Source organism: Pseudomonas sp. SR18 (genome assembly GCF_023701505.1).
Classification (GTDB): Bacteria; Pseudomonadota; Gammaproteobacteria; order Pseudomonadales; family Pseudomonadaceae; genus Aquipseudomonas; species Aquipseudomonas cyclaminis.
The window spans coordinates 164063-272182 of record NZ_JAMQAU010000007.1; the positions used below are offsets into that span (position 1 = coordinate 164063).

Genomic DNA, 108120 nt, shown 5'->3' on the forward strand with positions numbered 1-108120 from the left:
GCAGCCTGGCGCGCAAATTCGAAGGTACCGGGCTGGGCCTGGCGATGGTCAAGCAACTCACCGACCTCCAGGGTGGCAGTGTTGCCGTGGCCAGCCGCGAAGGCCTGGGTGCGCGTTTTGTGGTGTGGCTGCCGCTGCATCGTGCGATCGACACAGCGGAGGCCACATGCCCGAAATCCTGATTGTCGAAGACAACGAAGCCAACATGCGCCTGGCGCGCTTGTTGCTGGTCAACGCCGGCCACAGCGTGTTGTGGGCCGCCGATGCCGAGAGCGGCCTGACCATGGCCCGCGAACACCAGCCGGCGCTGATCCTGATGGATATTCAATTGCCAGGCATGGACGGCCTGGCAGCCACCCGATTGCTCAAGCAAGACCCTCATACCGCGCACATCCCGGTGATCGCCCTTACCGCCATGGCCATGAAGGAAGACCGGGAAAAAGCCCGGTTGGCCGGGTGCGACGCGTATGTCAGCAAACCCCTGCGCTACAAGGAGCTGTACCAGGAGATCGACACCCTGCTGAACCCGACCCTCACTCCTCCTGTATGAGTCCTCTCCATGGCCAGCTCACCCGCAACGCTATTGATCGTTGACGACGAACCCCAGGTTCGCAAGTTGTTGGAAACCCTGCTGCATCACGAGGGCTACGTGACCCAGAGTGCCTGCTGCGGTGAAGAGGCCTTGCGCCTGGTGGCGCAGCAGCCGCCGGACCTGATCCTGCTGGACATCATGATGCCGGGCATGGACGGCTACGAGGTCGCCAGCCAGCTCAAGGGCAACCCGGCCACGGCGAACATCCCGATCATCATGCTTTCGGCGTTGAGCGACGCCAGTGCGCGGGTCAGCGGGTTGGAGACGGGCGCTGAAGAGTTCATCAGCAAACCGATTGAACGGGTCGAGTTGTGGCTGCGCGTGCGTAATTTGCTGCGGCTCAAGGCCCATGGCGACGAGCTGAAAAAACACAGCATCATGCTTGAGCAGCAACTGCACGCCGATGACACCACCCTGTTTACGGTGCACGACCTCGCACGCCAAGACATGGAAAAAGCCCTGCGCGGCGCGGTTGAACGCAATGAGTTCACGCTGCATTACCAGCCCAAGGTCGAGGTAGCCAGCGGAACAGTCTGCGCCTTGGAAGCCCTGCTGCGATGGGACCGGCCCGGCTATGGTGCGGTCTCGCCCGCGGTGTTTGTGCCGATCCTGGAGAGCCTGGGCCTGATCGTACCCGTTGGGCGCTGGGTCATTGAGCGGGCTTGCGAACAGATCGCCCGGTGGCAGCGCAGCGATATCGGTGCACGGGAGGTCTCGGTGAATGTCTCCGGCCTGCAATTGATCAACGGCGACCTGATTGCCGACATTGCGCGAATCCTCGCCAAAACCGGGGTTGAAGCGCACTGGCTGGAGGTTGAATTGACCGAAGGCTCACTGATGGAAAACACCCAGCGCACCATCGCCAGCCTCCAACGTTTGCGCGCCATGGGCGTGAAGATCTCCATTGACGATTTTGGTACCGGCTATTCAAGCCTGGCCTACCTGCGCCGCTTTCCCCTGGATACATTGAAGATCGACATCGCCTTTATCCGTGAAGTCACCACTAACCCGCAGGACGCGGCGATCACCCGCACGATTATCGAACTGGCCCACGGACTGGGCTTGCTGGTCGTCGCCGAAGGCGTAGAAACCGCTGCACAACTGGCGTTCTTGAAGGAGGCCGGGTGTGATCAGATTCAAGGTTATCTCTACAGTCGGCCACTGCCAGTGGAAGCGCTGGAGCAACTGTTGCTCGCGTAGGGCACGCATGACACATCGAAAAAAACTGAATTTCGCACCGTACCGCAGCTTCTAACTGTCAGGACCAGCAGCGCGAGAAATGCGATGAAAAAGATCGGCCAGCGGTTGTATGAAGAGCGCCAACGCCTGGGGTATTCCCAGCAATACCTGGCTCAGGCCGGCGGCGTAACGGCGCGGGAACAGCGGCAGTATGAGCTGGGGGAAGATATGCCGCGCGCCGATTACCTCGCGGCGTTGGCCGCTGAGGGCGTGGATGTGGTGTACGTGATTACTGGCAAGCCCAGCACTGTTATATCCATCAGCCGTGCGCAGGCGCAAACACTGATCGACAACCGCGTGCTGGGTCAGGAATTGCCGCCGGACGGGCAGGATGAAGGCGACATCTACTTCATCCTGGACCCGTCGTCACGGGACACATCGGATCAATCCTGATCCTCGGTATTGCCCACGTCCGCCGCTTCATCCAGATCATTCAGCGGCACTTCGGCATCATCCATCAATGAACCTGGGTCTTCATTGCCTGGGTCGTTGAGTTCTTCGTCGAGTTCTTTTGACATGACCCTCTCCTCTATCCGCCTTGTGTGTCGATGTCCGCATCGGTTTCAGGCTTGTGCTCAGGCTCAGGCTCGAAATCGGGGCTATAAGCGTTCTCCTCGGCTTTGGCATCACGCCCGGCATTCGGGTCTTTTGGTGCATCCGCAGCCGTCGACGGTGCTGGCTCGCCGCCATCAATCGCCGGGTCGTTACGGTTGCTGGTTTGCGGGTCGTCAGTTGTGCTCATGGTACTCACCTCTACTTGGCCTACATGATGTTAAGGCGCTGCGAGGCCGCTTGAAGTTCCGTTCGATTGCTTAGCGGATGGGATTGTCGATCTGGATGTAGAACGCATACATCCCCAGCAACAGCCAGAACGCCATGAACAACCACGGTGCGCGCATCGAAAACAACAGCGACTTGCGATAGCCCTTGTGGGACGACTCCACTTCCGAGAACAGCGGCGACTCGTCATAGGCCAGGCCCATCACTGGCTCGCTGCGCAGCAGCTCGCTTTGCTTGTAATGCCAGTGATCAATGATGTCGTAGGCCGCACGAATGCCCGGCCAGGCGTTGAGCGAGCTGAGGATGCCCAGCACCGCCAGAAAGACCGGCACCACCAGGGTAAACAGCTTGCCCCACTCCGGATTGAGATTGCCCATGCCCGATACAAAGGCGATGACCAGAAACGACTGCGCCGTGAGGTACGCATCGGTGCGGTTGGCGAGGATGCTGGTTTCGTACTGGATCTCGCGGCGGTAGAAGTCCAGGCGGTCCTTGGGTGAACCAAAGATCTTGGCGCTGTGTTCGCTGTGATCGGTCAGCGCCGCTTCCGGTGTGTGCGGAGAGATGATTCTGGGCACGATCGTGCTCCATTAGGCTTCGAGTCCTGTTAGAAAAACCTGGCGCGGATGAAGTTCAAGTTTGTTGCGCACCAAACAAGGGCGCCCATTGCCTCTTTGTGGGGATTGGGCTTGCTCGTCGCTGGAGTGCGCAGCGATGCGATTCTTTTTGGGGGCTGCTGCGCAGCCCGGCGCGGGGCAAGCCCGCTCACTACAAGGTCATTGAGCACGCGGGCATGGGTTTCGGCACACGCATTGCTTAACCCATTCATCTGCCCGTAAACAGGAGCAATCGTTACCCCCCGACCCAGAGCCGACCTCATAAGAAAGTAAGGACCAGGCCTGCTGGCACTCTGCGCCACAGGCTCATAAAAACATGCGTTTTTTAAAGCGGCAGTGCCACCCCCCACGCAACCCTGGGCACTGACAAGGTACTGGAATGGCTCGATCTTTCTTTGATGAAATGAATGACGCAAATGGCGTATGCCGTGCGCACTATCAGGATTTCTCCCGCTGGCTGGCCAACACGCCGCCGGAACTGCTGGCCCAGCGCCGCCGCGAGGCCGACCTGCTGTTCCACCGCGCCGGGATCACCTTCACCCTCTATGGTGACGAGCAAGACACCGAGCGCCTGATCCCCTTCGACATCATCCCCCGCAGCATCCCCGCCAGTGAGTGGAGCGTGATCGAACGCGGCTGTATTCAGCGGGTCAACGCGCTGAACATGTTCCTCGCCGATATCTACCACGACCAGCGCATCATCAAGGCCGGGATCATTCCGGCGGATCAGGTGCTGGGCAATGAGGGTTATCAGAAGGCGATGGTCGGGCTGGACCTGCACCGCGATATCTACTCGCATATATCCGGCGTCGACCTGGTGCGCGACGGCGACGGCACGTACTACGTGCTAGAAGACAACCTGCGCACTCCCAGCGGCGTGAGCTACATGCTCGAAGACCGCAAAATGATGATGCGCCTGTTCCCGGAAGTGTTCGCCAAGCAGCGCATCGCACCCGTGGACCACTACCCCAACCTGCTGCTCAAGACCCTGAAAAGCGCCAGCCGCCTGGATAACCCCAACGTGGTGGTGCTGACCCCTGGCCGCTTCAACAGCGCATTCTTCGAACATGCGTTCCTGGCGCGGGAAATGGGCGTGGAGCTGGTGGAAGGCGCCGACCTGTTCGTGCACGACCTCAAGGTCTTCATGCGCACCACCGACGGTCCCAAGGCGGTGGATGTGATCTACCGGCGCATCGACGATGCCTTCCTTGACCCCCAGGCATTCAACCCGGACTCAATGCTCGGCGTGCCTGGCCTGGTCGCGGCCTATTGCGCCGGCAACGTGGTGCTGGCCAACGCAATAGGCACTGGCGTGGCGGACGACAAGTCGATCTACCCCTACGTGCCGGCGATGATCAAGTTTTATCTGGATGAAGAGCCGATCCTGCAAAACGTGCCGACCTTCCAGTGCCGCAAGCCGGATGAACTGTCCCATGTGCTGGCCAACCTGGGCGAATTGGTGGTCAAGGAAACCCAAGGCTCCGGCGGCTACGGCATGCTGGTCGGCCCCGCCTCCACCGCCGCCGAGATCGAGGACTTCCGCCAACGCATCAAGGCCCGTCCTCACGCCTATATCGCCCAACCGACCCTGAGCCTGTCCACCTGCCCGACCTTTGTCGAAAACGGCATTGCCCCGCGGCATATCGACCTGCGGCCCTTCGTGCTTTCGGGCAAGGAGACCCGCCTGGTGCCCGGTGGCCTGACGCGGGTGGCGCTGCGTGAGGGCTCGTTGATCGTCAACTCGTCGCAAGGCGGCGGAACCAAGGACACCTGGGTGGTGGAGGGCTGAATCATGTTGAGTAGAACCGCCGCAGATCTGTACTGGATGTCCCGCTACCTGGAGCGCGCCGAGAACCTGGCGCGCATGCTCGAAGTCAGTTACTCGCTGTCGTTGATGCCGCAAGCCGGGCACACCGATGGCCTCGACGAACTGGCCATGTCGTTGCTCAGCAGCGGCACCCTGGACAGCTACCTCGAACGCCATGAAACCCTGGACGCCGAGCGCATGCTGCACTTCTTCGCCCTCGACGAAGAAAACCCCGCCAGCATCTACAACTGCCTGCGCGCCGCCCGTGGCAATGCTCACGCCGTGCGCGGGCGCATCACCGCCGATATGTGGGAAAACCTCAACGCCACCTGGCTGGAAATGCGCAGCATCGCCGCCGGCGGCCTGGCGCGACACGGCATCAGCCACTTCTGTGACTGGGTCAAGCAGCGCTCGCACCTGTTTCGTGGGGCGACGTCCGGCACCATCATGCGTAACGACGCTTATCGGTTTATCCGCCTGGGCACCTTCGTTGAGCGTGCGGACAACACCTTGCGGTTGCTGGATGCACGCTACGAGATGTTTGGCGAAGAGTCGGAAGAAGTCAGCGACCTCTCGGCACGCGGGTATTACCAGTGGAGCGCCCTGCTCCGTGCGCTTTCGTCCTTCGAGGCGTATACCGAGCTGTACCCCAATGCGCTGAATGCGCGCTCGGTGTCCGAATTGCTGTTGTTACGCAGTGATGTACCGCGTTCGTTGCATGCGTGCATCGAGGAGTTGAGCCATATCCTGGCGGACCTGCCCGGCAGCTATGGCCGTGCGGCGCAGCGCCTGGCGGCGGAGTTCGAGGCACGGCTGCGCTATACCGGAATTGATGAAATTCTTGAAGACGGCCTGCACAGCCGTCTCACGGACTTTATCGACACCGTGCGGGAATTGGCGCGGGCGATCCATAGTTCTTATCTGGAAGTGGTCTAGCGCTGGCGTAAAAAATCCAGCAGCAGCCGGTTGACCTGCGCAGCCTGCTCGTTCTGGATCCAGTGCCCGCAGTTGGCAAGAACATGCTGTTCCAACTGCGGGGCGGGCCCTGCTCGGGGCCGGCGACGCGTTGCTCGGTGGATTGGCTCATGAGGCATAGGAATCTACACAACTCTTAAAGGTTGACACCGAACCCTGTGGTGAGCGGGCTTTTTGTGGTGAGCGGGCTTGCCCCGCGCTGGGTGGCGAAGCCGCCCCAATCCAGGCACCGCGTTTTTTCAGTCATAACCCATTGGCCGGTTTTGGGGCCGCTTCGCCACCCAGCGCGGGGCAAGCCCGCTCACCACAACAGCGCGTTTGACATAGATTCCGCATTCACTGGAAGTTTGGCCCTTGTTCTAGTCAGGTGAGGCTGCGCGATGGGCGCTCTCCAGGCCATCATCATTGATGACGGGAATATCAGTCGACCGTCCACCAGCGCGGCAACAACTGACGGACCCGTGCCTCGCCGAAGCGGTCATCGATCAGCATCACCACACCCTCATCCTGCTGACTGCGGATCACCCTGCCCGCGGCCTGCACCACTTTCTGCACGCCGGGATACAGATAGGTGTAGTCGTAACCGGCACCGAAGATCGCTCCCATACGCAGCTTCATCTGTTCGTTGACCGGGTTCAGTTGCGGCAGGCCGAGCGTCGCGATAAACGCGCCAATCAACCGTGCGCCGGGCAAGTCGATACCTTCGCCGAAGGCACCACCAAGCACCGCAAAGCCGATGCCCTGGCTGTGTTCGGTGAACTGATCGAGAAAGGCTTGGCGTTCGGCCTCCGCCATGCCCCGGGACTGCTGCCACAGCGCGATCCGTGGGTGTCGCTCGGCGAGCAACTGCGCCACTTGTTGCAGGTAGTCAAAGCTTGAGAAAAACGCCAGGTAGTTGCCCGGCTGCTGCGCGAACTGGCGGGCAATAAGCTCGACGATGGGCGCCAAGGAGGCTTGGCGATGTACAAAACGGGTGGAGATTTCATCAACAATGCGCACACGCAGTTGGTCAGCCTTGAACGGCGACTCCACATCGATCCACGCGGTATCCGTCGGCAGCCCAAGCAGATCGGCGTAATAGTGGCGTGGGCTCAAGGTTGCAGAAAACAGCACGCTGCTGCGGGCAGCCGTCAGCCGGGGGCGGATGAATTCGGCGGGCACCACATTGCGCAGGCACAGGATTGAACTGCTGCGCTTGCCGTTGAGTTGGCGTTTGCTGATGTCGAAGATGAAGTGCTCGTTGAACAGCTCGGCGACCTTGGCAAATTGCAGGGCTTCGAAGTAGAAGGCTTGCAACTCACCGTTGAGGGCTTCGGGGTGGTCGTTGAAGTAATCACCCAGGGCGCTGGCGCACAGGCTCAAGGCCTGGAGCAGTTTTTCCGGGCGGACGGCGTAGGCCTGGTACGGCGCGAGCTGGTCCTTGTGCAGGGCATTCCATTCGCGGTTCAGGCGCTGCAGGGGTTTCTTCAGCGGCTCGGGGGCGCAGTCGCGCAGGGTCTTGAGGCTGTATTGATCGAGGCTGGCGCTGTACATCGAGCGACCACGCTCTACCAGGTTGTGGGCTTCGTCCACCAGCACGGCGGCGCGCCATTGGTTGAGTTGGGCGAGCCCGAACAGCATGGCGCCAAAGTCGAAATAGTAGTTGTAGTCGGCGACCACCAGGTCGGCCCAGCGCGCCATTTCCTGGCTGAGGTAATAGGGGCAGACGTCATGGGCCAGGGCAACCTCGCGCAGATTGTGCTGGTTGAGCAGGCTTACCTTGGACGCAGCACTGCGCGCAGCGGGCAGACGGTCGTAGAAACCCTTGGCCAAGGGGCATGAATCGCCGTGGCAGGCTTTGTCCAGGTGTTCGCAGGCTTTGTCCCGCGCCACCAGTTCCAGCACGCGCAGCTCCAGGCCGGGGCTGCTGGTGAACAGCACCTGTGACGCATCGAGGGCGAGCTTGCGACCGGGGGTCTTGGCGGTGAGGAAAAACACCTTGTCCAGTTGCTGCGGCGCCAGGGCCTTGAGCAGCGGGAAGATTGTGCCAATGGTCTTGCCGATGCCGGTGGGCGCCTGGGCCATCAGGCAACGGCCGGTGCTGACGGCCTTGTACACCGACTCGGCCAATGTGCGTTGGCCGGAGCGAAAGTCGGCATGGGGGAAACTCAAGGCCTGCGCGGCTGCGTTGCGCGCTTCGCGGTGCTGCATTTCCTGTTGGGCCCAGCCGAGGAAGAGCGCGCATTGCTGGTTGAAGAACGCCTGCAGATCGGCCGCCTGGAAGCGTTGATTGAGCAGGGTCTCGCCCTCGCCGACGATATCGAAGTACACCAGCGCCAGGTCGATTTCGCCCAACCCCAACTTCTGGCACATCAGCCAGCCGTACACCTTGACCTGAGCCCAATGCAGTAGCCGATGGTTGGCCGGCTGGGCATCAAGGTCGCCACGATAGGTTTTGACTTCTTCCAGGCGGTTGGCATCGGGGTCGTAGCCGTCTGCCCTGCCCCTTACTGTGAGTTGTTGGTACTCACCCTCCAGTGCCACTTCGTTCTGGTACTGCGCACTGCGGCGCGAGGCAACCGTGCGGTGGCCGACAATCCCTTCCTGGGCGCTGGGCGACGGGGTAAAGCGCAGGTCAAGATCGCCGACCTTGGCTGTGAACTCACACAGTGCACGCACGGCCACGCTGTAACTCAAGCCGGTTGCTCCGCCCAGCGCACGTAGCAGACGGTGACCGGCATCTGGTGCTCGCCACAAAACTCCAGCCAGCGCAGTTGATTGTCTTGCAGGCGGTCGCCAGGGCCTTTGACTTCGATCATGCGGTAGGTTTTTTGCGCTGGCCAGAATTGGATCAGGTCCGGCATGCCGGCGCGGTTGGCGCGGATATCCAGCAGCAGGCGCTCGAACCAGTAGCGCAGGTGGGCGGCGGGCAGGCATTCGAGGGCCTGCTCCAACAGGTCTTCACTGAGCAGGTTCCAGAACACGAAGGGCGACTGAATGCCCCACTTATCGGCGTAGCGCTGGCGAATAAGGTGTTTGTACTGCTCATCCTGCAATTGCTCGAAACAGGCGGCGAACAGCGGCGCACGGCGTTGGTGGAAATCTTCGCTGTGCAGGTCCGCCGGGCCGCGCTGGAACGGGTGGAAAAACGCCCCCGGCAGCGGTGCGAAGATCGCGTCCCAGCACAGCAAGCCGAACAGCGAATTGATCAAGCCGTTTTCCACGTAATGCACCGGTGCATCGGGCTCGCTCAAATGTGCCTGGACGCAGTACTCCACCGACATCACCGGTTCCGGCAGTGCCAGTTCCAGGTCCAGGCGCGAAACGTCCCGTGGTTTCAGCTTGGGCAGCCTGGGTTCACCGAGTTTGCGGCGCAGGCGAGGCATGACGCGCAGCAGGTGTTGCTGCTCGGCCGCACTTTCCGGTGCCTGTTGCGCGGCACTCGCCAGGGCCATGGCCTGGGCATAGTCCTCCTGACGCTCCAGCACGCGGATCAGTCGCGCACGTGCGCCGGGATAGGCGCAGGTGCGGTAGATCTGCTCGGCCAACGCCAACTCCGCGCTGCGCTCGCAATACTGCCCCACCTGGAACAACAGCTTGGCCCGGCGTTTTTCCAGCCAGGGGTTGTCGGTGGTCAGCGTGGCCACCTGCGCCAGCACGTCGTGCAGCGCTGCGCCGGTTTCAAAGGCGTGCTGGCATTGGTGCAGGAACAGCACGCCGTGCACGTCATCCCGGCTGCGCAAGCCACGGGATTCCGCGCAGAACGCCACTTTTTCGTAGGTGTAGATGCCCAGGTCCGCCAGCACGAACTCCGACCAATCCTGGTGCAGATTGCCGAAGAACATCAGGCGCAGGCGGTCACACAGGTCCATCACGGTGAGGCTGTACAGCGGTTCGGCCAGCGCCGGGCACCATTGGGCAAAGCTGCGGGTTTCGCTGAACTGCGCCGTCAGGCCCTCAAGCCAGTCGGCCTTGTTGCCCTTGGGGTGGTCGATCCAGGGCTTGAACGTGCTGAGGATTTCGCCTTTTTGCAGCAAGGCGAACACTTCTTCAAAGGCCAGCAGGCATTGATCGTCCACCCAGCCCAATGCTAGCAATGGCATCGCAGCGGCGTGGGTACAGCCGACCTCCTGGTAGCTGAGTTTGCCAGCACGAAAATGCACACCCTTGCGCATCACCATGCGCACCAACAACGCCTGGGACGGTTGCGCCAAGCTGTCGAATTGCTGAATGAAATGCTCTTCGTCAGGCTCCAGCAAGTCGGCATAGCGCTGCCCCAGCCAATGCAGGACCTGGCGGAAGTTATGCAGGTAATAGAGCGGATCGTCGAGGGGATTGGCCATGGCGCGAGCGAGTCAAATACTGGTTATGCATACAGAGTGCCGCCCCTGCTGCTCTGTTGCAATCGGTAATAGATAAATGGCTCACGCAACTTTTTGTATAAAAGTGATCAGATGGGGGAGTCGATCGCGTAACATTTATGGCCCGCAGCCTCTGGCGCGGGACTTTTCAGGGTTAACGGTAAGGGTTATGAACATGAAGAATTTGGGTCTGCCACTGGTTGCACTCACTTTTCTGGTATTGGCCGGTTGCGCGACGCAAACCGTAGTGACGCTGCAAAATGGCACTCAGTACCTGACCCAGGACACGCCAAACGCCAAGACCGCCGACGGTTTTTACGAGTTCACCGACATCGCCGGCAAGCGCGTCCGTGTGAAAGCCGAGGATGTGGCGACGGTGCGCAAGGAAAAATGATTGCCAGCCGCCGACAGTGAGCAACTGACTGAGCAACTGTGGGAGGGGTGGGTCTTCAGCCGATATCTTTATTGACTGACCCACCGCTATCGGGGGCAAGGCCCCTCCGACAGGTTTTACCCCATTCCCGTTCAAGCGATAGTGATCCCCTCCCCCGATAAGCCGACCACGCCCACCAGCGTCACCGAATCCCCGCCAAAACTGATGACCGTATCCCCGCCCACCACCTTGGCGTGATCCCGATAATCACCAGCGCTCTGCACGTCCGTGAACACCAACTTGTCCGTCGGCTGATAGCCAATCACTCGGTCCTGGCCAAACTGCCCGCTGAATAAAAACGTGTTGTGCCCGCTGCTGTCGCGGATCGTGTCATTGCCCTTGCCGCCTTCGATAAAGTCCGCGCCCTTGCCGCCCTGGATCAGGTCGTTGCCATTGCTGCCGATGATGAAGGTGTTGCCCTTGTGCGTTTCGGCGTTGCGGTTGAGGTCCTGCACCCAGGTGGTGGCCCGTGCGGGGTCGGACAGGTTGGCGACGATAACCGTCGAGTCGCGGGTCATCTGTTCATAGAACCCGGAATCGAGGATACGCGTCATGCCGTCGCCATACCCGGTGGGCAAATGGGCGATCCAGGTCGGCAGGTTGGTGATGGAGAACGGCAGTACATTCCACAGCGTCGAGGCGTAATGGTCGTTGAAGCTGACGATATTGTCGGTGGTCGATTCATGGGGCTTGTCATGTACGCCCAACGACGACCAGTTGAAGGATGAACCGTCCAACGCACGGAAAACCGGGTCGTTTTCATAGCCGATATTAAGCACCTTGTCCCCGCTGCTCTGGGTTGGCGAGGCGTAGGCCACGTAGTTGGCGTCCTGGTAGAAGCCCGCCCATTTGCCGGTGCTCAAATCGGCCATGCTGTTGACCGCCAAACCGCCCAGGCTGTGCCCGCTGACCACCACATCGTGGCCGCTGAGCCCGTGGGCACTGGCATAGTCGGCGACGTTCTTGAGTAAGCCGCCGAACGCTTCGCCCGCGTAGTTTTTGGCATAGTCCTTGGGGCCCAGGGCGGCGAGTACGTCACTGACCAGGTCGCCGATGGAGTCGCTGATCAGGCTTTCCCGTGGGCCGGATGTACCGCGAAAACCGATGCCGATTTCCAGCAGCTTGCCGGCGTTGTCGTACTTGCCCAGCACTTCGACCTGGGCCGTGGTGTAGCCGGCTTTTTCGCCGAAGAACGTGCCCCTGGCGTCGACCTTGCCGGTGTAGCCCAAGGTGCTCGCACTGATCGGCGTCCAGCCGGCCTTTTGCACCGCCTCCAGGGCGGCTTTTTCTGAATCCGGGTTCCAGGGAATGCCGGGAATCACGCCCTGGGAATCGCTGCTGCCGAGCAATGCGCCGACCAGGGTGGCCGGCAAACCGAACCCCAGCCCGTTGTGCTGATAGCCCACGGCAAAGCCGTTATCCAGGTTGTGGTAGGAATACAGCGTGATCGCCATGGCATCGGCGAACAGTGCTTTGGAGCCCTCGGTACCGAGGTTTTTGTAGTCAAAGACACCCATGGTATTGCCTCTCTTGTTGTTGGAATTAGCGAGAAAACCCATTAATGCGCTGCCGGGCCGAACGCCTCGTCCACCTTTGCCAGGTCGGTGTCGCGCAGGTTACCGGCGTAGTAATGCAACTTGGTCCAGGCCATCAGGTAGTCGTAACGCGCCTGGGCCAGGTCGCGGCGGGTGCTGTAGAGCTGCTGCTCGGCATTCAACGCATCCAGGTTGACCCGCTCACCACCGAGGATGCTCTGCTGGGTCGACACCACCAGCGCTTCGGCAGAGGACAGCGCTTTCTGATAAGCACGCAACTTGCTCACGCCGGACAGGCACGCACTGAACTGGCGACGCAATTCGATCAAGGTTTCGCGCGTCTTGCCTTCCAGCTCGTACTCGGCCTGCTCCATGGCGCGGCTGGCCTGGCGCGTGGATGCCGAGACAGCGCCACCGGCATACAACGGCACGCTGACTTCCACGCCGATGGTGTTGGTGTCATAGCGCTGGTTGTAGGTGTTGCCGCTGTCGGATTCCTGCTGGCGTGAACTGGCGTACGCCGTGACCTTGGGCAGATGCCCGGCGCGGTTGCGCTCCACTTCATAACGCGCCACTTCCAGGGCCTGGCGCTGGGAGGCAAGCGTGGGGTTATTGCTGATCGCCAATGCGTGCCACGTGTCGTAGTTGGCCGGGCTCAAGGTGAATGCGGCGAACCCCTGGTTCAGCGGCGCCAGGTCGTGGATGTTGACGCTCTGCACGCCGATCAAGGCGCCCAGCTCCCGCAATGATGCGTCCTGTTCGTCCAGCGCTTCGATCTCTTCGGCGGTGGCCAGCTCGTAGCGCGACTCGGCTTCAAGAATATCGGTACGGGTGCCCTCGCCTTGCTGGAACAGGTGCCGGTTCTGCTGGAACTGCTGCTCGAAGGCCTTCTTCTTGGCGCGGGCGATGTCGATCTGGTCCTGGGCGAACAGCGCCTGGGTGTAATAGGTCAACACGCGCACCAGCAACGCCTGGCTCTTGTCGCGAAAACTTTCGTCGGCAAACAACGCCTGGGCCACGCCTTTGCGGTAATTGGCATAGGCCTCGTAGTCGAACAGCGGCTGTTGCAGGCTGAAGGTGGAGCCGTAGCTGTTGTAGTTGCGGTCGTCGTGATAATTGCCGCCGCGCCCGTCAGGCAACGTGGCCTGGGAATTGTTGCGCCCCTTGTTGTAGTTGTAGGACAGCTTGGGCAGCAGCCCGGCGCGGCCGATGGTGCGGTTTTCCAGGCCGGCGTCACGTTCCTTGATCGCGCCGAGGAACACCGGATCGTTGCGCAAGGCTTGCTCGTACACATCGAACGGGCCCATGGCGGCGTGGGCGCTGGTGCAACTCAACAGCACAGCGAAGAACACAGGTTTCATGTTCATTCCTCAGTCAACGCGGAGCCGGCGCGATCCAGCAACGGCTTGAACAGGTAGTTGAGCAACGAACGTTCACCGGTGCGCACGAACATCTCGGCAGGCATGCCGGGCTTGATCACCAGGCCGTGGAGTTTTCCCAGCGCGGCCTCGCTCACCGTCGTGCGCAACACGTAATAGGGTGCGCCGGTTTTCTCATCGAGCATCTGGTCGGCCGAGATCAGGCTGACCTCACCCGGCACACGCGGTGTGCGGCTCTGGTTGAAGGCGGTGAACAGAATATCCACCGGCAAGTGCGTGCCAACCTTGTCCACCAGATGCACCGGCAGGTGCCCTTCCACTTCCAGGCGCGTGCCTTGGGGCACGATCTCCAGCAGGGTTTCACCGGCACGCACCACGGCGCCTTCGGTGTGTACGCCAAGGTTGACCGCGATGCCGTCGGCCGGTGCGTTGATTTCGCTGTGTTGCAGGTCGAACCCGGCGGAAGTCAGTTGTTGTTCCAGGGTCAGGCTGCGCAGTTGCGCGTCGGCCAACTGGCTGCGCACTTCCTTCTGATATTCCTCGCTGTGCTGCTGCAACTTGAGGCGTGACTCGACGATGCCCTGCTCCACCCGACCGCTTTCGCCGGTGTTCTGCGCCAGGTCCTGTTGCACTTGGGACAATTGGCGCTGGTACTCCATCAGCCGGTTGCGCGGGATGTAGCCGTTGTCGGCCAAGGGTTGCAGGTTGCTCAGTTGATCACGCAGGGATTGCGCCTGGGCGGTCAGGTCGCTGCGGGCACGGCGCATGCCGCCGAGTTGCGCGGTGGCGCCGTCGATATTCGCGCGAATGCCGGCCTGTTCACGGGCGAAGGCCTCGCGACGGCTGCTGAACAACTGACGCTGGCCTTCCAGCACCAACGCCAAGGCGGGATCGGGATGGCTGCTCAGTTCGGCAGGAAAGGTGATGCTGGCGTGGTTATCGCGCTCGCTTTGCCAGCGCGCCACACTGGCCCAGGCCATGCGGTACTGGGCCTGCAGCGAATGCACGTCGGCCTGGTTCTGGGTCTGGTCAAGCCGGAACAGCGGCTGGCCTTGTTTCACCTGCTCGCCTTCACGCACCAGGATACGGCTGACCACACCGGGGCTGAGGGTTTGCACGGCCTTGCGCTTGCCGGACACCACCACCGTGCCTTGCACCGGAATGCCCTGATCCAGGGGCGCGAGGCTGGCCCACAGGAAGAAACCACCGGCGCCGACCACCGTCAGCAGCCAGCCCAGACGGGCAAAAAAACCGGCGTCGCGCTCTTTGACAGGTTGTTCGAAAGTGATACTGCTCATGCGCCTGGATTCCTTCCCGCTTGGTACTGACGACTGAAACTGACGCCAGGTTTGTCTTTCGGCGCTTCCTGCTGGCCGGACAAGGCACGCAGCACCTCTTGGCTCGGTCCGTATGCCTGCAAACGGCCGTCGTTGAGCACCAGCAACTTGTCGGCCTGGGCCAGTGCCGACGACCGATGGGTCACCAGCACCACGCTGCTGCCTTGAGCCTTCATCTGCACGATGGCGCTGGCCAAGGCGGCTTCGCCCACGGTGTCGAGGTTGGAGTTGGGTTCATCCAGCACAATCAAGCGTGGCTCGCCATACAGCGCACGGGCCAGGGCCACGCGCTGTTTCTGCCCGCCGGACAGGCCGCCGCCGTTGTCGCCGAGTACCGTGTCGTAGCCTTGGGGCAGGCGCAGGATCAGCTCGTGCACGCCGGCTTGTTGCGCCGCCTTGACCACACGCTCGGGGTCGGCCTCGCGAAAGCGGGCGATGTTGTCGGCGATGCTGCCGCTGAACAGCTCAATGTCCTGGGGCAAGTAACCGATATGCGGGCCCAGGTCGTCGCGGTCCCAGCGATGGATGTCTGCGCCATCCAGCCGCACCGTGCCGGCCAGGGTTGGCCAGACACCCACCAGCACACGGGCCAGGGTCGACTTGCCCGAGCCCGAAGCCCCCAACACGCCGAGCACCTCGCCCGCGCCCAGGTTGAAACTGACGTGATGCAGCATCGCCACGCGCTTGCCCGGCGGGCCCGCGCTGACCTGCTCGAAACTGACCTGGCCCTTGGGCGCCGGCAAGGCCATCTGCTCGACCTCCGGTGGAAACTCGCGCAGCAACTCATCCAGGCGCTGATAGGCCAGCTTGGCCGAACTCCATTGCTTCCACACGGCAATCAACTGGTCGATGGGGCTGAGCACACGGCCCATCAGGATCGAACCGGCAATCATCATCCCTGCCGTCATATCGCCGCGGATCACCAGGAGTGCGCCCAGGCCCAGCACCAGGGACTGCAAACACAGGCGCAGGGATTTACTCAGGGCGGTGATGACTGAACCGGTGTCACTGGCCTTGTTCTGCAAGTTGAGGAACTGCGCGTGCACGGCAAACCAGCGCTTGCGCAGCGCGCCGAGCATGCCCATGGCCTGGATGGTTTCGGCGTTATGCAAATGGCTGGTGGCCAGTTGGGTCGATTGCTGGGAGAAACCGCTGGCCTCGCCCAAGGGTTTCTTGGTCAGGTATTCATTCAGGCATGCCAGGCCGATCAGCAATACCGCGCCGGCGCTGGCCAGCACCCCAAGCCAGACGTTGAACAGGAAAATCACAAACAGGTAGATCGGAAACCACGGCGCGTCAAAAAACGCGAACAGCGCCGGCCCGGTGATGAACTGGCGGATATGGGTCAGGTCGCCCAGGGATTGCCCGGCATGCCCCTGGCCGCGTTGCAGGTTGCGCTCGAACGCGGCCTTGTACACACGCAAGTTGAAACGCCGTTCCAACTGGCTGCCGATACGGATCACGATAAAACTGCGGATCACTTCCAGCGTGCCAATAAAGGCGAAGAAGCCCACGACCATCAGCGTCAACATCACCAGGGTGGTTTCGTTCTGGGAGGACAGCACGCGGTCGTACACTTGCAGCATGTAAATCGACGGCACCAGCATCAACAGGTTAATCAACGCCGTGAAGCAGCCAATACTGATCAAGATGCTCTTGTATTCACCCAGCGCCTTGAATAAGGGCGCAACCGCAGAGGGCTTGGCCATATGTTCTGATCTTCCTTGAGCCAAATTGCGCGCATAAGTTGCCCGAGCCCCGAATAAAGGCCGGCCAACTAATAAAATCGAGTTATAAACTTATAGCGATAACTAAGGCATACGTTTTAATTCAACCACGGCGCCGGATTTAGTGCGCGCTTGATAGTCGCCGTCTTTCTGGCGATTCAAATGGGTGATGCCGCTGCCTTCGGCGTTGAACAGCCAGATGCCGTCCGGTGTGGGCGACCAGGTCAACGGCGTGTCCCCCAGCCATTGCGCGGCACAGGCTACATCACCGCTCAAGCCATTGGCCTGTTCGAGCAGGTCGAGGGCGCAGACCTGATCCTGCTGGTGCAATTGCCAATGCCCGGCCAATTGGGCGCTGGAGGGTAAAACAAGACTGCTCGCCATTGCGTGGGCTCCTGCCGACACGAACATCACCTGCAACACGCAGGCGATCAAGTTGAAAAAACGCTGCATCTTCACGCTCCATCCTGGAGGCGCGACGCCGAAACGCCGCGCCTTTGTATCACGCCACGATGTCGCTGACGGCTGCCTGGCCTACGGTGGTGACGAGGAAATCCGCCACGCCGTGCCCGGAGAAGTCGACGGCCAGCGTACCCAGGTTGGTGCCGGATGCGTAGGTCAATACCGCGTCGCCGGCATGCCCGGTGAACGCATTGACGAAGGTCAGGCCTGCGCCTTTGGTAATGCCGCTGAGGTCGATCTTGTCCGAACCCGAGGTGAAGTCAAAGATCTTGTCTGCCGCCCCTGGCTTGGAGTCGGAACTGGCGCCGAACACAAAGGTGTCGTTGCCTGCGCCGCCCCACAGCTGGTCCGCACCGCCAGCGCCGTAGATCAGGTCGTTGCCGGCCCCACCCTTGATCACGTTGGCGGCGTTGTTGCCGATGATCAGGTCGTTGCCTGCTCCGCCGAAGGCGTTTTCGATGGTCACGCCCTTGGCGATGGACACGTTGCCCACCAGGCCACCCACGTCGGAGAACGAAGCTTCATTGAGGTTGATCTTCTGGTTCTGGGTGAAACCGGAGAAGTCCAGGGTGTCGTTGCCACCGCCGTCCCACACCGAGAACACCAGCTTGTCGGCGTTGGAGGTGGCGCTGAGGAAATCACGCCCGGTGTTGGAGTTGAAGCCGTAGGTGGTGTCGCCGGCGCGGGTGTTGTAGTTGGCGCCGTAGAGCTTCTGGATCGCGGCAATGTCGTCGATCAGCGGGCCGGAAGCGTAGGCCTCGACGCCGCCTTTGCTGAAGTTCTGGTTGGTGTTGCTCTCGCTCCAGTAACTCATGAGGCTGTAGCCGCGCGTGTCCTGTCCATAGGTCGCGTCGTTGTAGGTCGGCGCGCCTTCGCCGGCGTTGTAGTCGCCAGGGTGAGCCAGGCCGAGGGTATGCCCGATTTCGTGGGTCAAGGTCTGCCGGCCGTAGTTGTTCAGGTCCGGGGTCTTGTTTGGCGTGTAGCTGTTGTTGGTCAGGTACCACGAGGTGCCGTCGTAGCCTGCACCGGTGCCGGGCAGGTAGGCGAACGCAGCCGCGCCATCCTGACCACTGCTGTAGTTGCCAAAGGTCATGTGGCCGTCACCGCCGGTGGCTTTCTCGGTGAAGGTGACGTTGGCCACATCCGCCCAGGATTGCATGGCCAGTGCGGCCTGTGCTTTCTGCTGGGTGTTGAACTGGCTGAAGCCGGAGATGCCATGTTTGTTCATGGTGCTCGACGACGCCGAGGTCAGGAAGGTGTAGGTCAGGTCGATCTTGCCATTGCCGTCAAAGTCCCGGTAAGCGGCGCCGTCGCGCAGCAGCTGGGTGGCGGCTTGGTCGACGGTGTAGGACGGTTTGCCATTGATCGTGAGGTTGCCGCCACGGTCATACAGATGGCTGAAGCTATCGATTTGCGAGTAAGCGGTGCTGGCTTGCGCCGCCGACACGATAGCCTTGTCTTTTACTTTGGACATAAACGTACTTCCTTGTTTGCAAGTGCATCAGTCTTTGATCGATAGGAACCCCGCGGGCGAGATCGTCCTATCACTCGCCTCTTTTGAAGGCGTAAGAAAACTGACACAACTTGAAATCTTTCGTCCACATCTATTTCCAACGTGAAAAAGTCGCAGCCTGGTAACTAATTGAAGTTTTGTGCCGCGTTTATTGGGCCAACTTGATTTTGTCCGACAAAAAACAACCAACCCCTATTTAAATATTAAATAGCGCTAACGCCGCTCAAGTTGAGCGGCGCGCTTATTAAATGGATCCAATATATTGCCACGGTGCCATTGGCAACATTAAACGGCCAGTATTTAAACTAATAATAGGAGTTGTCCCCCATTACCGGGACATACTCCAGCCGGTGTCATGCAATGCCTGTAGCAGCGACTCGCCGGTCAAACCCGGCACTTGCACGCCGTCATCGGTGCTCATGGTCTCACCCGCGAGGATGGCATTGATGATTGCCTCTTCTACGGCCTCGGCCGCCGCACTGAACAGCGGCGAGATGTGGTCGTTATTGACCATTTGCAAGGCACTGCTGAACGGCAGGCCCTTGCGCCCGTAGTCCGCCGCCGGCAGGTCCTGGTTGCCGGTGGCGAAGGCCAGGAACAGGTCGCCACTGGAGTCTTCGGTACCGCCGCCGGTGCGGGCGATGCCGATGGACGCACGTTGCGCCAGGCGCTGGCATTGGTGGGGCAGCAACGGCGCATCCGTGGCGAGGATCACTACGATGGAACCCATGCCTGGCGTGCCGCGCTCGGCGAAGGGCGATGGAATGTCCATCAACCGGCGCCCCACCGGGTAGCCGTCGACGCGCAGCTCCTGGCGCTTGCCATGGTTGGCCTGCACCAACACGCCGACGGTCCAACCGCCCTGCTCCGCCGGCAAGCGCCGCGACGCCGTGCCGATGCCGCCCTTGAACTCGTGGCAGATCATCCCGGTGCCACCGCCCACCGCGCCCTCCTGCACCGGACCGGTTTCGGCATTGCTGAGGGCCTCGCGCACATGCTCGGGCTTCACATGTTGGCCCCAGATATCGTTGAGCAGCCCGTCGTAGGTCTCCATCACCACCGGCATGCACCAATACACGGCCGGGTCTGCCAGGCGCTCGCGCTCCAGGGCAATCAGGGTGTCGCGCACAATGCCGATGCTGTGGGTGTTGGTGATGGCCAGCGGCGTGGTCAACAGCCCCGCTTCGCTGATCCACTCCAGCCCTGTGGCATCGCCGTTGCCATTGAGTACGTGGTAGCCGGCAAAGCACGGTTGCTGGCGTGCTTCCCCGGCGCGTGGCTGGACCACCGTCACGCCGGTGCGCACGTGCTTGCCATCGATACGGGTGTTGAGGGTGCTGTGGCCCACCCGCACGCCCGGTACATCGGTGATGGCATTCAACTCACCCGGTGTACCCAGCCCCAACGTGATGCCCAATTGACGTGCGCGCATAACCACTCCTTACAATTTCTGAAAGACCGGACTCGACCGGCCGCTGATGCAATAGAAAATCACCGACAGGGCCAGCAAGCCGAGGATGATCATGATGTCGCGCACCGACGCCGCATAGATCAGGGTCACCAGCAGGTAACCTGCACCGATCACCGCCAACAGTGCCGGCAACGGCCACAGCGGCATGCGATACGGGTGCTCGCGATCGCGCAGCAACACCCGGCTCATCAACGCGCTCAACGCCACCACCAGGTACACCAGGATAATCAGCAACACGCTGAACGAGGTGAGGTCGGCCAGGTTGGAACTGAAGCTGAGCAACGCCGACGGGATCGCCAGGAACAGCGTAGCCAGCCACGGCGAATCCCAGCGGGGGTGAATGCGGGTGAACAGTTTGTTGATGGTCGGCGTCCACAGCGCATCGCGCCCGCTGCTGAATACCACGCGGCCGATCTGGATCACGATGGCCACAATCGCGTTGAACACTGAGAGGAAGATCCCGGCGCTGACCAGGCGCGACAGGGTTTCATTGCCATGGCTGGTGAGCAGGTAGCCAATGGGGTCGGGGCTGCTGATCATTTCGCTCAGGGACGGCGCGCCGATCAACAGCGCGGTGATCGGCACCAGCTCAATCACCACCACCAGGCCCAGGGACCACAGCACCGCCTTGTGCACGCCCTTGCCGCCGCACTTCATGTCTTCGGCCAGCAACACTGCCGGGCCGTAGCCGTTGTAGGAAAACAGACCGATGCCCACCGCGCCGATCACCAAGGCCCAGGGCGCGAGGTGCAGCACGCCGTTTTCGACAATCTGCGGCTGGAACAACACACTCGCGGGCTGCACCGGGTTGCCAAACCCGATCACTACGATGACCAGCAAGGCCGCCACTTCCAGCAGCAAACAGGTGCCGGTGATCCACGCATTGAGCTTGATATTGAGGATGCCCAGGGCGTAACTGCACACGACGATCACCAGGGCGACGGTTTGCGAATCAAACTTCGTGCCCAAGGCGTTGTTGAGATACGTCGCAGCCCCGGTGGCCAACACCGGCGGGATAAACAGCAACATCACCAGCACGGTAAGGAAGGTCGCATAGCCGGCCATGCCGCCAAACACGCGCTTGGCGTACACATATTCGCCACCGGCGCTGTTGTGGGCGCGGCCCAGTTCGGCGTAGCAAAACGCGAACATCAGCGCGAGCAGGCCCGCCATTACGAATGCCAGGAACACGCCACTGCCCGCCTGCTGGATGGCAAACGGCGCAATCACAAATACGGAACTGGCCGGCGTCACTGCGGAAACGGTGATGGCCACTACATCGAATACGCTCAGGGTAGGTTTCAACACGCCGTCGGGCGTGGGGGAAGTGCTCATATCGTTATCCTCTGTCGTTGTTCTTGGTATGAGGCAGAAACGAAAAATGATCTATGTGTCGGGATATGTTTCCCGTTGAATGATGAAGACGTTATCCGCAGGTGGCTTGTCAGCCAATTCCCCTATTGGCGTACTCCCCTTGACGGCATCCGGCAAAAGCCGAACCCTTGGACGATCTTTTGCTGGCGGGAGCCTGTGATATGAGCCTGTTTCGTGAGGTCGGCATGCACGCTGGCCTGGGCCGCACCGTCGCGCACATCGGTACCGAGCGTTTCTGGAAACAGTTGGTGCTGTTGCTGCACCAGTGCCTGCCCTTCGATAACGCCCTGGCGATTTTCTACCCGCAGGAGGGTGCGCCCCAGGCCTTGGAAGAATACGACGCCCAGCCCAGCAGCAAACCGGCGTCGATGCTGACGTACCTCAATGGCCTGTACTTGCTCGATCCGTTTTTCCAGGCGTGCCGCGAAGGTTATGCCAGCGGTGTTTATCGCCTGGAGGAAGTGGCACCGGACCATTTCCGTCAGAGTGAGTACTTCCTCAACTACTTTCACGACAATGTGCTGGAAGATGAGGTGCAATTCATCCTGCAACTGCCCGGTGCGGGGACGTTGTCGCTGTCGTTGGGCATGCAGCGGCGGTTCAGTGCCGATGAGACCGGGCTGATGACGATGATGGCGGCCTGGGTACTACCGTTGATGCAGCAGCATTGGCAGCAAAGTACTCAGCGCGCACCGGCCATGGACAGCCAGATCAGGGATGCCTTGAGCCAGTTCGGTTGCGGCGTGCTTTCGGACCGCGAGCTGGAAATCGCCCGCCTGGTATTGCGCGGTTTTTCCTCCAAGGCCATGGCTGAACGCCTGAACATCTCGCCAGACACAGTGAAAGTGCACCGTCGGCATTTGTACGCCAAGCTCGATATCTCGTCACAGCCGGAGCTGTTTTCGCTATTTATCCAGTCGCTGGGACATGATCTGGAGAACCCGTAGATGCTCAATGAGATCGGCGGCGGCGTAGATACCGTCTTATCCAGCACCACAAAAACCCTCGTAGCAGCTGCCGAGCGCAAGCGAGGCTGCGTGGCGGACGTATTGACACCCCGCGATCTGCGGGCCCCTCAACGCAGCCTCGCTTGCGCTCGGCAGCTGCTACGACCCAAACCTTGGGGGTTGCCCGGTGAGCGTCAAGACGGTATCTACGGCCTTGGCGAGGCTGCGTGACGGACCTACAACCACCAAACATCCCAAAGCGGATAATCGTGAATACGCTTTACCAACCCCGCGCGCAGGGGGTTCAACACCACGTAACGCGCGAAGTCTTTCAAATCCTCCTCTCGCCGCACGCCACGATCATGATAGCCCTTCTGCCATAGCCGCCCTTTTCGACCCAGAGCCCGGTTGACCGCCAGGCTGCTGCGCGATTTAAGCCGGCACATCACTTCTGCCAAGGTCTTGTCCCGCAGTTGAACCAACCAATGCAGGTGGTCTGGCATCACGACGAATGCCAGGGAATCAACCCACTCATCTTCATGCGCGTCGCGAAACTGCCTGACAACCAGCCGTCCAAGCCGCCAATCATCAAAGATCGGTTCTCGTCGATTGACCACAGCGGTGAGCAAATACACCCCGCCCACCTGTGAAACCCGCCCTGTACGCAACCGTCCTGACTTGTTTGATATGAGCATTCCTTGCCCCGCTTTATTGAAAGGAGGCAAGGAAGCTACAGACAACAACGTCTAAACAGAGCGCCCATTGGGCGACGAAATGTTACCGATTAGCGGCCCATGCGAATGGTGTTCCAGACCCGCGTGCGAATCCGGTCGATATTCAGCGGCATCGCTTCCAGTGCGAACAACTTGCCCATCATGGCCTCGCTTGGATAGATCTTGGTGTCGCCCTTGATCTCTGGATCCACCAGGCTGTCCGCCGCGCTGTTGCCGTTGGCGTAATGCACCGAGTTGGTAATGTCCGCCATCACCTGGGGTTCCAGCAGGTAGTTCATGAACGCGTAGCCGGCCTTTTCATCCGGGGCATCGGCAGGCATGGCCACCATGTCGAACCAGATCGCGGCGCCTTCCTTGGGGATCTGATACCCGATCTTCACGCCGTTCTTGGCTTCCTTGGCGCGGCTTTCGGCCTGCAGCACATCGCCGGAGAAGCCGACGGCCACGCAGATATCGCCATTGGCCAGGTCGCCGGTGTATTTCGAGGAGTGGAAGTACGCCACGTAAGGCCGCACTTTCATCAGCAAGGCTTCCGCCTTTTTGTAGTCCTCCGGGTTCTTGCTGTGAGGCGCCAGCCCCAGGTAATTGAGGGCGATGGGCAACAGTTCCGGGCCATTATCGAGGATGGCCACCCCGCACTTGCTGAGTTTTTCCATGTACTCGGGCTTGAAGATCAAGTCCCAGGAGTCCACCGGAGCGTTATCCCCCAGCACGGCCTTGACCCTGTCGATGTTGTAGCCGATGCCGGTGCTGCCCCACAGATACGGGAAGCCATGGGCATTGCCCGGATCGTTGTTCTCCAATGCCTTGAGCAGCACCGGGTTGAGGTTTTTCCAATTGGGCAACTGGCTCTTGTCGAGCTTCTTCAAGGCGCCGCCCTGGATCTGCCGGGCCATGAAGTGGTTGGACGGAAACACCACGTCATAACCGGAGTTGCCAGTCATCAGCTTACCGTCGAGGGTTTCGTTACTGTCGTACACGTCGTAGCTGAAACCGATCCCGGTCTGCTTCTGGAAGTTCTTCGTGGTGTCTGGCGCAATGTAGCTCGACCAGTTGTAGATCTTCACCGTCTCGGCGGCCTGGCTGATAGAGGCCACCAACATCAAGGGCAACAGGGCAATGGCTTTCATGGTTCGATTTCCTGGCGGTTTTAGGGCTGTTTTTATGGCAGGCGATCAAGGATCAAAGCGTTACAGAATCAGTACGTAAGTCTTGCGCACGGTTTCCTGGATATCCCAGATTCCGGTGCTGTTGGCCGGCAACATCAGTGCGTCGCCGGCTTGTATGTGGACGGTTTCACCGTTGTCGGGGGTGAAGGTGCAGCGGCCCTGGATAAAGTGGCAAAACTCCTGGGATTTGATCTGCCGACGCCAGCGGCCTGGGGTGCAGGCCCAGATGCCGGTTTCGACGCCATCGCTGCGCTCTACGCTCAAGGTAGAGGCCACCGCAATCGGCTCGCCCAAGGGCACGGCCACGGGTGATGAATCCGGCAGGTGGGCATTCAGCGTGTCTTTGAATTGCGTGATGCTCATGGGGTTTTCCCGTGTAAGTGAAACGACTCAGTGCATGAACCCTTCCATGAACCTGGCCACGCCGGTCGCCAGCTTGCGGCGCCAAGGGGCGGTGTTGGGGTTGGCCAACACCTGGTCTTCATGGACAAAACTACGAATGATCGCGTTGTAACCCAGCCAGCGGCACGGTTCGGGTTCCCAGGCCTTGAGCGCGTCAAGACCGCGCTCGCGGATCACCCAGGGTTGATGGGTCAGGGGCGTGTCGCGCCCGAGGATCAAATCCGCCAGCGTGCGGCCCCCCAGGTTGGTGGCACCCACGCCCTCCCCGCCGTACCCGCCAGACAGCGCGATGCCGGTGTTGTGGTCACAGAGCATGTGCGGTCGGAAATTACGCGACATACCAAGGTTGCCGCCCCAGGAATGGGTAATCCGCACGTTCTTGAGCTGTGGGAAGAGTTCGCCGAACAGGTAGCGACGCAGCTCCACTTCGCTGTCAGTCAGATCGAAGTTGTGGCGCAACCTGCCAGCGAACTGGTAACCGCCGCGGGCACCGAACACCAGTCGGTTATCCGCCGTGCGCTGGCCATAGGTGACCTGGCGGCTGCTTTCGCCAAAGGCCTGGCCGTGGCGCAGGCCAATTTCGTCCCAGGTGCTGGCGGGCAGTGGCTCAGTGGCGACGATCAAACTCTGCACCGGCAACTGGTAGCGGCCCAAGGGCGGCAAGGTGTTCGCGTAACCCTCGACGGCGGGCACTACCCAACCGGCGCGCACACTGGCCGTCGCGGTGCGCAGGCTGCCGGACTGCCACTGGGTGACCGGACTTTTTTCGTAAATCGTCACGCCCAGGCGCTCCACGGCTCGCGCCAGCCCGCGCACCAGCTTGGCCGGGTGGATCGTCGCGACGTGGGGTGCATAAATACCGCCATAGGGTTTGGCGATGCGGATCTGCTCCGCTAACTGCTGCGGGCTCAGCCAGCGGTAATCGGCTTCGCTGAGGCCTTGGGCGTAGAGCTTGTCCAGGTAGGCCCGCAGGCTGGCCTCCTGCTCGGGGTAGCGTGCCGCGCAGTAAAGGGCGCCGCCCTTGCGGTAGTCGCAGTCGATGCCTTCGCGGGCCAGGACCTGGGCCACTTCATCGGGAATGCCGTGCAGCAGGTCGAAGGAGGCGCGGCGTTGTTCAGGTGCCAGGCCGGCCAGCAGGCGGTCTTCGCCCAACAGGTTGCCCATCAGCCAGCCACCGTTGCGGCCCGATGCACCGAAGCCGGCGGTTTGCGCCTCGATGATCGCGATTTTCAGCTCAGGTGCCTGGCGTTTCAGGTAGTAGGCGGTCCACAGCCCGGTGTAGCCGGCGCCGATAATGGCCACATCGACGTCCAGGTCGTGTTCCAGGGACGGCCGCGCCACCAGCGGGTCGTCCAGTTGGTCCATCCATAAACTGATGTTGCGCCATGCCGGCATGCCAAGCTCCCCACCCACGTTTCGATGGGGTGATCCTAGAGCCGGCGGTTATTCACTGTCTTGCGCGCGTGCACGCAGGGAAATTTGTTTGACGTAGGCCTTGGGCGATTGGCCGGTGTGCTGGCGGAAGGCGCTGTAGAACGCCGACAGCGAATTGAAACCGGCGGCAAAGGCCAGGTCGTCGACCTTGATCGGCGGCTGCGCCTTGTCCAGCGCGGCGAGCAAATGCTGCAGCCGCGCCTGGTTGACGTAGCGGTAGAAGCTTTGCCCGAGCACTTGATTGAGCAGGTAAGAAATCTGATTACGGCTGTATCCGCACTCCTTGGCGACCCGCTGCAGGTCCAGGTCCGGGTCCAGATACGCTTGCTTGCGTTCGAAATACTGCTGCAAGTCATTGGCCATATGCCCCAGTTGCTGGGGGGACAGGCCCAGGCGGCTGACGCTGGGGCGCTGGGCCTGGGACGGTTGTTCGTGCACCAATGAGGCGTATTCATTGACGCGCCAGATCAGCCCGTCGCGCACGGTGATGGCCTCGCTGGTACGGAATGACACCAGCCCCTGGCCGCCACGCAGGGTGATGCGGTACTGGATAAAGGCGGTATCACCGTCGGCGCGGATGCGGTCGGTGTGTTCAATCGCTTCGTCAGCCTGGCGGGGCATGCTGGCTTGCAGGTAGTCGCGCAGCTCGGCGTAACCGACTACGCGGTTCTGAAAAAAGTCGTGGTATTGGATATCCGGGTGGTAGTAGGACATCACCCCGTCCAAGTCACGATGGCGCCAGCACAGGTGATGACGTAACACCAGGTCACCCGTGGCTTGGGTGTGCAGGCAATCATCGTCAGGGGCGATGTCAGGCATGTTCGGCTCTGCGGCGGGGTAGACCGTGGAGATTGCCGAAATTCGCTGGTGCGTTCAATGGCCAGGCGCACTTTTGACTAATGGCTATTTGCCCAGGTTTCAGTAGGACCTGACCCACGTCAACCTTTAGGAAAACAACCGCCGAACGGGGCGAAAAAAGTCACCTCCGGTTGAGAACGAATGCTATTTTTGAAACCAACCCTGCCAAGACCAGTGACGGTCATGGCCCCCTGCCGCGAGCTAAAGGAAGCGCTCAATGAACAAGGTGGGCAACATGAATAAAGTGACGTTCCCCAACGCCTGCCAGCTGATGCGCTGGCATTTTCATCCGATGGGCTTCGAGGGCAGCATGGACGCGCCCGGCAGCATGATCGTGCGCCTCTTCGACCGTGCCAGCGGCGAAACGCTGATTGCCATCGCCGGCATTCCCTGTGCCACGGTAATGAATGCCGCCGACGTGGAGCGGATTATCGAGGCGGTGGAAGATGAGTTGGAGTCGTTTGTGCCGCCTTTGTCCCTTCGGGCGTGATCGATCAGCCTTTAGCTGCGTTGATCGTCAAAAAACGCTTTCTTCCCGTCTACACGCTCCGAGGCCTTAGGCATATTCACTGCCTGGCCTTCGGGCTTTTCCACATACCAGTAGCAATGGCTGACGGCCCGGGTGATGCCCACGTACGCCAGGCGCAGCACTTCGTCTTTTTGCGCCGAGTCATAGGGTTCGCTGTCGCCAGATTTACCCAGGCCAGCCATGCGATAGACCTGGTTCTTATAGGGCGAACTGGTCAGGTGCTGGCAATCTCCCAGCAGAAACACGGCGTCCGCCTGCAAGCCTTTAGCACTGTGATAGGTCAGCTGTTTCAACCTGCGTGACTGAGCCGGCAAGCTAGAATCCACATTAACTACTGACTGAATATGCTCTTTAATCAGTAGCTTATCGCTACTTTTTCGATACAGCATTAATACCGAATCGCCCTTTTGATAGTGCTCCAGCAACTGGCGACCCAGCGCCGCATCGTCACGTACCAGTACCTTGACTGGCTCCAACGCCTTGGGCGTGCCACTGGCCTTGGCTTTCTTGCCGGGGATGGCCGGCGCGGCGCGTACGATGTGCTCGGCAGCGTCGATGATGTGTTGGTGGCTGCGGTAATTCTCGCCCAGCATCACGCGGGTGGTGCTGGGTGACGGGAATTCCTGATCGAACTCCATGAAATACTTGGGCGAACTGCCCCGCCAGCCGTAAATCGATTGCCAATCATCGCCCACGCACAACAACGAAGAATACTGGGCACCGCGCCCCACGTGCATGGCCGGGCCACGGCTGCGGATTTCCCGCAGGCTGGCGCGGATCCACGAGACGATCTGCGGCGACACATCCTGGAACTCGTCGATCATCAGGTGCGACAACGGCCGTAGCAGTGGGTCGCTGAGCAACTTGAGGTTTTCCGGGGTGTTTTCGCCGAACAGCGAGAACATGCGGTTGTAGGTCATGATCGGCGGCGACTGATCGAGTAGATGATCTTCCAGGGCTTTCCAGAAAATGCTCAAGGCCTCGAAGAAGAAACGGTCAGGATCGTCCTTGGCGAAGGTCATCTTGCCCACGGCCGTCGGCACGTCCAACCCAAGGTTTTCGATAAAGCCGGCGGCCATGACAAAACTGTCCAGCAACGGCGCGGACGCCAGTTCGCCTTTGACCTTGTAATCAAACCCAGGGCCCGCGCAGGCATCCCCCGCCAAACTGCTTAAAAGGCGCTTGGACGATTCGTAGCTATCAAGCCAAATCAATGGCTTACGGCAGAAAGCTTGAAACAGGGTGCGCTTAACCGCCCATTCCGCACGCACTGACAGCTTGGCATTGGGCCGGCTGAGCTGGGCGTTTTCCCGGGAATCGAATCCCAGCACCACCCACGCGTCCAGCTCGGGGATGTAACCATGGCAATGGAACTGAGCGCCGTTGATCTCGATAGTCTGGCGATTGGATTCAATGCCCTTGATCGGCCACGCGCCAGCGCGAAGCCACAGGTCTTCGATCACGTCGCAGAGCTCTTCATCGCGTTTGGCCGCCAGTTCGGTCACTGCCATGCGCTTTTGCACATCCGGGTGATCACGTTCCAGCTCCTTGAGCTGCAGGCCATGCCGGGCCAATGGCGCGATCAGCTCTCGAAAGCGCGGGTGCTGGCCGTGTAGCCGGTGGTAGCAGGCATTCATCTGCTGACGCTGGGCGTCGTTGATGCGCAGGTCGAACGGGTTACTGTCAGCATCCTCGACACCCGCGTTCAGGTTCTCGAACGCTTGCAGACGCTCAAACCCCGGCAGGCTGCGGACCATCGGGAGGATGCGCGAGTGAAAAGTGCGCACCACCGCCTGAGCCTCTTTCAGGTCAAGGGGTTGCCCCCACAGGCCAAGAATCTCCATGAGCTTGTTGATGAAGTCTTTGCGCGATTCGCGGGTGAAGGTCACCACGGTCATCGAGCTCAATTCAAAGCCCAGGTAATGGGTGAGCAGCAGGATGCGCAGGACCAGCGAGGTGGACTTGCCTGCACCGGCGCCGGCGATCACGGAGGTGGACGGCGTGTCGCTGAAAATCATCTTCCATTGCGCCACACTGGGCTGGGCATGGGCCGGCAGCAAGCGGGCGACGTCGGCCTTGATGCGTTTCTTCACGTGCGCCGTCAGGGGCAGGCGCCAATCATCGAACAGACTGTCATCAATACCGGGCGCACGGTGCTCATCGGGGCGAAAGTCGCGGATCAGCAGGACTTGGCGGCCCTCCTCGATGCCATCGGCCTTGCCTTCGCGATAACCATATTCCACACCCGCTTCGTGACCACTGCGAAAACCGTCAGCCTGCCCGTGCAACCAGGAAAACCGGTGCTGTGCGCGCAATCGGGTCAGCCCATGGCCGAACAGGCGCGCGGCCAGGCGCTTGAGCAAGGGCATTTGCGCCAACGGGCGCAGTTCGGGAGGCAGATCAGGCTTGTGTTGCGGCACGCGGACTCCTGCGGTGAGCTAGGGGGTGACAAGGGCGCCATGGTCGCCGGAATCGGCGCTCAGTTCCAGCCAATTGCTTTGTTGTCATGCAGTTAGGCGATGAAATGAAAGTTAAAACGCCACTAACCAATCGATTCAGCTGATAGGAATCAGGCATTTTTTACGCTTTTTATCGATCATGCCCTGCTGGATCATAGGCGCCATCAACAGGAGACGATCATGCTGGAACTTCGACCTTTCAACTCCCTGGGCGGCGCCCACCATGGCTGGCTTGACGCCCATCACCATTTTTCGTTCGCCGAGTACCACGACCCCAAGCGTATGCACTGGGGCAATCTTCGCGTGTGGAACGACGACATCATCGCGCCAGGCACGGGCTTTCCACAGCATCCGCACCGTGACATGGAAATCATCACCTATGTGCGCGAAGGTGCCATCAGCCATGCCGACAACCTGGGCAACAAGGGCCGGACTGAAGCCGGTGACGTGCAGGTCATGAGTGCAGGCACCGGGATCGCCCACAGCGAATACAACCTGGAAGCGACGCCGACCCGGATTTTCCAGATCTGGATTATCCCGAATGAAGCCGGTTTGCCGCCGTCCTGGGGCGCCAAGCCGTTCCCGAAAGGTGAGCGTGAGGGGTTTGTGACCCTGGCCAGCGGCAAAAGCGGTGACAGCGAAAGCCTGCGCATCCGCGCTGATGCCCGCCTGGTGGCAGCCAACCTGAAAGCCGGGGAAACGGCAGAGTACCGCCTGGACACTGGACGCCGTGCCTATCTGGTGCCGGCCAAGGGTGTGATTGAAGTCAATGGCTTGCGAGTGCAAGCGCGAGACGGTGTTGCGGTTGAGGACGAGCAGGTGCTGCGGGTAACGGCGGTTGAAGACAGCGAGATCGTGCTGGTTGACCTCGCCTGATGTCGGAGTAGCCCACGTAGATGGGCAATCGCAAGTTTCGGGTCGTAGCTGTCGAGCCTTGGCGAGGCTGCGTGGCGGATGTATTGACACCCCGCGATCTGCGGGGCGCCCAACGCAGCCTCGCTTGCGCTCGGCAGCTGCTACGGGGGTTGCGGGGTTACTGCGAAATGGCGCCGTCCACCAGGACCTGGGCCTCTTCAACCAGTTGCTTGAGGTGATCTTCGCCAATAAAGCTCTCGGCGTAGATCTTGTAGATGTCTTCGGTGCCCGATGGCCGTGCGGCGAACCAGCCGTTTTCGGTCATCACCTTCAGGCCGCCAATGGCCTGATTGTTACCCGGCGCATGGCTGAGGATCTGCTGGATGCTTTCCCCGGCCAGTTGGGTAGAGGTCACCTGCTCCGGCGACAGTTTGCCCAACAACGCCTTCTGCGCCGGGGTGGCTTTGGCATCCACACGAATAGCGAACGGCTCACCCAGCGCATCAGTCAGGCCACGGTAGATCTGGCTCGGGTCCTGGCCTTTGCGCGAGGTCATTTCTGCGGCGAGCAGCGCCGGGATCAGACCGTCTTTGTCGGTGCTCCATACGGTACCGTCTTTGCGCAGGAATGACGCACCCGCGCTTTCTTCACCGCCGAAACCCAGCGAACCCTCGAACAAACCATCGGCAAACCACTTGAAGCCTACTGGCACTTCGTACAGGCGGCGGCCAATGCGCGCCGCCACGCGATCAATCAACCCGCTGCTGACCACGGTCTTGCCCACGGCCGCATCGGCGCGCCAGTCGGGACGGTTCTGGAACAGGTAGTCGATGGACACCGCCAGGTAGTTGTTCGGCGCCAACAGGCCACCAGACGGGGTAACGATACCGTGACGGTCGTGGTCCGGATCGCAGGCGAAGGCCACGTCGAAACGCTCCTTGAGCCCGATCAAGCCCTGCATGGCGTAGCTGGAAGACGGGTCCATGCGGATCTGTCCATCCCAGTCGACGCTCATGAAGCGGAAGGTGGAATCGACTTCAGTGTTCACCACGTCCAGATTCAACCGGTAGTGCTCGGCAATCGCCGACCAGTAGCGCACCCCTGCTCCACCCAATGGGTCAACGCCCAGGCGCAGATCAGCGCTGCGGATGACGTCCATGTCGATCACGTTGATCAGGTCGGCCACGTAGCTGTTGAGGTAGTCGTGGCGACGGGTGGTGTCGGCCTTGAGTGCCTGGGCGTGGGTGATGCGCTTGACCCCGGCCAGTTTATTGGCGAGCAACTCATTGGCTTTGGCTTCGATCCACTTGGTCACGTGGGTATCGGCCGGGCCGCCGTTGGGTGGGTTGTACTTGTAGCCGCCACTTTGCGGCGGGTTGTGGGACGGCGTGATGACAATGCCGTCAGCCAGGCCGCTGGTACGGCCGCGGTTGTAGCAGATGATGGCGTGGGAGATCGCCGGGGTCGGCGTGTATTCGTCGCCTTCGGCCAGCATCACGTGAACGCCGTTGGCCGCCAACACTTCCAGGGCGCTGGCGCCGGCTGGGGTCGACAGGGCGTGGGTGTCCAGGCCGACAAACAGTGGGCCGTTGATGCCCTGGGCTTCACGGTACAAGCAGATGGCCTGGCTGATGGCGAGGACGTGCCATTCGTTGAAGCTCAGCTCGAAGGAGCTGCCACGGTGGCCGGAAGTACCAAAGGCCACGCGCTGGGTGGAGATCGCTGCATCAGGCTGGCCGGTGTAATAGGCCGTCACCAGTCGCGGGATATCCACCAGCAACTGGGCTGGCGCCGGTTTGCCCGCAAAAGGACTGATTGTCATGCATGAACCTCGGAAAGAAGGATATGGAAAAATCGCAGTTTACTAAGTGTTGGACTACGGTGCGACGGTATAGATCCTACAACCGTCAGAGAAACTTCACGCAGTCTGCGCCTGCCGCAGCGCTTCACTCAACGCTGCCAGGGCAACATCCAGGCTGGCTTGCCCACGAAAAGCATGGCTCAAGCGCAAGTTCTGATAATGCAACCCGCTGACACTGAACAGCTCGCCGGGTGCAATGACCACTTGCTGCGCCAGCAAACGCTGGAACACCTGGCGCATGTCCACTGCGCGGGTGGACTGCAGCCAGCAGGCGGCGCCTGCGTTCGGCATGCGGCAGGTCACCTGGTCGCCCAAGTAATGCAGCAGGCGCTGACTCATCTGCGCGGCTTGCTCGCTCAGCTGTTGGCGCAATGTGCCCAGATGCTGATCAATCCGTCCGTTTTGGTACAGGCGCGCAATCGCACGCTGGCGGATCGACGACAAGCGGAATGAGCGCAGCAGGAACTGGCGCTGCAATTCATTGCTCATGCGTCGGGACAGTAGATAACCGTAAGACGCTTCCGAGCCAAGTGTGTTCTCGAATGAAGAAAACACGATCAGTCGCTCAGGGTTCACTTCTTCACGCAATGCCGGCTGCGGCGCGCCGAAACCCAGCTCACCAAACGTATCGTTTTCCAGCAACCAGCACCCGTACTGGCCCAGCAACCGGGCCGCGTCCAGGCGATCGTCGACCGACATCGCCACGCCAGAGGGCAGGCTGACCGTGGAGGAGAACAACACCAGATGCACCGCCTCTTCACGCAGCAGCCTTTCCAATGCGGCGCGATCCAGGCCGCCCTCCGGCGTCCAGGGAAGTTCGATGATGTGCACCCCGGCGTCCTGCAACAGGCGCAGGATCAGCCAGTCGCAGGGCGATTCCACAATCACGGTGGTGCCGCGCAGGCCCAGCACTTCGATCAGAATGTCGAGCACGCCGCGCAGGTCGGCACCGATATACACGTCGTCAGCATGCCAGCAGTGCGTTGGCGACGAGGTATACCGGGCCGCCAACGCCGCCCGCAATTCCCACACACCGCAAGGCTGGGACCACGGCTGCAGATGCGATGGAGGCTGGCGCACGAGCTCACGCTCCAGCCTCAGCAATGTTTCATCCAGGGAGCCAAGCAACGCCGGCTCGTCGCTACTGAGCACCACCATGCCGGGGCGCCGAGCTGCCGCGTAGAGGCGGTCGAGCAGGTCCCCGCCGCTCCACGCCAAAGGGTTTATCGACTTTGGCCAAGCGTAGTACCCCGACTTGGCCACTGAATAGACCCTGCCCTCCTTCTCCAGCAGCGCGTAGGCGTACTGGATCGTTGAAATCGACACGTTCAGGCGCACGGCCAACTGCCGCAATGACGGCAATTTTACCCGGGTGTCGGTACTGGCTTCGTTGATCAGGCTGATCATGTAGCGATAGACCGCCTGATACGCAAAGTCCGCCTGACGCTCCGTGCGCGGCGTCATCGCTCGGACAATTGCACAGTCTGGGCGGCGCCATGGGTCCTTGCGACTGGACGCCTGCGTTTAACACTGAGCCGCGGCCGCTTGCCGTACAGGTGCTGCAACAAGCACAGGGGCAAGCCGCTGGTGTCCGTTACCCACTGTTGCAGCATCTCGGCGCAGGGTTTGCCCTGAAGGACTTTGTGCAACTCGGGCAGCGCCACCAGCATGCCCGGATGGCATTGGCGCAAATAGCCTTCCAGTCGCTCGCCGTGATGAAGAAACGGCGAGAACAACAGGCAGGTCAGTTGGGTTTCATCCAGGCCAAAGAACTGTTGTGCGTAAGTAGCCGACAGAATGCGGCCTTCACGGGTCCCGACCTCCGCGAGCACATCGTCGGGCATGCGCAGACGGCGCAGGTAAGAAGCGGCTTGCTGCACAAAGTCTTGCACCCCTTCTTCATACTCCAGCTCACGTAGGCTCTCGGCCTGCAGTCCGCGCAGATGAGCCATCAGCAACGGATTGGAATAAGCCGGATGGCTAAAGTGAAAGCCCAGCGGGTCCGGCGTATAGGCCATGAACTCGGTCAACAAGGTTGTCGACATGAGGTCGACATCTTCCAGTAGATCGGCGATGCCGATGTAGGCCAAGTGACGATGCCCCGCCTTGCTCGGGTTATCGCTCGCCACATAATGCTCACCGAACAGATCCCGGTAATAGCCATCGCTCCACTCGTCCATGCACGCGAACAACGCGTTGAGCGAGGATGGATAGCCATTTGGCACGGCGAGGCCCGCGTTCTGGGCGGTTTTCTTGAGCCAGGCAAAAAACTGACGCTGTTTGCGCGGGGAGTCGCCACTGACCAGTGCATGGACGCCGCCATTGCAGGTGGTGACCCGCTGGTAGAAATCACCCATAGCCAGGTAAGTGTCGTTACACAGTGTGGCGCGGCAGTCGCCCGCGCTCAGGTGACCCATCATCAACATATTGCGTTGGCTGGCCTCACGCCCGGCCGCCGAGGCGGGGCGGTGGTGATTGAAGGGCTGTACTTCCCGGTTTTCCACCACCAGCAACTCGACGCGCGGATCGTCATGCAGAAACAAGCGACCATAGCCGCAATTGATCGTTTCGAGGTGCCCCTCAGTCATGCCCGCGTGCCGCAACGTCGCGACTCTCAGTTCAAAGGTGCGCGGCGCCCGGCCGGCAATGGTCAATTGGGCCGCGCGCAGTAACGCCAGGGTATAGCTGCTGACTTCGCCCCCGCTGTGGGCGACCAACACTTTGAAATTCCCCACCTGCTCCATGCCCCCTGCCGCCACAACGATCCGTTGGACCAGTAATTGAAGAGCCGTGCGGCTCGCGCGATTAAGGTGCCCAATCAAACGCTGCAGAACTTGCTGATAAACATGATTCATAGCTTGTTCGTGAATAGTGCTCATAGTTCTACTACCCGAGTTGAAATATCAGTTTCGAGCAACTACTGACCGTATCTGCCCGACCTATTGTGCGTGTAGGAAAATCGCGCACCGCGTTGTGCGTCGATGGATAAACACTAGCACCGCGCAACAAAACGACATGGATCTCCGTGGGTGCTCACCTCAACACTGAGACCATGCAACCCAATGAATTTAAAGGGTTTATCTTGATAAAAGCGCACCCTTAGGACTCTTCCGACAAGCTCCTACGCATTTTTAACCAACCTTTTAAAGAAGTGTCCGACAAACCAGACTCAAGCAACTTTCTTTTTGTGCAAGCCGGCAGCTTGTATGAAAGTACCTGCCTTGCGGAGTTCGCATGTTCGCCGCACTCATCGTTCAAATAACTACTTGATTCAATCATTGCTCAATCCTTGAGATGAAAGTGAAGGCGCAATTATCAGCGTTGTAATAATGATTAATAGATACAGAAGCTGGCCGAAAACCAGTGCAGATGAGCGACCGTTGGCACGTAAATGTCGCGCACACAAAGACGCCGCGCTGGGATTCAGGGCGGCGTCAGGGAGGAACAGCAGGATTTAGGGGCTAACGTGCCAGGTCGGCACCTTTCGGGGCGGGCGGGTTAAGCCCTGTCAAATGGCGCATTTGCCCCCTTCACTCAGACACGGGAGCATTCATTTACGAATACTCCTACAGCTCAAACAGCCGCAACCTGCAACGCAACACGCTCGCGGCATGGGCATTCGTCCATATAACGGTGGGCTTCCACGAACTGATTGAACGGGAATACCGTGGTTTTCAACGGCACCAGCACGCGGTCGGCGGTCAATTGGTTGATATCACGCAACGCACGCTGTAACGCCACCTGATCCTGGATGATGCCCAGCTCCGGTTTGCCGGTGAAGTTACCGATGCAGTGTACGAAGAACTGAATATTCTTCTGGAACGCCGCGCACGCTGGGAACGGCGTCTGGTTTCCGCCCTGTAAGCCATACAGCACCAGGCTACCTCGGGGTGCCAGCACGTCGCCGAGCAAGGACATCTGCGGGCCGCCCAAACCATCGAAGACCACGTCGACGCCGCGGTTGTCGGTGAACTTGTTGATTTGCATCAGCAGGTCCTGCTCTTCGGTGGCGATCACCTTCTCTGCCCCAAGGGACAACAGGTAGTCACGCTCGGTGCTGTCCTTGGTCGCGGCAATCACCCGCACACCCAAGGCCTTGCCCAGCTGTACAAAGGACGGACCGGCGCAGTGACTGGCGTCGGTGACCAGCGCAAATTGCCCCGGTTTGACCCGGGCCAGATCCATATAGGCAAAGTAAGCAATCAACAGCGGCGTGTAGTGCACGCTGGCTTCGATAGGGCTCAAGACGTCCGGGTAGCGGGTCAGGGCCGAACGGGGCAAGACGATCTGCTCGCCATACACCGGATAATCATTGGGGCTCTCGGCCGGAAAACTGGCCACTTTATCGCCCACTGCCAAGTCATCTACGCCTTCGCCAAGGGCGACAACCACACCGGCCATCTCATGGCCCAGGCCTGATGGAAGACGGGCATGGGACGATGCCAGGTTCTGGCGCCACAAAATGTCATACCAACTGATGCCAATCGCCTCGACACGCACCTGCACTTCGCCCGGTGCGGGCTGCGCGGCTGCATGCTCTTCGCATTTGAGCACCTCGGCCGGACCAAACTTGTGAAAACGGATCGTGCGGGACATCGCAAACCTCGTCAAAGTAACCTCTATTGCCATGAACTTTATCTGGGCTTTGCGGGTAAGACCACAGGTCGCCATTAATAGTCGACATGCCTGTCATTGATTCCACGTATAAGGAATAGACCTCAACCATCGTAGGAAAAGTCAATTATCCTGTGCAGAGTACCAGCCTTTCCCCGTAAGATTAATGCTGGTCATCGTTTGTATGTGGCCGCTCTCGTCAAGTCAGCTGACTCTTCCAGGACACAAGATGAACCGTAACGACCTGCGTCGTGTCGACCTTAACCTCTTGATCGTATTCGAAACCTTGATGCACGAGCGCAGTGTGACCCGCGCCGCCGAGAAGCTATTCCTCGGCCAACCGGCCATCAGTGCGGCATTGTCACGCCTGCGCGGGCTGTTTGACGACCCGCTGTTTGTGCGCACCGGCCGCAGCATGGAGCCCTCGGCCCGTGCGGTGGAAATCTTCGCCCTGCTCTCCCCGGCCCTGGACTCGATTTCCACCGCCGTCAGCCGCGCCGCCGAGTTCGACCCGGCAACCAGCACCGCCGTGTTCCGTATCGGCCTGTCCGACGATGTTGAATTCGCCCTGCTGCCCCAACTGCTCAAACGCCTGCGCGCCGAAGCCCCAGGCATCGTACTGGTGGTGCGTCGCGTGAATTACATCCTGATGCCAGGCCTGCTGGCTTCCGGCGAAATCTCCATTGGCGTCAGCTACACCGCCGACCTGCCGGCCAACGCCAAGCGCAAAGTATTGCGCCGCAGCCTGCCCAAACTGCTGCGTGCCGACAGCGTCCCCGGCGCCCTGAGCCTGGACGACTTCTGCGCCCGCCCCCATGCCCTGGTGTCATTTGCCGGGGACTTGAGCGGGTTTATCGATGAAGAGTTGGAAAAGCTCGATCGCAAACGCCACGTGGTCCTGGCCGTACCGCAGTTCAACGGCCTGGGTACCTTGCTGGCGGGCACCGATATCCTCGCCACCGTGCCGGATTATGCCGCCGAAGCGCTGACATCGGCCGGCGGCTTGCGCTCCGAAGATCCACCGTTGCCGGTGCGTTCATTTGAACTGCACATGGCGTGGCGCGGCTCGCAGGATAATGATCCGGGGGAGCGGTGGCTTAGGTCGCGGATTCAGATGTTTTTTGGCGATCCTGAGAGTCTTTAGGCGTTGTCGGGAAGGCTGTTAATCCTGATCATTTCTGCCTTTTGATAGACCATAGAGGTCCATTTACTTCCAGTGGATGGCTACATTGGGGGGCATATCTGAGGGCATGCTCTGGATGGTTTTAAAAGGATGCCCCCTCTAAGCCGAAGCTCCCTTCCCTCTTGGTCAGTTGGATCAAGAGTTCGACAACCATCGACCCCAGCTTTCTTATTATCGACTACTCAGGTTAAACAAAAATAAATCGGCAGACGTTCAATCACTATGGCAACGATCCGGCGTCCTGCAAAATCAGGTCGGCGCCCTTCTCCGCCACCATCAGGACTGCGGCGTGGGTATTGCCGCTCGTCACATTGGGAAAAATCGACGCATCGACAATGCGTAGACCATCGAGACCATGGACTTTAAGCCGTTTATCGACCACTGACTTCTGTACATCCGCCCCCATCGCGCACGAGCCGCACAGGTGGTAGATCGAACCGCTGTTTTCGCGAAAGTACTGCAGCATCTGTTCATCGCTTTCGACCACCGGCCCCGGGAGGACTTCAGCAACCGTGATGCCTTTCAAGGCCGGCGCCTGCATGATTTTGCGCATCAGCCGACTGCCTTGGATCACTTCGTCGATGTCCTTTCGCGTACTCAGGTAATTGGGATCGATCAGCGCAGCGTCTCGAGGGTTATTCGACTGGATCTCGATATGCCCCCGACTCGTCGGCCGGCACGGGTTGAAACATAGCAGGAAGCCGGAATACGGCTCGGGCTTGAGGCTGGCCTTGTTGTTCTTCGGGATCTGGTACGACAGCGGATTGAAGTACAGTTGCAGGTTCGGGTTGGTCTGCGACTCGTTGCCACGGAAGAAACCACCGGCCTGGTTGACGCTCATCGCCAAGGCACCCTTGCGGGTCAGCAGGTATTTAAGGCCGAGCTTGAACTGCCCGAACAGCGAGCTGAGCTGGTCATTGAGCGTCGGAATGTTCGCCTTGTAGTAATAGCTGACGCACAAGTGATCTTGAAGGTTCTGCCCCACCGCCGGCAGGTGTTTGACGAGCGGAATCTGGTGCCTGGCCAGTAACGCCTGATCGGCGACACCGGATAGTTGCAGAATCTTCGGTGTGTCAACGGCACCGGCGCAGAGGATCACCTCCTTGCGCGCCTGGAAGGTGCGGACCACGCCGTGTTGGGTCACGGAAATGCCGCTGGCCCGCACGTTCTCGAACAATACCCGATCGACCAGTGCGTAATGCTCGACCGTCAGATTCGGGCGGCTGAGTGCGGGATGCAGATGCGCAAAACTACTGGAACTGCGCTGGCCGTCCTTGGTGTTGACATCGTAGATACCCGAGCCTTCAAAGTTCGGCCCGTTGAAGTCGTCACTCTGCGGGTAACCGAGTTCATCGCACCCCTTGAGAAACACATCGCAGATCGGATGGGTCTCTCCCTTCATCGGAGTGATGCTGATCAGGCCGCTGCCGCCGTGATATTCGCTTTCGCCCGATGGGTGATTTTCCAGTTTGCGAAAATACGGCAAAACGTCCTTGAAACCCCAGCCATCGTTGCCGTTGGCGGCCCAGTCATCGAAGTCATGGGCTTGACCACGGACGTAGATCATCGCATTGATCGAGCCCGAACCGCCCTGGACCTTACCGCGCGGAGCATAAATTTCACGATTGTTGAGCTGCTTCTGCGGCTGGCTGTAGTACATCCAGTTGAAGGTCGGGTTGTAATACATCTTGGCAAAGCCGACAGGGATCTTGAACCACAGCGAACTGTCCTTGCCGCCCGCTTCCAGCAGCAGCACCGTGTATTTTCCGCAGGCCGATAGCCGGTTGGCGAGGATACAGCCGGCCGCGCCGGCGCCAGCGATGATGTAGTCGTATGTCATGCACGGTTACCGCGTAAGTCGTTATTAAAAAAACACCCATTCCCGCAACTGAAAGACGGGAAATACCGTCAGCCTCTGGCCGGCGATGTGTCTTTGACGTCTGCCGGGGCCGGTGCCATTTGCAGGTGCAAACGCTCACCGGTATAGGGCGAATGGCTGCGCACCACGTCCATGTTCAGCTCCACCCCAAGGCCGGGCTCGGTGGACGGAATGATGTAGCCGTCCTCCCATTGCAGTGGCTTGGTCAGGACTTCGGCGTGGAATCCACCCCAGGTCATGATGCTCTCCTGGATGAGGAAATTCGGGGTACAGGTTGCCAATTGGAAACTCGCCGCCGCGCCAATCGGCCCGTTATAAAGATGCGGTGCGATCTGCGCGTAATAGGCCTCGGCCATGCTCGCGATCTTCTTGGCTTCCAGCAGCCCGCCGCAGCGGGCCACGTTCATTTGTAGAATCGACGCACCGCCGGCCTGCAACAGCTTGAAGAATTCGTACTTGGTGGTCAGCCGCTCGCCCGTAGCAATCGGAATGGTGGTCTTGGCCGCAACTTGCGCCATCGCCTCCTCCTGACCCGGTGGCACTGGCTCTTCAAACCATAACGGGTCGTACTTCTCCAGGCGCTTGGCCAGGCGAATCGCCGAGGACGGGACCATTTGCCCATGGGTGCCGAACAACAGGTCGCACTTGTCGCCCACCGCTTCGCGGATCTTTCGGCAGAAGGTTTCGCAGCGCTCCAGTACTTCCAGCGAAATCTGGTGACCGGAGTACGCGGTGTACGGCCCGGCCGGGTCGAACTTCACGGCGGTGAAGCCTTTATTCATGTTCTCGATAGCGCATTCGGCAGCCAGGTCCGGGTCGTCATAGTCGTACTCACCCTGGCTGTTGACCGGGTACAGGTAGGTGTAGGAACGCAGACGCTCATTGACCTTGCCGCCAAGCAATTCATAGACCGGCTTGTTCGCCGCTTTGCCGATGATGTCCCAGCAGGCCATCTCCAGGCCGCTGACCACGCCCATCATGGTCAGGTCGGGACGCTGGGTGAAGCCGCTCGAATAGGCCTGACGGAAAAAGCGTTCGATGTGATGCGGGTCGTGGTTGAGCAAGTAGCGTTCAAACACGTCTTCGATGATCGGCAGCATGGCTTTGGGGCCGAAGGTCGCAGCGTAGATTTCGCCGACACCTTCAATGCCGCAATCGGTCTTGAGCTTGACGAACAGCCAATACATGCCGCCGATATGCGGTGGCGGGACGGCAACAATATGGGTTTCAAGGGCGACGATTTTCATCTCAGGCACCTGTTTTATTCGAAGATTGACGATTGATACGCGCACGCAAGGTCAGGGCCGCGAGGGTCCCGATCAGGCCGACGGAGGCGATGTAGCCGAAATACAGCTTGTAGCCAAGGGCGCCGGGGAAGTGCTCGGTGAGGTAGCCGTTGATCAATGGAATGAAGGCATCCGGCAGGTAACCGACCACCGAGACGATGCCAATGGCCAGGCCGGTGATGCGCAAAGGAATGTTGCAGGTGTCGAGGATCGCCCAGTACAAACCGCGAATCGCATATGTCATCAGGCCGATGAAGATCACCGTACCGACCAGCAGGCCTATGCTGTTGAGCGCCGGGAACACGATCAGGCCGACCATCGCCAACGTAGCGAGGAACAGCGCCACGATCAGCACCGAGATGTTCGAGAACTTGTCACCGAGCCAGCCGCCACCGATACCGCCAATCGGGCGCATCCACAGTTTGATGGTGGTGATGGTGCCGGCCATGACGGCGGTCATGCCGCCGCCCTGCAAATAATCGGAGAAGCTGTAGGTCGCCCAGAAGATGTGGTAACCGCAGAACACGATGGCCGTCACCAACCACAGCTCAGGGATTTTTACCAGTATGGTCAGGTCGCCGAGCAGGTTGTATTTGCCCTTTTCCACCGGCGCGGTGTCCTCCATCGCCTTCGGATCCTTGATCAGCACCAGCACACAGCCGATGGCAATACAGGTGAAGGCATAGAGGTAGACCACGTGCTTGAAACCTTCTGCGGCGGACTCGCCACGGGTTTCTGTGGCGAAGGCAAACAGCCCCAGGGCGACCGTTGCGAGCAGCGCTTCGACCAGGCCGCGACCACCGTCGAGGATGCCGAAGAACCGGCCCTGTTCAGTGTGATGAGCAATCATCTTCACCCGCTTGAGCACCGAGGCCCAGAACGTCAGGCCGGTGGTCAGGCCCCAGCAACCGAAGATGATCATCAAACCGGCCATCGACGGCCCCGTGGAGTACCAAAGTCCCAAGGCTCCGGTGGCCACCAGCGAAAAGAAAATCAAAAACCGCGGGGCGATCCGGTCGGCCAACCAACCGCTCGGCAAATAGCTAAGCAGGAAAATCGTACCGAGCATCGAGTACAGATAACCCAATTCGCTGTGGTTGATTTGGAACACCTCGAGCATGGTGGTCTGGTAAACCTGGCGCAGGTACAGTATCGGGTAGATCGCCCCGGCGGCCAGTACCAACAGCATTAACTGGATGTAGCGACTTCCCTTGTCACTGCGGCTTTTTGCACCCGCGTTCGAACCCTGAACAGCGGCAACAGTGGTTGCAGGCTTGGACATCTATGAGACCTCGGGCAACCCGGTGGTCCGGGCGCCCCAATAATTGTTTTTATAGGTTTGGAGCAGTAGCAAGCGCAAAGCTACAAGCGGCAAGTCAGAGCCGGCTGCCGTTCGCTTTTACTTGCCGCTTGAAGCTTGGAACTTTAGCTGCCGGTCTAGTACTTCATCACCACAAGTCGGGTCTGAGTGAATTCGAGCATGCCGTGCTTGCCGTCATCACCGCCCAGGCCCGAGCGTTTCCACCCGGCGTGGAAGCCCTGGTAAGGGTCGGCCGGGGTCCGGTTGACGTACAACTCACCGGCCTCGATGGTGTTGGCGACTTTCAGAGTGGTGCGGTAGCTCTCGGTGTACAGCACCGACGACAGGCCGAACTGGTGATCGTTGGCCATGGCCAACGCTTCGTCGATATCGCGGTACTTGAGCACTGGCAGCACCGGGCCGAAAATTTCTTCCTGGATAATTTCCATGTCCTGGCGACAGTTGCTCAACAGCGTCGGCGGGTAGAAATGGCCGTTGCCCTCAGGAATGAAACCGCCTGCTTCCAGTACCGCACCGTCGGAGACGGCGCGCTCGACCATGGCGTGGATGTTTTGCTGCGAGCTTACGTTGACCAACGGGCCCATCAGGCTCGCGTCGGTGGCACGGTCGCCAAACTTAACGGCGATGATTTTGGCTTTGAGCAACGCGAGAAATTGCTCGTAGACACTTTCCTGCACGTAAACCCGCTCCACCGCCGTGCACAACTGACCGCAGTGAGTGGTCTTGGAAGCGACGATAGCGCTGGCGGCAGCTTCAAGGTCAGCGTCGGCTTCAATGATTGCCGGGGTTTTGCCGCCCAGCTCCAAGGACGGCTTGGCAATGTTGGCCTTGCAATAGTCGAGCACGATCCGCCCGGCGTTGACGCTACCGGTCAGGGTGATCAAGCCGACGGCTTTGTGGGTGCAGACCGTTGCGGCGGTAGCATGGTCCATCGTCAGTATGTTGACCACGCCGGCCGGTAAACCGGATTGCTGCACAGCCTTGGCGATTTCAAACGCCGAGGTCGGGGTGTTGTTACTCGGGCGCACCACCACGGTATTGCCGGCAATAAGCGCCGGGGCGATTTTGCGCAGCAAGGTGTAGACCGGGTAGTTGAACGGAATCAGGCAGGCGACCACACCAATCGGCTCGCGGTGCAGGAAGAGGTTTTCGTTCGGGGTATCGCTGGGGATGATCTCGCCTTCGATCCGCCGAGCCCATTCGGCGTGGTAGCGGGTGATTTGCGCGGCGTAACGGGCTTCGTTGCTGGCGTCGCTGACACTTTTGCCGGACTCGGCGGCCAAGGCGGCACCGATGCGCTCGGCGCAGGCCTCCAGGGCGTCAGCGAATGAGCGCAAGTGCTCGGCGCGTTCGATGCCGGTGAGCTTGCCCCAGCGCTTCTGGGCGGCGGCGGCAGCCTCAACGGCGGCGGTTGCTTCAGCGCTGGTGGCGGCCGAGACCTTACCCACCAAGGCTTCGGTGGCCGGGTTGTAGACCGCAATCAGCGCATCGCTGGCAGGCTCAATGAAGTGACCGTTTACAAAGTTTCGCTCAAGTCGCATGTGAATCGCCCATCGTTGTTTTTATCCAGTTCCCGCAGTTTTGGCATCCTGAGGGGGTTGAACAAACGATTTATTGAGCGGGGTAACATTCAAAAAATGCAGGTTACGCGAGAAGCAATCAAATTTCCCGTGAAGGTTGGGGGTCAACCGGCGGCGGTGGAGGGTTCGAGCTGCCTTTGCGCCAACCAGATTTCCTCCTGCAACCACTGGCTGAACACCTGCAATTGCGGCATCAAGGTCTGCTCCGGCCGAGTCACCAACCAGTAGGATTGATGCCCTTCCACATGCACGTTCAGTACCTGGGTCAACTGCCCGCTGGCCAGCTCCGGGGCAACCATGTGCCAGTCGGCAATGGTGATGCCCAAGCCGTCGGTGGCCGCACGAATCGCCAGGTCCAGCAGGTCGAATTCATAACCGCCCTGGGTATCCACGCCGCTGATTTTCGCCGCGTCGAGCCAGTGTTTCCAGGTCAGATAACGCTGGTCTTCCCGGGCCAATACATGCAGCAAGGTCAGGCGATTAAGGTCGATGCCGCGCTCACTCCATTCCCGCGCATACAAGGACGGAGCACACACCGCAATGTGCCGTTCCTGGAGCAGCAGTGAGCTGTCCAGCCCATCCCATTCGCCATCGCCAAAGCGGATCGCGCAGTCCAGAGTGCTGGTTTCCGCCAGGCTGTCCTGTAAACGTGTGGTGATGCTCAGTTCCAATTCGGGGTGTTTCTCCCGCAGCCGTCCCAGGCGCGGCATCAACCAGCGGCTGGTGAAGGTAGGCGGTGCGTTGATGTGCAGGCGATTAGCGTGGGACTTCTGCTGGATGCTGCGCACCGTCAGCTCGATTTTGTCGAAGGACTGATGCAGCGCCCGCAGCAAAACCCGGCCGGCGCTGGTCAGTTCAAGGTGGTGATGCCGGCGTTCCAGCAGGTTCTCGCCGAGCTGTTCTTCGAGCTGGCGCACCTGGCGGCTGACGGCACTTTGCGTGACGTTGAGCAGCTCCGCCGCCCGGGTAAAACTGCCGGTACTGCCGGCCACTTCGAAGGCTTTGAGCGCATTGAGCGCGGGCATTTTGCGTTTCATGAACAGGACTCGCGCTGGGGCTGACGAGCCCCAAGCATCCCACGGCTTGCGGGAAATTTCCCGAGTAACATGATTTTTTGTGTTGTGCAGGGCGATTCCCTTGCTCCCTCGCCACAGGTAATCGGCAATATTCAATGACGTCGGTTTCAGCCCTGCCACTGTCGCCGACGTATAAATAGCATGAGTATTTCGCAGCACACTCACGACTATTAAGCACTGGCTGTTTTATTTATATAAACGCTAGTCTTGTTTTAATTAAACCGCCGACTAAGTCAACGCACTTACATAGGGCATGCCTTGCACTTACGCCCCATTCCATAGCAATTAAATTGACCGAGCCAACCCCATGCCCTTCGACCCACACTCACCCACAAAAAGTATTATTTTATTAGCGCTTATCTTTACGGCGTGTAACGCGACCACCCACGGCTTCAGTATTTTCCTCTACTCGGCCTTATTACCCCAGATCCGCCAGGTGTTCGAGCTGAGCTACAGCCAGGCAGCGTCCATTGCGGCGCTGCTGCAACTGTTCTACATGGGCGCATCGATTGCCAGCGGCATCGCCGCGGCGTGGATCAGCCCGCGCAACATGGTAAAGCTGACGATGGCCTTGAGCCCGGCGCTGCTGGCCCTGGCCGTCGCCACCCCTTGGGTGCTGCCGTATGCGCTAAGCCTGGCGTTGGTCTCGGCCTGCGCCGTGGCGAACTGGAACGCCATCGCCGCACTGGTCGGCGAAGTGATCCCCGTCTCCCATCGCAGCCGCGTGCTAGGGCTGGCGTCGTCAGGTGCGGCGTTTGCGATCTGCCTTAACGGGTTGCTGATCGCCTTGTTGCAGGGCATCTCGCTGCGGCACTTCTGGCTGATTTGCGCCGGGCTGACGCTGATGGTCACCCTACTGACCTTTTGGGTCCTGGCACCGTTGGCGAAAGGCCAGCGCACCACGAAAAGCAGTGCGCCATCGCTGCGCCGGATACTCAGGCAATGGTTGAAGCTGTGCCTGGAACACCCGGTAGCGCTGCATGTGCTGCTGCTCAGCACCTTTATTGGCGGAATCAGCGGCCCGTTCCTGAATTTTCTCTCGGCGTTCGCCAGCGAACGGCTGGGCGCCAACGCACAGATCACCGGCTCGTTGTGGACACTGATCGGGATTGGCGGGGCAGTCGGCGGTTTATTGTTGGGTTCATTCGCCGATCGTTGGGGCGCATTAAGGGTGATGGCGTTGAGTATCAGCGCCTTCGGCCTGGCAATGCTCGCCCTGCTCTGGCAACCGAGCTTGAATCTGACCTGGTTGGCGGCCGGGCTGTTCGCGCTGTTCTATTTCCCTGTCTGGGGCTTGATGGCCGCCTACCTCAGCGCACGCTTGAGCCCCGTGCAAAGCCTGCAAGTGGTGAGCCTGAGCATGGTCGGTTATGGCTTGGGCAGCGCCACCGCGAACTGGCTGTGCGGCTGGCTGCTGCAGGCCACCGGGCAGTTTGGCCTGGTGCACGGCTGGATCGTCTGCTGGGTCACCGCGAGCCTGTTATTGCTGAGGCTGATGGCCCGCCGTCAACGCTGTGAGCCGGCGCTCGGCCAGCCACTCTGAACGGCCCAAGCGACGCGACAGAATGTCCACCAAGGCCTCCACCGCCAGCGCCTCGCACTGAGTAGAACGCCAGAACATCAACCGCGCCGGCTCAATCGGCGGAAAGCCCTGGGCCGCGTCCAGCACCTTCCAACCCGCCGGCACCAGGCGCCGCGCCGTGACACCGACCGACTGGCCCTGTTCAATGGCAATCCCTATCCCACGCGGGCTCTGGCTGGTGTAAACCACATGCCACGCCCGCCCGGCCTCGGCCAGCGCCCGCACGGCATTGGCTCGAAAGGCGCAGCCCTCGGCATACACTGCCAGAGGCACCGAGACATCCGCCCCGGCGCTCCAGCCCTCAGCCGCCACCCACACCAGCGGCTCGTCGCACAGATATTCGCCCAGTTGCACATTGGCGTGTTGCACACCGAGCACAAGGTCCAGCTCACCGCGTTGCAAACGACTGACCAGCGCCGTCGACATCTCGCAACAAATGTCCGGCCGCACCTGGGGAAACTGCACCTGAAAGTCGCGCAACACCTTGGCCAGGCAAAACTGGGCGTAGTCCTCGGGCATGCCGACGTGAATGCACACCTGCTCATCGGGCAGTTGCACGGCGTTGATCGCATCGGCATGCAGTTTGAGGATCTGCCGTGCATAGATCAGAAACGTCTCGCCACCGGGTGTCAGGCTCACCGAGCGACTGGTGCGCTGGACCAACGGCGTGCCGACGATTTCTTCCAGGCGCTGCAAATTCTGGCTGATGGTCGACTGGGTTTTGTGCAGACGCTCGGCCGCCGCAGAAAATCCGTGGCACTCGATAATCGCAACAAACACTTTAAGTAAGCTTCCATCCAGTTCGCCTGACATAACTATCGCCCCTGCCGATGGATTCGATCACAACTTGTAATTTCCACTTCGCACCTCTTTAAGCAACTATCGATTCAACGCCAAACACTGTTAATTGATAGTTCCAGGAGACTTGCATGAGCCTTCAACTTGCCGACGCCGAAGTGGGCGATATCAGCGATATCATAAATACCGAGTTGTACCCCATACATGATTCGGGCCATGTCCGGTTGCAGGCGCTGATCGAACACGCCCGCGCAGAACTGGCCGAAGATGGTTGCTGCCTGCTGAAAGATTTCTTGCGGCCCGAGGCGCTGGAACAGGCGCGTGCCGAAGGTCAGGCACTGTCGGGCAAGACCTTTTACTCGGTGCGCAAGGTCAACGCCTATTTCACAGAAGACGACCCTGCCCTGCCCCAAGATGACCCGCGCCGCACATTCATGGAGCGCACCAGCGGTTTTGTCACGCGGGACATGATTGCCCCGGACGCGATCATTCATCGCCTGTACGTCTCGCCGATGATGAAGCGATTCATCGGTGCCTGCCTCGACGAGCCGGAAATTTTCGAATACGCCGACCCGTTCGCCGGGCTGGTGATCAATGTGATGCCCGAAGGCACCGAGCAACCCTGGCACTTCGATACCAACGAATTCATCGTCAGCATGATGACCCAGAAGCCCGAGGCTGGCGGCCTGTTCGAGTACGCGCCGATGATCCGCACGCGCACTCAGGAAAATCTAGGTGCTGTCGGCAATGTGGTGCGCGGGAACGACCGCAGCCGCGTGCAGGAACTGGAGCTCAACCCCGGCGATTTGCAGATTTTCAAGGGTCGTTTTTCAGTGCACCGGGTAACCCGCGTCGAAGGCGCTACTGAACGTAATACGGCGATTTTCGCCTACTCCGAAAAGCCTGGAATCATCGGCCGTGCCCAGCGCACCAAACAGCTTTACGGACGCCTGTCCGAAGCCCATCTGCAAGCCGAACGCAACCTGGTACGCAGCGACCAGTTGCTCGACTGATCCATTCCAAAAAAATCTTAAAAAAACCAACCGTATTTGCCTGCGAGGAACACCCCATGAGTCTGTCCGGCCCCAACCGCAACCCCGCCGACTGCGAACCGACCTACGCCGAGATCCAGCAGATCCAGCTGGACCGTTTGCAACGGGTGCGCAACGAACTGAAAAAACGCGACTACGCTGCGTGCGTGCTGTTCGATCCGACCCACATGCGCTACGCCACCGGCTCGCGCAACATGCAGGTGTACTCGGCGCGCAACCCGGCACGTTACGCTTTCATCCCGGCAGAAGGCCCGGTGGTGGTCTTCGAATTTGGCGGCTGCCTGCACCTGGCCGAACAGCTCAACACCGTCGATGAAGTGCGCCCGGCCAAGGCCATCTCCTATTACTTCTGCGACAGCTTCCTGAATAACGTCACCGCCGAATGGGCCACTGAAATCGGTGAATTGGTGCGCAAGCACGGCGGCGGTAACAAACGCATCGCCATCGAAAGCGCGACCTCGGCCGCTGCGTTCGAACTGCAAAAACTCGGCTACCAGATATTCGATGCCCAGGAACCGCTGGAGCGCGCGCGCTGCATCAAGGTGCCGAACGAGCTGAAGATGATCCGCGCCAGCCTGCGTGCCACCGAGGCCGGCGTGCGCTTGATGGAAAGCAAACTGGTGCCGGGCATAAGCGAAAACGAACTGTGGTCGCATTTGCACCAACACGTAATCGCTACCGACGGCGACTACGTCGAAACCCGCCTGCTGTCCTCCGGCCCGCGCACCAATCCGTGGTTCCAGGAGTGCAGCACCCGGCCCATCGAAGCCGGTGACCTGGTAGCGCTGGACACCGATGTGGTTGGGCGTTTCGGCTACTACGCGGACTTTTCACGGACCTTCCTCTGCGGCGAGCAAGCCGCCACCGCCAAGCAACAGGAGCTGTACAAACTGGCCTACGAACAAGTGCAGACCAACGTGGAAATGCTCAAGGCCGGCCGCAGCTTCAAGGAATACGCCGAGCTGGCCTGGAGAATCCCGGACAACTACAAGGCCAACCGCTATTTCGCCCTGGCCCACGGCGTTGGCATGACTGGTGAATACCCGTACGTGGTGCATCGAGAAGACATCGATGCACTGGGTTACGACGGGGTGTTCGAAGCCGGCATGACCATCTGCGTGGAGAGCTATATCGGCCACGATGCGGGCGGCGAAGGGGTCAAGCTCGAAGAGCAGATTTATATCCACGAAAACGGCATCGAGTTGCTTTCGGACTACCCGTTCGATTCGCGCCTGATGCCACGCTGAGTTGCCCCGGACGGCGCCGTAACCTCCTTCGACATCGTCCGGTTTTCCCCTTGTTCCCACCCGGAACAAGGGGCGTTTGCGGCCATCGCGCAGTGTTTCGTACCCGCGCCTTCCTCCGTCCGGCCTGTCTAGCTCAAGCGGCAGCCTTCCTTACGGTCAGTAACATGCATTTATCGAACGTTTCAGCGTTGAATTTATCGTTTGTCGATCGTTGCCCAGATGACAAAACTGCGGGCATCTCTAATAAAAACAACATGAGAGCAGCCCTATGTCATACCCAGCCTCCGTCCTTCTGATCTCGTTGCGCCTTGCTCTACTGCCGGCTTTACGCCTGTTACGCCTGCGCCTTCGCGCTGCCAGCCACTGACAGTCTCGGTTCATCGAACCGACCGCGTCTGCCGCTCGCCCCATGTGCGGCCAGTCGAAAAACGCACTTTTGCACGTTATCGGAGAGGCATATGAAAGACTTAATGACACTGGACGGCACTCTGCCGCATCCAGCGGTGAACGACCTGTGCACCCAAGTCAAAAGTGGCGAGATCAATCGTCGCCAATTCCTGCGCACCGCCGCACTGCTGGGCATCACCGCCGCCAGCGCGAGCACTTTCCTCGGTTCCGCGCTGCTCGGTAATTCCGCTCATGCCGCTGACGCGGTAACGCCGCGTCAGGGCGGCAGCCTGAGGTTTGCCTGTGCTATCCAGGAAATCCAGGACCCGATGCTGATCACCTGGATCGAAGCCTCGAACCTGCTGCGCAACAGTCTCGAATTCCTGACCTGGGTCGATGCCGACAACATCACTCACCCGTACCTGGCCGAGAGCTGGAGCCCGTCCGAGGACCTGAAAACCTGGACCTTCAACCTGCGCCAGGACGTGAAGTGGAGCAACGGCGACACCTTCAACGTCGAGGACGTGCAGCACAATATCGAGCGCTGGATTGCCGCCGATTCCAAGTCGGTCAACCGCACCGCGTTCCAGGACATTACCGCGTTCGAAAAAGTCAGTGACTTCCAGTTCCGCCTGGTGCTCAAGCGTCCGATGCTGGCGATCCCGGAAATGCTCAACGCCTTCACTTGCGCCATCGTGCACCGCAGCTTCAAGGCCGGTGACGACTGGGCGAAAAATCCGCTGGGTACCGGGCCGTTCAAACTGGTGTCATTCGCGGTCAACAAGCAGGCGACCTTCGCCAAGCGTGCCGATTACTGGCGCACACCGGCAAACCTCGACGAGTTGCGCTACGTCGACATGGGCACCGATATTTCCACCCACCTCGCGGCGTTGCAGGCCGGGCAAGTGGACGTGTTGTACCGGGTCACCGTGGCCGAACTCGACCTGGCCAAACGCTTGCCCGGCGCGCAACTGCTGACCTGTAAATCGGCGCAAACAATCGTCATGCGCATGGCCTGCGACCAGAAGCCGTTCGACGACCTGCGCATCCGCAAAGCAGTAGCGCTCTGCGCCGACAACGCGCAGATGCTGAAAATCGCCTATCGCGGCATGGGCACCCTGGGCGAAGACCATCACGTCGCGCCGTCCCACCCGGAATACTTCCCGCTGCCCAAACGTGCGCGGGACGTGGCGGGTGCGAAGAAACTGCTCGCCGAAGCCGGCCACCCGAACGGCATAGACATCGACCTGATCGTCGGCAACACCCAGGGCCGCTACGAACAGGACTGCGCGCAGATCCTCCAGCAAAACTGCGCCGAGGCCGGCATCCGCATCAACCTCAAAGTGATCCCCGCGACGCAATACTGGCCGATCTGGGACAAGGCCGCGTTCAGCCTCACCTACTGGGCACACCGCCCACTTGGTGTGATGTCGCTGGAACTGGCCTACCGCAGCGGCGCGGCCTGGAATGAAAGCCACTACAGCGACCCTGCGTTCGACGCAGCGCTGGACAAAGCCATGGGCATCATCGACCCGAAACAACGGGCAGCAGCGATGCAAAGCGTCGAGCAGATCCTGCAAGACGCCTGCGTCATGGTCCAGCCGTTCTGGGGCGATAAATTCACCGCCGCGAGCAAGAAAGTCCAGGGGTTCCAGGTTCACCCCTCGGACTTCTACCCAATGGATCAAGTCTGGTTGAGCGCCTGATTCAAGCGCCCTGAACGAGCCCGCCCACTCAGCTGCGGCGGGTCGCCATCCTTTGATTAGCCGGAGCGTGCGAGCATGGCTGAATTTCTATTGCGCAAGTTATTGGCGCTGGCGGCAACCTTGCTGTCGGTGTCAGTGATCGTGTTCCTAGCCCTGGAACTGAATATCGAAGACGTCGCGATCAACGTCCTAGGCCCCTACTCCGCCGCCGACCAGCGCGCTGCATGGCTGGTGGAACACGGTTACAACCAACCCTTCGTCTGGCGCTACCTCGTGTGGCTGAAGGACTTTCTCAGCGGCGACTGGGGCACCTCGGTGCATTTTCGCGAGCCGGTGATTGATCTGCTGCTGCCGAACCTCGGGCAAACGTTGATCCTCGCTGGATTGGCGTTGGCGGTGATGGTACCGGTGGCGTTGACACTCGGTATCCTGGCCGGGATTCGCCAGGGCTCGGCGGTGGATCGATTGGTGTCGTTTCTGTCGATCGTCACCACCTCGATTCCAGACTTCGCCAGTGCGGTGTTTGTCTCGGCGATCTTCGTGTTCTGGCTTAACTGGCTGCCGGGCGTGAGCAGCATGAGCGACGGCTTCAACCCAGTGGAACTGGCGCTGCCACTGATGGTGCTGTGCCTGTTCGGCATCGGCTACCTGGCGCGGATCACCAGGGCCTCAATGGTCGAAGTGATGCAGGCGCCGTACATCCGCACCGCCCGCCTCAAAGGCGCGAAGACCTCACGCATCGTGTTGCGCCATGCGCTGCGAAACGTGCTGATCGCGCCAATCACAGTGATCATGTTGTACATCCCGTGGCTGCTATCGAACGTGATCGTGGTCGAGGTGTTCTTCGCCTACAAAGGCTTCGGCTCGCTGCTCTACACCGCGTCGCTGAACCATGACGTCTACCTGATCGAAGCCTGCGCAATGATCAGCGGCATCGTAGTCGGCGCGACCAAAATCTTCTCTGACCTGGCCTATACCTGGCTCAACCCGCGCATAACGTTGCGCAGTCTTGGCGGAGGTGGCCAATGAATTTCCTCAATTCGTTCAAACATCCCCTTGCGTTACTTGGTTTGCTGCTGGTGGGCGGCTGGGTGCTGATGGCGCTGTTCGCGCCGTGGTTGGCGCCCCATGATCCGCTGGAAAGCTTCACCCCGCTGCTGACGCCGATGACTCCGGATGGCGACGGGATACACTTTCTGCTCGGCACCGACATGATCGGCCGGGACATTCTCTCGCGGCTGATCTGGGGCACGCGCACCGTGTTGTTCTGGTCGATTCTGGCAACGCTGACCGCATTCACCGTCGGCATCACCATGGGCCTGTGCGCCGGCTACTTCAATGGCTGGGTCGATGCGGTGCTGTCCTATGTCGCCGACACTGTGTTGTCGTTCCCGGTGCTGGTGCTGTACATCGTGATCATCATCGCCCTCGGCGCGTCGGCGCTTAACATCCTGATTGCGGTGACCTTCACCAGCGCTCCGGCGATCTTCCGGATCATGCGCGCACTGACCATCGACATACGTTCGCGGGATTACGTGCTCAGCGCCATCACCCAGGGCGAAGGATCGCTGCGGATCATGCTGGTGGAAATCCTGCCCAATTGCGGCGGCCCGTTGATCGTCGATTTCTGCCTGCGTATCGGCTACACCGCGATCATGATCGGCGCCCTTGGTTTCCTCGGCCTCGGCCTGCCACCGCCGACCCCGGACTGGGGCGGCATGATCAACGAAGGCCGCAGCATGGCCATCGCGTTCCCGCATCTGGTGATCTTCCCGTGCATTGCCATCTCCACCCTGATGCTGGGCCTGAGCCTGTTGGCGGACGGTCTGGACGAACACGCCCAGAAAGGCGCAAGGAGCTGAGCATGAGTCATCAACAAGTATTGAGAGTGGAAAACCTCTCCATCGAACTGCCCGCCGGCGCCGATCGTAGCCACGCCGTCAAGGGCATCAGCCTGGATGTACGCAAAGGCGAAATTCTGTGTGTGATCGGCGAGTCGGGCTCCGGCAAATCGGTACTCTCGGCCGCGATCATGGGCGATTACGCCAAAGGCCTGCGCCACAGTGAAGGCGTGATCGATTTCCTCGGCGACGATATCTGCCGCATGGACGAAAACGCTCTGCGCACGCTGCGCGGCAACCGCATTGCGATGATTTTCCAGGAGCCCATGGCAGCGCTGAATCCGGCGATTCGCATTGGTCAGCAGGTCGAAGAAATCTTCGACATTCATGCGCCGCAGATGCCCGCCACGGAGCGCCGCGAACGTATGCTCGCCCTGCTCGACTCGACTCAATTGCCCGATCCGCCACGGATTGCCAACAGTTTCGCGCATCAACTCTCGGGCGGCCAATGCCAACGGGTGGTGATAGCCATGGCGCTGGCGATGAACCCTGATTTGCTGATTGCCGACGAACCGACGACTGCGCTGGATGTGACCACACAGGCCCAAGTGCTGAAACTGGTCCGCGACCTGCGCGGTCGAGGTCAGCACGGCATCCTGTTCATCACCCACGACTTCGGCGTGGTGGCAGAAATCGCTGACCGCATCGCGGTGATGGAGGCCGGTGTGCTGGTGGAAATCGGTGAACGCGATCAAGTACTCAACTCTCCAAGACACCCGTACACCCGCAAGTTGATTGCCGCTGTTCCGGCCCTGCACCCAGAGTTGCACGCGCCGTGCGCCGATGGAGAGTTGGCGTTGCGCATTGAGCACTTGACCAAGACCTACAACGTCGGCGGCCGCTTGGTCCCGGCGCTCAAGGATGTCTCGCTGCAACTGCCACGGGGCAAGACACTGGCGATTGTGGGTGAGTCCGGCTCGGGCAAAAGCACCTTGGTCAAAGCCGCAATTCGGCTGGTGGAAAGCGACAGCGGCCATGTCTGGGTGGGTGACACGGATTTCCTGGCATTGCGCGGTTCCGCGCTGGCGGCCAATCGGCGGCGGATTCAGATGATTTTCCAGGACCCGTACGGCTCGCTCAATCCACGGCACCGGGTCGGCGATATCATCGCCCGCGCGGCGCAATTGCGCGGGTTGTCGGCCAAGGATGCGTGGACCGAGGCCGGTGATTTGCTGGAACAGGTCGGGCTCAAGCGTGACGCCCTCAAGCGCAAGCCCCGGCAGTTCTCCGGTGGCCAGCGTCAGCGCATCGGCATAGCCCGGGCCCTCGCGATGCGCCCGGAAGTGCTGATTGCGGATGAAAGCGTATCGGCGCTGGATGTTTCGGTGCAAAAACAGGTACTGGAGCTGCTCGCCGAGCTGCAACAGCGCCTCAACCTAAGCATCTTGTTCATCACCCACGACCTGCGCGTGGCGGCGCAAATCAGTGACTACATCGCGGTGATGCGCCAGGGCGAAGTGGTGGAGTACGGCACGGCGGAACAGGTGCTGCTGCGGCCGCAAAACGCCTACACCCAGACCTTGCTGGCTGCAGCTCCCGGCGCTTCGGCGATTCCGGTGGTGCCTGTTGCCGAACCCGCGCTGAGGCTGATCCGACCGCAAACCAACTGAGTTAACAAGCCTTTTTCCCAGGGTGCAGCGTTCGCTGCGCCATGGGCTGCTGTTGCCAACGATAACTAAAAAACCAGGAGTACACTATGCGCACGACTACCCAGATTGCGGTCCGTTCCATCGCTCTCATTCCGCTGCTCGGCGCCTTTGCGGCCCCGGCCATGGCAGTGCAGGTTACCGACAACCTTGACCTCGGCGGTGCCATTCGGGCGCGCTGGGACTATGACCCGGACCGCGACATTCAGAAGTTCGGCCTGGACACGGTGTTCCTCAGCGCCAAGTACAACTCCGACACCTGGATCGGCGAGGCCCAGTACCGCTTCTACGGCCGTTCCTATCCTTACCAGTACACCAAGAACTACGGCGATATCCAGTTCGCCAAGTTCGCCTGGGTCGGTTACAAGTTCAATCCTGACCAACAAGTGCAGGTAGGCCTGAATACCGTGCCGTTCGGGTTGCAGCCGTACTTCGGCAGCACCTTTTACGAAACCCTGGGCAACGTCATCGGCTTGGAAGATGTGCAACAAGTCGGCGCCAAGTACATCCAGCAAAGTGGCGACTGGAACATCCAGGCCGGCTACTACCTGCGCCCGGCGTGGCAAGGTAAAGGCACCAGCAAAGGGGTAACGTATTCCAGCGTGGTGTCCGGGGCCGACAGCTACGTGGGCGACGGGAGCGACAACCAGGAACGCAATACCGTGGTGCTGCGCGTGGCCAAAGCCCTGGACCTCGGCGCGTGGAAATCCGAAATCGGCCTCTCCGGCCTGACCTCGACCCTGGAAAACAAGGACACTGATAACGATGGCCGTCGCAACGCCGTAGCCGTGCACTACCTTGGCAAGAACGGCCCATGGGGCGTGCAACTGCAAGCGGCGCGGCAACAGATGTCGCCGCGTAACCGTGGCAGTGATGAAGTCGTCACACTTGGCGGGTACGACGGCACCTACAACGTCGCCAGTCGCGGCAACTTGTACGTCGCCGACCTTAGCTATGACGTCGCCGGCAAATACCTGTTCGACCAGATCAGCGGTGTGAAGCTGTACGCCAACTACAGCGCCTTCGATAAATCCGCCGACGCGTTCAAGACCTCGCAACGGCTGATCCTCGGGACCTCGTTTTCCTTCAGCAAATTGTGGATCGCGACGGAATGGTTGTACGGCAAAAATGACCCGTACATTGGTGGCAGCAGTTACACCCAAAGCCTGGCGTCTGGTGGGAATAATCAGTGGGAAAACCAGCTATACATGAACATTGGGTATTATTTCTGATCCGGACTGTTTGACGTTTCTCAAGGCCTCTTCGCGAGCAAGCCCGCGCCCACAGGTTATGAGCTGAACCTGTGGGCGCGGGCTTGCTCGCGAAGACTTTTACCCAAACACCACTTGCATCGGCCTCTCAGAAAGGAGTCAGATACGCCGTACAGAATATTCACCAAAAACAATAAACCTGCCCGCGCACTACTGCGTCGAAGTCGGGTATGGAGTCACTCTTTCATGCGTCAACTGCCCTCGCTCAACATGCTGCGAATTTTTGAAGAAGTCGCGCGGCATCGCAGTTTCAGTCAGGCGGCTTTGGGTCTTAACGTCACCCAAGGCGCGGTCAGCCGTCAAATCAAGCAGCTTGAAGATTATCTCGGCGTGGCGCTGTTTATCCGCACACCCCAAGGTCTGTCGCTGACCCAAACCGGCCTTGCCCTCTCCCCCCAATTGAGCGATGCCTTCGACCACCTCGAACGTGCCCTGCAAGCGGTGCGTGTGCCGAACCTGCGCCAACGCCTACGCATCGTCGCGCCACCCACCTGGGCCACGCGCTGGTTATCAGCGCATTTGCGCGCGTTCTGCCAGCGCTACCCGGACATCGGCCTCAGCGTGACCCACCAGAACGGCAACGACAGCCTCGCGGAAATCGATTGCCACATCCGCTTCGGCCTCGACGCGGCCAACCATTGCAGCAGTCAGTTGCTGGTAATGGAGCGGCACATGGCAGTGGCCAGCCCCGAGTTGTTCGTCAATGGCCAGCCGCCGGATCTGCGGCAGTTTCCGCTATTGCACATACTGCATGACGGCAAACGCTTGAAGGTGTGGGAGAACTGGTTGGCCGCGATGGGCCGCGAGGATGTCGATGCCGCGCAAGGGCTGGAATTCAGCACGCTGGACCAGGTGATCCACACAGCACTGGCCGGTGGTGGGCTGGCGGTGATTGACCGACAGATGATTGAAAAGGAACTGGCGAATGGCAGCCTGTTGCCGATCACTGCGGTTGAAGTGCTTGGGCCTTATGGGTATTGGCTGGATGTGGCGAATGATAAGCAGGGATTGTCGAAGGTGCGGTTGTTTACGCAGTGGCTGGGGTTGGTCAGTAATCCTTGAAACACGGATACCCCCTGTGGGAGCGAGCAAGCCCGCTCCCACATTGGAAATGTGCCCATTCTTTAGATCGGTGCTGCGACTTTGACGGTCACCGGCGCACCGCTCTCCACCGGACTCTGCGCCTTGCACGCCTGGCTCAGCGTCAGGGATTTGGTCTCCGGTGCCCAGGCCCAGGAAATGATCGCGCCCAGTGCGAGAATCGACGCCAGGATGCCCATGGTCGGGCTCAACCCGATCCCGGCCACGCTCACCGGCAACAGAAAGGTGCTGACCGCAGAACCCAAGCGACTCACAGCCGTTGCCAGGCCAATCCCGCTGGCACGCACTTCGGTCGGAAAGCTCTCGGCCGGGAACACGCCCACCAGGTTGCTCACCGCTGACAACACCAGCGTGAACACACCGAACACCAGCACCATCAGGAATGGCGCGCTGCCCGGCAGAGCTGCCAGCATGAACAAGGCCACCGCCAGGATGATGAATGAGTTGATCAGAAAGCCTCGGCGCGAGAATTTCACCGTGCACCAGATGCCGATCAATGCGCCGAGGATCAGCAGCATGTTCAACATCAATTCAGTGCCAAAGCCCTCCGCCAAGCCCAGCTTCTGCAGAATCGACGGCAGAAACGTGTAGATCGCAAAATACGGCATCACGATGCAGACGAAGAACAGGCAGTTAAACGCGGTGCGCTTGCGGTATTCGCGACTGAATAGCACCCAGGTGTTTTTTGACAATCGCCCGTGCTTCGGCGATCCGCCCTTGATTGACCAACCAGCGCGGTGATTCCGGGGTGCCGATCCGCGCGATCAGGATCAACGCTGCCGGGATCGCCGACGAGGCCAGCATCCAGCGGGGCTAGAGGCCCCCCATCAACAGGTATTTGATTTCCAGGTAGTCTTCCAGACCGTACCTGGAGCCTTCGCGCCCCAGGCCCGATTCCTTGATGCCGCCAAACGGCGCGACTTCCGTGGAGATGATGCCTTCGTTGATCCCGACCATGCCGGCTTCCAGGCCTTCGGCCATGCGCCAGACGCGGCCGATGTCGCGGCTGTAGAAGTACGCCGACAATCCGTAGGGCGTGTCATTCGCCTGTTGCAATACGTCGGCTTCGTCCTTGAAGCGGAAGCACGCAGCTACGGGGCCGAACGTTTCGTCCTGGGCGATCAGCATGTCGCTGGTGGCATCGGTGAGAATGGTCGGCTGGTAGAACGTGCCGCCAAGCGCATGCCTACGACCGCCGCACAACAGCGTGGCGCCCTTCTCCAAGGCGTCACTCACGTGCAACTCAACCTTGGCCAACGCCGCTGCGTTGATCAACGGACCTTGCTCGGTTTCACCGTCCAGAGCACTGCCGACGCGCATCGCAGCGACCGCTTCGGCGAGTTTGCCGGTGAACGCTTCGTAAACGCCGTCCTGGATGAAGAAACGATTCACGCAGACGCAGGTCTGCCCGGTATTGCGGAATTTCGAGGCCATCGCGCCTTTGACCGCGGCGTCCAGATCAGCATCGTCAAACACAATGAACGGCGCGTTGCCGCCCAACTCCAGCGAGACTTTTTTCAGCGTATCTGCCGCTTGGCGCATCAGCAGTTTACCGGTGCGGGTCGAGCCGGTGAACGAGAGTTTGCGCACGATGCCGCTCGCTTGCAGCGCCCCGCCAATCGCTGCGGCGTCACCTGAGATGACGTTGAACACGCCGGCAGGAATGCCCGCCTGCTCGGCCAGCACCGCCAAGGCGAAGGCTGACAAAGGTGTCTCTTCCGATGGTTTGAGAATCATTGTGCAACCCGCCGCCAGCGCCGGACCGACCTTGCGCGTGACCATTGCCAGCGGGAAGTTCCAAGGGGTGATCGCCGCAACCACGCCGATGGCCTCCTTGACCACAATGATTCGCGCATCAGCCTTATGGCTCGGGATTACGTCGCCGTAAGCGCGCTTGGCTTCTTCGGCGAACCATTCCAGAAAGCTTGCGGCATAGACCACTTCACCCATAGCTTCGGCGAGCGGTTTGCCCTGTTCGCGACTGAGCAAAGTGGCCAGATCTTTCTGGTTGCTCAGCATCAGCTCGCCCCAGCGCTTGAGGCGCTGACTGCGCTCTTTGGCAGTCAATTTTCGCCAGGCTGGCAAAGCGCGGTTCGCCGCGGCGATGGCGAGGTTGGTTTCTTCGGCGCCGGCCTTTTGCACGTCGGCGATCACTTCGCCATTGGCCGGGTTCAATACAGGATAGGTCGCACCGCCGCTCGACCATTGGCCGTCGATGAAATTGCCGTTACGGATCAGCGTGCTCATGCCACAGCCTCGGTCAGAGTAAAGCGTTCCAGGCCCGGACGAGCCGAGCGCAGGATGCGTTTGCCGGCGGTGTAATCGTTGATCACGTCGCACGGGGTGTAGTTACGTTCCAGTTCCTGCAGTTCTTCAGCATCAAGCTTGGTCTCCAGTGCCGCCAGGGCACTGTCGAACTGCGCAGTGGTGTCGGCGCCGACCAGCATGCAATCGACGCCCGGATGATTGGCGACCCAGGCTTGAGCGATCTGCGCGTTCGACACACCACGGGCGCGGGCGACGCGCTGTACCGAATGAGCGATCTCGAACGAAGCCTCGTCGCTGTACATCTGCTGAGTGAAGAAGTCGGTCTGGTTGCGGGTCGATTGCACGTCGCCGGTAAGCAAGCCGCGAGCCAGCGGGCTGAACACCGAGACACCCAGGCCCTGATCACGACAGAACGGAATCATCTCGCGCTCTTCTTCGCGGTAGGCGCAGTTCAGTTGCAACTGCATGTTGATCGGCTTGACCCAGCCATTGCGTTCGCAAGCCATGAGGATCTTCGCCAACTGCCCGGTGAGCATGGTCGACACACCGATGTAGCGAGCCTTGCCGGAGCGCACAATGTCGTTCATCGCACTCATGGTTTCTTCAACCGGGGTATTCAGGTCGAAGTAATGCAGCATGAACACGTCGACGTAATCCATGTTCAAACGCTTCAGCGAGGCGTCGATGCTGTCCATGATGTGTTTGCGCGAATGACCGCTGGCGTTGATGCCGTTGCGGGTGCCGTAGCCGACCTTGGTGGTGATGACCAAATCTTCACGACGGGCCAGACGCTTAACGATGCGCCCGACCACTTCTTCACCGACACCTGCGGAATAGAAGTCTGCCAGGTCAATGAAATTCACCCCGTTATCGAGGGCATGGGCGACGATCGGCTCGCTTTGCTTTTCATCGAAGATCCACGGTTTCCAGTCCGGGGTGCCCATGTTCATAGTGCCCAGGCACAAGCGGGAGACTTGCAGGCCGGAGTTGCCCAAACGGATGTATTGCATGGCTCAGACCTCAGGCTTTCGGGGTGTAGAAAGGGTTGCTGATGTGAGTGACCACATCCGCCAGTTGCGCGGTTTCCGGTTTGCCGGTCAGGGCGGCGCGGATCGCGGTGCGGCAGGCGTTGTAGTTATTCAAGTACACCGCATCCAGATCATCGCAAGCCGGGTTGACCCAGTTGGCGGTGACAATCGCCCACTCGTCTTCGGCTTCCGGCGGCAAGGTGCCGTCCAGCAGCGCTTCCAGCACAGCCTTGGCAATCCCGGCCTGGGACGCGCCCCAGGTGGCGTTGCCGTGCAAGTCGCTGCTGATCGCAGCCTTGTTGACGTAGAGCGTCATCGGCTTGACCGGAATGTTCGGTTGGGCGATCACCATAAAGGGGCAATGCCCTTGGCTCGGCGACGCCAAGCTGTTGGCAAACGCCTGCCCCGCCGGCCCGTTCCGCGGGCCGATCAGGATGTTGATGTGTGCGGCATTCACACCAGGACCTTCGAAACCTTCACCGATATACAGGTCGAGTTCTTTCATGAGTCGTTACTCTTTTTGGATTTATTTTGGGTGATCAGAAGCGCACGCGGATCTTGAAGATCGCCTGGCAAACATCAGGGTATGAAGAGCGCAACACGAGGCTGGCGGAGGCGCGGCAGAGGGGCTTAGTCATGATTGCAAACGCTCTTTTGGTTATTGGTGAGCTGTGTTTGCGATTTTTTAACATCGGGGGCCGGAGGGGCCGTAACCATTAAAAGTCATGGGGGTATGAGTTCTCCTCATACCCAAAAAAACCGGCACGGTGCCGGAATACAATTATTCTCCGACCAGCCCTGCAGGGTAGAGCGCGATTTCGCATTATCCTGCGCTTCAAGGGGCAAAATTGGGGGCAAATCTCAATTCGGCCGACCTTGAATCACTGCGTTAGAGCCCAGTCAAAATATTTTTTGGGGATGGCTCACAAAAACACGAAGAAATGCCATTGTATTTTCGGCCATGAAACCGCGCGAGCCCATGCACGCCGAACCGTGTATGCGCAGGCTTCTATGCCCGATAGTCTGTCGCTTTAAAGAAACCTTGAACGTAATGCGTGGCTACCGCTCACAAGTTTATGGGCGCTATTGCTCATTAGACATGAAGAGGAAATCGATATGCCAAACGCACTAAGAACTTGCGCACTTACCTTGCTCGTCAGCCTGGCGGCCCAAGGGGCTTTCGCAGCACAAGACGACGATTTTGTTGAGGACGCTTCCGCCAAGGGAGTAGCCGAAGTCGAAGCTGGCAAGCTCGCCCAGGAAAAAGGCAGTGCCGCCGATGTTAAGGCCTTTGCAGACATGATGATCAAGGATCACACCGCGGCGAACGCGAAGCTTAAAACAATTGCGGACGCCAAAAATCTAAAGGTTTCCGACAGTGCGGAGCTCATGGACAAGGCCAAAGCGATGATTCTGGAACTTCGCGGCGCAAAATCCTTCGATCAAGCTTATGCCAATAATCAGGTTAAGGCGCATGAGGCCACGATTGAAATCTTTGAAAAGGAGATTTCTGAAGGCAAGGACGCTGAAGTCAAAGCGTTTGCCACCGAAACATTGCCCAAATTGAAATCGCATCTGGAGCATGCCAAAACGCTGTCAGAGGCTCACGCCGGTGACGCGAAGTGACAACCACAGGAGCCTTTAGCGAGGCTCCTGCCGTCCCTCACTGCGACGCGGGTGGCTCAAGTAGAATCTTTCCCCCAAAAAATCAGCGTGCAAAGCGAAAAGGAGCTTCGATGCAACGGGTGATGATTGTTGGTCAACCTGGCTCAGGCAAAAGCACGTTGGCGCGTAAGCTTGGTCTGCGCACGGGCTTGCCGGTCGTTCATATAACTGCGCCTTCAACGTGCCGCGTGGTTTGTCTGAGGTCTAATCGGGATACCGAGATTTTTCTCCGCGCGCAAAAGCCACTCGACTGAGTGGCTTTTGGTTTCTTGGGACGGGACACGCACAGGCGTGATAACGGGCAGGCTTTACCGGCGCAACACCCTCAATCCAGCACGATATCCCGCATCGGCGGGATATAACCGTAGTCATATGCCTCCCGTACAAACGAGCGATCGCCCTGCAGCAGGATCCTGACCGTGGGTGCTTCAGTGCCGCCGATGCGGAAATCGCCGTCGCGGGTGGGTACGCTGTCGATGAACGAAGTCACCAAACCATTTGGCATCACACAATGTGAATAGGTCTGGAAGGGCTGCTCGGGTGGGTTTCCCAATACCAGGCCAGAGGCATTCATCGGCCGGTAAGGGCCGAACAGGTGTTCGCTGACAAACCCGTAAACGCCATCGGGGCCGGTCACACCGTCGGCATAGGTGAACTTATGGCTGATGGTGAACAGGTAGTACTTGTTGTCCTGGAAGACGTAATGCGGGCGCTCGGTCTGATCATTAACGCCAACGGCCGTCACCAACGGCGGTAATATTTCCCATTCATCGCCTCTCAAGTCTTTGGCCACGGCAAGGCCAATACACCCCACCTGATAGCGAGCGCCACCCACCTCTTCGTGGCCTGGCGGGACCAGGCCGATCTCGTCGGGGCCGACTATATGGGTGCCGCGTTCACCCGCGACATTGCCTTCAAACACCATATATAACTTGCCATCTTTCGGATCAATAAAAGGACTTGGATCGCGAAAGTTCCACGTCGCGTTTTGCGACTCGGTCTGATAATAAACCCCGTCCGCCTCAAATAATGCGTGCACCTTATTGAAGTTGACGAGTTCAACGCCCTCCTCGGTTGTCACTATCTGGCCTTTGACCTTGGAAATAGTCGCGCCGGGTGTAACGCAGGTGTAATACAAGTCGATGTCACCGTTATTGTTGACCAGGATCGGCGTTCCTGCCCATTCCCGCGTGGTGGGCGACACGCCTGGGGCCATGACACGACCGCCGAAAATCCAGTCCTTGCCGGTGCGTGAGTACCAAAAGCAGATACGCGCATGGCCGTGTCGATCCTCCCAGTCGCGCTTGATGTCATAACGCCCGTTGGCATCAATAAACTGCGGATCATGGGGGCGCCGGTCGGCGGTCAACGTGAAAATTACCGACCAGCCATTAACGGAAACCACCGCCCCGTCGAGGTCGCGCAGGGGCATGGTGTCCCAGATGAATACCGTGTCACTCATCACGGGAAAATCAGCCGGCACTAACGGTTGCGTGGTAGTGGGGTCACTTTCATTGACTTTCAGCGCATCAGCCCGAGTCCAGCGAGTAGGTGTGTGATTCGCATGTTTCATGTTGATGTCCTTTTACTAACGCTTATATGACAAGCCGATTTTAAAGTGCACAGCACACTTCGATCTCGACCAGCTCCATAGTGCGAAACAAGGTTTAACATGGAACTCTAAATGCACAGGATGAAAAATTATTTAAGTAGTTATATGCCACTACTCAACATATAACGTTCGCCAACCAAGTTCATGGCACGTTGCAATCATTGATTAAATGAGAGCATTTGAGCTTTTAATAAGCGCGCTCGACACAGCCAATCCGGCACAAAGGCAACCACAGCACATCCCGCCCGATTTAGTTACAATCCCATAGGTTTTTTCCACGGTACTGCAGCATGGACATCTCATTATTTCGCGGGCGCTTCACGCGCTTGAACAAGCGCCTGCGCCAAGAGGCGCAGAATCATCCCGAGACCTGGTCGCAGATGCTGGTGCTGAGCGCCATCGACCAAATGGACGGCATGGCAACGCCTTCAAAAATCGCCGAAGCGGAAAACATCCGCTCATCCAACCTTGCCTCGCTGTTGAAGGACTTGGAAGCACGAGACCTGATTACCCGCACGCCAGATACGCAAGACCGCAGACGCACCTGGATCGGGCTGTCGGAACAAGGCCAGAGCGTCCTGCAAGCAAGCCGTCAGCGCCGTGATGAGTGGCTGGCGGAGGCGGCAGACGCCTGCCTCACCGCCAGTGAACGCAAGCAACTGGAAGCGGCCGGGCTGCTGATGGACAAGCTCAGCCACTATGGCCGCGACGAGGAACGCTGAACCCATTATCAGAGACAACGCCCGCCATTGCGTGCGTGCGTTCGAACTGCAAAGGCGTCGCGGTGATGTGCCCCGCAAGATTTTCCGCCGTTTCGGTCCCTGGCTCATCTGCGCCCTGATGCCGCTCCAACTGAAGCCAATGGTATTCCAGGCCGCGCGGGTCATTTTCCGAGCGTACGGAGACCCTCTCCAAGCGCCCACTGCCTTGGCGCGTTATCTTCAGAGGCAGCACGGCACCGGGGGCACAACTCGGAAAATTGACGTTCAGGCACACGTCATGCGGCCAATCCATTGCCATGAGTTGCTCAATAACCCGTGCCCCGTGGTCAAGTGCGTTTCCCCAAGGCACTGCGGTACGGTCGGTAAACGCCTGGCTCAACGCAATGGATGGGATACCGAACAGCAACCCTGTCATCGCGGCGCCGACGGTGCCCGAAAACACCGTTTCCGTTCCCAGATTCGCCCCGCGATTCACGCCGGATAAAGTCAGGTCCGGCTTGTCGTGACTCAGCAGATGCCCGAGCGCCACTGCGATGCAATCGCCTGGCGTACCCGTGACCGCAAACCGGCGTGTGCCTTGGTAGCTCATGCGCAGGGGGGCATGCAGGCTCAAGGAATGGGAGGTGCCGCTCTGGTCAAGCAGCGGTGCGACGACCCAGACCTCACTCGCCAATTGGCAAGCGATGCGCTCCAGTACCTTGAGCCCTGGGGCATCGATGCCATCGTCATTGGTAAGCAGAATTCGTTTGAACCGATGTTGTCCGTTCGCCATGGCCGTGCCCCGTCAATACTGCGCCAGGCGCTCGAATTAACGCCGTCGGGGCAATTATTACCTATATATTAATAGCTATCTAGCCATAGATATTAACGCGGCCGCTATGACGGAAATTCCGCCCTGATCAGAGTGCCGCCCTGGCTACGATTGCTGGCGGTAATGGCGCCGCCATGGGCCTGGCAAATCGCCCGGGCGATGGACAGGCCTAACCCGCTGCCGCCCGAGTAACGCGCCCTGGAACGCTCTGCACGCCAGAAGCGGTCAAAGACACTGTCCAGGTGTTGCGCCTCGATACCAGGGCCAAGGTCTCCGATCTCAATCACCACCCGCCCTTCGACCTGCCGCGCCATGATGCTCAATTCACCGCCCCCTGCCGCATAGCGCAGCAGGTTATCGATCAGGATATTCAGCACCTGGCCCAGGCGATCGCGATCGGCATTGATACGAAAACCGTCGGTGATAGTGATGTACGTCTGCACACCGACGTCATCCAATTGCGGCTGGAACCAGGCCAGCCGTTCGCTCACCAGGGCCGCCAGGGAAAAGTCGCTGCGCTCCAGCACCAGTCGACCCGCCCTGGCCATCGACAAGAGGTGCAAGTCATCCACCAGTTTCCTGAGCTGATCGAGCTGACGCTTGACCATGCCCAACTGTACGGCATCGCTGGGGAACACCTCATCGAGCATGCCCTGCACGCGTCCCATGGCGGCATTCAGTGGCGTGCGCAATTCGTGGGCGATGACCGCGCTGGACTCGCGCACATCCCGCTCGTAACGCTCCAGTTGCGTGGTCATGCTGTTGAAGTCGCCGATCAGGCGTTGCAGCTCGTCGGGGGTGTGCCGGTGAATGGGCAGGCGCGTGAAGAAATCTCCGCCGGCAACTCGGCGTGCCCCTTGGGCTATTGCCGAGAACTGGCTGGACAAGGGGCGTGAAAACCACAAGCCACAGATGATGATGATCGGGATGGCAGCCAGCACCAGGCAGGCCAGGATCAGCCAGTCGCGATTGGCGATATCCGGTTGGAAGAATTCCACCGGGTAGTATTCGGCAACCAGTTGGCGCAAGCGTGTTTCATTGAGTTGCGGCTCGGCGCGCAGGTGCAGCAACTCCTCACGCGCTTGCGGCGGCAGGCGCTGCAAGAAATACCAGTCCGACAGTTTGAAGTTGACCCACATGCACAGGGCAATCACCACAACGGCGCCGATCGCCAACAGGCTCATGCGCATACCGACCCAGCGCCACAGCGGTTTGTCGTTGACCCGAGATTTCTTGAACATGCGGCTTACCTGAACCGATAGCCGATGGAGCGTACGGTCACCAATACCCCGGCGATGCCATGGGTTTCCAGTTTGCGTCGCAGGTTGTGTACGTGGGCATCAACGACCCGTGCCAGGGCTTCGCTTTCCGGCAGGCAGATTTCCAGCAGCTCATCACGGGTGAACGCCTTGGATGGTGTCTTGAGCAACGTCACCAGCAGCTTGAACTCCGTCGGCGTCAGGTCGAGCACCTGCGGCGGCGCATCGCGGTGCTCAAGGCTGGCCGTGAAGGCGGTGAGATCAACACGCAGGTTTTCATGGCGCAGCAGCTGTTCGACCGGTTGGCTGCCCAGGGTACGTCGCAACACCGCATGCACCCGCGCCACCACCTCACGCGGGCTGTAGGGCTTGACCACATAGTCATCCGCGCCATAGCGCAAGGCGCCGAGTTTTTCCGGCTCATCGCCCATGGCCGTGACCATGATCACCGGCGTGTCACTGCTGCGGCGCACGGCGGACAACACTTCAGTGCCGCTCAAGCGGGGCAGCATCACGTCCAGCAGGATCAGGTCGGGCTGCCAGCTTTTGTGCAGGTCCAGGCCACGCTGGCCGTCTTCGGCCAAGGCCACCTCAAAGCCGTCCCGGCGCAGATAGGCTTCGAGAATATTGGCGCTGTCGGCGTCGTCTTCGACAATGAGGATACGTTTTCCTGACACAAAGAAGCCTCTTGATGAAACCTTGATAATTCACGAACGGTTTATTGAAAGTCCGCTGCCAGTATTGGCCTACGCCCGACTTTCGCGAACCGATCCTATGCCGACCACTGCACCGCTGTCCAAGCCTATCAAGCTGCCTGAACGCCTCGGCGCGGTTTTGCTGCTGGTGGGCATGTTGAACGGCTGCTCATTGGCGCCGATGTACCAGACGCCCGCGTTGCCAGTGCCGGACACTCTGCAAGGCACACGGTTAACGGACGTGCCCTCCTCCACGATCAACAGCGTGGAAGCGCTGTCCGAAGAGGAAAAACACCTGTTGGCCGGCCTGGACTCATCGGCGCAGTTGCCGGCTCTGGTTGAACAAGCCTTGGACTACAACCGTGACCTGCGCCTGGCGTTGCTGCGAGTCGAGCAAGCCCGCGCCGAGTACGGCATTTCTCGCGCCGATCGCTTACCCACCGTGGCCCTGGGGCTGCAACGCAACCGCCAGCACTTGCACGACAAGGCCGCCGACGAACGTTACGGGCAGGACATCGCGGTCGCGTCCGTGGGAGTATCGGACTTCGAGCTGGATTTTTTCGGCCGGGTGCGCAGCCTGTCCGAAGCGGCGCAACATAACTACCTCGCCACGCGCTACGGAGCTTTGGCGGCGCGCAAGGCGCTGATCGTCGAAGTGGCGCGTCTGTATTTGCAGGAGCGCTTGCAGGCGGGCGTGCAGGCCGACACGCGGTCAATTCTCGACGACCAGAAACGACTGCTGAGCGTACTCGACGGTCAGCAAAAGGAAGGCCTGGTAGCCCAGGACACGGTCGACACCCAGCGCATGGAGGTGCGTCGCGCCACTCTGCTATTGCAGGATGCAAGCGCCGACTACTCGCGTGCACAACAGGCGCTGGCGTGGGTCACCGGCTATCAGGCTGCCCTTTCTACAGCGGCGGCAGACAGCGCCGTCATCGTCCTCAGTCCCCCGCCATGGCTGGTCGAGATGCCGTCACAGCGCCTGCTGCAGCGCTTCGATGTGCGCCAATGCGAGGAAGCCCTGCGCGCGGCGAATGCCAACATCGGTGCCGCCCGTGCAGCGTTTTTCCCCTCGATCACCTTGAGCACCGGTGTCGGCATCGCCAGCCCGCGCTTGAGCAACTTGTTTTCGGCCGGCAGCGGCGCCTGGCTGTTCACCCCGCAACTGAACCTGCCGTTGTTCGACGGCGGCCGCAACCAGGCCAACTTGGACCTGGCCACCGCTCGCCAACAGTCGGCAGTCGCCCAATACGAAAAAACCGTGCAGGACGCCTTCCGCGAAATCGCCGACCTGTTGACTCAGCGCCAGCAAGCATTGGCCAACGCCACCACACAAATTGATCTGGCGGCGTTGACCGCCTTGAAGGCCAAGCGTCTTGATCAACAAATCGCCGTGGGTGCGGCTGCCCGTTCAGAGCACACCGGCGCTTCAATTCGCCTGGCTGAAGCCGCCATCGAATTACGCAAGGCCACCTACCAGTTGTTGTTCAACCGCCTGGCGCTGTATCGCGCGCTGTCTGGCGCACCGTTATTTTCCTTCGCAGAAAGGGTTCCATCATGAGTTTGATCACGCCTCCTACCCGTGCCGCGCTTTGGGGCGCCGCCGCGCTGATGTCTTGCACGCTGGCGCCTCAGGCACAGGCGGCCGACACCACCACTGCAACCCTGGGCCTCGGCATGGGCGTCACACCGCGCTTCATGGGCGCAGACCGCTACCGGGCGCTCGTACTGCCGATGTTCAGCATCCAGCGCGGTGTGTTGTTTGCCGACAGCACCCGTGGCCTGGGTGTGCAATTTCAATCCGACAGCGGCTTTGCTGCCAGCGCGGCGATCAACTACGACCTGGGCCGCAAGGAAAAGGACAGCACCAGCCGCCCCGGCGGCCGCGAGCTGAACGGCATGGGCGATGTCAACGGCGCCACCGTCGCCGACTTCACCCTCAGCCAGCAACTGCTTGACTGGCTGTCGGTCAGCGGCGAAGCCGAACTGCGCATGGCCGGCGAGCACCGGGGCAACCGCTACCGCTTTGGCCTCGAAGGCATTCTGTTTCATACCGACAGCGACACCCTGGCCCTGGATCTCGATGCGCACGCCGGCGATGGCCGCTACAACCAGACCTACTTCGGCGTCACCCAGGCGCAGAGCCAGCGTTCGCTCTATGGAAAATACAGCGCCGATGCAGGCATCTATGCCTACTCCGCCGCCTTGAACTGGCAGCACAGCCTGGATGCACACTGGTCGACGCTGGTCAGCCTGACGCTGACCCAGTACGCCGACCAGGCCCGCAACAGCCCGCTGGTCCTGCGTGAAAGCGCCGGCCTTGGCCTGTTCGCCATCAACTACACCTTCTGATAACGAGGCCCCAGGCATGCATGGTTTTCCTCAGCTGTTTCGTCCCTGGGCCCGTCTCCTGATCCTCGGCCTCGCCTGCCTGACAACGGCGGCCTGTTCGCGCGAGTCACCCGTGCCGGAGCCCGCCGTAAGGTCCGTAAAAGTCACCGCAGTGCGCGCCGCGCAAGTGGACGCTGCGCCGTTGACCGGCGTCGTGCGCCAACGCCAACGTGCAACGCTGGCCTTCGAGGGCGCAGGTCGTCTGGTCGCCTTGAACGTTGATGTAGGCGATTCGGTTAAACAAGGTCAGGTACTGGCGAGTCTGGACGCGGCCGCAGTCCGGCTGCGCCTGAAACAGGCCCAGGCCACCTTGTTTGCCAGCGTGGCACAGACAAGCGAGCGCAAGCGCAACAAAGTCCGCCAGCAACAGTTGTTTACCCAGGGTAGCGTCGCGACCAGCGCTGTGGAGCAAGCCGAAGCGGCGTGGCAAGCGGCCGTTGCGCAGCAGACCGCCGATGAAGCGGCGCTGGACCTGGTGCGCCGCGATCAGCGCCAAGGGCAACTGATTGCACCTTTCAACGGCCGCGTCGTGGCTCGGCCTGCGCAGCTGTACAGCGAGCTATCGCCCGGCCAGGTCGTAATGGAGCTGGAGGCCTCGGGCGCTTTGCAGGTGCTGGTGCAAATCCCGGTGGAACAGGCCGCCGGCCTCAAGCCTGGGGACCACGCCGTAGCCGCCGACCCGACCGCGCCGGGTTCTAGCCTGCCGCTGGTGTTGGAAGGCCTGTCGATGCGCGCACAGAACGGTTTGTTGCAAAGCGCGCGCTTTCGCCTGACCGCCAACGACCTCGCGCTGCCCAGCGGCGTGAATCTCAATGTGAGGCTCGCGTCCCCTGCTCCGCTCCCGCTGTCCATTCCAACCCAGGCCCTGCGCATCGGGGGTGACGCCAGCCAGGTGCAAGTGTTTGTCTATGACCCCACCGCGGGCAAGGTCGCCCAGCGTGAGATCAAGATCGGCCTGATCGACCAGGGCCGCGTCACTGTCGACAACGGCCTCAAGGATGGCGAGCAAGTGGTCGTCACGGGCGTCGCGTTTCTCAGTGACGGCCAGCCCGTCAACCTGCTTGCGCCCTCCAGCCGCTTGAGCACAACCGAATGATCAACCTGACCCGACACGCCTTGGGCGCAAGCCGCCTGACGCTCTTCACCGCGCTGTTGATCCTGATCGCAGGTGTGGCGACGTTTCTCAGCTTCCCCACCCAGGAAGAGCCCTCGGTGACCATCCGCGATGCGCTGGTGAGCATCCAGTTCCCCGGACTGCCCAGCGAGCGCGCCGAAGAATTGCTGGCGCGGCCCACCGAAGAAAAACTGCGCGAACTGTCGCAAATCAAAAATATCGTGACCACGATTCATCCCGGCAGCGTGGTTATCCAAGTGACGGCCCGTGATGAAACCAAGGACCTCGGCGTGCTGTGGCAGCAGGTGCGCAATAAGGTCGCCGAAGCCGGCGCGGGCTTTCCACCCGGCACCCAAGGGCCGTTTGTCGACGATAATTTCGGGCGCGTCGCCGTGGCCTCCATCGCCGTCACAGCACCCGGCTACAGCATGAGCGAGATGCGCGGGCCGTTGAAGCGCCTGCGCGACCAGTTGGGCGGGTTGCCGGGCATCGGCCAGGTCACCTTGCATGGTTTGCAGGATCAACAGCTTTCAATTGATTTCAACCCGCAACGCCTGGCCGGGCTGGGTTTGTCCCCGCAGCAATTGTTCCAGCAACTGCAGCAACAGAATGTGCTGGCGCCTGGCGGTATCGCCGACATTGGCGGGCAGATCACCACCCTCACCGTGACCGGCGAATTGCTCGGTGTGGAACAGCTGCGCCAGGTGCCGATTCAACTGCCCGGCGCCGACGGCAGTGTGCAATCGGTGCCGTTGAGCGCCCTTGCGCAGATTGCCGTGATGGCTGCCGACCCGCCCCAGACCGCCGCGGTGTACCAGGGCCAGGACGCCGTGGTGCTGGCCGTGTCCATGGCGCCAGGGCAAAACATTCATCAATTCGGCGCAGCCCTGCGCGAACGACTGGCGCAGTTGGAGCAGCAACTCCCGCTGGGCTTTACCGCCCATGTGGTGACGTTCCAGGCCGATGTGGTCGATCAGCAGATGTCCAAGATGAAGCATGTGATGATCGAAACCGTGGTCATCGTCATGGCGGTGGTGATGCTGTTCCTCGGCTGGCGCACCGGCCTGGTGGTCGGCGCCATTGTGCCGCTGACCATCCTCGGCACGTTGATCGCCATGCGCATGCTGGGGGTCGAGCTGCAGACCGTATCGATTGCCGCGATTATCCTCGCGCTAGGCTTGCTGGTGGACAACGGCATTGTCATCGCCGAGGACATCGAGCGCCGGCTGCATGCCGGTGAGGAACGCCGCCAGGCCTGCGAGGATGCGGGGCGTACGCTGGCGATTCCGCTATTGACCTCCTCCCTGGTGATTGTGCTGGCCTTCTCGCCGTTCTTCCTCGGCCAGACCAGCACCAATGAATACCTGCGGTCATTGGCCATTGTTCTTGCCCTGACCCTGCTCGGCTCGTGGCTGTTGAGCATCACCGTCACGCCGCTGCTGTGCCTGTATTTTGCCAAGCCCCCACGTCATAAGGCGTCAGAGGACAGCTACAACAGCCGCTTTTACCAAGGCTATCGGGCCGTCATCTGCCGCGTGCTGCAGCACAAGGTGCTGTTTCTGATGGCCATGTTGGTGTTGCTGGCCGCCGCCATTTTTGAACTGATGCGCGTGCCCTATGACTTTTTACCCCAGTCGGACCGGTTGCAGTTTCAGGTGCCCATCACCCTGGAGCCCGGCAGCGGTTCGCGCAAGACCTTGCAAAGCGTGCGCGAGATCAGCCTGTGGTTAGGCAAGGAACCCCAGGTAGTCGACAGCATCGGCTACGTGGGCGATGGCGGACCGCGCATCGTGCTGGGCCTCAACCCGCCGCAGCCAGCACCGGAAACCGCTTACTTCACCGTCAGCGTCATGGCGGGCACGGATATCGATGCGGTCATTGCCAATATGCGTCGCTATCTGCTCAAACAACACCCCGAGCTGCGCGCCGAGCCCAAACGGTTTTCCCTGGGCACCACAGAAGCCGGGGTCGCGATCTATCGCGTGATTGGCCCGGACGAGAACGTATTACGCCTATTGGCCGGCCAGATCGAGAACGCTTTGCGCAACATGCCGGGCACACTCGATGTGCGCAATGACTGGAGCACGCGCCTGGCGCGCTATACCGTCGAGGTCGACCAGCACAGTGCACGCCGCGCCGGGGTCGACACCCAGGCCATAGCCCAGGCCTTGCAATTGCACTTCGGCGGCATCGAGGTTTCGTCCCTGCAGGACAATCAGACCCGCGTACCGCTGGTGGTACGCGAACCTGCGACGACAAACACCGTATCGCCCGATCTGCGCGGTATCCAGGTCTACCCGGCCGACGGCTCGACGCCCGTGCCGCTGTCGGCCATTGCCCGCATTGTCGCCTCCAGCGAACCGTCCACGCTGATGCGCCGCAATCAGGAACGGGCCATCACCGTAGTGGGCCACAACCCGTCGCTGACGGCGACGTCCATCGTCGAGCAACTGGCGCCGCAGCTCGCGGCATTGCGCTTGCCGCCGGGCTACCGGATTGAACTGGGCGGTGAAATCGAAGACTCGGCAGATGCCAACCAGGCGCTGCTGCAATACCTGCCCCACGCGCTGATCGCCATGCTGTTGTTGTTTGTGTGGCAGTTCAATTCGTTTCGCAAGGTGCTGATTGTGGTTTGCGCAATTCCCTTTGTACTGATCGGCGTTTCAGTCGCGTTGCTGGTCACCGGTTACCCGTTTGGCTTCATGGCCACGTTCGGCCTGCTGTCACTGGCAGGGATCATCGTCAATAACGCGGTGCTGTTGCTGGAGCGCATTGAAGCGGAACTCCACGACGGCCTGCCCGTGTACGAGGCCGTCGTAAATGCCGCCGTCAAACGCCTGCGCCCGATCGTCATGACCAAACTGACCTGCATCCTCGGGCTGATCCCGTTGATGCTGTTTGCCGGGCCACTGTGGAAAGGCATGGCAATCAGCATGATGGGCGGTCTTGCACTGGGAACGTTGGTAACGCTGGGGTTGATCCCGGTCCTGTATGTATTGCTGTTTACGCAGCGTAAAACTCCACACATCACGGTGAACACACCATGACTTTTTTGCTCAAGGCGACGCGCACCTTCAAACGCCTATCCAAAGGGGCCATGCTGCTCAGCGCACTGTCGATCAGTATTGCCAGTCACGCCGCAACCCCACATCCCGACGCATTCGTCCACCCCGGCCTGTTGCAAACCGAACAGGACTTCCTGCGCATCCGCGAAAAACTGGCCAACCATAACCAGCCGTGGCTGGCCGGCTGGCATAAGCTGATCGCCAACCGGCACGCTTCACTGGCCTGGAACCCGAGCCCGGTCGCAGTGGTGTATCGGGGCGCGGATGGCCAACATCCGGAAAACTACGCCCGCTTATTCAACGACGCTGCAGCAGCGTACGCACTGGCCCTGCGCTGGCAGCTTTCGGGTGATCCCGCGTATGCCGACAAAGCCGTAGCGATGTTGAACCAGTGGTCCAGCACCCTTACATCGATTGAAGGCACCTCGGACCGCTTCCTGGCATCCGGCTTGTACGGTTATCAACTGGCCAACGCCGCAGAGTTACTGCGCGGTTATTCAAAGTGGAAGGCGGCGGACTTTCATCAGTTTCAAAGCATGATGCTCACGGTCTTCTACCCGATGAATCATGATTTTCTGGTGCATCACAATAACGCGCCGGTCGACCACTATTGGGCGAATTGGGACCTGGCCAACATGAACGCGATGCTGGCCATCGGCGTGCTGACCGACCGCCGCGACATCTACGATGAAGCGGTCAACTATTTCAAACACGGCGCCGGCAACGGTGCCATTGAACACGTGGTGTGGAAGCTCTACGGCAATGGTCTCGGCCAGGTCCAGGAAAGCGGGCGCGACCAGGCGCACACCCTGCTCGACATCGCCTTGCTCGGCAGCTTCTGCCAAATGGCCTGGAGCCAGGGCGACGACCTGTTCGGTTACCAGAACAACCGGGTGCTGCAAGGCGCCGAGTACGTTGCCAAGTACAACCTGGGCAACGATGTGCCGTTCACGACCTTCATCAACAGCGCGTTCAAGCAGACCGTCATCTCGCCCGATCACCGTGGCGATATTCGCCCGATCTGGGAACTGCTCTACAACCATTACGTCGTGCTCAAAGGCCTCAGCGCGCCGAACGTGAAAGCCTTCGCGCACAAAGTCGAGGTGGAAGGCGGTGGCGGGGATTATGGCCCCAACAGCGGCGGCTACGACCAACTGGGGTATGGAACCTTGCTCTATTCGTTGGGGGAATACGGCCTGTCCAAAAATGAACTGGTGCCGTGAAGGTCCATCCCTGAACTTTCACGGCAGCCGTGCTTCAGAACGGTAGTCGGCCGGTCAGCATGTCCCACCACATTTTCCAGTCGCCCCGAAAGCGGCCCAGGGGATGCCGGAAAGTGGGTGGCCGGTTGAGTTCAAAGAAATGTGCGCTGTGCGAAACCGCTGCGACGCCTTGGCGAAATGGCGATCGCCACTACATCGACTTGACCGAGACCACTTCCACAAAACGAAACTTCTTCCTGGCTGCCTTGGTAGCTTCTTGCTCGGCTACAAGGGTGCTGAGCGTGTCAGCCTCATGAATGATCTCGTGCATCTGCCCTTCGAACTCATTGCCCACGCGCAGTGTGACCCTGAGCCTCGGGGTAAAGCCTTTTGAGGTTTTCTGTTGCTTTTTGGGCGTTGCCTTTGGCGGTATCACGACTGCCGGAACGGGTTCTGGCTGAGGGTCAGCTTCCGTCGACACTGCGGGCACAGATACGCCGAATAGCGCCTGTCGCATCTCTTCTTCCGTCAATTCGGTGTTCATACTGTTTCTCAGGGGGGATTCAGGAAAGGCTTGGCCGCGATTGAAGCCATTGCTCGTGGCCGTGGGTCATATATTAACTGAGCGCAAACATCTGCGTTCTGTTGTCTTTTTTCGCGGGTGGCTACATGGCCCAAGCGGATTGGTCTCGTTGAGCGTGACGGCCCGCACCAGCGCAAAACATCATAAAAATAGATGATCTTAAAAAATCACATAATAACAATATCTAATAATTAGCTTATTCCAAAAAAGACTTTCCCTCGGGTTTTTTATAGGAATATCTTCACTTCACAGACCGACCCCAAACCTGGCGGAGGACGTACCCCCGACCACCAGGAGCCTGCAAAAGGCTAAATGGACCGATCTCGACATGCCAGACCTCGCCGCCCCGCTGCCCCTCAAGCACTTCCACCTGTCACTGCTGACCAGTTCGCTGCTGCTCGCTGCGGCGCCCTCCTTCGCCGAACCCGCTACGCAAGACGCCAGGCTCGGTACCGTCACCGTGATCTCCACCGGCCTGCGTGGTCAGGCGCGCACCGTGGCCGACAGCCCGGCGCCGATTGATGTGATCAACAGCGAGCAACTGCTCAAGACCGGCCGCGCGGAGTTGTCCGAAGCGATTGCCAAATTGCTGCCGTCGTTCAACTTCGGCACCAACATCGCCGGCTACAACTCGGTGACCCGCCCGCTGAGCAACCGCAGCCTCGGCCCCGCCTACACGCTGGTGCTGGTCAACGGCAAACGCCGCCACAACGGCGCCACGGGCCAGCGCGGGTCCATCGACAACAGCGGTGCGAATGCGGTGGACATCGACTTGATCCCGGTCAGCTCGGTGGACCATATCGAAGTGCTCAAAGACAGCGCAGCGGCCCAGTACGGGTCCGATGCGGTGGCGGGTGTGATCAACATCATCCTCAAGACCGGCAGCAGCGGCGGTCACCTGGAAACCAGTTACGGCCAGTTGTTCTCCGGCCAGGGCGAGACCATCAAGGTGGCCGGCGACCAAGGCTTCACACTGGGCGATGGCGGCTTTTTCCACCTGTCGGCGGATGCACGCAAACGTGGCGAAGCGTCGTGGAACGACAAGGCCGACGGCAGCGTCAGGGCCTTCAACGATCCGGCCAAGGAAGCCGCCTGGGACCGCGTAGCGATCAAGAACGGCGACCCCGACCTCAAGGCCTTCAACCTGGCCTATAACGCCGAACTGCCCCTGGAAGACCTGACCCTGTACTCATTCTCCACCTACGGCGAGCGAGACGCCGAGGCCGCCAACTACTTCCGCCTGCCGACCGGCCGGGCCGCCGTGCCCGAGGTGTTCCCCGACGGTTACTACCCGTTGAACAACATCAAGGACCGCGATTATCAACTGCTGTTCGGCGGCAAGGGCCAGGCAGCCGAATGGAACTGGGACCTGAGCACCACCTACGGGCGCAACAATGTGCACCACTCCAGCGACCTCAACATCAACCCGTCCCTGGGCACCGCATCACCGACCAAATTCGACAACCTGGCGACCTTTCGCTTCGAGCAGTGGGTCAACAACCTGGATTTCACCCGCCGCTACGACAGCCTGTTCAACCTGACTTCGCCGGTGCAGGTGTCGGCCGGACTGGAACACCGCTGGGAGCACTTCAGCACCTTCGCCGGCGACCCCGAGGCCTATATCACCGGTTCGTACCCGGCGGCATCGGGTGCCCAGGCGGCGGTGACGATTCGTCCGGAAGACGAAGTCAGCCTGATCCGCAACAACTACGCCGGCTACCTGGACCTGGGCTTCGACCTGACCGAACGCTGGTTTCTCGACGTCGCCGGGCGGGTCGAACATTACGACGACGACTCAGGCAACACTTTCGGCCTGAAAGTGAACTCGCGCTACGAACTCACCGACAGCGTGGCCGTGCGCGGCACTGTCGGCACCGGTTTCCGTGCGCCGTCCCTGACCCAGATCGGCTACACCGTGGCCGACAACCGCGTGTCCACCGACGTGAACGGCAACGTAGTGCCCGCCGTCACCCGCCTGACCCCGTCGGGCAGCAACCTGGCCAAGGCGTTGGGCGGAGATGACCTCAAACCGGAAAAATCGCGCAACCTCGGGCTGGGCCTCACCTGGCAACCGGCACCGCGCACCAGCATCACCGCCGATGCCTACCTGATCGACATCGACGACCGCATCGCCCTGACCAGCAATATCTACGACCAGGGCAACGGCGTGATCAACGGCATCCTCACCGGCCAAGGCGTGCCCTCGGGCACCTGGGTCAACTATTACACCAACGCCTTCGATACCCGCACCCGTGGCCTGGACGTGGTCGCCGACCACACCACACCGCTGGATACCTGGGGCGAAGTGCGCTGGAGCCTGGGTTTCAACTGGAACAAGACCACCATCGAAGGCACCCGCGACACACCGAATGCGCTGGCCAATTCCGGCGTGACCCTGGTGGGCCGCGACCGCGAAGGCGACCTGACCGAAGCGTCGCCCAAGACCAAATGGATCCTGGGCGCCAACTGGAAGGTCGAGGACCTCGCAGTCAACCTGCAAACCAGCCGCTACGGCGCGGTCAAGACGCTGGCGGTCAACCCCACGGGCGACCGCAGCTTCGGCGCCAAATGGATCACCGACCTGGACGTCAGCTACACCTTCGTCGACCAGATCACCGTGAGCATCGGCGGCACCAACATCTTCGACGTGCGCCCCGACCGGCACGCCGTCTACAGCAACCTGGGCCTGGCGCCCTACGGCAACCCGCCGTTCTACCCCGGCGGCGGCTACTGGTACACCAAGCTGGCCTACGACTTCTAAGCCAATCGCCATACGAGGGCATCCCATTGAACACCTCCAACTTGATGAGCCGTCTATTGGCCCCTTGCGCCCTGGCATTGAGCCTGGCCGCCTGCTCACCTTCGGGCAGTGACAGCCAGGTCGGCAAGACCCTGAATATCGCCTTCTTTGGCGACAACACCACACTGGTCAGCGTCGACCCATTCCAGGTCTATTGGCTGGAACACCGGGTGTTGCTGCGCAATGTCGCCGAGTCGCTGACCGACCAGGACCCGCAAACCGGCAAGATCATTCCCTGGCTGGCCAACAGCTGGGAAGTCAGTGACGACGCGCTCACCTATACCTTTCACCTGCGCGATAACGTCACCTTCAGCAATGGCGAGCGCTTCAATGCCGTGGCGGTCAAAACCGCCTTCGACAGCAACAAGGCGCTGGCCGCCGAGTTGCCGGCCACCTTCGGCGCCACCTATCTGGCGGGGTTCGACCATGCCGAAGTGGTGGATGACCTGACCGTCAAACTGGTGCTGGCCAAACCCAACGCCGGGTTCCTGCAAGCCACGTCCACCACCAACCTGTCGATCCTGGCGCCCGCCTCTTATGCGCTCAGCGCCAAGGAACGCTCGCTGGGCAAGATCATCGGCACCGGGCCGTTCGTGCTGGCCAGCTACACCCCGGAAGTCGGCGCGCACCTGACCAAGCGCAAGGGTTACGCCTGGGCCTCGGCGAATATGAAAAACCAGGGCGAAGCGCACCTGGATGCGGTGGACGTCACCTACATCCCCGAGGAAAGCGTGCGCAACGGTCTGTTCCTGCAAGGCAAGGCCGACATCCTGTGGCCGCGCAACCCGTTCTCCGAGGTCGACCTGAAGCTGTTCCAGTCCAAGGGCGCGACCATCCAGAGCCGTTCGCTGCCGGGGCCGGCGTTGAACCTGTATCCCAACACCCGTGACGGCCGCGCCCTGGGCGACAAACAGGTACGCCTGGCCCTGCAAAAAGCCATCGACCGCAAGAGCTACGCCAGCACCGTGTACAACGCTGAATTCCCGGTGGTGGACGGCATCTATGACGTGACCACGCCTTACTTCAAAAGCCAGGGCGCCAAGCTGGTGTATGACCCGGCGGGTGCGGAGCGCCTGTTGGATCAGGCAGGCTGGGCCAAGGGCGCCGACGGTTACCGCAGCAAAAACGGCAAGCGCCTGAGCCTGAGCTACAACATCAGCCCGGCTGAAACCGCAGGCGACGTACTGATCCAGGATCAACTGCGCAAGGTCGGCATCGAGTTGAAGCTCAGCGTGGTCACCCGCGCCGAGTGGGTCGCCAACAACTCCGCCGGTAACTATGACCTGACCATCAACTACATGACGCGCGCCGACCCGATCATCCTGCAAACCATCCTCGATCCGCGCACCGCCAACAGCTCGACCCTGGCCACCAACCTCTACGAACCGGCGGTACTGGACACCGCCAAGGGCCTGTTCGATGCCGGCATCACCGCCACCCAAAGCCAGCAACGTGCAGCAGCCTACGGCGCCCTGCAAGACCTGCTGGTGGATGAGGGCTCGGCGTTCCCGGTCTACGAGCGCGTGTGGCAGGCGGCGACCTCATCCAAAGTGAAAAACTTCCGCTGGACCGCCGAAGGCTTTGCGCTGCTGGGTGATATCGAGGTCGATGCACCATGAGCCGCTACTTGATCGGCCGGGTCGGCCAGGCGCTGCTGGTGCTTTGGGGTGCGTACAGCATCACTTACTTCATCCTCTACCTGCTGCCGGGCGACACTTTGTCGATCATGCTCAGTGCGTCCGGCATGGAAGCCGACGCGCTGTCGGTGGAAGACCTGGCCAAGGCGCGGGCCTATTACGGGCTGGATAAAGGCCTGTTCGAGCAATATATCGACCTGCTGCTGGGCGCGTTGCACGGTGACTTCGGCCTGTCACTGTCGCTCAACCGCCCGGTGGCCGAGTTGCTCGCCGAACGCCTGCCCCAGACGCTGTCCCTGGCGGGGCTGGCGATTGTGCTGTCGCTGCTGGGCGGCATCGGCCTGGCGTACCTCACCGCGTATATCCGCTGGCAACCGTTGAAAAAAGCCCTGGCGCGCTTGCCGTCCCTGGGCTTTTCGGTGCCGGTGTTCTGGATGGGTTTGCTGCTGATCCAGGTGTTTGCGTTTGGCCTGGGTTGGTTTCCCGCCACCGGCAGCCGGGGCTTCGAAAGCCTGGTACTGCCGGCGATCACCCTGGCGATCCCCAGTGCGGCGGTATACGCCCAGGTGCTGCAACGCAGTTTTCAGGGCGTGTGGAAAGAAGCCTATATCGTCACCGCCTACGCCAAAGGCCTGAGCCGAGGCCAGGTGCAGGCCCGCCATGGGTTCAGGAATGCCGCGCTGCCCATCCTTACGCTGATCGGTTTGCAGGTGGGCAATACCGTGTCCGGCGCCGTGCTGGTGGAAACCATCTTCGCCCGCTCCGGCATCGGCCGCCTGGCCCAGGAAGCCGTGCTGCGCCAGGACATTCCAGTGGTGCTGGCCATCGTTGCCGTGTCGGCGGCGGCCTTTGTCCTAGTGAACCTGCTGGTGGACCTGCTTTACCCGTGGCTCGACCCGCGCATCTCCCACACGCCCAAGGTGTCCTAGACCATGACGACGCTTACCCACAAACGCGTGCGCAGTGAAACCCTCTGGCGCCGCCGCAGCCCCTGGCAACGCGCCACGGCGACCCTGCTGCCCTTGTTGCGCCGGCCGGGGTTCAGCCTGGCGGTGCTGGTGGTGCTGTTCTCGCTGGTCGCCGCCGTGGCACCGCACCTGCTGAGCAGCTTCGACCCTTACGCCACCGCCCCCGCCGCCAAGCTCACCGCGCCTAACCTGAACCACTGGTTCGGCACCGATGAACTGGGCCGCGACCTGTTTACCCGCGTGGTCTACGGCGCGAGCCTGTCGGTGCTGGCAGCCTCGCTGGCGGTGGGGATCGCACTGGTGGGCGGACTCGGGCTGGGCGTCTTGTCCGGGTTTGCCGGTGGCCGTCTCGATGCGGTGATCATGCGCGTGGTCGATGTGCTGCTCGCCCTGCCCGGCCTGCTGCTGGCCCTGGCGATCGTCACGGCCATCGGTTTTGGCACCGTGCCGGTGGCCATCGCGGTGGGCATCGGCATTATTCCGGGCTTTGCCCGCACCACCCGCGCCGAAGTACTGCGGGTGAAAACCCTGCCCTATGTAGAAGCCGCACGCCTGGGCGGTGCCAGTTGGGGCCGCACCTTGCTGCGACACATCCTGCCGAATGCCTGGGGCCCGGTGGCGGTACTGGCCACCCTGGATTTCGGCGCGGCAATCCTCGCCACCGCAGGCTTGAGTTTCCTCGGTTTCGGCGCCGCGCCACCGGCGGCGGAATGGGGCACCTTGATCGCCAACGGCCGGCACTTCCTGATCACCGCACCGTGGGTGTCCTTGCTGCCCGGCCTGTTCCTGGTGGCGGTGGTGTTCAGCCTCAACCATATCGCCCGCACCTTTGAGGAGATCCAGCGATGAGCGCGCTTTTGATCGATGTACGCCAACTCAGTGTCGATTACCGCGCCAGCGGCCAGGTCAATCCGGCGGTGCGTTCGCTGTCGTTTTCCCTGGCGAAGGGCGAAACCGTGGCGATTGTCGGCGAGTCCGGCTCGGGCAAATCCACTCTGGCCAACGCCATTCTGGGCCTGCTGCCGGACAACGCGCAGATCAGCGCCGGGCAACTGTGGGTCGACGGCCATAACCTGACCCACGCCAGCGAACGCCAGAAACGCAGCCTGCGCGGCCGCACCATCGGCCTGGTGCCCCAGGACCCGATGGTCAGCCTCAACCCCACCCTGCGCGTCGGCCAGCAGATTGCCGAGGCGTTGATCCTGGCCAAGGGCAAGCGCTACCCCGGCGTCGATGCGGATATTGTCGAGTTGCTGCAACAGGTGGGGATCGACAAACCGGTACTGCGTGCGCGTCAGTATCCCCATGAACTCTCCGGCGGCATGCGCCAGCGCGTGCTGATCGCCATCGCCCTGGCCGGTAACCCGCGCCTGATCATCGCCGACGAACCCACCAGCGCCCTCGACGTGACCGTGCAGCGCAAGATCCTCGATCACCTGCAACGACTGGTCAGCGAGCGCGGCATTTCGCTGCTGATCATCACCCACGACCTCGGCGTAGCCACTGACCGCGCCGACCGCATCCTGGTGATGCAGCACGGCGAGGTGGTGGAACAAGGCCCGCCAAAGCAGATCCTGGCCCAGCCCAGCCACGACTACACCCGCGCCCTGATCGCCGCCGCGCCCGCCTTCGCCAGGCGTCGCGAACCGTTGATCAATCTCGACCTGGGGCGCCAGCCGATCCTGAGCCTGCACAACGTCGGCAAGACGTTCGCCCTGCCCAAGGTCAAGGGCGAGGCGTCGACTTTCCTGGCCCTGGAGGGTCTCAACCTGGAGGTCTACCCCGGCCAGACCCTGGCTATCGTCGGCGAGTCCGGCTCGGGCAAGAGCACCGCGCTGCGCATCGCCCTCGGCCTGGAGAAGCCAAGCCAGGGCCGGGTGAGGTTCGAACAGCAAGACGTCACTGACCTCAGTTGGCGCGACTTCCGCCCATTGCGCCAGCGCCTGCAATTGGTGCAGCAAAACCCTTTCGCCGCCCTCGACCCGCGTTTTACGGTGTTCGACAGCATTGTCGAACCGCTGGTGTCGTTCGGTTTGCTCAAGGGCGCGGCGCTGGAGCAGGCGGCGCGGGCGTTGATCAGCCGCGTGCATTTGCCGGTGAGTTTCCTCGACCGCTTGCCCCGCGAGCTGTCCGGCGGGCAGTGCCAACGTGTGGCCATCGCCCGCGCCCTGGCGTTGAAACCCGACCTGCTGCTGCTGGACGAACCGGTCAGCGCACTGGATGTGTCGGTGCAGGCACACATTCTCGACCTGCTGCAGGAACTGCAACGGGACATGGGCATTGCCTATGTGCTGGTGTCCCATGACCTGTCGGTGGTCGCCAACTTCGCCCATGAGGTGCTGGTGCTGCGTAATGGCCGCGTGGTGGAACAGGGTTCGGTGGAGCAGATCTTCAACCGCCCGGCCACCGCGTACACCCGCGAACTGATTGCGGCCATCCCTGGCCAGCTGCTCAAGGCGACGGCCGCCTGAGGCGCTCCTCAAGCATACGGTTTGGGGAGGAAGCAATTGCTAACACCTTTGAATTCATTACAGGGGAATCAAACGTCACGGTTGCTCACTCACTTCAACAGCCCCGTCGATAGAACCAAAACTGGGCCCCCATGAATGATTGAGGTTGAGAGGTAGAAATTCGTGACCCTACTGACTAGCAGCGCCCCCCGGAATACAGGGCAAGTACTGCCACAGCCTTTCGTGGCCGAGCCCACACTGGTCCCGTCACCCGCCACCAGCACAGCTTTACACGCGACCGACCAAGCCCTTGGCGAAACTCCCCAGGCCAAGGGCGACAAGGACCTCGCGGGGGTGTTTGCCAAAACCTCACATGAACTCGTGAAGACCGGGCTTTCATTTGACAATACCGATTACCTCGACGAGATTCCGCCTGATTCAACCTTCGGACAATGGTGGACACACCTACACAAACTGCTTAAAAACCCACAGTTCGTGGGTTGGGCGAAAGGCAAACATATCGACCTTTCCAAGCCTCTGCTGATCAGCTCCTTCGGCCGTCTGACCGCGATTGCCAGTGGCCAGCACCAAACCTTCGGAGCGTTAGATAAGGACCCCTTATGGGACATGGCCGTGGCACCAGTGCTACGGACGGCGGGCGTGGTGGAGGCGGGTAACTCCCCCCTGGTAATCACGCCGGGCAGTCCCACCAGCGCCCCCTTTCAGGTCGTGGCGAATTTCTATGGCGAATGGGGCAATGTGAGTGCTGTGCGAGCCAACGAGTTGGAGCGGACCCAGACCTTCAGAAAAAACGCGGCTAACGATCCGGACAGTCACATGACCCCAACGGCCAGTCTGGATCGCCTGGCCATGGAAAAAACTGCGCTGGGCGACGTTGAGGACATACACACGTTGTCCTCTAGGTTGAAGCAACTCCAGTACAACGGCGCCAGCCAAATCGAAGGTGCGTTGACGAGTACCACGATGGATGTGGATCCGGACTCGTCATTCGGCCAATTGAGCGAGTTGGGTATCACCATGCCCCCTACACTCGAACAGTTTATTCTTGCAAACAATTGGAACCTGCCAAAAACACCGGCAGAACTCGACAACTTAATACAGGTCATCAACAGTCCACCGCTGCCCGTGTCAACGCTTGGCACTCTGGGGGGAGCCCTGTCATGGCCAGTGCCGCTGAAGACGTACGAACAAAAAGCGGTTTACAGTCACTTCTACTACAACCTGAATCTGCCAAGCCTTATCGAAAATGGTCTTAAAAAAGACCCACGAGGTGCCTTGGGTTACCTGGCAAAAAACATCCAATTTTCTAGCAGCGAATTGCGCAATCCTCTTCAAGTCATAGAGAAAATACTCAATACCCCCAAGGCTCGCGAACTCGAGTCTGCCCTGCAAGCAAAAATGGGCGACCAATGGAAAACCAGCTCCTCCCATGACTGGGTCTTGACTGCGATCGCGACAACCTTGGACACAGAGAGCCTTTTTCGTCCAACTCTCAATCATGTGGCAGGTTTCAACCTCGCAGACTACCGCTTCAGTGGGCAGCCCCTGACAACGATCAAACAGGAACTCGCCGACCATCTCGTACAGCTCAACCGAGCATCGCAAGAGCTGGCCCCTGTTGCTGCGCACCTGCTGCTGGCGCGTGCGGCGCCCGAGCTGCTGGTTCAAAATATTCCCAATCACGTGACTTACGGGTCCGCCGCGTGGGTAGCGCTCAAGGCAGCGGTGGCGCGCATCGAAACCTACAGCCCTGGCGCCACCGCGCAGATGACCTTTGCTCAGGTGTCCGCACTGGACGCCAAGGATCCGATTACCGCTTCCGGCCAAGGAATTCAGGAAGCCAAATCAGGCTTGGCTCTGATCGAATGGGGAAAACTGCACGGCACACTCGTGCCCCGAGAAGACGGCAACTATGCTCAGGCACATATCGACCAGACGAAAAAAGCGTTTCAGGACAAAATTACAGCGTTGCAAACGTCACTCGAACACCTTGCCACCAAGGTGCCCACCCAACGCGATATTGGATTGGACGAACTCAAGAAGAAGTTTGGCGCCGAACTTCCTTACGAACTCAAGTGTTTCAGGGATAACAGCCCTATAGGAAGAGGCAGCGGCAACCTTGCCAGCCCCACACAACCCACCTTCTCGTTGTTGGATTTTTACCTAACCAATCCTGAGTTGAATAGATTTTCAAACTGGGTATCAGATGACAGTCGGTTTCCCACCGGCATGATCGCTCAACTGTCGAGCCTGCCCAACCCAAAATCCAAACATGAGCGAGCGTTTGACACGTACAAACAAAACGTTATCGACGCGCACACCATCGTGATAAAAAACCAGATTTCCAGACTGCCCCCAGATGATCGAAAAAATCTCGAGTTCGGTAAAATTCGAGTCTTTACCGAAGGTGAGGTCAAAAAGTCACGTTTGGTCCTTCCCGGTTCTACACACGACCACGAAGATCGCTATCCAGTCCAACCCCAGGACAAACGGGCGCTTATTTTCCAGACCGAGCGTGACGGCAATCTGGAGTTTTATGAAATGTCATCGCAAAAAGGGCAAATAACCAAGCGCGACGACCTGAAAAAAAACTTCAAGGAAGGACCTCAAGGCAATTGGGTCGAAATCCCTAGCCTTTATGGCAAAGCCTGGAAAAACACGGCTATCTATGAACGCACCCCATCGGTGGACCAGGCCGCTAAACAAGCAGCCAGCCCCCTACCGGTCACTACACCCGCTTCGTTCACCAGCCCACGCAGTCACTATATTGGTGAACTCGTCGCCTCCCATAGCAACCCCGCATCGCTCTTTAATACTATGTTTGAGTTGACCAAGGCCATCACGACATTTGATGAAGAGAAAGCCAAGGAAAACGCAATAACCAATATCATCTTCGGCCTGATACCTGGGGCCTCCGCCGTCAGGAAATTGATCAACGGCGACCCGCTGGCCGCGATTGGTGATCTGTGTTTTGATGCCGTCATGTACCTGACAGGTACGGCCTTTACCAAAGGCGGCAGCGCGCTCCGTAGCGTCGGAAGTACCAGGGCGGCAAGCGCTGCGAGCAGGCCATTTGGCCGAGGTGTGCTGGGAAGCGCCCCGCGCCTGCCTGTCAGCACTCGACCCATTGCGCCTGGCGCAAAATTCCCGCACATCCGTCAGGTGCAACAAAGTGCGATGAACAACGCGCAGATGAAGGAATTCGTCAAAAGGGCGGATATCGCTGAAGGGACCTATCAGGTGGGCACGAGCACTGAGCGTATCAAAGCGCTAGCGATGCGCGATCAGAACACAGGTCACTGGTTCCATTATGACGCTGGCAAAGCGCGCCCGTACGGAGCAAAAATTGACAAGTTTTCACCGCAGACACATCGACCGGTTTCAACTATAGCCTCTGCACCTTCGGCCCCGCTCAATCACTTCGAGAAAAGTCTGCAAGCCGATAACGTTGTACAAATGGGCGGTCCAATGAAGGACCTTAAGATGGTCGCTAACGAAATGCATACGTATGTTGATGTATACAAAGGAGTGGACCGTCTTAACATCGTTGCCCACGGACACCCCCGTAACGTGGCTGACAAAATATTCGGCAGGGGCACTCATGTCGTGATTGAGGGTAAACCCTATTCTGCTCGGGAACTGGTGACGTTATTGAACAGCAAGGGGGTTGATCCCTCGCTGTACAACAACATCAGGCTTTTGGTGTGCTATTCCGGTGAAGGGCGAAGCCATGCTTTTGGTCGATTGCTCCAACAAGAAGTCCAGCGCCCCGTCAAAGCGTTTGAAGGCAAGGTGAGCATGACTTTCGGCTCTACCGAAATGACCAGCAAGCGACGCACGTTAATGACGGCAACACAAAATATGTATCCGCAAGCCTCTCCCAGTATCGTCGAGCAAGTGTCAGACACGATATTACGAAACAAATTTATCGGTCAGATAACGCCAACCATCGCTAAAGCTCACGGCAGTGTCGTCAAGATCAATGTGGCAGATGTAGGCGCGCCGCCGGTGTTCACCGATAGCCTTATTTCTTACAAACCGGTGTATTTCCACTAAGGCCAGCCGTTCACTCGGCCGAGCGCCCCCCCACGCTCACACCCACCAACGGATAGGCATCACCCCTCCACCTATCACTGTTTGGCGTGCTTGACCTGCACCTCAGGCATCGCCGAAGAGTGATGATTCAGAATCTTCCACTGGCCGCCCACCTGCTCATAAACGAAGGTGTAGCGCGCCTGCACCTGGCTGACCTTACCCTTCGCGTCAGTCAGGGTGAAGGTGTAGACCCCGCTGTCCATGGCCACGTTAGTGCCCAGTTGGCGGATTTCACGGTAGTTGATCTGGCCAACCGGCTTGAGCGCCAGGAAGTGATCGAAGTAGTCCTTGATCTGGTCCGGCGTGGTGCGTACCTGGTTGGACACGGTCGGCTGCAATACCGCGCCCGGCGCATAGAGGTCGACCACCGACGTGACGTTGCCGGTCTGCAGGGCGCTGTTCCAGCGGTCGAACAAACCGGCAATCTCCCGGTCCTTCACATTGGCGGGCGCCTGGGCCACCTCGCGGTAGACATAGGGTGACGTTTCAGCGGCCTGAACAAACGGAACGCTCAAGGCAAACATCAGGGCGATTGCTGCGGGCTTGAATTGCATGGGGAGACTCCAGTGGTGTTCGTTGAGCCCACTTTGCCAAACCGAGCATGGCGCGCCATCGGCCAATCGGAGTCATTTACCTATGCCATTTGGCAGATAGCCGCCAAGGCGTTTAACCATGTTTAATAGACGCCCCGCCCTCCCTGCATCGCTGGAGCATCACCCATGCATAACCTGCCCCACGACCCCGGCAGCGCCTTGGCCATGCGCGCGCATTTGCGCCAATCGCAAAGCCGCACGGCGCGGCTGCGGCTGTTGGTGGATACCGGACAGGAGCTGAGCCAACTGGCCCCCGACGCCATGCGCGAACGCGTGCTCGTGCGCGCCTGCGCGTTTCTTGCGATGGACCACGGCCTGCTGCAGGAATGGGACACCGAAGGGGCCGTCCACACCACGGCAAGCCATGGCAGCCCGGCGCGCCTGAACGGCCTGGCGGCCCTCGCCGACCGCGACCTGCGCGCACCACGCTGGCAGGAACAGCCGCACAGCGTGCTGCAAGTGCCATTGTGCGGCAGTGACGGCCAGGCTTTTGGCCTGCTGGTGCTGGGCAACAGCGTCAGCCTGCGGGCGCCGGAGCACGAAGACAGCGAATCCCTGCAACTGCTCGCCACCCTGCTGGCTGCGCACCTGGAAAACGATCGGCTGTTGACCACCCTCAAAACCCGCGACAAGACCCTGTCCGACCTGGTCAACCGCCTGTTCCGCGCCCAGGAGGACGAGCGCAAACGCGTGGCCTACGACCTGCACGATGGACTGGCACAGACTCTCGCGGGTTTGCACCAGCGACTGCAAGGCTTTGCCGGCCGCTGCCCCGCACTGCCTGACGCACTCGCCGCCGATTTGCAGGCGATCCTCACCCTGGCGCAGCACTGCGTCGGTGAAGGCCGGCAATTGATCGCCGGCCTGCGCCCCACGGTGCTGGATGATTTCGGCCTGTTCAAAGCCCTCGACAAGGAAGCCGACCGCCTGCGCGACGCGGGCATCAGCGTGGTGTGGCAGGCGCAGTGTGAAACGCGCCTGGCCAGCCAGGTGGAGATCGCGCTGTTCCGGATCGGCCAGGAAGCCATCAACAATGTCCTCAAGCATGCCCACGCAAGCCGGGTGCACTTGACCCTGGCGTTGCACGACAGCCAGGCATCCCTGCGCGTGGACGACAATGGCAAAGGCTTCACTTGCGCGCCATTGCGCGATGACGCCCAGCACCTGGGCCTCGCGACCATGCAGGAGCGCGCCAGCCTGCTGGGCGGTAGTTTCACCTGCGTCAGCGCAGCCCACAGCGGTACCCAACTGCACGCCCGCGTGCCGGCCCATTTGCCTGGAACCCCTCAATGACCCACGTCCTGCGTCTCGTGCTGGCAGACGATCATGAAGTCACGCGCACCGGTTTTGTCTCGCTGCTGGCCGGCCTTGCGCAGTTCGAGGTAGTCGGTCAAGCCAGCGATGGGCTGCAGGCGGTTGAGCTGTGCGAACAGCTGCTGCCGGACATCGTCATCCTCGACATCCGCATGCCCGGGCTCAACGGCTTGGGCGCCGCGCGTTTGCTGCAAGAGCGCCTGCCGGCGGTGAAGGTGGTGATGTTCACCATGGACGACAGCCCCGAATACCTGGAAGCGGCGATGAATGCCGGCGCCGTCGGCTACTTGCTCAAGGACGCCAGCCGGGCCGAGGTGATCGACGCCCTGCAACAGGTGGGCGCCGGCGGCGAAGCGCTCAACACGGCGGTCAGCGCGCGACTGTTGCGCCGCATGACCGAACGCCAGGCCAGCGGCGCAGCCCCCAGCGAAAACCTCACCCCCCGCGAGCGCCAGGTACTGGGCCTGGTGGCCAACGGCATGAGCAACCGCGCCATCGGCGAACAGTTGGGGATCACCACCGGCACCGCCAAGGCCCATGTGGAGCGCGTGATCGGCAAGCTCGGCGCGGCTGACCGGACCCAGGCTGCCGTGCGCGGCATCGCCCTGGGCCTGGTGACGTCACCATGAAGCGGCGTTGGGCTGACCTGCCGCTGCGGGGCAAGGCGCTGGTGGTGATCTCGCTGCCGCTGGTGGTGCTGTTGCTGTCCCTGGTGCTGATCTACACCACCGAACGCCAGACCGCCCGCGCCGAAGAAGACGTGCGCCGCGTGTTGCGCGTGCAAGGCGATATCCAGGCCGTGCACACCCTGCTCGCAGAAGCCGCCGCCAGTGTGCGCGGCTACCTGCTCACGCACCGTGAAGACTTCCTGCCCAGCTACCTCAACGCCGGGCCACAGATCGAGTCCGCTCTGCGCCGGCTCGACCGCAACGTGCGTGATCCACGGGTGCGTGAGCAACTGAGCGCCATCAAGCCGCTGATCGAAGGCAAGGTCGACGGCCTGGAAGAGATGCTCAAGGACCGCGACGCCACACCGCAATCGATCAGTACCATCCTGATCAGCAACAAACACATCCTCGATGCGTTGCGCCAACACATCAGCACCATGCTCACCCTGGAGGAATCGTTGCTGGCCGAGCGCAGCGCTGCGGCGGCCGAAACCCGTCAACGGTTGCTGCTGTCCACCTGGCTGGCGGCGATCTGCGGGCTGTTTGGGGCGATTGTTGCGGTGCTGTTCCTGTCCAAGGGCATTGTGGCGCGGGTGCAGAACGTGCAACGCAATGCCCAGCGCCTGGCCCTCGGCTCGCCCCTGCTGCCGCAACCGCCGGAACACGATGAAATCGGCCAGTTGGGCACCAGCCTGGTAGAAGCCGGGTTGCTGCTGGCCGAACGCGAGCGCGCCTTGCGTGATAACGAAGAACGCCTGCGGCTGATCATCGACGGGGTCAAGGACTACGGGATCTTCGCCCTCGACACGGCGGGCCATGTCACCAGTTGGAACAACGGCGCCGAGCGGATCAAGGGCTATACCGAGCAGGAAATCATCGGGCAGCATTTCTCGGTGTTCTACTTGCCCGAGGAATGCCCGCAGCACCCGGACATGGCGCTGCGCGAAGCCACCCTTAATGGCGATTACACCGAGGAAGGCTGGCGCTGCCGCCAGGACGGCACGCGGTTCTGGGCCAGCGTGGTGATCACCGCCCAGTACGACGGCACCGGCGCCTTGCGCGGCTTTTCGAAGATCACCCGCGACATCACTGACCGCCGCGCTGCGGAAATCGCCCTGCGCAAGGCCCGTGAGGAAGCCGAGCGCGCCAGCCGCGCCAAAAGCGAGTTTCTGTCGCGTATGAGCCACGAACTGCGCACCCCACTCAACTCGATCCTGGGCTTCGCGCAGTTGCTGGACATGGACGCGCCCAAGGCGCAAAAGGCCGACGTCGGGCATATCCTGCGCGCCGGCCAGCATCTGCTGACGCTGATCAACGAAGTGCTGGACATTGCCAAGATCGAGTCAGGAAGCCTGGCGTTGAATATCGCGCCGATCCCGCTGGCGGAGGTCTTGCAAGAGGCGCTGTCGCTGGTCTCGCCGATGGCTGCCGACGCCGGCATTCGATTGCAGCCATTACCGGACTTGGCGGCGGACGTGGGCATCGTGGCCGACCGCCAACGCCTCACACAGGTGCTGCTGAACCTGCTGTCCAATGCAATCAAATACAACCCGCGCGATGGCGAGGTCAGCATCGAAGTCGTCGTTGATGGCCCGCGTATCGGCGTGTCGGTGTGTGATACCGGCCACGGCATTGCAGCGGACCATATGGGGCAACTGTTCAAACCGTTCGAGCGCCTGGGCGCCGACCCGAATGTGGAAGGCAGCGGCCTGGGCCTGGCCCTGAGCAAAAGCCTGCTGGAAAACATGGACGGCCACCTCAACGTGCAGAGCCAGGCTGGCATTGGCTCACGCTTCACCTTGGAACTGCCGTTCACGCGCGTGGCGCCATTGCAGCGCATCGCCACGCCCGTCATCGACACGCAGGCGCCGCGCCCTGCCCCCACGGCCTGCGCGCACCTGGGCAAGGTCTTGTGCATCGAAGACAACCTCTCCAGCCTGGCGCTGATCGAAACCCTGCTGCAACGCCGACCGGGGATAAAACTGCTGTCGAGCATGCAAGGCCAACTGGGCCTGGACCTGGCCGCGCAGCACGCGCCGCAGTTGATTCTGCTGGATGTGTGCCTGCCGGACCTCGACGGCGTGAAGGTGCTGCAACGCTTGCGTCAATCGCCGATCACCCGTGACACCCCGGTGCTGATGATCACCGCCGACGCCAGCGACCTTACCCGCCAGGCCTTGCAGGCAGCAGGCGCAACCGCCGTGTTGAACAAGCCGATCAACGTGCCCGCGTTTCTCGCCCACCTCGACCAGTCTTTTATGGAGCCCATGTGAACCTCGACCTGCGCATTCTGATCATCGACGACCAACGCCCGAACCTGGACCTGGTAGAGCAACTGCTCGCCCGCGAAGGGCTGACCAACGTGCTGAGCAGCACCCAGCCGCTGCGCACCCTGGAGCTGTTCAACAGCTTCGAACCGGACCTGGTGATTCTTGACCTGCACATGCCGCAATTCGACGGCTTCGCGGTGCTGGAACAACTCAACCGGCGCATCCCCCAGGGTGAATACCTGCCGATCCTGGTCCTTACCGCCGACGCCACCCGCGATACGCGCCTGCGCGCCCTGGCCCTGGGCGCCCGGGACTTCATCAGCAAACCGCTGGACGCGCTGGAAACCATGCTGCGGGTGTGGAACCTGCTGGAAACCCGAGTGCTCTACAAGACCCTGCGCACCCTGGTGCCCGCCGAGCACATCGAGTTGTTGCAAAGGCGCCAGGCAACGGGCACTCTGCCCGCCGCCGGGGACAACCCGGCTTGACTTCCCCTCGGTTCATGCACTTCAAGGACGATCCGCACATGGCGGCTTCAAACAAATGGCTGATGTCGTCAGTCGCGTATTACCTGGATTTTTTCACCGTCCCCCTGTTTGTCGGCCTGGCGCTCTGCCTGGCGCCGCTTGAGCCGCTGCAACTGCTCGCGGGCCTGCTGGCCTGGACACTGGTGGAGTATTCGGCGCATCGCTTTCTGTTCCATTCGCTGTATCGCCACGAGCACTGGACCCACCATGTGGATGTGCTGGCCTATATCGGTGTATCGAGCTGGAAAACCAGTTCCACCTTTGCGGCGTTACTGCTGCTGGCCTGGTACACCGGCCTGACCTCGGCGTTTGTCGGCGCGGTCACGGGCTACTTCTATTACATCTCGGTGCACTACGTGATGCACCGGCCGGCGCATTGGGCCTACGGGTTTATTCCAGGGTTGGTGGCCAATCACGATCTGCATCATCGCAAAGGCATCGAGAAGAACTTCGGCGTGTCTTCGCCGCTGTGGGACCATGTGTTTCGCACGTATGTTCGCGCAGACCGTGCCTGAACCGCCGCTGAGCTATTGTTTTTATCACGAATCAATCTAGCGCTGCGTACACCTGCGTTCTCAACCTTATCTACGCTCTAGCCCGTGCCAGGAGGCGCATTGAAGAGTCCATGACGGACCCACTGTCTCCTGGCGCCTGATGCCTAGGAGATAACGATGAGAAAGGAAACCCATCGCCCCCGGCCTGGGTTCGGCTGTGCGCTGTTTGGCGCGTTGCTGAGCCCCCTGGTCGTCGCGGCCCCCACGCTGTCTACGCAAATACCCTTCGATGTCACGGCGACGCCGCCGTTTTCCCTCACCAGCCTGCAAGCCAACTTCGACGAGATGTCATGGCAGACGTTTATTGCGCTGAACTGGCCGGTGCTGGCCGATGGCAAGCCCAATACCGGTGTGCAGATCGGCCAGCAGGACGCGGCCACGGTGTGGGAGAGCTACAAAGAGAGCTATCAGATTTTCCTGCCCCAAGGGCAGAAACCAGCGGCCTGGCAGGCGCCCGCCAACGTTCCGGCAGCCTGTGAGGGCAAAGGCTCGGGACGCTTGTTGCAGCAAATGGGCAAGGTGCCGGATGTGCTGGACGAGTTTATCCAACCGTTTCAAAGTGGCCCGCTGGTGGACCAGAGCGGCGTGTACACACGCAATGAAATCGTGGTCAACCAATCGATGTTCGACGGCATCGTCAACAATGGCCTGTACAGCATCCAGGGCCAGCAGGCGTTTTTTGCCGCCAGCCCGACCAATGCGGTGGCGTTCAGTTGTGGCAACCCGGCCACCAGTGACGTGGGTTCGCTGATGGTCAAGGCGTCGTGGAAGGTGCTGGACGGCAACGACCAGCCTGGCAGTTTCCATACCGTTGATGCCCTGGTGTATACGCCGGGCAACAGCGACCCGAGCAAGGGGCCGGTGGTGGCCGAGTCCTGCGTTGCCGAGCCGGTGGGGCTGGTGGGATTGCATATCGTGCACAAGACCACCAGCGCGCCGCAGTGGGTGTGGTCGACCTTCGAGCACGTCGACAATGTGCCGGAGAAAACCACGCCGCCCGCCGAGCGCAAAGGCCCGTATTTGTTCTACAACGCCAGCAGCCATGCCGAGGTCAACCAGCCGCCACCCCGGCCGTGGAACCCGGCGGTAAAGGCCACGCCATCGCAGATCGTGCGTGAAATCCCTTTGACCGACGAAACCAAGGCCCTCAACACCACCTACCAAAACCTGTTGCGCACGGTTAATCCCAATAGCGTATGGGCCAATTACCAGTTGATCAGCACCCAGTGGCCGACCCTCAGCGGCCAGCCCCCGTGCCAGATCTCGGCCACCAAGCCGTTGGGCAACCCGGCGCCGTCATTCCTCGCCAATGCCACGCTGGAGACCTATATCCAGGGCACCGTGCCCCAGGCGTCGTCGAGCTGCATTGCGTGTCACGGCAATGCGGCCACCCACGTGACGCAATCACCGCGCACCAGTTTCGCCGACTTCACCTACCTGCTCGAACGCGCCCAATCCACCGGTGTGACAAGGAGTCAGCCATGAGTACCGACCTGGACAATTTCACCGGCCTGAGCGTGGTGCTCACCGGCATCAATCAGGAACTGTTGGCGCCATCGGTCGACCCCATCGGCCTGCCCAGCACCTTTCTCGATTTCATCGGCCCACGCCTGGGGCAAACCGTGCTCAGCGCCCTGCTCGCCCAATACGCCGCGCTGGTGAGTGAGCAGAAGACTGCGCAGCAAATCGGCACGGCCATCCTGATGCAGAACGGCCAACCCGCCGCGACACAAACCGCCCAGGCAGCGCGGGCGATCATGAAGTTGTGGATGCTCGGCGTGTGGTATCAGCCGTACACCCAAGGCGCATTCCCAGTGAACGAGCAAACCGTGGTCAGTGATGAGGCCTACACCCAGAGCTGGGCGTGGAGCATCGCCCAGGCTCACCCGATGGGCTACAGCGAGTTTTTCTTCGGCTACTGGAACAGCCCGCCACCGAGCCTGGAAGACTTCACCGGGGTCACCGCCAGCCCACAGCCAGGAGCATCGTCATGAGCAGCGAACAAGCAGATGTCGTGATCGTCGGTGCGGGCCTCGCGGGCAGCATCATTGCCTACCAACTCGGCCTGGCGGGGGTGAAGGTGCTGGTGCTGGAGTCCGGCCCGGAAGTCCCGGCCAACCGTAACCAGTACCTGCAGCGGTTCTACACCGCCACGCTGAAGACCCCCGAATCGCCCTACCCGCCGGTCAGCACGCTGAGCCCGGCACGCAACCCGGCCGAACAGAACGCGCCACGGGCGACGATTGCCGACCTGATCCTGGGCTGGGACAACCCCGAGGTCAGTTACCTGGTGCAGAAAGGCCCGCTGCCATTTACCAGCACGTATGAACGGGTCGGCGGCGGCACCACCTGGCATTGGGTCGCCACGTGCCTGCGCATGTTGCCCAATGATTTCCGGATGAAGTCGCTGTACGGCGTGGGCGTGGACTGGCCCATCGGCTATAACGACCTGCAAAGCGCCTATTGCCGCGCCGAAGCGGAAATCGGCGTGGCGGCCAACGTCGCCGACCAGGCCTACCTGGGCATCACCTTCCCGACGAACTATGAATACCCGATGACCAGCATTCCGTTGTCACTGGTCGATGGCAGCTTCGTCAGCGCGGTGCAGGGCCAGTCATTCCAGGGCTTGCCGCTGGTGGTCAGCCCGACGCCGGCCGGGCGCAACTCGCAGCCGTATGCCGGGCGCCGGGTGTGCGCGGGCAATACCAACTGCACGCCGATCTGCCCGATCCAGGCCAAGTACGACGCCACGGTGACCCTGAACAATGCGCTCAACACCGGCAATGTACGGGTGCTGTACAAAACCGTGGCGAGCAAGGTCACGGTGGCAGCGGACAAGACGGTCAGTGGCATCGAGTTTATCCAGTACCAGTTGGGTGATGGACCGGCCACTGGCACGGGCGTCGCGGTCGGCCAGCGTTATGTGATCGCCGCCCATGCCATCGAGACGCCCAAACTGCTGCTCAACTCCACCAGCAGCGCCTGGCCCAAGGGTGTGGCCAACAGCAGCGGCCAGGTCGGTCGTAGCCTGGCGGACCACCCGATCTACCTGGCGTGGGGCTTGATGCCCGAAGGCAAGACGGTGTTCCCGTACCGTGGCCCGGTGGCCACCTCCGGCATCGAAAGCCTGCGCGACGGTGCCTTTCGCAGCCAGCGCGCAGCGTGGCGGATCGAGATCGGCAACGAGGGTTTCAACTGGCCGATCGGCGACCCCTACACCACCGTCGCCGACCTGATCGACGGCACCAACGTCAGCCGCACCAACCCGTTGCCAAACGCCACGGGCGCGCCCCAGGTGCTGTTCGGCACGGCGCTGGTACAGCAGCTGAACAACTTGCTCACCCGGCAATTTCGCGTGGGCTTTTTGGTGGAACAAGTCGAGGACGATCCGAACAACGCCAACTGCTACATCGTGCCGTCCAGCCAGTACCAGGACCGCCTGGGCATCCCGCGCCCGGAAATCCACTACGACCTGTCGGACTACACCAAGGAAGGTTTCAAGCAGGCGCGGATTCTCGCCAGCCATGTCATCACCGAACTGCTCGGCGCCACCGAACTGACGGCCGACATCAAGCCGGGGCTGTTTGACTACCAGGGCGAGTCGTACTCTTTCCAGGGCGCCGGCCACTTGATGGGCACCTACCGCATGGGCGCGGACCCGGCCACCTCGGTGGTCGACAAGTACCAGCGCAGTTGGGACCACAACAACCTGTTCCTGGTGGGCGACGGCGTGTTCCCCACCACCGGCACCTCCAACCCGAGCCTGACCATCGCCGCGCTGTCGATCCAGGCCGGCGACACGCTGTGCAACGACCTCAAGGCCGTCACCGTGCAGGTGCAAGCGAACCAACCATGGCAAGGCACTGGCGTGCAGATCAACGGCCCAAGCCCGCGCCTGGTGCGCTATGTCAGCGGCCAATGGCTGGCCAGCCCGGTCGGCGGCATGGTCGATGGCAATGGCAGTCCGGGGTTGATCGCCAAGGCGGGCTACACCCTGCCCGGTGCCAATGAAGGGGCGCTGATTGGGCGTGTGGGCAACAGTGGCGCGCCATTTCTGGTGGGGGATCTGGCCGAGATTCCGCCGGGGCAGACCGGGGAATTGCAGCTGTGCATCAACGATGACCTGGAGGGGCGGTATGGGATTGGGCTGGGGGATAATCAAGGTGCGCTGACGGTGCGGGTCGAGTTCGGTACCGCGTAAACAACCAGGGCTGCGAGCGTGGTCAGCTCGCAGCCCTGGTGCCCTCAGGCACTCGGCATGCAGGTCCTTGACGCTTCACATTCTGTAGCTATGGTCACGTTCATCCCCGTCCAGCTGTTTCTTTTCTTGCTTGGTCAGCGGCTCTTGCAGGTCTATATAGCGCTCACGGACACGCTGCTCCATTTCACGCACATACGGTTCATCCTCGATAGCGACCATGAACAGCCGAAGGGGCAGCGCGCCGGTCTCGCCACTGCCCAGGATCCGCAGCGCGTCATCAATGGTGTCGAACGGCTCACCGATCTGCGAATTGGCGTCACACAGGCCAAAACTGATAAAGCTCGCCCAATCCCAACCCGTCTCGCGCACGTCGACGGGCAGGTAGGTGCCATCCGGGTTTTTGCCCGCTGTGAGCAACAGTTGCTCCAACGCTTGAGCAGAGCTGACCGTTGGAACCGCAGTGGCCAATTGCAGGTTCGCAGACTCATGGTAGAACAGGTAGTAACCGCCCCGCGGCAACTTGGACAGCTTGGGTAGCTGGCCTTTTTTGCTGCCCACATCGGCGACCCAGTCCTTGGCCCGCTTGGCCTGCAAAAGCACGGCTTTGCGACAGATCAGGCCACCGATATTCAACGAGATAATGACGCCAAGGTCGGCCCCTAAACGGCTTTCTTCCGGCTTGCCCGCCAGTTGCAGCGTGCCAAGGAAAGACTGGGACATGGGGTAGCCGAATTTTGGAACCTGTTTGGACGCCCAGTTCCCAAGCCAGTGTTCGACGTAGGCACTGAACCGGCCGTTCAACAGGTCCTCAATGGCCGCTGCGCTGTTCAGAAACCTGGCCATTTCCTGTTGGCACTGAAACATCGCCCAGTAGATCGCCCAGAGCACATCGATGGACAGGTGGGTGGGTGAAGTCGCCAATTGACTCAGCAGTTGCCACTGATCGGCAGTGTGACCACATTGCAACAGCTGACGGGCGGGGTCGCGTTGCATGTTTGCCGCAGCCAGCCTGGCGCTGGCCGCGACAATATTGGGAAAGCCGCCCGTCACCGCGACGCCGAAGTGATCCCGATTGGCGCGTTCGCGAATGCCTTCGGCGCGCTTGCGCCACTTGGCATAGGCGGCCACGTCCGGTGTTTTCTGAAAGACCAGTTGCCCCAGGCAGTCGTGGGCTTGTGGCATTTTCATCTCGCGCACCAGGTCCATCACCCGAGCCAAGGTTACGGCGAAATCAGGCGCCAGCCATCCATTGCCTTTCGCAGCTGCCAACGCCTCTGTCGCGGCCAACTCGAAGTCCTTCAACTGGCGCTGGGATCTGAGAAGCGTCGCCAATAGTTCCTTGAGTTTGAGCCGTTCCTCGTGCTGGCCGGCGACGTACCGGTTGTGCTCGTCAATGTCGCGGTTGCGTTGTGCCGTGATGGCCGGCTCATCGAAAGCCAGGATCGCTTGCTCATGCTGGAGCCGGGCGGCCTTGAGCTCAACGGACGCCTGATGCGTATCCAACGGGCTGAGCAGCCAACCGAAGCCGTGCCCTTCACCTTTCTGCCGATCAAACTGCTGTTGGCACTTGTGCACGCACGCCTGGGTCGGAGCCAAGGCTTCGGTGCGCTCCCTTTCGGCGCTGCGTAAACTCAGGCGGTCGATAGCGGCAATGCTGGCTTGAGCCTGGCGGATTCGCTCGGACAACACCGTCAGGGTCTGGCTGAGCGCAAGGGAAAAGGTGTTGCTCTGGACCCTGACATCTTTACGGGGCGACGTTTGGAGCATGGTCATGAATGACTTCCTGGTCGAACGATCTGCATGCGCAATAGTAACCATACGGGTGCCGAAGTCGACATTGCTTGCACACCCGCAACAGTCCTTTGTCATCATCGCCATTGATAGCCCCCTAACGAAACCCCTATGCTAGAGGGCTGATATCGCGCTTATATCATTCGCAATGATAGTTACCTTCGCTTCATTCGATTCGTGACATACCCCCTCGCCGCGCATGATCCGCCCATCTCAAATACATTGGCGGATGCACCTCATGGAACAGTCACTCAAACATTTGCGCTTGCCCCTGGCGATTCTGGCCGTGGCGGTGATGAGCGCGTGCGGCAAGACCCCGGACCAAGCGGCCGCCATGCCTGCGGCAAAAGTCAGCGTGGCCAAGGTGCTGGAACAACCGGTCAACGAGTGGGATGAGTTCACCGGCCGTCTGGAAGCGCCGGAAACGGTGCAGATCCGTCCTCGGGTTTCTGGCCAGATTGACCAAGTCGCTTTCACCGAAGGCGCTTTGGTCAAGAAAGGCGACCTGCTGTTCCAGATCGACCCGCGTCCGTTCCAGGCTGAAGTGCGCCGCCTTGAAGCCCAGTTGCAACAGACCCGCGCCGCTGCCACTCGCAGCGACAACGAAGCCCAACGCGGCGAGCGCCTGCGCCAGAGCAATGCAATCTCCGCCGAACTGGCCGACTCGCGCACCACCGCCGCCCAGGAAGCCCGCGCCGCTGTCGCCGGCATCCAGGCGCAGTTGGATCTGGCCAAGCTGAACCTGAGTTTTACCCGCGTGACCTCGCCGATCAGCGGCCGCGTCAGCCGTGCCGAGATCACCGCCGGCAACCTGGTGACCGCCGATGTCACCGCGCTGACCAGCGTGGTGTCCACCGACAAGGTCTACGCCTACTTCGACGCCGATGAGCGCGTGTACCTCAAGTACACCGAACTGGCGCGCCAGGGCCGCCGTGGCGCAACCACCCCGGTGTACCTGGGCCTGTCGAATGAAACCGGCAACCCGCACCTGGGCCAGATGAACTTCGTCGACAACCAGGTCAACCCGGCCACCGGCACCATCCGTGGTCGCGCCGTGTTCGACAACAGCAAGGGCGAATACACCCCGGGCCTCTACGCACGCCTGAAGCTGGTGGGCAGCGGCACCTACTCCGCCGTGCTGATCAACGATGAAGCCGTGGGCACCGACCTGGGCAAGAAGTTCGTGCTGGTGATGGACGGCGACAAACCGGCCTATCGCGCCGTGGAACTGGGGCCGAAGATCGAAGGCTTGCGCATTGTGCGCAGCGGCCTGAACAAGGACGACACGATTATCGTCAAGGGCTTGCAGCGCGTGCGTCCAGGCTCGCCAGTCGCGCCGGAAACCATTCCGATGGCCAGCCAGGAAACCCTCGCCGCCTTGGCCCAACAACGACAAGCGCTTGAAGCCAGCAACCTGGAACAAGTGGCGCCGGATAAAGCCGCGCCCAAACTGGCCAGCGTCGCGACTCCACGCGGTTAAGGGATACGACTCAAGATGAATTTTTCCAAGTTCTTCATTTCGCGGCCGATCTTCGCAGCAGTGCTGTCGCTGTTGATCCTGATCGCCGGCGCGATTTCGCTGTTCCAACTGCCGATCAGCGAATACCCCGAAGTGGTGCCGCCGACTGTGGTGGTGCGCGCCAACTTCCCCGGCGCCAACCCCAAGGTCATCGGCGAAACCGTGGCCGCGCCGCTGGAGCAGGCTATCACTGGCGTCGAGAACATGCTGTACATGTCCTCGCAATCCACCGCTGACGGCAAACTGACCCTGACCATCACCTTCGCCCTGGGCACCGACCTGGACAACGCGCAGGTGCAGGTGCAAAACCGTGTGACGCGGACTCAGCCAAAACTGCCCGAGGAAGTGACACGGATCGGTATCACCGTGGACAAGGCCTCCCCCGACCTGACCATGGTGGTGCACTTGACCTCCCCGGATCAGCGCTACGACATGCTGTACCTGTCCAACTACGCCATCCTCAACATCAAGGATGAGCTGGCCCGCTTGGGCGGCGTGGGCGACGTGCAACTGTTCGGCATGGGCGATTACTCCCTGCGCGTCTGGCTCGACCCGAACAAGACCGCCTCACGCAACCTGACCGCCACCGACGTGGTGACCGCGATCCGTGAGCAGAACCGCCAAGTGGCGGCCGGTGCCCTGGGCGCGCAGCCTGCGCCGAGCGACACCAGCTTCCAGTTGTCGGTCAATACCCAAGGCCGTCTGGTGACCGAGGAAGAGTTCGAGAACATTGTGATTCGCGCCGGCGCCAACGGTGAAATCACGCGCCTCAAGGACATCGCCCGGGTTGAACTGGGGTCCAGCCAATACGCGCTGCGCTCGCTGATCGATAACCAGCCTGCCGTGGCGATTCCGATCTTCCAGCGCCCCGGCTCCAATGCCATCGACATCTCCAACGATGTGCGCGCCAAGATGGCCGAGCTGAAAAAGAGCTTCCCGGCGGGCATGGACTACCGCATCGCCTATGACCCGACGATCTTTGTACGTGGTTCCATCGAAGCGGTCGTGCATACCCTGTTCGAAGCGCTGATCCTCGTGGTGCTGGTGGTGATCCTGTTCCTGCAGACCTGGCGCGCCTCGATCATTCCGTTGGTGGCGGTGCCGGTATCGTTGATCGGTACCTTTGCGGTGATGCACCTGTTCGGCTTCTCGCTCAACGCGCTGTCGTTGTTCGGCTTGGTCTTGGCCATCGGCATCGTGGTGGATGACGCCATCGTGGTGGTGGAAAACGTCGAACGTAATATCGAGCTGGGCCTGGAGCCGTTCCCTGCGACTGAAAAAGCCATGAGTGAAGTGACCGGCCCGATCATCGCTACAGCGTTGGTGCTGTGTGCCGTGTTCATTCCCGCCGCGTTCATCAGTGGCTTGACCGGGCAGTTCTACAAACAGTTCGCCTTGACCATTGCAATCTCGACGGTGATCTCGGCGTTCAACTCGCTGACCCTGTCCCCAGCCCTGGCCGCCGTGTTGCTGCGCGGTCACGACGCACCGAAGGATCGCTTCTCGAAGTTCCTCGACAAGCTGTTCGGCGGCTGGCTGTTCCGTCCGTTCAACCGCTTTTTCGAAAAGGCCAGCCATGGCTATGTGGGTACCGTACGCCGGGTGATTCGCGGCAGTGGAATCGCGCTGTTCGTGTACGCCGGCCTGATGGTGCTGACCTTCTTCGGGTTTGCCCACACGCCGACCGGTTTCGTGCCGGCTCAGGACAAGCAATACCTGGTGGCCTTCGCCCAACTGCCCGACGCCGCGAGCCTGGACCGCACCGAAAACGTGATGAAGCGCATGTCGGAGATCGCCCTGAAACAGCCTGGCGTGGAAGCTGCGATTGCTTTCCCTGGCCTGTCCATCAACGGCTTCACCAACAGCCCGAACAGCGGCATCGTGTTCGTGACCTTGAAACCGTTCGATGAGCGCAAAGACCCGAGCATGTCCGCCGGAGCGATTGCCGGCGCGCTGAATGGCCAGTACGCCAACATCGAAGAAGCCTACATGGCGATCTTCCCACCGCCGCCGGTACAAGGCCTGGGCACGATCGGCGGGTTCCGCCTGCAGATCGAAGACCGGGGCAACCTGGGCTATGACGAGCTGTACAAAGAAGTGCAGAACGTGATCACCAAGAGCCACGGCGTGCCGGAGCTGTTTGGCCTGTTCACCAGCTACACCGTCAATGTGCCGCAAGTCGATGCCGCCATCGACCGCGAAAAGGCCAAGACCCACGGCGTGGCGATCAGCGACATCTTCGACACCCTGCAGGTCTACCTGGGTTCGTTGTATGCCAACGACTTCAACCGCTTCGGGCGCACCTATCAGGTCAACGTGCAGGCTGAGCAACAGTTCCGCCAGGACTCCGACCAGATCGGCCAGCTGAAAGTGCGCAACAACAAAGGCGAGATGATCCCGCTGGCGACCTTTATCAAGGTCAGCGACACCTCGGGCCCGGACCGCGTGATGCACTACAACGGTTTTATCACCGCTGAAATCAACGGCAACGCCGCACCGGGCTACAGCTCCGGCCAGGCCCAGGCCGCGATTGAAAAACTGTTGAAGGATGAACTGCCCAACGGCATGACCTACGAGTGGACCGACCTGACCTATCAGCAGATCCTCTCGGGCAACACCGCACTGTTCGTGTTCCCGCTGTGCGTGCTGCTGGCGTTCCTGGTACTGGCTGCTCAATACGAGAGCTGGAGCCTGCCACTGGCGGTGATCCTGATCGTACCGATGACGCTGCTGTCGGCCATTACCGGGGTGATCATCTCGGGCGGCGATAACAACATCTTCACCCAGATCGGCCTGATCGTACTGGTGGGCCTGGCGTGCAAGAACGCGATTCTGATCGTCGAGTTCGCCAAGGATAAACAACAGGAAGGCCTCGACCCGCTCGCCGCCGTACTGGAAGCCTGCCGCCTGCGTCTGCGGCCGATCCTGATGACCTCGTTCGCCTTCATCATGGGTGTGGTGCCGCTGGTGTTGTCCAGCGGTGCCGGTGCCGAGATGCGTCATGCCATGGGCGTGGCGGTGTTCTCGGGGATGATCGGGGTGACCTTCTTCGGTCTGTTGCTGACGCCAGTGTTCTACGTACTGATCCGTCGCTATGTGGAACGCAGCGAAGCGCGCAAAGCGGCCAAGGCCTTGAAGCTGGAGACACAGCAATGAGTGTGAAAGTATTCCTGCCGAGCTTGCTGGTACTGGCGCTGAGCGCCTGTGCCGTCGGCCCGGACTATAAAACCCAGACCCCGGAGGCGGCGAACATCACTGCCGCCGCGGACGCCAAGCAGTATGACCATGCCAAGTTCGAAGGCATCTGGTGGCAGCAGTTCGAGGACCCGACGCTTAACCAGTTGGTCACGCAGTCGCTGCAAGGCAACCGTGATCTGCGCGTCGCCTTTGCCCGCCTGCGTGCGGCTCGGGCGATCCGCGATGACGCCAGCAATGACGCCATGCCGACCATCACCAGCCGCGTCAGCAGTGACCAGGGCAAGGGCCAGATCCCCGGCCAGACCACTCGCCGGGTCAAGACCGAGCGTTACGACCTGGGCCTGGACATGGCCTGGGAACTGGACCTGTTCGGCCGCATCCAGCGCAACCTGGAAGCGACCGACGCCGACCAGCAGGCCGCCGAAGCCGACCTGTACCAACTGCAAGTCAGCATGATTGCCGAACTGGTGGACGCCTACGGTCAACTGCGCGGCGCGCAACTGCGTGAAAAGATCGCCCTGGACAACCTGAAGAACCAGCAGGAATCGCGCACCATCACCGTCAGCCTGCGGGATGCCGGTGTGGGTGACCAACTCGACGTGGAACGTGCCGACGCACGCCTCGCCGCCGTTGAAGCCAGCGTGCCGCAACTGCAGGCCGAACAAGTGCGCGAGCGTAACCGCATCGCCACCCTCCTCGGCCAGCGTCCGGACAAACTCAGCGTGGACCTGAGCCCCAAAGACTTGCCGGCGATTGCCAAGGCACTGCCCATCGGCGACCCAGGCGAACTGCTGCAACGTCGCCCAGACATCCTCAGCGCCGAACGCAAACTGGCCGCCGCCACCGCGCGCATCGGCGTGGCCAAGGCCGACCTGTTCCCACGGGTCAGCCTCAGCGGCTTCCTCGGCTTTACCGCCGGGCGCGGTTCGCAGATCGGCTCCTCGGCAGCGAATGCCTGGGCCCTTGGCCCGAGCATCACCTGGGCCGCGTTCGACCTGGGCAGCGTGCGCGCTCGACTGCGTGGCGCCGACGCCGAAGCCGATGGCGCCCTGGCAACCTACGAACAGCAAGTGTTGCTCGCCCTGGAAGAATCCGAGAACGCCTTCAGTGACTACGGCAAGCGCCAGCAACGCCTGATCTCGCTGATCCGTCAAAGCGAATCCAGCCGCGCCGCCGCCGACCTCGCCGCCATCCGCTACCGCGAAGGCACCGTGGACTTCCTCGTCCTGCTCGACGCCCAACGCGAACGCCTCGCCGCCGAAGACTCCCAGGCCCAGGCCGAAGTGGACCTGTATCGCGGGATTGTGGCGATCTACAAGGCGCTGGGGGGTGGGTGGAAGCCGGACACGGTTGTAGCAACGGCGAAGTGATGTAAAGAGCTCCTTTGGTTGGTCGCATCCAGCCAATTTTTAGCCCTGTGGCCTGTTTGGTCATGGGGCTTTTTTTGTTTGGTGGTTGAAGAACGACATTTGCTGAGCAGTACTTTATTCACGCAACCAAAGAACAAAAAAGTAGGTCAAGAAAAGCACATCGATAAACAATATCCACAGAATCAGGTTTTTAAGCCAACGAGGAAATTCCTGAACCTGCCGCCAATCTATAAGACCGCGTTTCAAGAATCGCTTTGGTAGTAACACGGCTACGCTGATCGCACATAGCCGCATCATTCGTGCTCGCGGCGAGTTCCCCCAATACTGAGCGTGAAATACGACAAAACTGCATTTATCCAGGAGTCGCTCCATGTGTTCCAGCCGTCGGTAGGCAAGGAAGACACCTAGTAATAAGGCGACAAGTGCTAAAACACACAGTATTAATTCAAACCCGAAAATGACGTGAGGACTTAAGAGGCCTTCAATATTCATAGAGTTTTTCCCCCACTGCTTCTCCACCCCAACTGCCAAGTGCAGCCCCCGCGATGCCCCCTGTCGTTCCACCGATTAAACGCATATGGCTGAGACACTTGCAGCTCCGTCGAATGAAAAGGGGGCTGCAAAATGTAAGTTCGCTCAGTGGCACTGTCGTGGTTTAGCCGGGTGAATTTGCCTGCCATCTTTCACTTTAGGAAAGGGGCTACACGGGGAATTCCGGTATCTGTCAGGCGTTGCACATAGTGGACGTAACGTGCGTTATCAGCATCGGAGATGCTGTTCGCATCCAGCCATTTTTGAGAAGCGCAATAAGACATTCAGGAAGCGCCTGTCTCGTAAAGTCGAATTTTCCGACATTAATCACAGATAACAAATCTTTACTCTCCGGGCTTTCGCGTCCAGGAGTGAAAGGGATGACTTCCAGCTTATTACCGAGCGCTTTTTTCGATCACAGCCGCCACACCCTGAAGGTTCGCAACGTCAACGCCCACCTCGACGTCCTGGCCTTCAAAAGCCAGGAACGCCTAAGCGAACCGTTCGCCTACCACATCGAATTCACCAGCACCGAGCGCGACCTCGCCGCCGAAACCCTGCTCGGCCAGCACGCACGCTTCAGCCTGCACGCCCCGGCGCAAAAACTGCCCCTGCTGGGGCTGACGCCGCCCCCCATCAAGCCCCTGCGTACCCTGCGCGGCGTGGTCACCGGCTTCAGGCGCCAGTGCGGCTCCAACGACCAGGCCAGCTATGAAATCACCCTGCAGCCACGCCTGGC

General features: G+C 60.6%; 86 protein-coding genes and 3 pseudogenes (1 of these 89 running past the window's edge). 46 read left to right on the forward strand and 43 right to left on the reverse strand.

Translation table 11 applies throughout. From position 1 onward, the window contains the following. From NDJ82_RS13025 to NDJ82_RS13040, 4 genes are all read left to right on the forward strand, one after another. Positions 1–182 carry the 3' portion of a sensor histidine kinase gene (locus NDJ82_RS13025; RefSeq protein ID WP_250925644.1) on the forward strand. 1168 nt of this gene lie to the left of the window's left edge, so 182 of the gene's 1350 nt are visible here — the last part of the coding sequence; its start codon lies beyond the left edge, outside the window; it ends in the stop codon at positions 180–182. Next, positions 167–550, forward strand: coding sequence for a response regulator (locus tag NDJ82_RS13030; RefSeq protein WP_099582914.1), 384 nt, complete (start codon positions 167–169; stop codon positions 548–550). The genes NDJ82_RS13025 and NDJ82_RS13030 overlap by 16 nt, the downstream gene beginning before the upstream one ends. 9 nt (positions 551–559) lie before the next feature. Next, complete coding sequence (locus tag NDJ82_RS13035; protein WP_099582912.1) at positions 560–1792, forward strand: EAL domain-containing response regulator; 1233 nt, start codon at positions 560–562, stop codon at positions 1790–1792. Positions 1793–1876: 84 nt separating this feature from the next. Next, positions 1877–2224, forward strand: a complete 348-nt coding sequence (locus NDJ82_RS13040) for a helix-turn-helix domain-containing protein (RefSeq protein ID WP_158877422.1) — start codon at positions 1877–1879, stop codon at positions 2222–2224. Here NDJ82_RS13040 and NDJ82_RS27435 read toward each other — a convergent pair. The 3 genes from NDJ82_RS27435 to NDJ82_RS13050 form a co-directional block, all read right to left on the reverse strand. After that, complete coding sequence (locus NDJ82_RS27435; protein ID WP_256592792.1) at positions 2215–2349, reverse strand: hypothetical protein; 135 nt, start codon at positions 2347–2349, stop codon at positions 2215–2217. The genes NDJ82_RS13040 and NDJ82_RS27435 overlap by 10 nt on opposite strands. A gap of 11 nt (positions 2350–2360) precedes the next feature. Next, positions 2361–2573, reverse strand: a complete 213-nt coding sequence (locus tag NDJ82_RS13045) for a hypothetical protein (RefSeq protein WP_250925645.1) — start codon at positions 2571–2573, stop codon at positions 2361–2363. A gap of 70 nt (positions 2574–2643) precedes the next feature. Continuing rightward, on the reverse strand, positions 2644–3189 hold the full coding sequence (locus tag NDJ82_RS13050) for a hypothetical protein (protein WP_099582907.1): 546 nt from the start codon (positions 3187–3189) through the stop codon (positions 2644–2646). Positions 3190–3607: 418 nt separating this feature from the next. Here NDJ82_RS13050 and NDJ82_RS13055 point away from each other — a divergent pair, with 418 nt between their 5' ends. Together NDJ82_RS13055 and NDJ82_RS13060 are read left to right on the forward strand one after the other, a co-directional pair. Continuing rightward, complete coding sequence (locus NDJ82_RS13055) at positions 3608–5017, forward strand: circularly permuted type 2 ATP-grasp protein (RefSeq protein ID WP_099582905.1); 1410 nt, start codon at positions 3608–3610, stop codon at positions 5015–5017. Positions 5018–5020: 3 nt separating this feature from the next. Beyond that, entirely contained in the window at positions 5021–5971 is a 951-nt protein-coding gene (locus NDJ82_RS13060) for an alpha-E domain-containing protein (protein WP_112195228.1), read from the forward strand. Here NDJ82_RS13060 and NDJ82_RS13065 read toward each other — a convergent pair. The 3 genes and pseudogenes from NDJ82_RS13065 to NDJ82_RS13075 all read right to left on the reverse strand — a co-directional run. Then, a pseudogene (locus NDJ82_RS13065) lies at positions 5968–6075 on the reverse strand (alpha/beta fold hydrolase); the annotation flags it as partial. The gene NDJ82_RS13060 and the pseudogene NDJ82_RS13065 sit on opposite strands and share 4 nt — an antisense overlap. A 355-nt stretch (positions 6076–6430) precedes the next feature. Then, positions 6431–8686 carry an ATP-dependent DNA helicase gene (locus tag NDJ82_RS13070; protein WP_250925646.1) on the reverse strand — a complete coding sequence of 752 codons (2256 nt, stop codon included), beginning with the start codon at positions 8684–8686 and terminating at the stop codon, positions 6431–6433. Further along, entirely contained in the window at positions 8683–10332 is a 1650-nt protein-coding gene (locus NDJ82_RS13075; protein ID WP_191958531.1) for a VRR-NUC domain-containing protein, read from the reverse strand. The genes NDJ82_RS13070 and NDJ82_RS13075 overlap by 4 nt, the downstream gene beginning before the upstream one ends. Positions 10333–10519: 187 nt before the next feature. Between NDJ82_RS13075 and NDJ82_RS13080 the strand changes: the two genes are divergently transcribed. Then, positions 10520–10744 (forward strand): YgdI/YgdR family lipoprotein, encoded by a 225-nt coding sequence (locus NDJ82_RS13080; RefSeq protein WP_099582899.1) that lies wholly within the window; start codon positions 10520–10522, stop codon positions 10742–10744. A gap of 131 nt (positions 10745–10875) precedes the next feature. Here the strand turns inward: NDJ82_RS13080 and NDJ82_RS13085 are convergent, their stop codons facing one another. From NDJ82_RS13085 to NDJ82_RS13120, 8 genes are all read right to left on the reverse strand, one after another. Continuing rightward, on the reverse strand, positions 10876–12300 hold the full coding sequence (locus tag NDJ82_RS13085; RefSeq protein WP_250925647.1) for a polyurethane esterase: 1425 nt from the start codon (positions 12298–12300) through the stop codon (positions 10876–10878). Positions 12301–12341: 41 nt separating this feature from the next. Next, positions 12342–13679: a TolC family outer membrane protein gene (locus NDJ82_RS13090; RefSeq protein WP_099582895.1), complete on the reverse strand. Its 1338-nt coding sequence runs from the start codon at positions 13677–13679 to the stop codon at positions 12342–12344. A gap of 2 nt (positions 13680–13681) precedes the next feature. Then, complete coding sequence (locus NDJ82_RS13095) at positions 13682–14995, reverse strand: HlyD family type I secretion periplasmic adaptor subunit (protein WP_250925648.1); 1314 nt, start codon at positions 14993–14995, stop codon at positions 13682–13684. Next, a complete protein-coding gene (locus NDJ82_RS13100; RefSeq protein ID WP_099582892.1) occupies positions 14992–16743 on the reverse strand; it encodes a type I secretion system permease/ATPase in 1752 nt (583 codons plus the stop codon). Before NDJ82_RS13100 ends, NDJ82_RS13095 begins: the two co-directional genes overlap by 4 nt. 102 nt (positions 16744–16845) lie before the next feature. After that, positions 16846–17214, reverse strand: a complete 369-nt coding sequence (locus tag NDJ82_RS13105) for an AprI/Inh family metalloprotease inhibitor (RefSeq protein WP_099582891.1) — start codon at positions 17212–17214, stop codon at positions 16846–16848. A 49-nt stretch (positions 17215–17263) separates the two neighbouring features. After that, complete coding sequence (locus tag NDJ82_RS13110) at positions 17264–18697, reverse strand: serralysin family metalloprotease (RefSeq protein WP_158878161.1); 1434 nt, start codon at positions 18695–18697, stop codon at positions 17264–17266. A gap of 367 nt (positions 18698–19064) precedes the next feature. Beyond that, on the reverse strand, positions 19065–20168 hold the full coding sequence (locus tag NDJ82_RS13115) for a DmpA family aminopeptidase (protein ID WP_250925649.1): 1104 nt from the start codon (positions 20166–20168) through the stop codon (positions 19065–19067). A 9-nt stretch (positions 20169–20177) separates the two neighbouring features. Continuing rightward, a complete protein-coding gene (locus NDJ82_RS13120) occupies positions 20178–21542 on the reverse strand; it encodes an APC family permease (RefSeq protein WP_250925650.1) in 1365 nt (454 codons plus the stop codon). A 200-nt stretch (positions 21543–21742) separates the two neighbouring features. Between NDJ82_RS13120 and NDJ82_RS13125 the strand changes: the two genes are divergently transcribed. Then, positions 21743–22528, forward strand: a complete 786-nt coding sequence (locus tag NDJ82_RS13125) for a helix-turn-helix transcriptional regulator (protein WP_099582885.1) — start codon at positions 21743–21745, stop codon at positions 22526–22528. A gap of 236 nt (positions 22529–22764) precedes the next feature. Here NDJ82_RS13125 and NDJ82_RS13130 read toward each other — a convergent pair whose 3' ends face one another. From NDJ82_RS13130 to NDJ82_RS13150, 5 genes are all read right to left on the reverse strand, one after another. After that, the gene (locus NDJ82_RS13130) at positions 22765–23223 is read right to left on the reverse strand and encodes an REP-associated tyrosine transposase (protein WP_099582881.1); all 459 of its coding nucleotides are present in this window, start codon (positions 23221–23223) and stop codon (positions 22765–22767) included. 89 nt (positions 23224–23312) lie between these two features. Continuing rightward, positions 23313–24392, reverse strand: a complete 1080-nt coding sequence (locus NDJ82_RS13135) for a polyamine ABC transporter substrate-binding protein (protein WP_158878163.1) — start codon at positions 24390–24392, stop codon at positions 23313–23315. 60 nt (positions 24393–24452) lie between these two features. Next, entirely contained in the window at positions 24453–24794 is a 342-nt protein-coding gene (locus NDJ82_RS13140; RefSeq protein WP_112195211.1) for a cupin domain-containing protein, read from the reverse strand. 27 nt (positions 24795–24821) lie between these two features. Further along, positions 24822–26228: an NAD(P)/FAD-dependent oxidoreductase gene (locus NDJ82_RS13145; RefSeq protein WP_250925651.1), complete on the reverse strand. Its 1407-nt coding sequence runs from the start codon at positions 26226–26228 to the stop codon at positions 24822–24824. 48 nt (positions 26229–26276) lie between these two features. After that, on the reverse strand, positions 26277–27086 hold the full coding sequence (locus NDJ82_RS13150) for a helix-turn-helix transcriptional regulator (protein WP_099582876.1): 810 nt from the start codon (positions 27084–27086) through the stop codon (positions 26277–26279). Between the two features lie 256 nt (positions 27087–27342). On the opposite strand from NDJ82_RS13150, the gene NDJ82_RS13155 reads away from it, so the two are divergent. Further along, positions 27343–27615, forward strand: a complete 273-nt coding sequence (locus NDJ82_RS13155; RefSeq protein ID WP_034135599.1) for a DUF1652 domain-containing protein — start codon at positions 27343–27345, stop codon at positions 27613–27615. An 11-nt stretch (positions 27616–27626) separates the two neighbouring features. Here NDJ82_RS13155 and NDJ82_RS13160 read toward each other — a convergent pair whose 3' ends face one another. Next, entirely contained in the window at positions 27627–30074 is a 2448-nt protein-coding gene (locus tag NDJ82_RS13160) for a UvrD-helicase domain-containing protein (protein ID WP_250925652.1), read from the reverse strand. Positions 30075–30293: 219 nt separating this feature from the next. On the opposite strand from NDJ82_RS13160, the gene NDJ82_RS13165 reads away from it, so the two are divergent. Continuing rightward, positions 30294–30989, forward strand: a complete 696-nt coding sequence (locus tag NDJ82_RS13165; RefSeq protein ID WP_250925653.1) for a pirin family protein — start codon at positions 30294–30296, stop codon at positions 30987–30989. 157 nt (positions 30990–31146) lie between these two features. Here NDJ82_RS13165 and pgm read toward each other — a convergent pair whose 3' ends face one another. The 4 genes from pgm to NDJ82_RS13185 all read right to left on the reverse strand — a co-directional run bounded on the left by pgm (position 31147) and on the right by NDJ82_RS13185 (position 37425). Beyond that, entirely contained in the window at positions 31147–32790 is a 1644-nt protein-coding gene (gene pgm / locus NDJ82_RS13170) for a phosphoglucomutase (alpha-D-glucose-1,6-bisphosphate-dependent) (RefSeq protein WP_250925654.1), read from the reverse strand. A gap of 96 nt (positions 32791–32886) precedes the next feature. Further along, complete coding sequence (locus tag NDJ82_RS13175; RefSeq protein ID WP_250925655.1) at positions 32887–34293, reverse strand: aminotransferase-like domain-containing protein; 1407 nt, start codon at positions 34291–34293, stop codon at positions 32887–32889. Then, positions 34290–35708, reverse strand: coding sequence for a hypothetical protein (locus tag NDJ82_RS13180; RefSeq protein ID WP_250925656.1), 1419 nt, complete (start codon positions 35706–35708; stop codon positions 34290–34292). The genes NDJ82_RS13175 and NDJ82_RS13180 overlap by 4 nt, the downstream gene beginning before the upstream one ends. A gap of 694 nt (positions 35709–36402) precedes the next feature. Beyond that, positions 36403–37425: a zinc-dependent alcohol dehydrogenase family protein gene (locus NDJ82_RS13185; RefSeq protein WP_112195204.1), complete on the reverse strand. Its 1023-nt coding sequence runs from the start codon at positions 37423–37425 to the stop codon at positions 36403–36405. Positions 37426–37672: 247 nt separating this feature from the next. On the opposite strand from NDJ82_RS13185, the gene NDJ82_RS13190 reads away from it, so the two are divergent. Further along, complete coding sequence (locus NDJ82_RS13190; protein WP_158878168.1) at positions 37673–38587, forward strand: LysR family transcriptional regulator; 915 nt, start codon at positions 37673–37675, stop codon at positions 38585–38587. Positions 38588–38846: 259 nt separating this feature from the next. On the opposite strand, the gene NDJ82_RS13195 is transcribed toward NDJ82_RS13190, so the two are convergent. The 5 genes from NDJ82_RS13195 to NDJ82_RS13215 form a co-directional block, all read right to left on the reverse strand. After that, on the reverse strand, positions 38847–40466 hold the full coding sequence (locus NDJ82_RS13195) for a GMC family oxidoreductase (RefSeq protein WP_158878169.1): 1620 nt from the start codon (positions 40464–40466) through the stop codon (positions 38847–38849). Between the two features lie 68 nt (positions 40467–40534). After that, on the reverse strand, positions 40535–41752 hold the full coding sequence (locus NDJ82_RS13200; RefSeq protein WP_158878170.1) for a mandelate racemase/muconate lactonizing enzyme family protein: 1218 nt from the start codon (positions 41750–41752) through the stop codon (positions 40535–40537). Between the two features lies 1 nt (position 41753). Next, positions 41754–43073, reverse strand: a complete 1320-nt coding sequence (locus tag NDJ82_RS13205) for an MFS transporter (RefSeq protein WP_158878171.1) — start codon at positions 43071–43073, stop codon at positions 41754–41756. Positions 43074–43228: 155 nt separating this feature from the next. Further along, positions 43229–44653 carry an aldehyde dehydrogenase gene (aldA, locus tag NDJ82_RS13210; RefSeq protein WP_250925657.1) on the reverse strand — a complete coding sequence of 475 codons (1425 nt, stop codon included), beginning with the start codon at positions 44651–44653 and terminating at the stop codon, positions 43229–43231. Between the two features lie 143 nt (positions 44654–44796). Continuing rightward, complete coding sequence (locus NDJ82_RS13215) at positions 44797–45729, reverse strand: LysR substrate-binding domain-containing protein (RefSeq protein WP_158878173.1); 933 nt, start codon at positions 45727–45729, stop codon at positions 44797–44799. Positions 45730–46075: 346 nt separating this feature from the next. On the opposite strand from NDJ82_RS13215, the gene NDJ82_RS13220 reads away from it, so the two are divergent. Then, positions 46076–47311, forward strand: a complete 1236-nt coding sequence (locus tag NDJ82_RS13220; RefSeq protein WP_158878174.1) for an MFS transporter — start codon at positions 46076–46078, stop codon at positions 47309–47311. Here NDJ82_RS13220 and NDJ82_RS13225 read toward each other — a convergent pair. After that, a complete protein-coding gene (locus tag NDJ82_RS13225; RefSeq protein ID WP_158878175.1) occupies positions 47249–48163 on the reverse strand; it encodes a LysR family transcriptional regulator in 915 nt (304 codons plus the stop codon). The two genes, NDJ82_RS13220 and NDJ82_RS13225, sit on opposite strands and share 63 nt — an antisense overlap. Before the next feature lie 116 nt (positions 48164–48279). Here NDJ82_RS13225 and NDJ82_RS13230 point away from each other — a divergent pair, with 116 nt between their 5' ends. The 8 genes from NDJ82_RS13230 to NDJ82_RS13265 all read left to right on the forward strand — a co-directional run bounded on the left by NDJ82_RS13230 (position 48280) and on the right by NDJ82_RS13265 (position 58420). Beyond that, positions 48280–49161, forward strand: coding sequence for a HalD/BesD family halogenase (locus NDJ82_RS13230; RefSeq protein WP_158878176.1), 882 nt, complete (start codon positions 48280–48282; stop codon positions 49159–49161). A 56-nt stretch (positions 49162–49217) separates the two neighbouring features. After that, a complete protein-coding gene (locus NDJ82_RS13235; protein ID WP_158878177.1) occupies positions 49218–50447 on the forward strand; it encodes a M24 family metallopeptidase in 1230 nt (409 codons plus the stop codon). Between the two features lie 458 nt (positions 50448–50905). After that, complete coding sequence (locus NDJ82_RS13240) at positions 50906–52540, forward strand: ABC transporter substrate-binding protein (RefSeq protein WP_158878178.1); 1635 nt, start codon at positions 50906–50908, stop codon at positions 52538–52540. Between the two features lie 75 nt (positions 52541–52615). Continuing rightward, positions 52616–53569 carry an ABC transporter permease gene (locus NDJ82_RS13245; protein WP_158878179.1) on the forward strand — a complete coding sequence of 318 codons (954 nt, stop codon included), beginning with the start codon at positions 52616–52618 and terminating at the stop codon, positions 53567–53569. Then, positions 53566–54402 (forward strand): ABC transporter permease, encoded by an 837-nt coding sequence (locus NDJ82_RS13250; protein WP_191958708.1) that lies wholly within the window; start codon positions 53566–53568, stop codon positions 54400–54402. Before NDJ82_RS13245 ends, NDJ82_RS13250 begins: the two co-directional genes overlap by 4 nt. A gap of 2 nt (positions 54403–54404) precedes the next feature. Continuing rightward, positions 54405–56051 carry a dipeptide ABC transporter ATP-binding protein gene (locus NDJ82_RS13255; RefSeq protein WP_191958709.1) on the forward strand — a complete coding sequence of 549 codons (1647 nt, stop codon included), beginning with the start codon at positions 54405–54407 and terminating at the stop codon, positions 56049–56051. 86 nt (positions 56052–56137) lie between these two features. Beyond that, positions 56138–57319: a hypothetical protein gene (locus tag NDJ82_RS13260; protein ID WP_158878182.1), complete on the forward strand. Its 1182-nt coding sequence runs from the start codon at positions 56138–56140 to the stop codon at positions 57317–57319. 225 nt (positions 57320–57544) lie between these two features. Beyond that, a complete protein-coding gene (locus NDJ82_RS13265) occupies positions 57545–58420 on the forward strand; it encodes a LysR substrate-binding domain-containing protein (RefSeq protein ID WP_158878183.1) in 876 nt (291 codons plus the stop codon). A gap of 62 nt (positions 58421–58482) precedes the next feature. On the opposite strand, the pseudogene NDJ82_RS13270 reads toward NDJ82_RS13265, so the two are convergent. From NDJ82_RS13270 to fae, 4 genes and pseudogenes are all read right to left on the reverse strand, one after another. After that, a pseudogene (locus NDJ82_RS13270) lies at positions 58483–59269 on the reverse strand (MFS transporter); the annotation flags it as partial. 3 nt (positions 59270–59272) lie between these two features. Beyond that, entirely contained in the window at positions 59273–60706 is a 1434-nt protein-coding gene (locus tag NDJ82_RS13275; RefSeq protein WP_158878184.1) for an NAD-dependent succinate-semialdehyde dehydrogenase, read from the reverse strand. Beyond that, a complete protein-coding gene (locus NDJ82_RS13280; RefSeq protein ID WP_158878185.1) occupies positions 60703–61737 on the reverse strand; it encodes an aldo/keto reductase in 1035 nt (344 codons plus the stop codon). Before NDJ82_RS13280 ends, NDJ82_RS13275 begins: the two co-directional genes overlap by 4 nt. Positions 61738–61747: 10 nt before the next feature. Next, the gene (gene fae / locus NDJ82_RS13285; protein ID WP_158878186.1) at positions 61748–62260 is read right to left on the reverse strand and encodes a formaldehyde-activating enzyme; all 513 of its coding nucleotides are present in this window, start codon (positions 62258–62260) and stop codon (positions 61748–61750) included. Between the two features lie 611 nt (positions 62261–62871). Between fae and NDJ82_RS13290 the strand changes: the two genes are divergently transcribed. Next, complete coding sequence (locus NDJ82_RS13290) at positions 62872–63381, forward strand: DUF4142 domain-containing protein (protein ID WP_112195194.1); 510 nt, start codon at positions 62872–62874, stop codon at positions 63379–63381. A 110-nt stretch (positions 63382–63491) separates the two neighbouring features. Then, positions 63492–63674: an AAA family ATPase gene (locus NDJ82_RS13295; protein ID WP_191958712.1), complete on the forward strand. Its 183-nt coding sequence runs from the start codon at positions 63492–63494 to the stop codon at positions 63672–63674. Between the two features lie 71 nt (positions 63675–63745). On the opposite strand, the gene NDJ82_RS13300 is transcribed toward NDJ82_RS13295, so the two are convergent. Further along, positions 63746–64993, reverse strand: coding sequence for a glycoside hydrolase family 68 protein (locus NDJ82_RS13300; protein WP_112195190.1), 1248 nt, complete (start codon positions 64991–64993; stop codon positions 63746–63748). A 329-nt stretch (positions 64994–65322) separates the two neighbouring features. Between NDJ82_RS13300 and NDJ82_RS13305 the strand changes: the two genes are divergently transcribed. Then, positions 65323–65754 (forward strand): MarR family winged helix-turn-helix transcriptional regulator, encoded by a 432-nt coding sequence (locus tag NDJ82_RS13305; protein WP_099584277.1) that lies wholly within the window; start codon positions 65323–65325, stop codon positions 65752–65754. Here the strand turns inward: NDJ82_RS13305 and surE are convergent. From surE to NDJ82_RS13320, 3 genes are all read right to left on the reverse strand, one after another. Next, positions 65723–66526, reverse strand: a complete 804-nt coding sequence (gene surE, locus NDJ82_RS13310; protein ID WP_250925658.1) for a 5'/3'-nucleotidase SurE — start codon at positions 66524–66526, stop codon at positions 65723–65725. The genes NDJ82_RS13305 and surE overlap by 32 nt on opposite strands. 104 nt (positions 66527–66630) lie before the next feature. Beyond that, positions 66631–67806, reverse strand: coding sequence for a sensor histidine kinase (locus NDJ82_RS13315; protein WP_250925659.1), 1176 nt, complete (start codon positions 67804–67806; stop codon positions 66631–66633). Between the two features lie 5 nt (positions 67807–67811). After that, the gene (locus NDJ82_RS13320; RefSeq protein WP_099584274.1) at positions 67812–68501 is read right to left on the reverse strand and encodes a response regulator; all 690 of its coding nucleotides are present in this window, start codon (positions 68499–68501) and stop codon (positions 67812–67814) included. Positions 68502–68598: 97 nt separating this feature from the next. Here NDJ82_RS13320 and NDJ82_RS13325 point away from each other — a divergent pair, with 97 nt between their 5' ends. The 5 genes from NDJ82_RS13325 to NDJ82_RS13345 are packed head-to-tail and all read left to right on the forward strand — an operon-like array spanning position 68599 to position 76312. Then, positions 68599–70080, forward strand: a complete 1482-nt coding sequence (locus NDJ82_RS13325) for an efflux transporter outer membrane subunit (protein WP_250925660.1) — start codon at positions 68599–68601, stop codon at positions 70078–70080. Further along, positions 70077–70871: a MipA/OmpV family protein gene (locus tag NDJ82_RS13330; protein ID WP_099584272.1), complete on the forward strand. Its 795-nt coding sequence runs from the start codon at positions 70077–70079 to the stop codon at positions 70869–70871. The genes NDJ82_RS13325 and NDJ82_RS13330 overlap by 4 nt, the downstream gene beginning before the upstream one ends. A 16-nt stretch (positions 70872–70887) precedes the next feature. Then, positions 70888–72006, forward strand: a complete 1119-nt coding sequence (locus tag NDJ82_RS13335) for an efflux RND transporter periplasmic adaptor subunit (RefSeq protein WP_250925661.1) — start codon at positions 70888–70890, stop codon at positions 72004–72006. Next, on the forward strand, positions 72003–75071 hold the full coding sequence (locus NDJ82_RS13340; protein WP_250925662.1) for an efflux RND transporter permease subunit: 3069 nt from the start codon (positions 72003–72005) through the stop codon (positions 75069–75071). Before NDJ82_RS13335 ends, NDJ82_RS13340 begins: the two co-directional genes overlap by 4 nt. After that, a complete protein-coding gene (locus NDJ82_RS13345) occupies positions 75068–76312 on the forward strand; it encodes an alginate lyase family protein (RefSeq protein WP_250925663.1) in 1245 nt (414 codons plus the stop codon). The genes NDJ82_RS13340 and NDJ82_RS13345 overlap by 4 nt, the downstream gene beginning before the upstream one ends. Positions 76313–76346: 34 nt before the next feature. Here the strand turns inward: NDJ82_RS13345 and NDJ82_RS13350 are convergent. Continuing rightward, a pseudogene (locus NDJ82_RS13350) lies at positions 76347–76448 on the reverse strand (Mpo1-like protein); the annotation flags it as partial. Positions 76449–76502: 54 nt separating this feature from the next. Beyond that, complete coding sequence (locus tag NDJ82_RS13355; protein WP_099584268.1) at positions 76503–76835, reverse strand: hypothetical protein; 333 nt, start codon at positions 76833–76835, stop codon at positions 76503–76505. 367 nt (positions 76836–77202) lie between these two features. Between NDJ82_RS13355 and NDJ82_RS13360 the strand changes: the two genes are divergently transcribed. The 6 genes from NDJ82_RS13360 to NDJ82_RS13385 all read left to right on the forward strand — a co-directional run bounded on the left by NDJ82_RS13360 (position 77203) and on the right by NDJ82_RS13385 (position 88806). Beyond that, a complete protein-coding gene (locus tag NDJ82_RS13360; protein ID WP_250925664.1) occupies positions 77203–79635 on the forward strand; it encodes a TonB-dependent receptor plug domain-containing protein in 2433 nt (810 codons plus the stop codon). Between the two features lie 44 nt (positions 79636–79679). Further along, entirely contained in the window at positions 79680–81293 is a 1614-nt protein-coding gene (locus NDJ82_RS13365; RefSeq protein ID WP_178075345.1) for an ABC transporter substrate-binding protein, read from the forward strand. Next, positions 81290–82240, forward strand: coding sequence for an ABC transporter permease (locus NDJ82_RS13370; RefSeq protein WP_112195172.1), 951 nt, complete (start codon positions 81290–81292; stop codon positions 82238–82240). The genes NDJ82_RS13365 and NDJ82_RS13370 overlap by 4 nt, the downstream gene beginning before the upstream one ends. A gap of 3 nt (positions 82241–82243) precedes the next feature. After that, a complete protein-coding gene (locus tag NDJ82_RS13375) occupies positions 82244–83128 on the forward strand; it encodes an ABC transporter permease (protein ID WP_250925665.1) in 885 nt (294 codons plus the stop codon). After that, a complete protein-coding gene (locus NDJ82_RS13380) occupies positions 83125–84750 on the forward strand; it encodes a dipeptide ABC transporter ATP-binding protein (RefSeq protein ID WP_250925666.1) in 1626 nt (541 codons plus the stop codon). The genes NDJ82_RS13375 and NDJ82_RS13380 overlap by 4 nt, the downstream gene beginning before the upstream one ends. Positions 84751–85083: 333 nt before the next feature. After that, entirely contained in the window at positions 85084–88806 is a 3723-nt protein-coding gene (locus tag NDJ82_RS13385; protein WP_250925667.1) for a hypothetical protein, read from the forward strand. 74 nt (positions 88807–88880) lie between these two features. Here the strand turns inward: NDJ82_RS13385 and NDJ82_RS13390 are convergent, their stop codons facing one another. Beyond that, on the reverse strand, positions 88881–89399 hold the full coding sequence (locus NDJ82_RS13390) for an SgcJ/EcaC family oxidoreductase (RefSeq protein WP_099584262.1): 519 nt from the start codon (positions 89397–89399) through the stop codon (positions 88881–88883). A 165-nt stretch (positions 89400–89564) separates the two neighbouring features. Between NDJ82_RS13390 and NDJ82_RS13395 the strand changes: the two genes are divergently transcribed. From NDJ82_RS13395 to NDJ82_RS13430, 8 genes are all read left to right on the forward strand, one after another. Then, on the forward strand, positions 89565–90731 hold the full coding sequence (locus NDJ82_RS13395; RefSeq protein WP_250925668.1) for a sensor histidine kinase: 1167 nt from the start codon (positions 89565–89567) through the stop codon (positions 90729–90731). Further along, positions 90728–91381 carry a response regulator gene (locus tag NDJ82_RS13400; RefSeq protein ID WP_250925669.1) on the forward strand — a complete coding sequence of 218 codons (654 nt, stop codon included), beginning with the start codon at positions 90728–90730 and terminating at the stop codon, positions 91379–91381. The genes NDJ82_RS13395 and NDJ82_RS13400 overlap by 4 nt, the downstream gene beginning before the upstream one ends. Next, positions 91378–93693 (forward strand): ATP-binding protein, encoded by a 2316-nt coding sequence (locus NDJ82_RS13405; protein WP_099584259.1) that lies wholly within the window; start codon positions 91378–91380, stop codon positions 93691–93693. Before NDJ82_RS13400 ends, NDJ82_RS13405 begins: the two co-directional genes overlap by 4 nt. Continuing rightward, positions 93690–94178: a response regulator gene (locus tag NDJ82_RS13410; RefSeq protein WP_099584258.1), complete on the forward strand. Its 489-nt coding sequence runs from the start codon at positions 93690–93692 to the stop codon at positions 94176–94178. The genes NDJ82_RS13405 and NDJ82_RS13410 overlap by 4 nt, the downstream gene beginning before the upstream one ends. A gap of 38 nt (positions 94179–94216) precedes the next feature. Then, positions 94217–94732 carry a sterol desaturase family protein gene (locus tag NDJ82_RS13415; RefSeq protein WP_250925670.1) on the forward strand — a complete coding sequence of 172 codons (516 nt, stop codon included), beginning with the start codon at positions 94217–94219 and terminating at the stop codon, positions 94730–94732. Between the two features lie 156 nt (positions 94733–94888). Continuing rightward, on the forward strand, positions 94889–96256 hold the full coding sequence (locus tag NDJ82_RS13420) for a cytochrome C (RefSeq protein WP_158878203.1): 1368 nt from the start codon (positions 94889–94891) through the stop codon (positions 96254–96256). Then, on the forward strand, positions 96253–96765 hold the full coding sequence (locus tag NDJ82_RS13425) for a sorbitol dehydrogenase (protein WP_250925671.1): 513 nt from the start codon (positions 96253–96255) through the stop codon (positions 96763–96765). The genes NDJ82_RS13420 and NDJ82_RS13425 overlap by 4 nt, the downstream gene beginning before the upstream one ends. Next, entirely contained in the window at positions 96762–98972 is a 2211-nt protein-coding gene (locus tag NDJ82_RS13430) for a GMC family oxidoreductase (protein WP_250925672.1), read from the forward strand. The genes NDJ82_RS13425 and NDJ82_RS13430 overlap by 4 nt, the downstream gene beginning before the upstream one ends. A 75-nt stretch (positions 98973–99047) precedes the next feature. Here NDJ82_RS13430 and NDJ82_RS13435 read toward each other — a convergent pair whose 3' ends face one another. Beyond that, positions 99048–100745, reverse strand: coding sequence for a hypothetical protein (locus tag NDJ82_RS13435; protein ID WP_250925673.1), 1698 nt, complete (start codon positions 100743–100745; stop codon positions 99048–99050). A gap of 256 nt (positions 100746–101001) precedes the next feature. On the opposite strand from NDJ82_RS13435, the gene mexE reads away from it, so the two are divergent. The 3 genes from mexE to NDJ82_RS13450 are packed head-to-tail and all read left to right on the forward strand — an operon-like array spanning position 101002 to position 106850. After that, entirely contained in the window at positions 101002–102243 is a 1242-nt protein-coding gene (gene mexE, locus NDJ82_RS13440) for a multidrug efflux RND transporter periplasmic adaptor subunit MexE (RefSeq protein ID WP_112196952.1), read from the forward strand. 15 nt (positions 102244–102258) lie between these two features. After that, a complete protein-coding gene (locus tag NDJ82_RS13445; RefSeq protein ID WP_099584252.1) occupies positions 102259–105438 on the forward strand; it encodes an efflux RND transporter permease subunit in 3180 nt (1059 codons plus the stop codon). Continuing rightward, a complete protein-coding gene (locus NDJ82_RS13450; RefSeq protein WP_112195154.1) occupies positions 105435–106850 on the forward strand; it encodes an efflux transporter outer membrane subunit in 1416 nt (471 codons plus the stop codon). The genes NDJ82_RS13445 and NDJ82_RS13450 overlap by 4 nt, the downstream gene beginning before the upstream one ends. Positions 106851–106964: 114 nt before the next feature. On the opposite strand, the gene NDJ82_RS13455 is transcribed toward NDJ82_RS13450, so the two are convergent. Further along, entirely contained in the window at positions 106965–107342 is a 378-nt protein-coding gene (locus NDJ82_RS13455; RefSeq protein WP_158878208.1) for a hypothetical protein, read from the reverse strand. 419 nt (positions 107343–107761) lie between these two features. Here NDJ82_RS13455 and NDJ82_RS13460 point away from each other — a divergent pair. After that, positions 107762–108120 (forward strand): contractile injection system protein, VgrG/Pvc8 family (locus tag NDJ82_RS13460; RefSeq protein ID WP_250925674.1); only part of this gene is annotated, 359 nt, incomplete at its 3' end.

Excerpts from the sequence above, each read along its gene's own strand:
- NDJ82_RS13030 (WP_099582914.1), top strand. The coding sequence starts at position 167 with ATGCCCGAAATCCTGATTGTCGAAGACAACGAAGCCAACATGCGCCTG.
- NDJ82_RS13035 (WP_099582912.1), top strand. The coding sequence starts at position 560 with ATGGCCAGCTCACCCGCAACGCTATTGATCGTTGACGACGAACCCCAG.
- NDJ82_RS13040 (WP_158877422.1), top strand. The coding sequence starts at position 1,877 with ATGAAAAAGATCGGCCAGCGGTTGTATGAAGAGCGCCAACGCCTGGGG.
- NDJ82_RS27435 (WP_256592792.1), bottom strand. The coding sequence starts at position 2,349 with ATGTCAAAAGAACTCGACGAAGAACTCAACGACCCAGGCAATGAAGAC.
- NDJ82_RS13045 (WP_250925645.1), bottom strand. The coding sequence starts at position 2,573 with ATGAGCACAACTGACGACCCGCAAACCAGCAACCGTAACGACCCGGCG.
- NDJ82_RS13055 (WP_099582905.1), top strand. The coding sequence starts at position 3,608 with ATGGCTCGATCTTTCTTTGATGAAATGAATGACGCAAATGGCGTATGC.
- NDJ82_RS13060 (WP_112195228.1), top strand. The coding sequence starts at position 5,021 with ATGTTGAGTAGAACCGCCGCAGATCTGTACTGGATGTCCCGCTACCTG.
- NDJ82_RS13075 (WP_191958531.1), bottom strand. The coding sequence starts at position 10,332 with ATGGCCAATCCCCTCGACGATCCGCTCTATTACCTGCATAACTTCCGC.
- NDJ82_RS13080 (WP_099582899.1), top strand. The coding sequence starts at position 10,520 with ATGAACATGAAGAATTTGGGTCTGCCACTGGTTGCACTCACTTTTCTG.
- NDJ82_RS13085 (WP_250925647.1), bottom strand. The coding sequence starts at position 12,300 with ATGGGTGTCTTTGACTACAAAAACCTCGGTACCGAGGGCTCCAAAGCA.
- NDJ82_RS13090 (WP_099582895.1), bottom strand. The coding sequence starts at position 13,679 with ATGAAACCTGTGTTCTTCGCTGTGCTGTTGAGTTGCACCAGCGCCCAC.
- NDJ82_RS13095 (WP_250925648.1), bottom strand. The coding sequence starts at position 14,995 with ATGAGCAGTATCACTTTCGAACAACCTGTCAAAGAGCGCGACGCCGGT.
- NDJ82_RS13100 (WP_099582892.1), bottom strand. The coding sequence starts at position 16,743 with ATGGCCAAGCCCTCTGCGGTTGCGCCCTTATTCAAGGCGCTGGGTGAA.
- NDJ82_RS13105 (WP_099582891.1), bottom strand. The coding sequence starts at position 17,214 with ATGCAGCGTTTTTTCAACTTGATCGCCTGCGTGTTGCAGGTGATGTTC.
- NDJ82_RS13110 (WP_158878161.1), bottom strand. The coding sequence starts at position 18,697 with ATGTCCAAAGTAAAAGACAAGGCTATCGTGTCGGCGGCGCAAGCCAGC.
- NDJ82_RS13115 (WP_250925649.1), bottom strand. The coding sequence starts at position 20,168 with ATGCGCGCACGTCAATTGGGCATCACGTTGGGGCTGGGTACACCGGGT.
- NDJ82_RS13120 (WP_250925650.1), bottom strand. The coding sequence starts at position 21,542 with ATGAGCACTTCCCCCACGCCCGACGGCGTGTTGAAACCTACCCTGAGC.
- NDJ82_RS13125 (WP_099582885.1), top strand. The coding sequence starts at position 21,743 with ATGAGCCTGTTTCGTGAGGTCGGCATGCACGCTGGCCTGGGCCGCACC.
- NDJ82_RS13130 (WP_099582881.1), bottom strand. The coding sequence starts at position 23,223 with ATGCTCATATCAAACAAGTCAGGACGGTTGCGTACAGGGCGGGTTTCA.
- NDJ82_RS13135 (WP_158878163.1), bottom strand. The coding sequence starts at position 24,392 with ATGAAAGCCATTGCCCTGTTGCCCTTGATGTTGGTGGCCTCTATCAGC.
- NDJ82_RS13140 (WP_112195211.1), bottom strand. The coding sequence starts at position 24,794 with ATGAGCATCACGCAATTCAAAGACACGCTGAATGCCCACCTGCCGGAT.
- NDJ82_RS13145 (WP_250925651.1), bottom strand. The coding sequence starts at position 26,228 with ATGCCGGCATGGCGCAACATCAGTTTATGGATGGACCAACTGGACGAC.
- NDJ82_RS13150 (WP_099582876.1), bottom strand. The coding sequence starts at position 27,086 with ATGCCTGACATCGCCCCTGACGATGATTGCCTGCACACCCAAGCCACG.
- NDJ82_RS13155 (WP_034135599.1), top strand. The coding sequence starts at position 27,343 with ATGAACAAGGTGGGCAACATGAATAAAGTGACGTTCCCCAACGCCTGC.
- NDJ82_RS13165 (WP_250925653.1), top strand. The coding sequence starts at position 30,294 with ATGCTGGAACTTCGACCTTTCAACTCCCTGGGCGGCGCCCACCATGGC.
- pgm (WP_250925654.1), bottom strand. The coding sequence starts at position 32,790 with ATGACAATCAGTCCTTTTGCGGGCAAACCGGCGCCAGCCCAGTTGCTG.
- NDJ82_RS13175 (WP_250925655.1), bottom strand. The coding sequence starts at position 34,293 with ATGACGCCGCGCACGGAGCGTCAGGCGGACTTTGCGTATCAGGCGGTC.
- NDJ82_RS13180 (WP_250925656.1), bottom strand. The coding sequence starts at position 35,708 with ATGAGCACTATTCACGAACAAGCTATGAATCATGTTTATCAGCAAGTT.
- NDJ82_RS13185 (WP_112195204.1), bottom strand. The coding sequence starts at position 37,425 with ATGTCCCGCACGATCCGTTTTCACAAGTTTGGTCCGGCCGAGGTGCTC.
- NDJ82_RS13190 (WP_158878168.1), top strand. The coding sequence starts at position 37,673 with ATGAACCGTAACGACCTGCGTCGTGTCGACCTTAACCTCTTGATCGTA.
- NDJ82_RS13195 (WP_158878169.1), bottom strand. The coding sequence starts at position 40,466 with ATGACATACGACTACATCATCGCTGGCGCCGGCGCGGCCGGCTGTATC.
- NDJ82_RS13200 (WP_158878170.1), bottom strand. The coding sequence starts at position 41,752 with ATGAAAATCGTCGCCCTTGAAACCCATATTGTTGCCGTCCCGCCACCG.
- NDJ82_RS13205 (WP_158878171.1), bottom strand. The coding sequence starts at position 43,073 with ATGTCCAAGCCTGCAACCACTGTTGCCGCTGTTCAGGGTTCGAACGCG.
- aldA (WP_250925657.1), bottom strand. The coding sequence starts at position 44,653 with ATGCGACTTGAGCGAAACTTTGTAAACGGTCACTTCATTGAGCCTGCC.
- NDJ82_RS13215 (WP_158878173.1), bottom strand. The coding sequence starts at position 45,729 with ATGAAACGCAAAATGCCCGCGCTCAATGCGCTCAAAGCCTTCGAAGTG.
- NDJ82_RS13220 (WP_158878174.1), top strand. The coding sequence starts at position 46,076 with ATGCCCTTCGACCCACACTCACCCACAAAAAGTATTATTTTATTAGCG.
- NDJ82_RS13225 (WP_158878175.1), bottom strand. The coding sequence starts at position 48,163 with ATGTCAGGCGAACTGGATGGAAGCTTACTTAAAGTGTTTGTTGCGATT.
- NDJ82_RS13230 (WP_158878176.1), top strand. The coding sequence starts at position 48,280 with ATGAGCCTTCAACTTGCCGACGCCGAAGTGGGCGATATCAGCGATATC.
- NDJ82_RS13235 (WP_158878177.1), top strand. The coding sequence starts at position 49,218 with ATGAGTCTGTCCGGCCCCAACCGCAACCCCGCCGACTGCGAACCGACC.
- NDJ82_RS13240 (WP_158878178.1), top strand. The coding sequence starts at position 50,906 with ATGAAAGACTTAATGACACTGGACGGCACTCTGCCGCATCCAGCGGTG.
- NDJ82_RS13245 (WP_158878179.1), top strand. The coding sequence starts at position 52,616 with ATGGCTGAATTTCTATTGCGCAAGTTATTGGCGCTGGCGGCAACCTTG.
- NDJ82_RS13250 (WP_191958708.1), top strand. The coding sequence starts at position 53,566 with ATGAATTTCCTCAATTCGTTCAAACATCCCCTTGCGTTACTTGGTTTG.
- NDJ82_RS13255 (WP_191958709.1), top strand. The coding sequence starts at position 54,405 with ATGAGTCATCAACAAGTATTGAGAGTGGAAAACCTCTCCATCGAACTG.
- NDJ82_RS13260 (WP_158878182.1), top strand. The coding sequence starts at position 56,138 with ATGCGCACGACTACCCAGATTGCGGTCCGTTCCATCGCTCTCATTCCG.
- NDJ82_RS13265 (WP_158878183.1), top strand. The coding sequence starts at position 57,545 with ATGCGTCAACTGCCCTCGCTCAACATGCTGCGAATTTTTGAAGAAGTC.
- NDJ82_RS13275 (WP_158878184.1), bottom strand. The coding sequence starts at position 60,706 with ATGAGCACGCTGATCCGTAACGGCAATTTCATCGACGGCCAATGGTCG.
- NDJ82_RS13280 (WP_158878185.1), bottom strand. The coding sequence starts at position 61,737 with ATGCAATACATCCGTTTGGGCAACTCCGGCCTGCAAGTCTCCCGCTTG.
- fae (WP_158878186.1), bottom strand. The coding sequence starts at position 62,260 with ATGAAAGAACTCGACCTGTATATCGGTGAAGGTTTCGAAGGTCCTGGT.
- NDJ82_RS13290 (WP_112195194.1), top strand. The coding sequence starts at position 62,872 with ATGCCAAACGCACTAAGAACTTGCGCACTTACCTTGCTCGTCAGCCTG.
- NDJ82_RS13295 (WP_191958712.1), top strand. The coding sequence starts at position 63,492 with ATGCAACGGGTGATGATTGTTGGTCAACCTGGCTCAGGCAAAAGCACG.
- NDJ82_RS13300 (WP_112195190.1), bottom strand. The coding sequence starts at position 64,993 with ATGAAACATGCGAATCACACACCTACTCGCTGGACTCGGGCTGATGCG.
- NDJ82_RS13305 (WP_099584277.1), top strand. The coding sequence starts at position 65,323 with ATGGACATCTCATTATTTCGCGGGCGCTTCACGCGCTTGAACAAGCGC.
- surE (WP_250925658.1), bottom strand. The coding sequence starts at position 66,526 with ATGGCGAACGGACAACATCGGTTCAAACGAATTCTGCTTACCAATGAC.
- NDJ82_RS13315 (WP_250925659.1), bottom strand. The coding sequence starts at position 67,806 with ATGTTCAAGAAATCTCGGGTCAACGACAAACCGCTGTGGCGCTGGGTC.
- NDJ82_RS13325 (WP_250925660.1), top strand. The coding sequence starts at position 68,599 with ATGCCGACCACTGCACCGCTGTCCAAGCCTATCAAGCTGCCTGAACGC.
- NDJ82_RS13330 (WP_099584272.1), top strand. The coding sequence starts at position 70,077 with ATGAGTTTGATCACGCCTCCTACCCGTGCCGCGCTTTGGGGCGCCGCC.
- NDJ82_RS13335 (WP_250925661.1), top strand. The coding sequence starts at position 70,888 with ATGCATGGTTTTCCTCAGCTGTTTCGTCCCTGGGCCCGTCTCCTGATC.
- NDJ82_RS13340 (WP_250925662.1), top strand. The coding sequence starts at position 72,003 with ATGATCAACCTGACCCGACACGCCTTGGGCGCAAGCCGCCTGACGCTC.
- NDJ82_RS13345 (WP_250925663.1), top strand. The coding sequence starts at position 75,068 with ATGACTTTTTTGCTCAAGGCGACGCGCACCTTCAAACGCCTATCCAAA.
- NDJ82_RS13355 (WP_099584268.1), bottom strand. The coding sequence starts at position 76,835 with ATGAACACCGAATTGACGGAAGAAGAGATGCGACAGGCGCTATTCGGC.
- NDJ82_RS13360 (WP_250925664.1), top strand. The coding sequence starts at position 77,203 with ATGCCAGACCTCGCCGCCCCGCTGCCCCTCAAGCACTTCCACCTGTCA.
- NDJ82_RS13365 (WP_178075345.1), top strand. The coding sequence starts at position 79,680 with ATGAGCCGTCTATTGGCCCCTTGCGCCCTGGCATTGAGCCTGGCCGCC.
- NDJ82_RS13370 (WP_112195172.1), top strand. The coding sequence starts at position 81,290 with ATGAGCCGCTACTTGATCGGCCGGGTCGGCCAGGCGCTGCTGGTGCTT.
- NDJ82_RS13375 (WP_250925665.1), top strand. The coding sequence starts at position 82,244 with ATGACGACGCTTACCCACAAACGCGTGCGCAGTGAAACCCTCTGGCGC.
- NDJ82_RS13380 (WP_250925666.1), top strand. The coding sequence starts at position 83,125 with ATGAGCGCGCTTTTGATCGATGTACGCCAACTCAGTGTCGATTACCGC.
- NDJ82_RS13390 (WP_099584262.1), bottom strand. The coding sequence starts at position 89,399 with ATGCAATTCAAGCCCGCAGCAATCGCCCTGATGTTTGCCTTGAGCGTT.
- NDJ82_RS13395 (WP_250925668.1), top strand. The coding sequence starts at position 89,565 with ATGCATAACCTGCCCCACGACCCCGGCAGCGCCTTGGCCATGCGCGCG.
- NDJ82_RS13400 (WP_250925669.1), top strand. The coding sequence starts at position 90,728 with ATGACCCACGTCCTGCGTCTCGTGCTGGCAGACGATCATGAAGTCACG.
- NDJ82_RS13405 (WP_099584259.1), top strand. The coding sequence starts at position 91,378 with ATGAAGCGGCGTTGGGCTGACCTGCCGCTGCGGGGCAAGGCGCTGGTG.
- NDJ82_RS13415 (WP_250925670.1), top strand. The coding sequence starts at position 94,217 with ATGGCGGCTTCAAACAAATGGCTGATGTCGTCAGTCGCGTATTACCTG.
- NDJ82_RS13420 (WP_158878203.1), top strand. The coding sequence starts at position 94,889 with ATGAGAAAGGAAACCCATCGCCCCCGGCCTGGGTTCGGCTGTGCGCTG.
- NDJ82_RS13425 (WP_250925671.1), top strand. The coding sequence starts at position 96,253 with ATGAGTACCGACCTGGACAATTTCACCGGCCTGAGCGTGGTGCTCACC.
- NDJ82_RS13430 (WP_250925672.1), top strand. The coding sequence starts at position 96,762 with ATGAGCAGCGAACAAGCAGATGTCGTGATCGTCGGTGCGGGCCTCGCG.
- NDJ82_RS13435 (WP_250925673.1), bottom strand. The coding sequence starts at position 100,745 with ATGACCATGCTCCAAACGTCGCCCCGTAAAGATGTCAGGGTCCAGAGC.
- mexE (WP_112196952.1), top strand. The coding sequence starts at position 101,002 with ATGGAACAGTCACTCAAACATTTGCGCTTGCCCCTGGCGATTCTGGCC.
- NDJ82_RS13445 (WP_099584252.1), top strand. The coding sequence starts at position 102,259 with ATGAATTTTTCCAAGTTCTTCATTTCGCGGCCGATCTTCGCAGCAGTG.
- NDJ82_RS13450 (WP_112195154.1), top strand. The coding sequence starts at position 105,435 with ATGAGTGTGAAAGTATTCCTGCCGAGCTTGCTGGTACTGGCGCTGAGC.
- NDJ82_RS13455 (WP_158878208.1), bottom strand. The coding sequence starts at position 107,342 with ATGAATATTGAAGGCCTCTTAAGTCCTCACGTCATTTTCGGGTTTGAA.